Origin of the sequence: Bradyrhizobium sp. RDM12, from assembly GCF_051917485.1 — a bacterium.
Classification (GTDB): domain Bacteria; phylum Pseudomonadota; class Alphaproteobacteria; order Rhizobiales; family Xanthobacteraceae; genus Bradyrhizobium.
Map to the genome: position 1 here is coordinate 4,259,300 of NZ_CM133064.1, position 110,669 is coordinate 4,369,968.

The window sequence follows — 110,669 nt, forward strand, 5'->3', positions numbered from 1 at the left end:
TCGAGACCTCCTGGCACCGCATCTGCACCAAGGACCTCAACGTGCTCGGATCCTGGGGCTTTACCGGCAACGATCTGCCGCTCGGCGTCGACATGCTCTATCGCACCCGCGACAAATATCCCTGGCTGAAGATGCAGACGATCTATCCATTCACCGAAGCGGGCGTCGCGCAGGCGGTGAAGGACGCGATGGCGATGAAGACGGTGAAGTCGACCATCGTGCCGTGGCCGGAATTGGTGGAATAAGAGCAGCCCGGATAGGGGCGTGGCGCTGCTGTCGCCACCGACGAACCAGCCGTTCGGGCACCGGACGCTGTTCTTTCAGGATCCCGACGGCAATCTTCTGGAGATTTATGCCGAGATCTGAGATGGGCGGGACCGAGTGCCCAAAAAGTTCCTCGGGAATCCTCGACTTATTCACGTCGCGGTGAAACTTAGGCCAAGGTTCCGGCTTTCAATTGACGGGAGAGTTCTCGTGAAGCAGATCCTGAAACCCGTCACCTACATCCTCGCTGCCATCTACTTCCTGGTGGATGCGGTGTTCATGAGCGTGGCGCAGCCGATCTCGCGCTGGCTTGCGCGGCAGTTCGAATTCAAGCGGCTGCGCGCCTGGATCAAATCGCTGCCGCCTTATCCGTCGCTTGCGCTGTTTTCCGTGCCCGTGATCATTCTGGAGCCGATCAAGCCGTTGGCCGCATACCTCGTCGCGACTGGTCAGTTCCTCAGCGGTGTGTCGGCGTTTGTCGGTTGCGAGCTGCTCAAGCTCGTGCTGGTCGAGCGCCTGTTCCACCTCACGCGCGACAAGCTGATGCGAATTCCGGTGTTCGCATGGGGCTACGGGAAGTTCAGCGAGATGAAGGCATGGCTGCAGGCGACCGAAGCCTGGCGCGCCATCCGTGCCTCGAGCCGGGCCGCGAAAGACTACGTCGCGCGGCTCAGAACCAGGCTCGCTGGCAGCTTCAGCAGGCTCGTGACGTCAAGGGATTAGAACCGCAACCCTCTATGCGAGCTTGCGCGCTGCGGCGGTGGCCTTGTCACCCGTGTTCGGCGTGCCGGTCGGCTCAATGAGCATCAGGTGAACCTCCTCGCGGGCCAGTGGACGGTGCTCGACACCTTTGGGCACGACGTAGAGCTCGCCCGGCCCGAGCGTCACGGTGCGGTCCCGCAACTCGATGTCCAGCTGGCCCTTCAGGACCAGAAAGAAATCGTCGGTATCGTCGTGCTTGTGCCAGGTGAATTCTCCCTTCACCTTCACCACCATCACGTCGCAATCGTTGAAGGTCGTGATCGTGCGCGGCGACCAGAACTCCTGAAAGGTCGCGAGCTTGTCGGCAAGCGATATGCTGTCGGCCATGTTTCACCTGTATGCGTTTCCGTGAGGCAGGATCTGGGTCCTGGCACCTCCGATCGCGCACAATTTAGGCGCGATGACCGTAAAAGTCCGCTGTTCCAGCCCCAAAAGCGCGATGGAGGCGTCAAAGCGCGCCAAAAGAGGGCCGGGCTGAGCATCCCGGCTCTGTTCACCCTGTCACCAATGCCATGCATCAAAGCCATGGTGATTTGGCCGCTTCTGGCGTAAAGAGCGTCCAAATCAAAATCATGATGGGTGTGACCGGGCCTTCTGCAGTGACTGCAGCGTCGGGCCCCTCAGCTTTCCGTTCCGCGCCCCCGGACCAACCAAGGTTTTCCATTCCGTGTCCTTTCCGGCCCTGACCCCGCCGCTCGCCCGTGCTTTGGCTGAGCGCAATTACGATTCACCGACCCCCGTTCAGCTCGCCGTGCTCGGCGAGGATGCGGTCGACCGCGACCTCCTGGTGTCGGCCCAGACCGGCTCGGGCAAGACCGTTGCTTACGGTTTGGCCATGGCCAAGGATTTGCTCGATGGTGCCGAGCAGTTCGAGCAGGCCGCCGCACCGTTGGCCCTGATCGTCGCACCGACCCGTGAGCTCGCCTTGCAGGTCCAGCGCGAGCTCACCTGGCTCTATGCGCAAGCGCGGGCGCGCGTCGTCTCCTGCGTCGGCGGCATGGACCCGCGCCGCGAGCAGCGCGAGCTGGCCGCCGGCGCCCATATCGTCGTCGGAACGCCCGGCCGCCTGTGCGATCATCTGCGGCGCAACCGCCTCGACATCTCGGAATTGAAAGTCGTCGTGCTCGACGAGGCCGACGAGATGCTCAATCTCGGCTTTCGCGAGGACATGGAGTTCATCCTCAAGACCACCCCGGACACGCGCCGCACCTTGTTGTTCTCGGCGACGTTTCCGCGCGGCATCGTGGCGCTGGCGAAGCAGTATCAGCAGCAGGCGTTTCGGATCGAGGTCGCCGGCGACGAGGGCGGTCACGCCGATATCGAGTACCGCGCCATCCGGGTCGCTCCCGGCGACGTCGAGCATGCGGTCGTCAACGTGCTGCGCTTCTACGAGTCGCCGAGCGCGCTGGTGTTCTGCAACACGCGCGATGCGGTCAGGCATTTGCAGGCGGCGCTGCTGGAGCGCGGTTTCTCCGTGGTCGCTCTCTCAGGTGAGTTGACACAGAACGAGCGTACCCTGGCGCTTCAGTCGCTCCGGGACGGGCGCGCCCGCATTTGCGTGGCGACCGACGTGGCGGCGCGGGGCATCGACCTGCCGAGCCTCGACCTCGTCATTCACGCCGATCTGCCCAATGACGCGGAGGTCATGCAGCATCGCTCAGGCCGCACCGGACGTGCAGGACGAAAGGGCGTCAGCGTCCTGCTGGTGCCGCCGATACGACGGCGGCGTGCGGAGGTGCTGCTGAATCTGTCCGGCATCGACGCCGTCTGGGGGACCGCCCCGCAGGCGGATGAGATTCGCAAGCTCGACCATGAGCGCATGAAGGACGTATTGTTCACCGAGGAGACGACCGCCGACGATCTCGAACTGGCAAAGGCCTTGCTCGCCGAACGGTCGGCCGAGGACATCGCCGCGGCACTCGCGCGGCTCTATCGCGCGCGGCTGCCGTCTCCTGAAGACATTCTCGATCCGGGCGAGCGGAGCAGTCGGCCGCGCGATGATCGTCACCGCGATGATCGCACGCCGCGCGACGATGACCGCTCCGAGAGGCCCCGACCCAAATCGGGCAAATCGTCGCCGAAGCACGGCATGACAGAGACCACCGTATGGTTCCGGGCCAACATCGGACGAAGAAAGAATGCGGAAGCGCGCTGGCTGTTGCCGATGATTTGCCGTCGCGGCGGCATCGACAAGGGCGACATCGGCGCCATCAAGATCATGGACACCACGACCGAGTTCGAAATTTCCGAGCGGGTTGCGGAGTCCTTCGCTGCCAAAATCAAGCGTCCGGATAAGGAAGACAATATCCGCCTCGAGCCGATGACGGGGGCGCCGCAAGCGCAGGCGCCGGCCGAGAAGCGCTCACGCCCTCCGCAGCGCGATGAAGGTGGCGCCGATCGTGCTGCCCGCCGCGGTGACGATCCATGGAGCGCGAACCGGCCGAAGCAGCACGACGCGCCGCGCGGAAAGCCGGAAGCCAAGCACCAAGGCAAGCTTCACGCCAAGCCCCACGCCAAGCCTCACGACGCCGGCAAATTCGGCAAGCCGGCGTTCGGGAAGAAGAACAAATCCGGTGACGCCAAATATGCGCCGTCGGTCACCGAATGGCCGGGGGCTTCCGCGAAGAAGGGCAAGAAGAAGCATCGCAGCTGAAGGGGCTATTTGCCGCGTTCGCGCAGCATGTAGGTCGCGCTCGCGCCGTAGGACAAAAGTTTGTCGCGCAGCGCCGCATCCGGTGCGACGCGTTGGAAGCCGAGACGCTCCCACAGCGGTCGCGCGCCGTAGACCGAGACCAGCGCAAGCGTTGTGATGCCCGATGATCGCGCGCGCTCTTCGATCTCTGCAATATAAGCGCGCGCCACGCCGCCGCGGAAGTCGGGCAGCACGGCGACGTCGTGCACATAGAGACAGTCTGCAGCATCGGGCAATCGGTCGATAAACGCGTCGAGCGGTGGAATCTGTTGCTGCATCCAGGGATGCGCGAGGCCGTAACCGGCGATGTCGTTGCCTGCAGCGAGCACGCAACAGCCGTCCGGATAAAGCCGCATCTTTTCCGCGAATACTTCCGGGCGCTCGGGGAGATCAGGATGAATTCGCGCCGCGATCGCGCTGATCGCGGCGAGGTCTTCGACGTGCGCGCGGCGCCAATGCGGCTTGCTCATCCCGACTGCTCCGTATCAACCATCGTAATTTATTCCGCCACGCTGATGTGTGCAGCCAAAAATATCTTTGCGCCATTTTGAGGAATAGTGCGCGCGGTGCGGCGTCCTACCCATGCGAACCAATTGCATGACAGGAGACACCATGACGACATCTTCGATCCGCCTCGCGCTCACGCTCCTCGCGTCGCTCGCGATGACCTCGGCTGCGTTCGCGGCGCCGCCGACCAAGACCGGCAAGACCGACAAGGGCAACGTGCTCACCGACGCCAAGGGCATGTCGCTCTACACGTTCGACAAGGACATGGACGGCAAGTCGGCCTGCAACGGACCGTGTGCGACAAACTGGCCGGCGCTGAAAGCCGAAGCCAGCGATGCCGCCGACGGCGGCTACACCATCATCACCCGCGACGACGGCTCCAAGCAGTGGGCCCACAACGGCAAGCCGCTCTACACCTTCGCCAAGGACACCAAGCCCGGCGACGTCACCGGCGACGGTTTCCTGAACGGCGCCTGGCATCTGGCGATGCCGTGAGCTGAATGGGAGGCTGCCTACCGCAGCCCCTCATACACCATCAGACCGCGTGCGATCTGCAATTTCCGGATCGCCCGCGGCAGCAGTTTCTCCGGCTGGTGCAGATAGCGCCAAGAGGTGACGGTGAAGGCGGAAAGCGCGCCGCATTCGTCGTCGAACGGCGCAAGCACGCCGGTCACGCTGACCGGCGTGTGCGGGCGAGCGTTGAAGGGCAGCAGCAGCAATTCGAGATGGGCCTTGCTACCGTCCGCGCGCGTGGCCGTGATGCCGGCGATGGCGCCGAGCGTCTCGTCGGCGACGATGGTCGCGATCTCCTCGATCTCGCTGCGGCAGCCTTCGGTGAACAGCGCGGCGAAGCTCTGGTCCTTGAGATCGAGACCTGCGAGTGCGCAGACGCGGGTGCCGGCGACGCGGAACGGAAAGGCGAGTTTCGGCTCGCAGGACAGGACGAAGATGTCGCCGAGCAGCTCCCGCACGGCGGCGGGGTCGATATCGGCCCGATCAGGGGCCCGCGCGCTGCCGCGCTTCTTGTCCCAATACGCGAAGAACGCGCGGCTCGACGGATGTTTCATGACTGACGCTCACCCCGGGGCGCAACCTCATGGGACAAGGCTGTCCCGCTTCAGTGCACCTGAGATCCCTGTGTTGTTGTGCAGGAGGGGAATTGCAGCGTCCATGCCGCGAGGGCGCTTTTGGGCCCGCGCAGGCCGCCTTTACGGTGTTAACGTTAAATTAACTATGCGCTTTGCGTTCGTCGCGCGGCTGCTAAGGTGATCGCGGTCGCAAGCCTCGTCGCTTTCTTCCAGGTTCTCGGCGAGGTCTGTACACGGGCGTCAAACAGTTTGGTCACTGGCCGCGGGGAGGGGTGGGGATGCTCCTTGTTCCTCTACGGCATGATCCGGAAAAGTGCGTAGCGGTTTTCCGGCAAGATCATGCCCAAACAACAACCTGAAGCGCGTGACGCGCTTTAGGGGCCGGCAAGATCGACACGGACAGGCAGGGCTTTCCATGGCCCTGCCTTTTCCTTTGTGCACTTGCGCTAGGCCGGTAAAGGCGACTATCTCCAAGCTGCTGCTTCGATCGCGCCTGAAAGCGAAACTACCTTGGATTCCCCGCCACCACCCCCGTTGGATCAACCGGTCGTCGCCGAAGAGGCACCGCGCGAGCCGATACTGACGCTGCCTTTGCCGCTGACGGCCTATGTCGTCCTGCTGGCGGTTATCCATCTGCGGGTGCTCCTGCCGCCGGAGCTCGAGAACTGGACCGTCGATGTCTTCGGCTTCATCCCCAAGCGTTACGATTCCTCGCTGGTCAATTTGCAATTCGAGGGCGGTGCCGGTGCGAAGGTCTGGAGCTTCGTCACCTATTCGCTGCTGCATGCCAATCTCACCCATCTCGCCTTCAACGTGCTGTGGCTGCTGCCGTTCGGCAGCGCGCTGGCGCGGCGCTTCGGCACGGTGCGCTTCTTCGTGTTCCTGGCGGTGACGGCCGCCGCCGGTGCGCTCGCCCATCTCGTCACCCACGAGCACGCGGTGGTGCCGATGATCGGCGCCTCGGCCTCGGTGTCGGGCGCGATGGCGGCCGCGATCCGGTTCGCGTTCGTGCGCGGCAGCTTCCTGTCGTTCAGCCGTTCGGATGCCGATACCGCCGCAAAGGTTCCGGCGCTGCCGCTGTTGCAGGCCCTGCGCGACCGGCGCATTCTCGGCTTCCTGGGCGTGTGGTTCGCCCTCAACATCATCTTCGGCGTCGGCGCCATCGGTGTCGAAAGCGACAGTGCGGGCGTCGCCTGGGAGGCGCATATCGGCGGCTTCTTCGCGGGGCTGTTGCTGTTCGCGCTGTTCGATCCCGTGCCGCGCATGCGAAGCGGTGATGCTGCGGATGCGTCATCACAGGACATTTCGAACGGTATTTGAAGCGGCGCTTGCGGTGCGGCCCGAATTCATCCATCATTCCCGGGAAGAATGTTCCGAAGTAGCAAGTCCATAGACGCTGCGCTTCGCAAAGCGCCTGAACGTGAAACCGGCGCCAAAACTGTTAGTTGAAGACTCGCGAACAAGTCCGAACCGCGCAAAGCGGACGGATCCGATTCTGGGAGGCGACAATGACGGTACGTTCCATTCTCAATACCAAGGGCCACCAGATCATGAGCGTCGAGCCCGACGCGAAGCTGGCTGCCGCAGTCAAGCTGCTTGCCGAGAAGAAGATCGGCGCGGTGCTGGTGATGGACCAGAGCCGGCTCGAAGGCATCCTGTCGGAGCGCGACATCGTCCGCGTGCTCGGCGAGCGCGGTGCGGGCGTCCTGGAGGAGCCGGTGAGCCAGGTCATGACCCGCAAGGTCGTCACCTGCAAGGAGACCGACACAGTCGCCGAGCTCATGGAAATGATGACCACCGGCAAGTTCCGCCACCTCCCGGTGCTGGATAACAACAAGGTGGTCGGGCTGATCTCGATCGGCGACATCGTCAAGCGCCGCGTGCAGGAATACGAGTCGGAGCAGGAAGCCCTGCGCGACTACATCAAGACGGCCTGAGCCAGTCTTATTCGACCGGTTTCGGCGCTGTGCCTTTGGGCGCCGGCGCCAGCACGTCGATCGTCTCCTGGATCGACTCCAGCGCGCGTTCGGCGGCGCGGGTGCCGTGCGCGATCAGCTCCTCGGCACGATGGAAGTCGAACCAGCCGAACTGGCCGACCCGTGGCGTGATCAAAAGGTCGGGCGGATCGCCGGCGAGCCGCGCGCGGGTGATGCGGTCCTGCATGATGTTGAAGGCATCCACCATCACCGAGGAGATGCCGGGACGACCGCCGGTGCCGAAAAACTCGCGCTTGACGGTTCTCTCCGGCGAGAAGATGCGCGGAAAGCGCCGCTTGGCCGGGGTCTCCCCGGTCACGGGAGCAACCGGGGAAGGCATCGCGCCGTGCTGATAGATCGTCGTCGAATGGGTGAAGATGTCGGTGGACAGATTGACGGCGATGACGATTTCGGCGCCGAGCGCCCGCGCAGCCGACACCGGCACCGGATTGACCAGCGCGCCGTCGATCAGCCAGCGGTCGCCGATCATCACGGGCGAGAAGATGCCGGGCAGCGCATAGGAGGCGCGCACCGCTTCGACCAGACGCCCGCGCGTCAGCCAGATCTCATGGCCGGTGCGGACCTCGGTCGCGACCGAGGCATACTTCATCGGCAGGTCCTCGATCATGGTCTGGCCGATCGCTTCCTCGAGCCGGCTTGCGAGCTTCTGGCCGCCGATCAGGCCCGAGCCGTCGAGGCGGATATCGAGATAGCCGAGGATGTTGCGCACGCCCTGCAGGCTGCGCGCCCAGTCTTCCAGCGCGTCGAGCCGGTCGGCCGCGTAAGCGCCGCCGACCGCGGCGCCGATCGAGGTGCCGACCACGACATCGGGCACGATGCCGTTGGCCAGCAGCGTCCTCATGATACCGATATGGGCAAAGCCGCGCGCCGCGCCGCCTCCGAGTGCGAGGCCGATGACCGGCCTGCGAATGCTGCCGAGGCCGACCTTCTCGCCATTTGCGCCGTTCACGCCCCGACCTCTCAAGATATCTAGCACCGAAACTCTCCTACTCCGGGCCGTCCTCACTCCAGAGTAGGCGCCGCACGTCTGCTCCGCCAGAAAGAGGGCAAAGCTTAGTTTATAGCGTTCGGGACGCTGGGGGCAGGAGTGTGGCGGAGGCCGGTTGCCTCTGATGTAATCACGCAGGCGTCAAGCGGGTTCCAAAGAACAGCCTCGTGGCCGTATTTCCCGGCGTTTCACAGGCTTGAATTTGCCGCGTTTTCGGTGAAAAGCAGGAGGCATGACTCTCGGGGGTGACGGCATCATCGGATGGCGGCGCGGCGGTAAGCTGCTGCCGGCGCTTGTGGTGACTGCGTGCCTCGGATTCCTCGGGCAAAATGCCGCGCAGGCCCAGCTTTTCTCGGATCGGCCGCCGCCGGTGCCCCCGGCTTCGGTACCCGATCCCGGCGGCGCCGTCAGCCTGGCGCCACCCTCCGGTCCGGGCGCCGGTCCCCTGAGCCTGCCGCCGACCCTGACGCAGCCCAATACGCCCAGCATGCCGCCGCCCGCGGTGTCGACCGTGCCGCCGGCCGCACCGCTCAATGCGGCCGCGCCCGGACAGGCCGTGCTGTCGCTGAGCGCGAAATACGGCAAGGACACGCCTGCAATCACCAGCGGCCTGGTGTGGCGGGTGTTCGCCGATCGTCCCGACGAGAACGGCACCTTCAAGCTGATCCGCGAGGATCGCAACGCGACTCCCAACATCGTGCTGCCGCCGGGCAATTACGTCGTGCACGTCGCCTTCGGCCTCGTCAGCGCGGTGCGCACCGTCAGCCTGAAGGCCGAGACCGACCGCGAATCCTTCGTCCTGCCGGCCGGCGGCCTGCGCATCGAGGGGCGCGTCGGCACCAGCCGGATTCCGCTGAACCAGATCTCGTTTGCGATCTACAAGGGCAGCCAGTTCGAATCCGGCGAGCGTGCCTCGCTGGTGCCGAACGTCGCCGCCGGCGACGTCGTGCTGCTGCCGGAGGGCACCTACTACATCATCTCCAATTACGGCGATGCCAACTCGGTGGTGCGCTCGGACATCCGCGTCCAGGCCGGCAAGCTCACCGACGTCACCATCACCCACCGCGCCGCCGTGATCACGCTCAAGCTCGTCAGCGACAAGGGCGGCGAGGCGCTCGCCAACACCGCCTGGTCGGTGCTGACGCCCGGCGGCGACGTGATCAAGGAATCGATCGGCGCTTTCCCGCGCGTCGTGCTCTCCGAAGGCGAATACCGCGCCATCGCCAAGAACGAAGGCAAGGTCTACGAGCGCGGCTTCAACGTCGTGAACGGCGTCGACGGCGAGGTCGAAGTCGTTGCGCGCTGATCTTTCGCCTCGCCGCGCTCAGCGATTCTCCGTAATATCGTACCGCGCTTCTCATCCAGCGCACGCAAAGCCAATCAGGCGCCGGTGAGCGTCCGCTTACCGGGCATTTCCGTCCTGTGTATCGCTGCAAGCGTACCCAGGCTGCGCCGCGGAGGGATTAGAAACACCGGCGGGATCGGCTTATTCCAGGCGCGATGCGACTTCGTGAGAACCGGTGCAAGATACGCATTTCCGATAATCAATTTCATTCGCTTTCCATCCTGCTGGGTTATATGTCGGCTATCCGTCACAAGCGGGACGCCGGAGCAGGCTTGTATGCCAGCACCGGCAGGAGCAGGGGACCAAGCTCGTCGGCATGTTCGAAGTGATCCTCACCAGGCGCAAACGGTTCGGTTGGCGGTGGCAGGTCTGCGACCAGTCCGGCAAGATATTTGCCGATGGCTTCGAGCGCACGCGGCCGTCCGCAAAATATTATGGCGAGCGCGCGCTATTCTTCCTGTTGTCGCAGGCCCATTTGCACAACCGTTCCGCGGCCGCCAGCGAGGACTAGCGGCGCGAGGAGCCTAGCGCTGCCTGACGGGCAAAACACCCAAACTCTCGGTCAATCCGCACCGCCAAAAATATTCCACTACGAAATTCGGAAACAGCGTATGTGTCGCGCAACCCGGCCCAAGGAAGAGGGGCGTATCGCGATCGTCACGAACGCGGGCCGGATGGCGGTGGACGTGGTCACGTCGGCGCGAAGGGTTTTGCAGGGCGGGTAACCGTGAGCGAAGGCCTCGCGCACACGACCGGTGTGACCTGCGTACGGCGAAATCGTGTGGTCCTGGCGCCCGGGGTCTGTGCGCCAAGGCTTGCGGTGATGCGTTGTGTCCAACCGGACATGCGTATCAGTCATCCGCAAGGCGACGGGGGCAATAGTGCATCGCTCCCGGGGAGAGCGCGACATAAGCCGTAAAGCCACTGCGCAGGGAAGGCCGGTTGTTTGGCTTCACCTGTATGCCGCTGTGCAGCTTTTTCGTAGCGCAAATTCGCACAGTGGACCGCGGGTGCCAGCCGGCACCCGGTCTTCCCTGCGCCCTCATTCAAATGAGGGCAAGGCGACGAAGCAAAGCTCGGGCGAAATGAGCCGCGAGGATGTGAAGGTGTGTCTCGACCTCGTCATTGCGAGGAGCTCTTGCGACGAAGCAATCCAGAGTCTTTCCGCGGAGGGACTCTGGATTGCTTCGCTGCGCTCGCAATGACGGCGTTGATACAGCTGCGTACCAAAATATCGATCTCGCCGTCAGACGCATCGCATTTTAGACGACCGTCATAGTCTCTAAGACACGCTAACCAACACGCGACTTAAAACTGTCATAATCGCCGAATGGAACGCGCATCCCCGCGCTTTTTACAAGCCATTAAGCGGGGTTGCATTGGATGCGGCGGCAAAGTGCGTTGGGGACTGCAATGAGTGCCGCGAAGAAGATGCCGGGCAAACCGGCAACCGAAATGTTCGACGATATCCCGGTGCTTCAGCGTAAATGGCATGCCGCGTTGAAGCCGGGTGACCGGTTGCCGCGCTATGAGGATGTGATGCTCGGCAGCCTCGGACGGCTCGCCGACCATATCGCGTTGCTCAGGGGTGACGGCGCGCTCGAACTCTCGCGCAGCGGTCGCTACGTGCAGAAATGGCTCGGCGAGGAGCGCTGGGACATTCCGGTCGCCGAACTGTCGCCGGATTGCGCCACCGCGCTGTCGGAAGCGGTGGCGAGCGCGCTCAGGAACGGAAAGCCGCACCAGGCCAGCGCCCATTGCGTGCGCGACGGCATGGTCCGGACCTACGATGTGCTGGCATTGCCGACGGCCTCGCGCTGGGGCGCGACGCTGGTCGGCGCCTATGTCAACGAACGCGGCGCGCAATACAATCTGCTCGACGCGATCTTCTCGTCGACCGACGATGCGGTGGTGTCGCTGGCGACCCTGCGCGACGCCGACGGCGCGCCGTTCGATCTGCAGGTCGTGCACCACAACAAGAGCGCCGGGCTGCTGCTGAAGCTCGCAAGCGGAAGTCTGCTGTGGCGGCGGATCGGCGAGGGCAACACGTTGTTGGCCTTGCCCGAGATCATGAATTTTCTGCTCAAGGCCGTCTCCGGTGGCCGCGGCGAGCAGCTCGAGATCGAGCACGAGGGCCGTCATCTCCGGCTCGGCGCCACCGCCTTCGCCGACGTGGTCTCGTTGACGATCTCGGACGTCACCGCCTTGAAGCGTCGCGACGCCTCGTTCCGGCTGCTGTTCGACAACAACCCGATGCCGATGTGGGTGTTCGACGCCGAGACGAAGCAATTCATCAGCGTCAACGATGCCGCAGTCCAGCACTACGGCTATAGCCGCGCCGCGTTCCTGCGCACGAAGCTGCACGAGATCTGGCCCGAGGACGAATGGGACAGCCACGCCGAGGCGCTTGAGCGCATCGGCGACGCCTATCATTCCTCGCGCAACTGGCGGCACCTGCGCGCCGATGGCAGCGAAATCGAGGTGTTGACTTTCGGCCGCCGCGTCGCCTTCGACGATCGCGACGGCTATCTGGTCGCGGTCGTCGACATCACCGAGCGGCGCAAGGCGGAGGCGCGGATCGCGCACATGGCTCATCATGACGGTCTCACCGATCTGCCGAACCGCGAATACTTTCAGGAACGCTTGAAGCAGGCGCTCGAGCAGGCCGGCGGCAAGCGTGTCGGCGTGCTCTATATCGACCTCGACCTGTTCAAGAACATCAACGATTCCTTCGGGCATCCGGCGGGCGATCGTCTGCTGAAGGAGGTCGCCGAACGCCTGACCAGCGCGGTCCGCGGCGCCAATCTCGCAGCAAGGCTCGGCGGTGACGAGTTCGCCGTGATCCTGAGGGCCGACGTCTCGCCGAACGAGGCCAGCGCCTGTGCAGCCCTGCTGATCGACATGCTGAAAGCGCCCTACGACATCGACGGACAGGAGATGGTGATCGGCGCCAGCATCGGCATCGCACTGTCGCCGGGCGACGGCGTCACGTCGGAGGAGTTGATGCGCAACGCCGATATGGCGCTGTACCGGGCGAAGTCCGACGGTGGCGGCATCCACCATTTCTTCGAGCGCGAGATGGATCTCCAGGCGCAGAAGCGCCGCGACATGGAGCTCGATCTACGCCGTGCCTTTGCGAATGGCGAATTCGAGCTGCACTACCAGCCCCTGGTCTCGATCGCCTCCGACCGCATCTCAGGCTTCGAATCGCTGCTGCGCTGGCATCATCCCGACAAGGGCATGATCTCGCCGGTGGAGTTCATTCCGGTCGCGGAGGACATCGGCCTGATCGCCCAGCTCGGCGAGTGGGTGCTGCGCGAGGCCTGCGCCGAAGCGGTGAAGTGGCCATCTGACGTCAAGGTCGCGGTCAATCTGTCGCCGGCGCAATTCCGCGGCCGCAACCTGGTTCAGGTCGTGATCTCAGCGCTGGCGCAATCCGGCCTGTCGCCGAAGCGGCTCGAGCTGGAGATCACCGAGTCGATCTTCCTAGCCGAGACCGACGCCAATCTCGCGATCCTGCATCAATTGCGCGAGCTCGGTGTCAGCATCTCCATGGATGATTTCGGCACCGGCTATTCCAGCCTCAGCTATCTTCGCAGCTTTCCCTTCGACAAGATCAAGATCGACCGCTCCTTCGTGAAGGACTTGGCCCAGCGGCCCGATTGCGTCGCGATCGTACGTGCCATCTCCGGCCTCGGCCGCAGCCTCAATATCACCACGACCGCGGAAGGCGTCGAGACCGAGGACCAGCTCGACTGGCTGCGGGCCGAAGGCTGCAACGAGGTGCAGGGTTTTCTGTTCAGCGCGGCGCGGCCGGCGGCCGAGATCGCAAAACTGCTGGCCGATTTCGGCCAGCGTGCCTCACGGGCGGCGTAGCTCCGGCGGAAAGGTGTCGTAGACCAGCGCCTTGAATGCGGGCGTGATGCGACCGCGCTCGTTCTGGGTCTGCTGCATCAGCACGTAGACCATGTCGAGCTTGGGATCGACCCCGAAATAGGTGCCGCTGCCACTGTCCCATTTCAATTCGCCGATCGATCCCGGCGGCGGCGGCTTTGCATTGCCGGGGTCGGTGCGCACAGCGAGACCGTAGCCATAACCAAAGCCATCACCAGGGAAATAGAAGTAATCGCGGCCGACGCCGGAGCCCGGTCCGATCTGGTCGGTGGTCATGTCCTTGAAGGCGGCCGGGCTGAGATAGCGCTTGCTGTCGAACTCGCCGCCGTTGAGCAGCATTTGCGAGAAGCGCTGATAGTCGGTGATGGTCGAGAGCAGGCCGCCGCCGCCGGATTGCCATTCCGGATGGTCGAGACGCTCGCGCTCGGCATCGAGCAGGATCTGGTCGGTCGGCAGCGGCCGCGCCATGCGTTCGAGCTCGTCGGGCGTCGCCAGCACGAATTTGGTATTGGTCATGCCGAGCGGATCGAAGATGCGCTGCTCCAAGGCGTCGTACAACGTCTGCCCTGTGATGATCTCGATGACGCTGCCGAGCACGTCGGTGGAATGACCGTAGCGCCACAGCGTGCCGGGCTGGCGCGCCAACGGCAGCTTGGCGATGCGATCTGCGAATTCCCTGTTGTTGAAGGAGCCCTCGAAAATGTTGGCTGCCTTGTAGGCAAGCTCGACCCATTTGCCGCCGATATAGTCGTAGCTGATGCCCGAGGTGTGCCGCATCAGGTCCCGGATCGTCACCGGGTGGACCGGCGGCACCAGGTCGAGCGCCAGCGAGCCGTCGGGCTTCGTGACCTCGAGTCCCACCTTGGTGCCGGCGAACAGGGGGATGTATTTCGAGACGGGATCGCTGAGCGCAAGCTTGCCCTCGTCGATCAGCATCATCGCGGCCAGGCTGGTGATCGGCTTGGTCATGGAATGAATGGCGAAGAACGTGTCCGGTGTCATGGACAGCCGTGTCCTGACGTCGCGCACGCCGAACAGCTTGAAATAAACCGGCTTGCCGTGCTGCTGGATCAGGACGATCGCGCCCGGCAATCGGCCGGTGGTGACCTCGTTTTCGAAGAAGGCGGTGATGCGTCGCAGCCCGTCGGCGGAGGGGGCGGGGATATCGGTGGCGCCGCTCCGCGCCATCGTGCCGGCCAGCATCGCGGCCCCGACCAGAAATTCACGGCGCTTCATCCGGGCTTCCTCCCCCGTCGGGAACAAAGCCGCAAGGCGTTCGAGCCGTCAACAAGACTTCGATTAAAAACGCGTCACGATTTCAGAGAGGATCGGTCGCGGACGATCCTCGCTCGGCTTGGTCGGCGTGCCGATGTGGACGAGGCCGGCGAGCTTTTCGTCCGCCTTGAGGCCAAGCCCGTCCAGCACATCGCGATCGAACGAGAACCAGCCGGTCAGCCAGCAAGCGCCGTAGCCGAGCGCGGTCGCGGCCGTGACGATATTCATCACGCTGGCGCCGGCGGAGAGCTCCTGCTCCCACGCCGGCACCTTGGGATGCGGCTTGGTGAAGCTGACGATGCCGACCACCAACGGCGCATCGGTGAGGCGCTTGCGCTCGGTCTCGATGTCGGCTGCGGACGCGCCGGGCTTCTTCCGCGCAAAGACCTTCGCGATCACTTCGCCGGCGCGCTGGCGTGCATCGCCTTCGAAAATAATGAAGCGCCAGGGCGCGAGCTTGCCGTGATCGGGCACCCGCGCGCCGATGGTGAGAATGGTCTCGAGCTCGGCCGGCGAGGGGCCGGGGCCGGTCATCTCGCGCGGCTTGACCGAGCGGCGGGTCTTCAGGAGTTCGATGGCGTCGGGCACTGCATTTACCTCTTCGGCTGGTCGTCGGGAGTGCAGTCCCCACATAGGAACGCACGCCCGCAACCGAAAGCGAGTTTAGATCGATTTCAGGGATCAGGCCGTATCGCGCATCCGCCGAACGTCCGGCGGGGTCGCCTCGTCGACCAGCGCGGCGATCGCCTCGGCGGTCGTCATCACCTTCTGGCCGTCGCTGCCGAGGCGGCGGACGGAGACCGAATGCGTCTCCGCTTCCTTCTTGCCGACCACGAGCAGCGCGGGGATCTTGGCCAGCGAATGCTCGCGGACCTTGTAGTTGATCTTTTCGTTGCGCAGGTCGATCTCGACCCGAAGCCCTGCGCGCCGCGCCTGCTCCAGCACCTGCTTGGCGTATTCGTCGCCTTCCGAGGTGATGGTCGTGACCACCGCCTGCACCGGCGAGAGCCAGAGCGGGAAGTTGCCGGCATAGTGCTCGATCAGGATGCCGATATAGCGCTCCATCGAGCCGCAGATCGCACGGTGCACCATGACAGGCGGTTTCTTGCCGCCGTCATGGTCGATGTAGAACGCGCCGAACCGCTCCGGCAGGTTGAAGTCGACCTGCGTGGTGCCGCATTGCCAGTCGCGGCCGATGGCGTCGCGCAGCACATATTCGAACTTCGGCCCGTAGAAGGCGCCTTCGCCCGGATTGATCTCGGTCTTGATATGGTTGTTCTGCGCCTGGATTTCGCGCAGCACGGTCGCCATAACGCGTTCGGCGTGATCCCACATCGCATCGGTGCCGACGCGCTTCTCCGGCCGGGTCGACAGCTTCACCGTGAGCTCGCCGGTGAAGCCGAAATCGGCATAGGTCGAGAGGATCAGGTCGTTGATCTTCAGACACTCGTCCGCAAGCTGATCCTCGGTGCAGAAGATATGCGCATCGTCCTGGGTGAAGCCGCGCACGCGCATCAGGCCGTGCATGGCGCCGGACGGCTCGTAGCGATGCACCACGCCGAATTCGGCGAGGCGCAGCGGCAGGTCGCGGTAGCTCTTCAGGCCGTGTTTGAAGATCTGGACGTGACCGGGGCAGTTCATCGGCTTGAGCGCAAACCAGCGCTTGTCCTCGGCCTCATCGCCGGCCGACTGCGCCGCGAACATGTTCTCGCGATACCAGCCCCAATGGCCGGAGGTCTCCCACAGCGATTTGTCAAGGATCTGCGGCGCGTTGACCTCGCTATAGTCGCCGGTCAGGCGTCGCCGCATATAGGCGATCAGCTGCTGGAAGATGGTCCAGCCTTTCGGGTGCCAGAACACGACGCCCGGACCTTCCTCCTGGAAATGGAAGAGGTCGAGCTCGCGCCCGAGCTTGCGATGATCGCGCTTCTCGGCTTCCTCGATCTGCTTCAGGTAAGCGTCGAGGTCCTCCTGCTTGGCGAACGCCGTGCCGTAGATGCGTGTCAGCATCGGATTGTTGCTATCGCCGCGCCAATAGGCGCCGGCCACCTTCATCAGCCTGAAGGCGTTGCCGACCTTGCCGGTCGAGGTCATGTGCGGGCCGCGGCAGAGATCGAACCAGTCGCCCTGGTAATAGATCTTGATCGGCTCGGTGCCGGGAATGGCGTCGACCAGCTCGACCTTGAACGCCTCGCCCTTGTCGCGGAACACCTGCTTTGTTTTCTCGCGGTCCCAGACTTCCTTCGTGAAAGGTTTGTCGCGCGCGATGATCTCGCGCATCTTCTTCTCGATCGCGGCGAAGTCGTCCGGCGTGAACGGCTCATTGCGGAAGAAGTCGTAGTAGAAACCGTTCTCGATCACCGGGCCGATGGTGACCTGAGTGCCCGGCCACAGCGACTGCACGGCCTCCGCCAGCACATGCGCGCAGTCGTGGCGGATCAGCTCGAGCGCGCGCGGATCATCGCGGTTGACGAGTTCGATCTTCGCATCGGCGTCGATCGGATCGTTGAGGTCTGCGAGCACGCCGTCGAGCGCCATCGCCACCGTGCGCTTGGCCAGCGACGGCGAGATGCCCTTGGCGATCTCCATGCCGGTCGTGCTTTTGGCGTATTCGCGCCGGGCGCCATCGGGGAAGGTGAGGGTGATTTTCTCCGGCGGGGTCACGGGTCTCAGATTGCTGAGGCTGTACTGGAAGCCGGATTCGGACTTGGGTTGCTCGGACTTGGGGTCCTTGGGCTGGTCGGACATTGCTTTTCTCCTGAGGCTCACTCCTGCGAACGAGCGCAGGTAAGCGGGAACGAGCGATATATCAGGCGATTCGGCCTGTGCAATCCGGCAATTCCAAGAAAGTGGCGCGCAAAAGCCGGGGCAGCGCTCCAACTATTTCGAGCGGCGGTCTTTTACTGGCCGCCGGGTTGTTCTACATGCAGTTGCATGGAAAATCCTCGCGCCGGCCATTTCACGCCAACCGCCCTGATGCTTGGCAATCTCGTCACTGGTTGCTCGGTGCTGGCTCCGGCGGGGATGCTGCCGGAATTGTCCGCGGGGCTCGGCATCAGCATCCGTGCGGCCGGGCTGCTCATCACCTTCGGCGCGATCACGCTGTGCATCGGCTCGCCGCTGACGGCATGGCTGACCAGCCGCATCGAACGGCGGATCTTGCTAACCACCACGCTCGCGGTGCTCGCCCTTGGCAATCTCGCCTCGGCCTTTGCGCCCGACTATGCAAGCCTTCTCGTCATCCGCCTGGGGATGCTTGCCGTCGGTGCACTCTACACCCCGCAGGCTGCCGGCACGGCGGCTCTGATCGTGCCGGCGGAGCGGCGTGGCAGCACGATTGCCTACATCTTCCTCGGCTGGTCCTTGGCTGCCGCGGTCGGCCTTCCGCTGATCACCTTCATCGCCAGCCGCTATGGCTGGCGCGCCGCCTATAGCGGGATTGGCGCACTCGGCTGCGTCAGCTTCCTGTTGCTGCTGCTGCGCCTGCCAGCCGGCTTGAAGGGCACGCCGGTCGACCTGAAAACCTGGAGCGAGGTCGGGCGCAACAAGACGATCCTGCTGCTGCTCGCGATCACGATGCTGCAGATGTCCGGACAATTCGCGGTGTTCACCTTCATGGGCCCACTGCTCAAGAAGCTGACCGACGCGAGCCCGGACGCGATCGGCGTTGTGTTCGGCATCTATGGCGTGTGCGGTTTCCTCGGCGTCGTGGTGGCGACCCGCATCGTCGACACATGGGGGCCGTACCGAACCTCGTTGCTGTTCACGTGCCTGTTACTCGCGGGCATCACCGGGTGGGCGCTGAGCGCGGGCACGCTCGTGTCGATGGCGATCGCGGTGGCGATCTGGGGACTTGGCTTTGCCTCGACCAACTCGATGCAGCAGGTGCGGCTGGTCGCGGCGGCGCCGCCGCTTGCGTCCGCGACCGTCGCGCTCAATACGTCCGTCCTCTATATCGGCCAGGCCATCGGCTCGGCCGTCGGAGGGCTGCTGTTTGCCCGCGAACTGCTGCACAGCACAGGTTTCGTGGCGGTCGGCTTTGTCGTGCTGGCGCTGGTCCTGGTGCTTGTGAGCCGTCCCCGGCCGGCTGCTGCCGCCCCGGGCTGAAGCAGGCATTTCCTGTGCAAGGCGCTTGGCAAACCGCGCGGGAGAGCGCTAGAACGCCCGTCATGGGGACCAAAGAGAGTTGACTGAAATGAGGATGATTCTGGCGGTTGCCGCGGTGCTCTATTCAGCCTCCGCGTTTGCGCAGACCGACAAGCCACCGATGGTGGGGGACAAGCCGCTGGTGCAGGTGAAGCCCAAGGGCACCAAAGCGGGCGCCCAAGAAGCTGCCGCCAAGCCGGTTGCAGCGCCAAAGGGCAAGCCGCAATCGGTCGCGGCTCGGCTTCAGGCCTGTCTCGATACTGACGACGGCACCAAGGACCGGCTCAACTGCTACGACGCCATCATCCCGCCGGCGCCCAAGCCGAAGCCCGCGAAGGCCAAGGGCTATGCCGATTGCCGCTTCTTCAAGGAAGAGGACGAGCGGCTGGCCTGCTTCAACGGCTTTGCCGAGAGCATTCCGAAGCTGCCAAAAACCTGAGATCAAGAACTGAGGTCCGAGAGCCGGGCCCAGCAGTCAGCGCGGCGAATGCCGGCGCGCGCAAAATTCAGACTAACGGCTTGACGCGGAAGAGCCGGTGGCTGCGACGCGCGTCAACGCCAGCGCCGGCGTTGCCGACATCTTCACCAGGACGTCCTTGAGCGGGTATTGCGTCCACGCGCGGTTGACGTAGTCGCGGTGGGTAATGCCGTCGCCGGTTTCGACGAACACGACACTCCCGGGACGCAGGGGTCCATCCATGTCCTCGGAAACATTGATGCCCTTCTGTCGCAACATGCTCATCAGCTCGCGGTCGCGCCGTGCGGTGTAGTGAGTATAGGAGCTGACGAAGAAGCCGGTGCGATGGCTCTCGATCCAGGACGCGAACTTGTCCATTTCGCCATAGACCGCATCAAGCAGCACGACGCCGCGGACGCGATCGCTGATGCCGCCGACCTCGAGGCTCCAGGCGGTCGGCAGGAAGCCGCCGCTATAGCCGACGATCACGATCGGCATGTTGGCAAAGGCACGTGCGCTGTTGGGATCGCCGGTCAACTGCGCGAGATGGCTGGCTGACTCTTCCATGAAGCGCTTGAGGCCACCGGGCTGCCAGAATTTTCCAGCGCTGGAATCTGCGGCATCGACGGCCATCTGCGGCGCGAGCAGTACGGCATTGGCGCCGGAATCGCTGATTTGCTGCGGCACCAGCTGGCGGTCGCGCACGTCGCGTTCGAGCGTTGCGCCGTTGCCGTGGAAGAACACCACGATCACGCCAGGCTTGCGCATGTCGAAATGCTCGGGGACGTGCATCAGCACGCGGCTGTCGTTGTAGGTTTCGTCCTGCCAGAACACGCGCCCCGAGTAGCTCCGGTGGCCGCGGCGGTCGCCCTTGGTGATGTTCAGGAAGGGCGCGTCAGACGCAGGGTTGTTGCCGAAATAAGGGAAGGCCGAGGACTTCATGCTGACGAGCGCCGTGAGGTCCTCGCGCGCCGGACGTTGATAGGGGACCTGCGGCGCGAGCGAGGCGACCTTGTACGGCGCCTGCTCCGGCTGTTGCTGCACGGCGCGCTTGGGCGAGAAGTCCGACATCTGCCGTTGCAGGAAGCTCTCGCTCGCCGAGGGGAAGCGCTCCCTGAACTGTGGGGCCGGGAAGCGTTCCTCGAAAGTATCGCCACTGGCGAGTTGCGAATTGGTCTTGGCGACGGTCTGATTGACCGGGACATTGGCCTGCGAGTTTGCGGCGAGCGCCGCCGGATTGGGAGCTTGGCCGCATTGAACCAAGGTCAACGACAATGGCACCAAGCCTGAGATCAGGGCGAGCCGAAGCGCACGACCACGCACGCCCGGCACCTCGACCAGGTCAGCACGCACGTTTGCTTTCACTTTCGGAACGGCCCCGACCATCCACCCATGACCCCAAAGTCACGACCAAGTCACGTCCATCGGCATTCCCAAGTCAATTGAGCCGACTGGCGTTTAGGCGACGTTAAGTGTCCGGAGAAACTTCCCCACATCCGGGACGATCAAAAAAGACCACGCAATCATGTCGCGATTGTGGGAGGGGGGCACGTATTTTAGCCACCAGCTGCGGGTTTATCAGCCAAAGGAGGGCACAAAAGGTGGCTGATTACCTGTCTTGGCCGCCTCATTTAACCCTTCTTAACCCTGCTTGAATTGACTGGACCAATCTGCACGATGCCTCCAAGGAGGCGGACTCCTGAGGCCAAGGACCCAGATGACGGCATCAGATGCGGGAATCGCGCCCTTGACCGGGCGGCTGACCGGCGCCTCCGGGGTTTCCGTTCTGGTCGCGACCGCGATCGTCGTTGCCGACATGATCGGGGTCGGCGTCTTCACGAGCCTCGGCTTTCAGGTCAAGGACATCCCCTCGGGCTTCTCGATCCTCGCGCTGTGGACGGTCGGTGGCATCGTCGCGCTGTGCGGCGTGTTCTCCTACAGCGAGTTGGGCGCGATGTTTCCTCGCTCGAGCGGGGAGTATAATCTCCTCGGCCGTGCCTATCATCCGGCCTTCGGCTTTCTCGCCGGCTGGGTTTCGGCGACGGTCGGCTTTGCCGCGCCCGTAGCGCTCGCGGCCATGGCTTTCGGCGAATACGCCAAGTCCGTGATACCTGAGGTGCCGTCGATCCCGCTCGCGATCGGCGTGGTGTGGCTGGTCTCGATCGTGCAATTGACCGGCGTCAAGCACTCCTCGAGCTTCCAGCTGATCTCGACCATCCTCAAGGTCGTGCTGATTGTCGCCTTCCTCGTTGCAGGATTTGTCGTCGGTACGCCGCAGTCGATCTCCTTTGCGCCCCACGCCGGTGATCTCGCCCAGATCGCGAGTGCGCCCTTCGCGATCGGGCTTGTCTTCGTGATGTACTCGTTCTCGGGCTGGAACGCCGCGACTTACATCATCGGCGAGATGAACACGCCGCAGCAGAGCCTGCCGCGCGCGCTGCTCGCGGGCACGCTGATCGTGCTGGTGCTGTATGTCGCGCTCAACGCGGTGTTCCTGTACTCAACGCCAATCAGCGCGTTGGCCGGCCAGCTCGACGTCGCAAGCGTTGCCGGCAGCGCGATCTTCGGAGGCCTCGGCGGCCGGATCGTCGGTGCGATGATCTGCGTCGGCCTGATCTCCTCGATCAGCGCGATGATGTGGATCGGCCCGCGCGTGATGATGACGATGGGAGAGGACATTCCAGCTCTCCGCGTGTTCTCGAAACGATCGGTGAGGGGCGCGCCGGCCTATGCAATCCTGTTTCAGCTCGCGGTCGCCAATCTCCTGCTGTTCACGCGCAGCTTCGAAGCGGTGCTGGACTTCATCCAGTTCTCGCTGCTGTTCTGCTCGTTCTTCACGGTTGCCGGCGTCATCAAGCTGCGCATCACCGATCCCGACCTGCCGCGACCCTATCGCGCCTGGGGATACCCGTTCACGTCGGTTATCTTCCTGCTCGTGACCGCGTCCATGATGTACTACCTCTTGACCGAGCGGCCGGTGCAGTCGCTGTCGGGGATGCTCGTCATGCTCTCGGGCCTGTTGATTTATGCAGTTTTCCGCAGGCGGCCGGTCGCCGCTGCCGCGTCACACAATCGCGAATAGCCATGTTTCGACCCGTCAGAATTGCGGCCGTCGCTTTTGTCCTTGTGGCTGCGGCCATCTCGTCCGCGCGCGCGGCGGAGGTTACTTTCGACGACACTGCGCGCTTTCTCGCAGGCATGCAGCCATCGGCTGACTCGCCGCTGGTGGCGCTCACGAGGAACCCATCCTGGCAGCATCACGCAAAATTCTTCGACGGCGCCTTTGCCCAGCTCGAGCAGCGGCAATTGTCGAAGATCCGGAGCTGGTCGGAGGTCAATCTCGCCGCGCCCCGGCCGACCATGTTCTATTTTTTCAGCGGCCCGGATTTCCTCTACGCCAACGCCTTTTATTCCAAGGCCAGCACCTACGTGCTGGGCGCGCTGGAGCCGGCCGGTGCGGTGCCCGATCTGACCCGGCTGCCGCGCGGCTCGGTCGATGCCGCGCTCTACAATGTCGAGCGCTCGCTCGGCTCGATCCTGAGCTTTTCCTTCTTCATCACCAAGCAGATGAAGCTCGACCTGCACGCCAACCAGGTCAACGGCACCCTGCCAATCCTCTACGTCTTCCTGGCGCGCTCAGGCAAAACCATCCGCAACGTCGAGACGGTCGCACTCGATGACAAGGGCGGGGTGCACACCGCGAACGACAATCCGGGGCCGAATGCCACACGCGGGGTCCGCATCACCTTTGCAGGTGCCGACGGCGAGGCGCGCACGCTGTATTATTTCTCGACCGATCTTTCCAATTCCGGCGCGCGCGCGGCAGGCTTCCTGAAGTTCTGCGAGGCGCTCGGGCCCGGCAACAGCCTGCTCAAGAGCGCATCCTATCTGCTGCACGCGGGAAACTTCACCGTCGCCCGCGACTGGCTGCTCGCCAACAGTGCGACCATTATCCAGGACGATTCCGGCATTCCGCTCGCCAGCTACAATTCGCGGCAATGGCGCTTCTTTCCGTTCGGCCGCTATCTCGGGCCGATCGACAAATTCCCCGGCCGCTACCAGGAGCGCTACGCCGAATTGTTCACCCGCGCCCAGCCGATCGATTTCGGCGTCGGCTATCGCTGGCGGATGCACGAGTCGAACTTGCTGCTGTCGGTGAAAATGGCGGGGAGCGAAGCCGCGCCGGTCGCGGAGACAACTTCGTCCGCCGAGCCGCCGCCCAGGACGCGGCCTAAGCGGCCGCGTCCGCCCGAGCCGGTCCCGCCGCCCGGGCGATTCTTCTGGTTCCGCTAGCTACCAGTGCACGCTCTGACTCGGCACGATGAACGCCGTCGTGCTGGGCGGCGTTGCAAGACTTGTCGCCAGATACCAGCCGGAGCCGACAACGAGCATGAGCAGCGCGATGATCGCGAGCATGTCGATGGTTCTGGAATCGTGATCCCCCGGATTGAATCTGGGAGGCGAACCAAGTCTGAAATGAAAATGAGGGCTGATTTTCCAGCGCATTGTTGTTTCCTCCTGAGGAGCATCAAAACAACGCGAGGGGAAAGTTCCGGTTCCGGTCAGGGCAGCGATGCGCAGAGCACCGCAGCATACTTACGGAGCGTTGACGCCGCGCCAGCGCGCGTAGCGCCATGGCAAGTACCAGCGCGCACCCTGCGGCGCAGTGAGAGGTACGTTGTCGATGCCCGACGTGCCGAACGGATTGCAGCGTAACAGGCGGGCGAGCGTCATCCAGCCGCCGGCCCAAAGTCCAAACCGCTCGATCGCCTCGTCGCCGTACACGGAGCAGGTCGGCAGGTGTCGGCAGTTGTAGCCAACCAATGGAGACAGGGTGTGTCGATAGAGCCAGATCAGAGCGCGACCGAATCGGCGTGGCAGCCGCAGCGCTTCAGCGACAGGCATGGAGCAGTGCTCGCAGGTTGAGTGCTTCATGTGCGCTATGCCACCCTCGTGAGCGCCCGGTTGCGCAGTTCCAGCGCAGGGAACAGCGTATCGTTGTGTCCGCGCCATAGTTTGCCTGCTTTTTGGGAGCACTGCAGCAACTACCTATGGACGATCTGTATTCCCCCGGATACCATTTTTGCGACGTTCATGTGAGGTTCACTGGGATGTCGAAACGGGGCTTGCCTGATTGCTTTTGGGGCTTGGGGAAGGAACCAGTTTGAAAGTTCTGAAGTCGTTCAATCTTCGCGGCTGGTTGCTGGTGGGAACCGCCGCTTTGGGTGTCGTGCTGGCCGGTGCCGTCGCGACCTTCGGTTCGTCGGCCAGGGCGGGCGCCTCGCTCGAAGAGCGCAAGTTGCCGATGAAGTTCGGCTGGGTCGCCTGCGAGCCCAATTGCCGCGGCTGGGTCAGTGCGGTCGGCATCATCACGGCTGATACGCCGAAGGACTTCGACGACTTCGCGCGCGGGCGCCAGCTCGGCGGCGCCACCGTCGTGCTCGACTCCAGCGGCGGTTCCGTCAACGACGCGATCACGCTCGGCCGCCGCTTCCGCAACCTCGGCCTTCTGACCACCGTCGGCATCACGCAGCAGGGCGGCGGCAGGCAGGGCGCTCGTCCGGCGGTGACCTCGGAAGCCTATTGCGAATCCATGTGCGTGTTCCTGCTGCTGGCCGGCAAGAAGCGCTACGTGCCGGAAGCAGCACATGTGCGCGTCCATCAGATCTGGATGGGCGACCGCGCCGATGATGCCAAGGCGGCGAGTTACAGCGCGCAGGATCTGATGATCGTGGAACGGGACATCGGCCGGCTCGCCAAATACACCTTTGACATGGGCGGAGCGGGAGACTTGCTGTCGCTCGCGCTCAACGTCCCACCCTGGGAAGATCTGCACGAGCTGGACGCTGCCGAGTTGAAGCTCACCAATCTCGTGACGACCAATTTGGTGGCCGACGTGCTGCCGCATGTGGATATCACGGCGCCTGCGGTGGCCGAGCTTGCGCCGAAGACGCAGGCAAGGTTCGGCGAGGAACCGGAGCTGCAACCTGCCAGGTCGACCAAGACCGCGGAAGCCGTGGTCCCGACCGGCGGCGTCGCGGCACCGGTTGCGGCACCGCAGAAGTAAGAGCTTCAGCCTGGACTCAGCCCTGCGCGGTGGCCGGCTGCTTTGCCTTGGCCTCGATCTGGCCGATCGCATCGACCACGGCATCGAAGGTCAGCAGCGTCGAGGCGTGACGCGCCTTGTAGTCGCGGACCGGCTCGAGGAACTTGATTTCTTCCCACTTGCCGTCGGGAGGCGTGCCATTCTCTTTCAGCATCTTGCGAACGGTTTCGCGTAACTGCCGGAGTTCGCTTGCAGTCGAGCCGACCACGTGACTTGCCATGATGGATGAAGAGGCCTGGCCCAGTGCGCAGGCCTTTACGTCATGCGCGAAGTCGGTGACGGTGTCGCCCTCCATCTTGAGATCGATCTTGACGGTCGAGCCGCACAGCTTGGAATGGGCCGTGGCAGTGGCATCGGGGTCCGACAACCGCCCGAGGCGCGGAATATTCCCGGCCAGCTCAATGATCCGTTTGTTATAAATGTCGTTCAGCATGTGATGGAGTCCAACACTGACCTGCCGGATCGGCCTTGGCGGGCGCGGTCCATGGCCCTATATAGGGCTGGAACTGGCGGAAAAACAGTCCGGCGGTGCGTCGGCGATGATCCAGATCCGGCGTTGTTGCCAAGCGACCTCTTTCGCCAAATATTGTTCTCTTCAGGCGTTCGGCGGCTTGTCCGCCCCGTCTGCCGGTGACACTCCGGCCGCAAGGCCGTCGAACGGAGTAGACATGGACGCTGCAATCAAATCCATCCGCCCGAACAAGCCCTCCGACAAGCAGCCCGAGAGCCGCCCGGCGGAGCTTGATCCTGCCGAATTCCTCGCGGCCGCTGTCCGCGCCGACCAGCCGCGCCCCGCGCGTGCCGAGGCGGAAGCAGCGGTGAAGACGCTGCTTGCCTATATCGGCGAGAACACCGGGCGCGAGGGCCTGCTCGACACGCCGCGCCGCGTGGTCGAGGCCTTCGACGAACTCTATCAGGGCTACCACCAGTGCCCGGCCGAGGTGCTCGACCGCACCTTCGGCGAGACCGCCGGTTATGACGACTTCGTGCTGGTACGCGACATCGAGTTCACTTCGCAATGCGAGCATCACATGATGCCGTTCTACGGCAAGGCACATATCGCCTATACGCCGGTGGAACGCGTCGTCGGCCTGTCGAAGCTTGCGCGGCTGACCGACATCTTCGCCCGCCGGCTCCAGACCCAGGAGCATCTGACGGCGCAGATCGCGGCCGCGATCGACGAAATCATGAAGCCGCGTGGCGTTGCCGTCCTGATCGAGGCCGAGCATACCTGCATGTCGGTGCGCGGCGTCGCCAAGCATGGTGCCTCGACCTTCACCAGCCGCTACACCGGCATGTTCCGCGACAATCCCGCGGAGCAGGCCCGCTTCCTGTCCATGGTGCGAGGCATGACGCGCTGACCTCGCGGATAACCGGCGAGGATTGTCGTGTCCGCTCACTCCCACGAGATCGAGGAAGGCCTGTCCTTCCTCCCCAAGTTCGATGCCGCCGGCCTCGTGACCTGCGTGGCGACCGACGTCACCACCGGTGACGTGCTGATGGTCGCCCACATGAATGACGAGGCGCTGCGCAAGACCATTGCTACCGGCGAAGCCTGGTACTTCAGCCGCTCGCGCAATGCTTTGTGGCGAAAAGGTGAGACCTCAGGTCAGACCCAGCGCGTGGTCGAAATCCGCGCCGATTGCGACCAAGACGCCGTCTGGCTGCGCGTCGAGCAGATCGGCGCCGCCTGCCACACCGGTCGCCGGTCCTGCTTCTATCGCAAGGTCGAGGCCGAGGGCGGCGAAGCAAGGCTCGTCTTCATCGATGCTGACAGGCTGTTTGATCCGAACGCGGTCTACAAGACATAGCGGGCTGTCATTCCGGGGCGCACGAAGCGCGAGCCCGGAATCCATTCTACGGCATCAGGCGCGGTTAGATGGATTCCGGGCTCATTGCTGCGCCATGCCCCGGAATGACTCGGGGAGGGGCAGACCCCCGAATTAACCCGGCGTTAACCATAACTGTCCCACGGTGAGACGATCAGGCGTCCGAATTGCCGGCGCCGCTCAAAATACCGCGCGGGCCCGTCACGCCATCATGTCGGTCGACAATTCCAGTGCCTCGCAAACGGCCGCAACCGACTCATCGCTGCGCGTTGCGGGCGCGATCAAGCAGGCTTCGAACCAGACCGGCGTCAGCTTCGAATACCTGCTGACCACCGCCAAGATGGAATCGGATTTCGATCCGTCGGCCGGCGCCACCACCTCGTCCGCTCACGGCCTTTATCAGTTCATCGATCAGACCTGGCTCGGCACGGTGAAAGAGGCGGGCCCCCAGCTCGGCTATGGCAACTATGCCGGCGCCATCAGCAAGACGTCGTCCGGCGCCTACACCGTCGACGATCCCTTCATGAAGCGCTCGATCATGAAGCTGCGCGATGATCCCGAGGCCGCTTCCAGCATGGCGGCGGCGCTGACGCAGTCCAACAGCTTCAAGCTCACCGGTCTGCTCGGCCGCAGGCCGTCTGACAGCGAACTCTACATGGCGCATTTCATGGGCATCGGCGGCGCGGCGAAACTGATCGCCAATGCCGAAGACAACCCGCAAGCGGTCGGTGCGCGGCTGTTTCCCAATGCGGCATCCGCCAACCGCTCGATCTTCTACGCCAAGGACGGCCGCGCGCGCAGCGTCTCCGAAGTCTATTCGGTGCTGAACGCGCGCTATGCCAGCGCCTCGAATGCGAAATCCACACGCAGCGCGATGGCGATGTATGGCGACACGCCGTCGACCATACAGGTTGCCGCCGCCAACGGCGTGCAGCCCACCGCGCCGATGGTCGATGGCGCCGCCTATCTCCAGACTTTCCCGGATGCACGAGGCGTGACTCCCGTGGGCGCGACATCGTCGGCGACGGTCGCTGACAATACGCCGATCACGCCGGCATTCCGTTCGATCTATCAGCCCGGCGATGCGACGCAGCCGGTCTCGACGACGGTGCAGAAATTGTGGGGCAACAACGCCTCGCTTACTTCGGCCGCGTCGGCAACACCCGACGTGCGGCCGCCGCAGCCGCTCGATCTGTTCAGCGATCGCAGCGGCACGTTCTCGAGCTAGCGCACTATCGCGCCGTTGCGCTGCCGCCGGCCCTTAACAAATCATCAATAAAACCAGCCAGTTATGGTGAACGCTTTGTTAAGCGTCGTGGTTTATTTTGTGTTGCAGGTGACAGGCCGTCACCATTTCGTTTTTTCGTTGCGTAAGCCGGAAGCACCATGATCGTTCGGCAGTTTATCAATTGGATCAGGACCGCGCCCGCCGGTGAGCGGGCGGAGGCAACGCGGGCGTTGGCCCGGGCCTGGCTGATCTCGGACCTTTCTCACGACGACCGTGTTGCCGCCGAGGGCGCGCTGCTGATGCTGCTCGACGATCCTTCGCCGCTGGTGCGGCAGGCCATGGCCGAGGCGTTTGCGCGCAGCACGGATGCGCCGCCGTCGATCGTGCGGGCGCTGTCGGCGGACCAGCCGACCGTAGCGCTGCCCGTGCTCGAACATTCGCCGCTGCTGATCGATGCCGATCTCGTCGACATCGTCGCGACCGGCGACGACGAGGTGCAATGTGCTGTTGCTCGCCGTATTGCGCTGCCGGTCTCGGTCTGCGCCGCCATCGCCGAGGTCGGTTGCGCGGCCGCCGCGCTGGAGTTGATCGAAAATCCCCACGCCGAACTGGCACCGTTTTCGTGGAATCGTATCGTCGAGCGTCATGGCCACCTCGCTGCGATCCGCGAGGCGATGCTGGTGCTGGACGACATTCCGGCCGCGACGCGCGCTGCCTTGGTGGCAAAGCTCTCCGAGACGCTGGCGCAGTTCGTCGTTGCGCGGAATTGGCTGAGCGCCGACCGTGCCGAGCGCATGACGACCGAGGCGCGTGATCGCTCCACCATGAATATCGCAGCGCGCTCCCGCGGCGACGACATGCAGGGCCTGGTGAAGCATCTGCGGATCACCGGCCAGCTCACCGCGGGCCTGATCCTGCGCGCGCTGCTGTCGAGCAATCTCGAATTGTTTGATGCCGCGCTCGCCGAACTCGCAGATCTGCCGCTCGCGCGCGTCTCCGCGCTGCTGCACGACCGTGGCGGCAACAGCCTGCACGCGCTGCTTCGTCGCGCAGGGCTACCCGAGGCGACGTTCGCGGCGTTCCAGGTCGCACTCGATGCCTGCCACGAGCAGGGCTTTGTCGACACCGACGACACCGCGGCGCGCTTGCGCCGGCGCATGGTCGAGCGTGTGCTGACCCATTGCGAGACCGATCGCGGCGCCACGGAGCCGCTGATGGTCCTGCTGCGCCGCTTCGCCACCGAATCCGCGCGCGAAGAGGCGAGGTTGTTCTGCGACGAGCTCGTTGCGGAAGACACAATCGATCCGGTGTATGACAATTTGATCGCGGCGTAGTTCAAGCCCGCCCGCAAACTCCGCCATTGCGAGCGCAGCGAAAGCAATCCAGACCGCTCCTCCGTGGAGGGATTTCTGGATTGCTTCGCTGCGCTCGCAATGACGAGACGAGAGAGCTGAGTCCTTACTCCGCCGGCACGATGCTCGGCGCCAGGATCACTTCGAGATGCTCGGGGCGGTCGCGGTTGACGTCGGCGAGATAGTCGTCGGCGACCTTGCGCAGACGGCGGCTGAGCTCGGCGGAGACGCTGATGCTGTCGAGCTTGGTGTTCTCGTGCACGATGGCGAGGATCGCGTTGATGTGGTGCGTGAACAGCTCGGCCGGCACTTTCTCGAGATCCGGCGCGTGCTCGATGACGCGGCACAGGCTCTCGGCAACCCGAGCCGCGGCAGGAAAGCCGAACGTGGCGGCGTCGCCCTTGATGTCATGCGCAGCGTGGAACAGCTCGTCGCGCCGCGCCTTGGTAAAGCCGTCGTTGCGGATCGCGACGTAGGCAGACGACAGCCGGTTGACCTCGGTCGTCATCCAGTCCTTGAATTCGCCGGACAGACCGGCAAGCGCCCGCTCGGCGCGTCCGATCGGATCGTCCAGATCCTTTTCCTCGACCCGGCGCAGAACTTTGCGCAGCGGATTGGGCTGCGTGATGATTTGATGCGTGGCGAAGGCCGCGATCTCGATGTCCTTTGCGCTGTTCTTCGCCATGATGCCTGCCTCGTAGGGTGAGACGTTGCGCTAGATGGAGGAGCGGGCCTTGTCGAGCAGCGAGGGCTGCTGGAGCACCTCGTGCTTTTCGCCGACGCGGCGTTCCGGGCCCATATAGGCGGAGTTGGTGTTGCGGCGCCGGTCCGGGCCGAAATAGGTCTTGGTCTTGATGAAGGGCCGGGGACTGGCGACCACGTTGAGAATGCGCTGGTAGAGGCCCTTGGCCGAGATCGGCTTGGCCAGGAATTCGGTGACGCCAGCATCGCGCGCGACCGTGACGCGGCGCTTCTCGGAATGGCCGGTCAGCATGATGATCGGCGCATAGGGATTACCCTTGGAGTCCGGCTGCCGGATCATCTGCGCGAGCTCGAGCCCGTCGAAGATCGGCATTGCCCAATCAGTGATGACAATATCGGGCACGTAGTGGCTGTACATTTCGAGCGCCGTCGCCCCGTCCTCGGCCTCATAGACTTCGCGCGCGCCGAACGAATGCAGCAGCGTCCGCAGGATGCGGCGCATGTGCGGATTGTCGTCGCAGACGAGAAAACGCAGCTTGTTGAAGTCGATGCGAAACATGACGCCTGGGCCAAAACGGTCAACCTTCGTTAACCATATCGCGCCGAGGGTTAACGAAGCGTTGCGCACGGCCTCCGGCGGGCGGCGGTGCAGGCAGGTCAGTAGCCGAACTGCTCGCGCAGGATCCGTTCCTCCAGGCTGTGACCGGGATCGAACAGCATGCGCATCGAGATGGTCTTGTCGGACAGAATCTCGACGCGCCGAACCCTGCGTACCTCCTCATGGTCGGCAACGGCCGCGACGGGCCGCTTGTCGTCTTCCAGCACCTCGATCACGACATAGGCCGTGTTGGGCAGCAGTGCGCCGCGCCAGCGCCGCGGCCGGAAAGCGCTGATCGGTGTCAGCGCCAGCAACGCGGCGTTGATCGGCAGGATCGGGCCCTGGGCGGAGAGATTATAGGCGGTCGAGCCTGCCGGCGTCGCCACGATGATACCGTCGGCGATCAGCTCGGGCATGCGCTCGCGCTCGTCGATCAGGATGCGCAGACGCGCCGCCTGATAAGTCTGGCGGAACAGATAGACCTCATTGATGGCGTGATGCAGGTGGACGCGGTCATTGGTATCGGTCGCGCGCATCAGCAGCGGGTTGATCTCGGATTCATGCGCTGCCTCGAGCCGGGCGCGCAGGTCGTGCGTCGAATATTCGTTCATCAGGAAGCCGACCGTGCCGCGGTGCATGCCGTAGATCGGCTTTCCCGACCGCATGTGCTGGTGCAGCGTCTGGAGCATCAGTCCGTCGCCGCCGAGCGCGACCACGACGTCGGCTTCACTCGGATCGCAATTGCCATATTGCGTGGTGAGCTGGTGGAACGCGGCCTCTGCCTCGCTGCTCGGGCTGGCGACGAAGGCGATCCGGTCGTATCGCGATGGCTTGGTCATGGCTTCCAGGTTGGTGTCGCTGGCTCGAGAAAGTTCTGCCGAGGTCGTCTATACGACCTGGGCCTCCATTGTCGAGGATGACCGCCCGGCAAGGCAAACGGGTCGGCGGAGGGCGGCAAAAGCCATGCGGACCGGCCCGGAAAGCCCATCCGGGGCCTCCGATCCCCCAAACCGTCGCAATTGCCAGCTACAGTTGCAGCCAGTGGCCGACGGGCGGGTCCGGGAGGACAATCATGATCATGAGCTTGCCGATGCTGCGCCGTGCGGCGCTGGTGCTGGCGGTGTCTGGTATCGCGCTTGCGGGCTTGACGTTCGCAGACTTGGCGCGCGCGGACGATACGCCGCAGCCGCGCAACGAGGCGACGGCGCCTGCGGGACAGAAGGGCGGGCGCGGCAGCAATGCCGCACAGGCCTCGCCATCTGCCGCCGAGCAGCATCGTCTGCCCGGCGACTCGACCACCAAGCAGACCCTCGATCTGCCGGGCCGAATGCTCAACTTTGCCGCGACCGCCGGCTCCATCCGCGTCTTCGACGACAAGGGCGAGCCGCTGGCCGACATCGCCACCACGTCCTACGAGCTCGACGGTGCCGATCGCACGCGCCCGGTGACATTCCTGTTCAACGGCGGGCCCGGCGCCTCGTCGGCCTGGCTCCAGTTCGGCGCGGTCGGGCCGTGGCGGCTGCCGCTCGACGGCGAGGGGTTGTCGCCGTCGGCCTCGCCCGAAGTGAAGCCGAACGCGGAAACCTGGCTCGACTTCACCGACCTCGTCTTCATCGATCCCGTCGGCACCGGCTACAGCCGTGTCATCGCGAGCGGCGAGGATGCACGCAAACGGTTCTATTCGGTCGATGGCGACGTCAACTCGATTGCGCTCGTGATCCGCCGCTGGCTCGAGAAGCACAACCGCCTGACCTCGCCGAAATATGTCGTGGGCGAGAGCTATGGCGGCATTCGTGGGCCGAAGGTCGTGCGCCAGTTGCAGATTCAGCACGGCGTCGGAGTCAAAGGATTGATCCTGGTGTCCCCGCTCCTGGATTTCCGCGAGTTCACGGGCACGAGCCTCCTGCAATATGTCGCGACCTTGCCGAGCTATGTGGCGGTCGCACGTGAAGCCAAGGGGCCGGTCAAGCGCGCCGATCTCGCCGATGTCGAGGCCTATGCGCGCGGCGAATTTTTGGCCGATCTCGTCAAGGGCGAGGCGGACAAGGAAGCCTCCAATCGTCTTGCCGACAAAGTCGCAGAGCTCACCGGCATCGACGCGGCGGTGAGCCGCAGGCTCGCCGGCCGCTTCGACGTCAGCGAATTCCGTCGCGAGCTCGACCGCAAGAATGGCATGGTGACCGGGCGCTACGACGGCTCCGTGCGCGGCTTCGATCCCTACCCGGATTCGAGCAGCTCGCGCTTCGGCGACCCCTCGGGCGATGCGCTTCAGGCGCCGCTGACGAGTGCCGCGGTCGATGTTCTCACGCGAAAACTCAACTGGCGGCCCGACGGCTCCTATGAAGTGCTCAACGGCGCCGTCGAGCGCAACTGGGACTTTGGCGGCGGCATCAACCCGCCGCAATCGCTGTCGGAGCTGCGCCAGATCCTCGCCACCGACGCGAAGCTGAACGTGCTGGTCGCGCACGGCCTGTTCGATCTCGCCACGCCCTATTTCGGCACGAAGCGGGCGCTCGACCAGCTGCCGGCCTTTGTGACGTCGCGCGTGAAATTCGTCGTCTATCCCGGCGGCCACATGTTCTATTCGCGCGATGGCTCGCGACAGGCGCTTCGGAGCGAGGTCGAGGCGCTGATCAGGAGTAGGCCGGCGTTTTCGTGGCGGATACCGCCGCGCGATCTCGCGCGCGACGACGTTCGCGGGCTTGATGTTGGCGCCGCCAAGCCAGATGTCGCTGACCCTGCCGCGCTTGTCGCGGACGCGGCGCACGGGTTCGCCGTGGCTGGAATAGCCGGCCGCCCAGGCGAGCTTGCCGGTGTCGCGGCCCGTGACCTCGATTTCGGCGGCGTCCATGAACGGATTGTTGAATTGCGGATTCGCGACGAGCACGCGGTTGCCGGCGGGCACGAGATCGCTCGCGCCCCAGATCGTCCACCAGCGGCCGGTCCAGTCGCGCAGGCGCCGGTCGGCTGCACCGCGGGTCTTGAAGACGCGCAGGATCTGCATGGCACCGTCCATCCAGATCGGGGCCGCGCCGTCGATGCAGTTGCTGAGGATGCTGATCGCGAGTTCGCATCCGGGAATGGAGCAGGTCCTTGAGATGTAGCCCTGGAAGCCGCCGCCATGCCCGAACCAGTCCCAGCCGTCGGTCTTGCCGGCGTTGACGCCGAGGCCGTAATAGCCTTCGAAACTTTGCGGCACGCGCCAATGATTGCGCGTCATCTCGCGGCGGCTCGCGACTGACAGCACGCTCTTCCTGGCGTTGGGGGCGAGCTGGGCAAAGAAGCGCGCGGTGTCGGCGGCGGTGGCGACGAAGCCTGCGGCCGATGCCATCGCGTGCGCGGGGTTATCGCCAGGGATTACGCAGCGCTCGCCGAGCGGCAGCTTTCGCGTGTGGCCGCGCGCAAACAGCGCGCCCTTGGGAAGCGGCGCATTCGGCTCGGTCTCGCGGAGGCCTGCAGGCTCGACGATCTCGCGCTTGATCCAGGCGGAATAGGGCTCCCGGCTCACCGCTTCGATGACGAGCCCCATCAGGGCAAAGCCGTGGTTGGAATATTTGAAGCGTAAGCCGGGCTCGATCGCGGGAGGCCCGTTCAAGTCGGCGAGCAGCTCCTTGGCGTTGAGATAGGGACGGCTGTCGATGAACTGCCCGGAATCGGCGCCGTCGCGCGTCAGTCCGGCGCTGTGCGAAAGCACTTGCGCAATCGTGGTCTCGGCCACGCGCGGCTGCAGGCCGCTCACATATTGGCCGACGGGATCGTCGAGCCTGAGCTTGCGCTGCTCGCGCAGCTTCATGACGCCCGCCGACGTAAAACTCTTCGAGTGCGAGGCGATGCGGAAGCGATGGCGCGGCGTGAGCCGCTCGCCGGTGTCGAGATTGGTAAGACCAAACGCATGCTCGGCAACGACCTCGCCGCGATGGACGAATGCGACCATGACGCCGGGCTGCTGGACGGTCGTCTGCTGGAATTCGATCCAGGAGCCGATGTAGTCGATCGCGGATCGCAGCCACGTGTCCATTGCGCACCAATTTGCGAGGGGATCAGTTGCGAGAAGCTAGCCGAGAAAGCAGAACGGGCACAACCCGGAAGGTTGTGCCCGTTCGCGCCATGCGAAGATGCGATGTCTTTAGTAGACGAGCGTCGCGCCGGTCGGCTTGTCGAGTGCGGCGGCCAGCGAGCGATACTCGGAGCTGTCGGTGCCGGCAAGCATGGCGATCTTGTTCAGGTGATACTGCGCCTGTTCGCGGTTGCCCTGCTCGAGCTGCCAGAGGCCGTAATACTGCCAGGTGCGGACGTGGTTCGGATCGTCCTTCAGCGCGATCTCGTAATAGACCTTCGACGACTGGTAGTCGCCGAGCTTGCGATAGGAGTAGCCGATCAGGTTGGCCACGTCGGCAACGTCGTCACGCTTGAGCTGCTTCAGCTGGCCGATCGCGCCCGTATAGTCGTTCTTGTCGTAGATCGCGGTGTAGGCGGTGCGATAGGCCGCCAGGAATTTCGGATCGCTGACGGAAGAGCTCTTCTTCTTGCCCTTCTTGGACGAGTTGTCCGACTTCGGCGGCGTGGAGGGCTCATCGCTGCCGGCCGCATAGGCGCTGGTCAGCACCGGCGCCGCCGCCAGCGACATGGCGACAAGTCCCGGCACAACAAGCATTGAGAGTTTGCGCATTGAAGTTCTCCCGTATGGAACGCGGCGATCCTACACGATTGCCCGAATACCGGAACACCCGGTACGCAGAAACATTCCCGGCACCCGCCATTGCTGAGATGACAAACTTGTCATCGAGATGAACGGGAGCTGGCCGCGGGCTTCAGACAGGGTTCAGTGCGCTCCCTCTAGGCTCTGGGCCATGATCGAAGGGTTGGCGAGAGGGCGCCCGCCTCAAGATCCTTCCAAGAGGAGACGACCATGTTGAAGACCATTTCCGCAGCCTTGCTCGCAGCTTCCGTCATCGCAGCCCCGGCCTTCGCAGCTGAAGCCGGCAAGACGACCACGACCGCCCCGGTCATCAAGGCGGACCAGACTCAGACCAAGGTCTCGACCACCGCCGCCAAACCCAGCGCCGATGCCAAGGCCGATAGCAAGACCAAGGCGATGAACGCCAACGCCGCGATCACGCCGGATGAGCACAAGACCGTGCGGACGCATCGTCATCACCACAAGCATCTGTCGGTCAAGAAGCCGCTGAAGACGCAGTCGAGCGTCGCCAAGCCGGCGACCATCGAGAAGCGCAGCTAACGACTGATCCCGCGCGGCGGTATCCCTGGATTGCCCTGCTGCCGCGTGCGGAGTTCAGGCCCGGCTCGTTCGTCACGTCCCGCGCGCAAGCGCGAAGGCGCTGGCGGCGGGCCGGCGCGCTTTGTGGAAGCGAATTCCCTTGCGCAGCCTTGCAGCTAGAAACAACGCCGAGTCCGACTGGCTGGAGAATGTGATCCCTTGGGGCGATCGGCAAAACGCGCGGCGATCCTGGTGCTGCCTCTGGCGCTCGCGGCCTGTTTCGGCAGCGATGGTGACCGCCCATCCCTGATGGAGGGAGGCCAGGCCGGAGGGCCGCAGCCGTTTCCCGACAATTTTCGTGGTGACGCGCTGGCCCTGATGCGCGCCTATCTCAACAATCCGGTCGGCGTGCGCGACGCCAGCATGGCCGATCCGGTGCTGAGGGAGGTCGGCGGCCGGCAGTTCTATATCAGCTGCCTGCACTTCACCCCGCGCGAGACCGATGGCACCTATAAGGCGATGCGTGAGCGCGCCATCATCTACGTCAACGGCCGGGCCGACCGCGTCGTCGAACGCGCCAACGAACTCTGCGCAGGCGCGGTTTACGCACCCTTTCCAGAACTGGAAAAGATGACGCGGTAATGCAAAGCCGGCCTTCATCGCGCAGTGCTAGAACAGGAACCGCCGGAGCCGCCGGATCACATTTCGGCGAGCTTTGAACGGATCGGTTTTGCCTTGCGACAAATCGTTGCGGCTGGACCCGTGCGGACCGACAAATCTGTCTGCGCAGGCCGACGTGATGGAACAAAAGCGCGATGTTGCCGCTCCGTCACAGTAACGAACGATCAACGTTCCGGCATCGCCGCGAAGCAACCCAATTCACGCCACGTTGTTTCCTGAGTGTCGTAAATGAAAGAACGGGGATGACCATGAAGACGATTTTGCTCGGGGCAGCAGCCTTGCTCGCTCTGGCCGCACCGGCGGCCGCAGCGGACATGCAGCCGCGCACCTACACCAAGGCTCCCGCCTACACGCCGCCGCAGGTGATCTATAACTGGACCGGCTTCTACATCGGCGGCCATGTCGGCGGCGCGTTCGCCGGGGACAGCAGTTTCCAGTCCAGTGACGCCCGCTTCCTGGGCGGCGTACAGGGCGGCTTCGACTACCAGTTCGCGCCCAATTGGGTGGTGGGTATCGAGGCCCAGTATTCCTGGCTGCCGACCAACAATAACGGTGTCACGTTCCCGCTGGGCACGCAGGTAACCTCGGGCACCGACCAGCTGGGGTCGGTGACCGGCCGCATCGGCTACACCTGGGGCCCGGCGCTGCTCTACGCCAAGGGCGGTTACGCCTGGCGCAATGGCGGCCTCGGCGTGAACATCGCCGGCGTGCCGCAGGCCTTTACCGCCACTGGCAACAGCAAGGACGGTTATACCGTCGGCGCCGGCCTCGAATACATGTTCGCGCCGAACTGGTCGGCCAAGGCCGAGTACCAGTATTACAATTTCGGCAGCACGACGATCACCTCCGGTCCGGCCGACGTCGTCGGCGTTCGCGGCCGGGACGACGAACATACCGTCAAGGTCGGTGTGAATTACCGCTTCGGCTGGGGCGGTCCCGCTGCCTCGCGCTACTGATCCGCCGCGCGCAGCACGACCACGATCTGACAAAGGCCGGCGTCCCGCCGGCCGTTCGTCTGTTTGCCTTGCGTGAACCATCTGGCGCGTCATTTGCAAGCAAACAGTCTGGCGCGCGGCTTCTCACGCGTGTCACGGGGATCGGGTAAAGCAAAAATAATTTTTGCGGCTTACGGAACTCGCGCTCCGGACAGCGTTATTACTGAATTGCCGGGCTGGTGGGACAACGAACATGCGTATCTTGGCGTCGGTGGTGGTGGTCTCGTGCTTCGTCGCCCTGCCGTGCTCTGCCCAAACAATCCTCAAATCCGAGCCTCTGATGTTGGCACCTTATGAGGTCGCCTTCGTGAAAGACGCCGCCTGTCCGTCGGGCAAGGTGCTCAAGGTCACCGGGGCGATCCGCGGGCTGCACCGCCGCAAGGCCTGCGTGGCGCTTGCCGGTGAGCAGGCCTCGCTGGCGACCGCGACGCCCTGAGGCACTCGGCCAGTCTCCGGCTCGATCTCACGAGTTGAGCTGAAGCTCCATCCTGGATTCCCGCTCGGCGTCCGCCTTGTTCTTGGCCGGGTCCTCGCCTTGGGCGGCTCGGCACGATCTGATCTCATAGTCATTGTCGAGCACCCGGCGCGGACCTTGCCGCTCGTCGTCGGTGCCGACGTCCACGACCAGGCCGCTCCGTTGCGCGAGTTTCCAGACGTCAGCCTCGCTCGGATAGGCTTTGCTGATCTGGCTGTCGTTGCAGAACAGGGCGTAAGGCATGCTTCCCGCTCCCGGAAAGCCCATCAACGGCTTCATGGCCCGAGGGGTTCCAAGCTGATCACGGGGCCGTGATCGAGCACCATGGTCACGGGGGCAGAGAGCTGTGCTCTGAGTCCTTAACGAGTCCTGAATCCGCCCAAAAAGAAACTTTGGGACTCGTTTGACGGAATCAGGGGATGTTTCCGGCCATGACGACCGACCTGAAAACCTGCTGCGGGCACATGCTTCTGCCACTGACGCTGGCACTGTTCGGTGCCTGTGCAGCCAATCTCTGGCTGGTGTGGTCGTGGCTGTAAGAGCTTGGCTGTAACGTCTTGTGGTAGGCGAGCCGGCTCTACTTCCGGGCCGGCGGCGGTGGGGCGGCATCGCCCATGGCGGCCCGCAGCTTGCTCAGGGTCGCCGCGCAATATTCCTCGCGCTCGCGCTCGAAGCGCTCCTGATGCTTTCTGAAGTTAGCGATGCGCGCCTGCATTTCGCTGCGGAAATCGCCGGCCCTCCGTGGCGGGGTGACCGGCAGCGGCGGCGCCGCGGCCTGTTGCGGCGGATCGGCCTGCTGCTCGAACGCGACGGTCACGGCCTGGACGGAGACGATCTCCGCGGCCAGGACCGGCGCAACCGCGGCGGTATCCGGCTGACGGATATCATCCCTCTTGCCGGAAACCGATTGGACGAAGGCCAGTGTCTGCGCGATCAGTGCGTCGCGCTCTCTGATCCACTTCATGATCCACCACCCTGTTGGAGCCATTCCAGCAAAGCCGGGGCGCCGAATCAAGAAGGCTGTCGGCAAGGGATTGCATATTTTTCCCGGACGCCCGAGAATGGATGCATGGATTCCAGGGCCGACCCGTCGGACGAAGCGCAGGGCCTGCGGCTCGTACGCGCCTTTCTGTCATTGCCGCCCGATAAGCGGGCGGAGGTGATTGCGTTCGTCGAGGACCTGGTGCGCGTCCATGCCCGGCTTGACGATGGGCATGAGATCTCCACCCTGCCTGATCGATAGCTATCGCCGGCGTGGATTGACATTGGGCGCGGTGCCGACATTTGCACCTGGGCCTAGGCTCGGGAAATTCCGCGGACGGTGCGCCGCCGCTCCTATTGCGGCAGCAAGAGCGCCATCGCGACCGCGAAGAGGAAGAGCGTTGCCACGACGGCCGCGACCGCTCCGGCGATGATCTTGGCGCTTTCCCGGCTGGTGTAAGGCTGCATGCGGCCTGTACTCTACCTGATGTTGAACGCTGATCCAATCCGTGGTCAGTAACCGTCCCCGCGACGCAAGCGGCCAACACCTTTCCGGAAGGTTACGCCATGAGCGACGACGTCAGTCACGGCTGGGCTACGTCTGCGTCTGCATGGATCGTCGAGCAGGGCGAGCACGGTGACTATGGCCGACGTTTTGTATTGGATGCGCCGATGCGGGCGCGCGTCGAGGGGCGCGGCTTCCGCAATGCGCTCGATGTCGGCTGCGGGGAGGGGCGCTTCTGCCGCGTCATGCAGCGCGCCGGCATTCGCACGACCGGCATCGATCCGACCGAAGCGGCTCGGGCGTGCCAGGGAACTCGACCCGGACGGCGACTATCGGCTCGGGCGTGCCGAGACGATGGATATCGAAGCGGAGTTCGACCTGGTCGTCAGCTATCTCAGCCTGATCGACATGCCCGACCTCGCTGGAGCTATCGCGAGGATGGTGGCAGCGCTGCGGCCGGGCGGTACGCTCCTGATCGCCAACCTGACCAGCTTCAACACCGCCGGTCCGCCCGACGGCTGGACGCGCGACGGCCAGGGCGCCTTGCGCTTCATCATCGATCACTACATGGACGAGCGGTCGACCTGGGTGACCTGGCGCGGCATCCGAATTCAGAACTGGCATCGTCCGCTCAGCACCTACATGACGCTGCTGCTCGATCACGGCCTTCAATTGCGGCTATTTGTCGAGCCGGAGCCCAAAGGCGGCGACCCTGACAGGAATGCCTTTCATCGCCGGGTGCCGTTCTTTCATATCATGGAGTGGCAGAAGCAGGCTTGAGCGGGTGTGGTCAGGCGGCGAGCTTCGCCTTGAAGAATCGTGCGACGCGATCGATTGCATCTGATGTCATCGGGTCGGTGTCGGAGAAATCAAAGCCAGGCCTGCTCGTTGGGCGCGCTGCGTGCGGCGACGGGGGACAGCAGTGCGGCGATGGCGGCTAGAGCCGAGCGTCGGCTGATCATCGGCTGTCTCGTGGGAGAAATGTTTCGAATGCGAGGTATCGCTTTTATACTGCGCTTGCGACGAAATCTTGACCCGAGTCCCATCCGATGATCTCCCATCGTCCCTCCGTCCTTGCCCATGAGCGGTTCGTTGCCGACCGCGAGAATTTTATTGGCCTCGATCTCGCCGCGCGCTTCGAACGCATTGAGCGGACCAACCTCTGGGGGCTCCGACCTCGGTCTCGGGCCTTGGCTCGGAGGATCGCGCCACCGCGGGCATCCGCGCGGCACTGCCCGGCCTGTTGCGGCGGCTTGGCGTACGTTCGCTGCTCGATGCGCCCTGTGGCGATGCGGGCTGGATCGGCAGCATCAATCTAGATGTCGATTATACCGGCATCGACATCGTGCCGTCGCTGATCGAGCCCAACATTGCGCGCGTGGCGCGAGGAGATGTGCGCGGCCGGTTTCTCGTCGCCGACATCACGTGCGATCCGCTGCCGGGTTGCGACATCATCTTGTGCCGCGACTGTCTTGTGCATCTGAGCTTCCAGAACATCGCGCGCGCCATCGCTCGCTTTCGCGCAAGCGGCGCGCAATTCCTGCTGGCGACGACGTTTCCGAAGTGGGAAGACAATGGCGATTGCGAGGACGGCGACTGGCGCGCGCTCAACATGACCAAGGCGCCGTTCCATTGGCCGCCCCCGCGCGAACTGATCGACGAACGCTGCGACGAGGGCGGTGGCGGCTGGCGCGACAAGAGCCTCGGGCTCTGGCGGCTCGATGAGTTGTCTGACCGCGGTATGGGGTCCGTCTGACTGGCCGCCCGATCGTCATCGCCGGCAGGACCAGCGCGCCCGTGCGCGTTCTCCGACGTCCCATGCGAAATTGCCGGACTCAAACATCCCGACATCGAAGCAATAAATGCAAGGAGTGCGTTCCATGATCGACGCTAGATGCAGTTGTGGCGCAGTCGTCATTTCGCTTCCAGGACCGACCAATCGGGTCGCGGCCTGTCACTGTATCGAATGCCAGCGGCGGACCGGCGCGCCATTTGGCGTCGGTGCCTTTTATCCGGCCGAGGCCGTCACGATCTCAGGGACGCCGAAGGAATATGCTCGTCCCGCCGAGAGCGGCGGCACGGTCCGCTCCTATTTTTGTTCTGACTGCGGCTCGACCGTTTATTGGAAGGCCGACAATTTGCCTGCAATGATCGGCGTCGCCGTCGGCGTGATTGCGGACCCGAATTTCCCGGCGCCAATCAAATCGGTCTTCGAGCGGTCGAAGCATGTCTGGGTGGAGATCAATGGCGCTGACATCGAGCATCTCCAACGGGGCACTCTGCGGAAGACCTCGAACTGACGAAGGCGCACAGAGCGTGGTGCGGCTGAGGGGATTGAAAGCTAGTTGCAAGAACTTGATAATACACATCAATTTCTGCAATAACTCGGCGCCATACCAACAAGGCTACCAACATATCGCGGACGCTGGCGGAGCTTTGCCGGGGAAAACGGCACCGGGAGCATGCCCGGCGCTGGCTGGGCGGTGTAATAGGTCAGCCGTGGTCGTCCTTCATTGGCCCTTTACTGAACCCGGTCGCCATGCCCCGCAAGTCTCAAACTGCTCCAACGTCGACGCCTAAGAGCCCTCAGCAGCTGCGCCAAGGGGTTGAGAGGCTTCAGCGACGCATTGCCGAACTTGAGGCATTCCAACCGGAAAGCGTCAAAGAGCGCTGGGCGCCGGAAACAAAAGCCCTCGAAGCCGCTATCGCCGACACGCTCGATACTGTTCTTGGACACAACTCATCACGCCGACATCGCTTCGACGCCGCGACCAATCTCGATCGTGGCGGCCTTGTTCTGGGCGGCGGTCCCGATCCGCTCTACAAAGTTCACGAATGGCTAGCCGACGGGAAGGCGGATGCGCTCGCGTTACTCCGGGAGGCGGTTCGATCGATCGAAGAAGATTTGGCTGAGATCGGTGAAGAGGCAGTCATCCCGGTCCAGTTACAACAAAGCGCTGTGGCCGCGAATGACGAGGTTTTCATCGTCCATGGACGGGACACCCCGGCCAAGCACGAGGTTGAACTCCTGATTGAGCGCGCTGGTCTAAAGCCGATTGTCCTGCACCGACAGCCTAATGAAGGACGCACCATAATCGAAAAGTTCGAAGCGCATGGGGGCGCTGCGGGCTTCGCGGTGGTGGTGTTGACGCCGGACGACGTTGGCGGTCTCGATGCCGATAAACTTCGGCCGCGCGCGCGACAGAACGTCATCGGGGAACTGTTTTGGTTCGCAGGGCGCCTAGGCCGCAACCGCGTGTGCGCCCTCAAAAAGGGCGATATCGAGATGCCCTCCGATTTCGCGGGCATTGGCTACACAGACATGGACGACCGCGGCGCTTGGAAGACAGAGTTGCTTCGTGAATTGCAAGCTGCGGGCTACTCAAATCTCGATTGGGGAAGGCTCTCGCCTAACGAACTGGCGGCGACCCTCGCCGCGGCCGCGCCAGCGGTGATCGCGTGGACGATCTTCCACAAGTAGAGCCGGCTGCATGGATCGCCTGCGACCAAAGGTCAGACCCCGGCGCCGCTTCCGCGGCCCGCGGCTGCCCGCCGATCCTCTCAGCCTGACGTTAACGGAAGCCGCGAGCCGACAGGTTGACGCTGCAATTGACGCTTTTGAGCGCGGCAAATTTGAGATCGCCTTGACGCTCGCCGGCGCAGCTGAGGGGATGATAGAACGCGACGGCCATCATCTGTTTGCCGGCTTGCGCGATAACCCGCGCGCCAAAGAGAGATTTGCAAAGCAGAAGGACTGGATCAACGTCCTTAATCGTGAATTCTATTGGCTGAAGCATGGCGGCGATGGCGCGATGGAAATCACGTGCTTCGACGCCGCCATGATGATCGCCCGGGCGGCGTCGAAGTTAGAGGCGAAGGATTGGACGCCGCAGATGGAGACCTTCCGCGTCTGGTTTCTTCAGAATTTGGACAATCTCTGAACGCCGCGATCGGGCGGCGACCTAGCCCAGTCTAAGGAAACGGAATGAACCGGCTGCAGAAATTCATCGAACGAGGCGCCTTTGGTGAAGGTCCCGGCCGCGCGGCGTACGTGCTTGATCCTACGAAGCTGCCCGAGCCGAGCAGCGGCTTCGAGTGGCACACCGTGGACGACTTCATGCCGGGCGAGGCCATCCTTGCAGACCCCGGGCTGAAGCAGGTATTCGAGGCCGCACTAAAACGCGGCTGCGCAGTCGTCGCGCAGGGCTGATCCAGCCCAGACAATAAGGGAGCGGCCAACACGTGCGTTTTTTCGAGCAGGGACCCGATATACCGGACGAATTGATCCGTGCCGTAACAAACGGCACGGCCACTTTCCTCTGCGGAGCAGGAGTTTCGTTTCGCCGTGACTTGCCTTCATTCGAAAAGCTAACCACGCGCGTCTATGCGAAATTGGGCGAAGATGCCGGCGATGAGCCCGCGGAACGTGAGGCCATTCTCAGAAAAGAATACGACAGGGCTTTGCGCTCTTTAGAAAAGCGGACGCATCGGCCAGGAATGCATTCGAAGGTAAGGGCTGCGGTCGCCGAGTTGCTGGCTGCCCCTAGCGGCCCGTTTCCGGATCATCTGTCGCTCCTCAATCTGTCGAGAGATAGTGATGGCCGTCCACGGCTGGTGACAACAAACTTCGACACACTGTTTGAGCGCGCCGCGCGCGACGTTGGTTTGACCGCGCCGAGTTCGGCGGGGTTGGCGATGCCGAGAGCGGGTGGGGAACGGGACCATGGTATCCTCCATCTGCATGGTCGGCTCGGTGATGAGGTTCTAGGGTTGGATCAAACGGAGCTAATTCTCACAAGCTCGGACTTTGGTGACGCCTATCTACGCAGCGGGTGGGCGTCCCGTTACGTTGAAGACAGAATGCGTCTCGGCGTCCTTGTTCTAGTGGGATATGCAGCAGAAGACACTGCTATGCGTCTGTTGCTTGAAACATTGGATGCAGACCGCTCTCGTTTTAATGATCTTCATCCGATATATGCGATTGAGAAGGAGGCGCCCGGATCAGCCTCGCTGTGGAAGGCGAAAGGGATCATGCCCATCGAGTTCCCGGACTACGAGGCAATATACACTACATTGTCCGAATGGGCGCGGTACGCAATTCAGCCCGTTGACTACCGCCGCAAGCGTATCGAGGCCATCTTAGGGCAGGTCGCCCCATCATGACTGACAGTCCCTTACCCCTTCGTTTACTCCGCAAAAGGACACCAGCCGACACAACGCCGTTTGAACGCGACCAACTTCGCTTTCTACTCTCAGATGGCAATCTAGCTTTGACGTTGTCGGATATTAATCCTTCGCTCGCTTGGTTGTCATTCCTTTGGGAAGCAAAGCTCGTTAATAGCGATACACAGCTGATCGCTTGGATCGAACGGAATTTTTCCGATATCGACGCCGTTAGAGACGTTGCGGCGAACATCAACTCCTTCGAACCCGAAACCGCAACGCTCTTGGATTTCCGCCTGAGTGCTCAGACGCTGGAATTACCTCCACTACTGCAAAAGAGTTGGTCGCTTATACTCCGCCACATGCGTTCGGCGCGCCGTGGGCTCGCGCACAACGAATGGTTCGAAATTCTCCCTAAACTTCGAAAGGGCGACCACTCCGTTGACGTGTTGGAACGATTGTCAAACTCGTTGCGGCCAAGGATCAAGGTTGGAAAGCGGTTGTCCTGGTACCGAGAAGAGCAAGATCGCGTTCCGGAACGTCCGAGCGACCTAATGTCGATCGACTACGAAGTGAGAGACGGCGTCACGTCGAAAGACGCGATCGAAGCATGGTCAACAACGTTCCCTGCCACGGCAGACGAAGAGCTTCTTCGACACCTTACCTCAGCACTTAATGCCGCGCTTGCCGACGCGACGGACGCTGGCGCGGAAACCAACGAGGGCTACAGTGTCTCCGATACTGATGTACCCTCCGTTGCTCGACATCAACAGAACGAATATCGATCCGGCTTTCAAGCTATAGTCCGTGTGACTGCAGAGGTCTGGTCGCGTCTCGCATCGAAGTCGAAAGATAGAGCGCTAGCGATCGCAAAAACATGGAGAGACAGTCAATTTCGCCTAACCCGGCGCCTAGCCCTCTTTGCGTTTGCGAATGCCGCAATGCCGGGAAAAGATGCTGCCGAAACTATACTCGCTCTGCCATCAGGTGAGCTTTTCCTGACGGCATCCAGCGTTGAAGCCTATCGCCTCATTCTGGAGAGGTGGAACGACTTTTCTCTCGCGAAGAGAGCTCAAGTTTTGAAACGGCTTTGCGAAGGGCCGCCCCGCGATTGGTTCAAGAGTAGCGCCGATGTTGATCAATACATCGATCGCTCGCGATACGATTTCCTAGCTGATATGGTTCATCGCAAAGTCGATATCGACGATAAAGCGACACGTGTTCTGGATGACATTCGGGCTCGCTGGCCTGAATGGCGCCCGAAACCCAGCGAGCAGATCGGGTTTCACGTTTGGCACGAGAGCGGCTTTCGGAGCCGCGGCAATAACGATGAAGCGCTCAAAGCCGTCTCCGATGACCAGCTCGTTGCCCAAGCACAGAAGCTGGCGGCAGTGTCACGCTTCGGGGAGGATGATACATGGTATTCCCTGTCTATCAGCGAGCCCGATCGCGCAATCCGCGGCTTGGCGGCCGCCGCAGCCTCTGGAGCTTGGCCAAAAGAGCTTTGGCAACAGGCCCTTTGGTCTCGGACAACCTATGTTGATGCCGCGACCGAAAGTCGGATGGCCTCACTGCTCTTATGTTCCTCGACGGGTCACTTTGAAAATGTAGTCGACGCAGCGTCTTCGTGGCTGGCAGATCATGCCAAGACGCTGTCCGAAGATCAGTTGTGGCCATTGTGGGATCGTGTAGCTAATGCGTCGCTAACCGACGGCGATGGAGATAGCCATTGAGCGACCTGTTCAATAAGGCGGTGAACGCGCCAAGCGGGCGGCTAGCAGAGATACTGATCCATAGGATTGGAACTGGAGATAGCGGGAACATTCCGATCGCCGTGCGGAGCCGTCTAGATCGCCTTATCGCAATGCCGGGCACCCCCGGATTGCTCGCGCGAGTACGCCTTGCAGCAGACTTGCCCTTCTTCTTTGATCGCGCCCCCACATGGACCACATACAATATTGTCCCACTGTTCGACTGGTCTCATGCGGAAGCAGGCGATATGTGGTCCGCAAGATTATACTCTGCCTACATCGGATCGCCCGACCTGTTTGCGCTATTCAAACGCTCATTCCTCGCGCTGTTCGGCCGTACAGACATTCCGATCGAAACACTCGGCAAATTCAGCGAATGGTTGGTTTCTCTCCTCTTAGTAAACCGATCAGACAACGCAGGATACCCCTTGTCAGATATCGAGGCGCGGGCGGCGTTGCGGCGAGTTGGTTCTGCTGTGCTGCCAATGGTCGCAAACCGGCTGGCCGTAGAGCTGGAGCAGGCAACGCCAGAGCAGAAATCAATTCGCTGGAGCAGCGTCGTAGGGATGGTTTTTCACGGCATCTGGCCACTGGACGTTGAGTTGCAAACTAGCGCCGCGAATTTTGAACTCGTCAGATTGCTGCTGGTTTCGGGCGGTGCATTTTCGGAAGTTGCCGACGCAATATTGCCGTTTCTTCGTCCTGACGACCCGCGCGCCCATACGACGGTTTATAGCATATCCGACGCATCTGAAGACCTGTACAGAAATGCTCCGGAAAAACTCCTCAATGTGGTCGCGGCAATCGTGGGCGACGCGCCGCCGTCCACTGTATATGCCTTGGATAAAGTCTTGGATCGTTTGCGCGCTGTGGACCCCAAAATCGCCGAAAGACGAAAGTTCCAGAAGATGCTCGTATAAAGAAGCATTCCGCGAGACCGAAGCGCGATCGGCAATCGGGGAGGAAACAACTTCGCCCGCAAGAGCCGAACGATGTAACGCGGCGCTTGGCAACGCGTTGGGGCGAATAATGGCTATGCAAATTCCCGTTAGATCGATCGGTCGACACAGCAGGACCAGCTGTTGGCGCTTCGCCCACAGGGGGCTCCTCGTTCTCTGTGTCGGCATAGTTCAACCAGCGGCCGCCGGCGAGCGGTCCGCCGAGACGCCGGAATGCAAGGAAATAACGGCACGGATCATCGAACGGACCAATACCCATTTCGATCACTTCTCGCCGTCTGGCGGCAGCGTCTTTTTAAACGACCGGACATGGTCCTGATCTGTGATCCGAAATTCGTTACCTACATCTCCCTAAATTGGGATGCGAGCGGCTTCCCTCCAAACGAATGGTTCGCGTTGGCCGCGACGGCTGGCAATGCGGTCACGGCTGTCGACTTGGAGAAATTAGAAGCGGCAGCGCGCCGATGCCATCGGGCCGCGCTGAAGGATGAGAGCGAATTGGCAAGGATCGAGCTTCGCGAAGCCGCGATCGAATGTCAGGCGTTTACGCGAGACGGCGGAGGCGTGGTCGTCGATGTCGCGATCCCGTTACGAAAGAATTGAGATGGATGTGATACCAAGCGGTCGTTTCTGGTTCTCTTCGATAGTGACGTTCCTGGCTCTTGCTTTGGTCGGCCTACTCGCCGCACGGCCCGCAATAGCTGACGACATAGTCGGCCGCGCCAGCGTGATCGACGGCGATACGATCGAAATCCACGATACGCGCATCCGCTTGTGGGGCATCGACGCACCTGAGAGCGATCAACTCTGCCGCGGCGATGACAGCGAACTGTATCGCTGCGGCCAGAAGGCCGCGGCGGCCTTGGCCGGAATATTCTACGCGATCCCTCGCCCGGTCATCTGCACGCCGAAGGATCGGGACCGATATGGTCGGGTTGTCGCCCACTGCAAGATCGGTGATCCGGGCCCGGACATCGCGCATTGGATGGTCTCAAACGGCCACGCCCTCGATTGGCCGAAATACTCCGCGGGCGAGTACGCCGAGGCGCAACGGCGCGCGGAACGCGCCGGCGCCGGCATTTGGGCCGGCAGCTTCGTGGAGCCTTGGCGATACCGTTCTTGCATCAGCGTCGGTCGGCGGCCGTCTGAGTGCTCGGACGAAACACCAGCCCGATGACGGTCCGCAGCATAGCCGCCAAGGATGATGCAGCGGTGAGTGTTTGCACCGCGGCGACGATGATCGTTGCTTGAAATCGGTCTTCCGATAATCTCCTCGGATTAGCGCCAGTTCATTTAAGCACCTTGAGGGATTGCCTTGAAGAATGATACAGCCGTGTACGATGCCCTTCGCGTCGATCCAACTAGCGGTGGCAAGAAATGGGCTGGCCGCATGGGCACGCGCGACGCGATTAGGCGTGACAGCCTTGAAATCGATGCCGCCTCACTCGCCTTCTGTCCACACGAGTGGATCAATAGCGCCGGCTATGTCGACCTCGAACTCGTGCGCAAATTCCCGCTTATGCTCGCGCTCTGAGCGTAACGATGGACAAGCCTCTTCCGGAAGCGACGGTTCGGCGCCTGCTCGGTCGCTTCGCGAGACGTCGGCGGCCAGTTAGGCCGCCTTCGACAACGCCTCACGCGACCGACACCGATCCGAACCGCGAATTCGCGCGAAAGGATCAGGCAGCGGTGTGGTTCTTCGTCTTCTTGCCGATCTTCGTTCTGCTCTACTCGATCGTCGAGAAGATGCACGTGAGATGAGAGCTAGGCGTCGTAAAACCGATGGCGACAGCAGACAAGTTGAAAGCATGCACCTAACGTCCACTCAAACATCCGAGCGAGCGGCGGCCCAGACCGCCGCGTTCTTGCCCGAGAAACATCCAGAGCCCGCCCGAATTGGTTAGAGAGTTGTTAATCGGCGTTCAGCAGGCTTACGGTCAGCGCTGCCGATCAGCCCCCAGCCACAGGCAGCGCAAGCGATGGCCGGCGGCAGTGATGCCCGCCGGCCATTGTCCACACTAACGAACCGCAACGGCACTCTAGCTTAGCGGCACGCAAGCAATTGGCCCGCGCCACCCGAATGAAATTGATCAACGAACGCCCTTACGCCGATCCGGAAGCCGCCGCGCGGAAGCTCGTCGAGCTTGCCGCGGGCATCGAGCCGATTAACGGCCGCATTCACATCGAGAAAATCAATTATCTCTTCATGTCGAAGGACGGCTGCAACGGTAGCGGGCCCGAATTCGGCGCCGGCATCAAATTCGCGATTGAGAAGGGCTGGCTCGATCTTCACGAGAGCGGCACGTATGTGAAGCTGCTCTCACCCGGTGAGAACCCATCGGCAGGTTAGCCAATTCGGCCCCGCACTTGGGGGTCCGCACCCTGCCCGAAGCGCGGGGCCGAGAGAGCCGACCGGGATCGATCCTGATCGCCGGTGGCACGCTGCAAGACTGCTCTACTGACGGCGCGCAGGCAATGGCTTGGAGCAGCGGCCCCGTAGTCATCGCCCCGGGGGCTCGAAGTAGGCATTGCGCCCTGCCGCCTGTTCGCTCCGCCGTAACAACATCGGACCGTGCTGCACGTTAGCTCACAGCGCCGGCAGGGAAGGAGTACCGACTTCCGCCTGCGTCAGCATCGTGCTCATCAGCCAGCCGGTACTTCGCGCGCCGGACCTCGACCGCCGGCGGATCGGACCCGGCGCGGCGCGCGACGACGCGTGCACAAAAAGAATGCGCCAACGGGTAGGAATGGTTGATGGCCGGAATGCGCGCGTTGATCTAGGATGATGGCACTCAGCCTAACCCGCGCCAAGACCATGACCTTCCGAAAATCGATCTACGAACAGTTGCAACGGCGATTGTCAATCGAGCGCGGCGGCGTCGTTCGGCTGACGTTCGCTGAGATCGAGCAGATATTGGGGAGAAAGCTGCCGGCATCCGCGCACAGGTTCAGTGCGTGGTGGGGCAACGAAAGCTCGATGAAGGTTGGGCATACCCAAGCAAGGGCTTGGATGAACGCGGGCTTTCGCGCGCATGCTTCGATTAAAGATCGCGTCGTCGAATTCCGCCGGGTTTGATTATCAAGCTGTGCGTTCTAACGCTTATCGAAACCAGAATGGCGGCGCGTCGCAAACCAGCCCGGGTTCATCAACCTCTACGCAAGCTCCGCAAACGCCGGCGCGGACTGAAAGGCAATCCACCACAACCGGCACGGTAGCCGCGGAGCAGAAGGCGGTCACACAAGGCGCAAATACAGCCTCTCCAAACAGCGCCGCCGGAGCCGGCGCCGTAAGCGCTCCGGGAGTTGGCGTTGGTCATGCAGCCAACGGCTTGCCGATCGGTTCGCCGGGTTCGGGGCCCGGCTCGCCGGAGCATCCGATTGACATCCGAAAATAGCACCGCGCGGGTCGTTGTCCGGCGCCGACGGGACCGGGTCATGCGGCTGCGGCGCGCCCTACATGCCGGCGGCCGAGCGAGCGGCCGCGGCCATCGCCGCGAGCCCGGAGAAGTCGGACCGCGCTATCGCGGCTGAAATCGGGGTTGGCAAAGACACAGTTCGCCGCGTGCGCAAAACAACTGGCGCACATGCGCCAGTTGAAAAGCGGACCGGCCGCGATGGCAAGCAACGGAAGGCGCCGGCGATGCCAAGCCTCGGTGCCGAAATCTTCGCCAGCGACGTTTCCCGGTCACGCGGGCTTTCGTTCAAGGGGGGCGGCGATTACCGGACGGGATTTCGCTATGACGGGCTCGCCGAAATAGCGACGATGAAGCTGATGACTGACGCCGTACGTGACCTCCAAGACCAGCCGCGCGTTAGAAATTGGACGAGCACCTGTATGGAACCCAAAGGGGTCTTCGACAAAGCCATACCCCGACGGGCCTAAGATCGTCTGTTGCGCGCCCGCGCCATAATTTTTCAAGATTTCTGCGTCCGGCTGACCGACGGTAAGGCTGAGTTGGTGCTTAATTGAGTGCCAGCGGTGACTTCCCCTGACGTAGACGTGGGGTCCGGCGAATTCATCAACTCGGTTTATATAAAAGAAGAATTTGAGGAGGCGCCAATCGTCAAGGTCATAGTGGAAGCGATCTTGCGACGCGAGCCGCAGCTCAACGTCCGTCGGTGAGTTAGTTGGAAAACTCCACCACAAGCGCGTGGCGGTAACATGAGCGGCATCGCCCAAATAGAGCTTCGCAACCGCCAACAAGGCGGGATCCGCCTGGACAACGTTCACGGCTCTACAATTGGCAACCCGCTCGAAAAAGTGCCCCGTCAGGATGGGACGCCCCAGTTTACGTTCGGCTTCGTAACGTTCGAGTGCGCGGAACTCGATTTGCCGATCAAAATTTGCGAAACAAGCGGCGCTCTCTGCAAATTCCCGGATTTCCGTCACGATTTCAACCGGAAGCCGAAGACCAACCGAAAGGCCGTTGTGCTTTAGCTCGTGAACGATCTTCTCGATGTCTACGTTGCCGAAAATGGTTTCAGAACGGTCGGGTAAAGAAGCGCTCTTTGAGAGCCGCCAAGCCAAACGCCGGAAAGCCACTACGCGAGCCAGTGAGAACATCAACAACCACCGCGGGTTGTGTTTGATGTCTGCTAGGTAGGTGGGAAGTCGATGAACAATCCGGCTTCCGAGTTGGACCACACTCCGCCACATCATACTGGCTGTGACTTTACGAGTTCGACGTTGATCTAGGGCATCTATTGTCGAGCGGTGATTTGACGGGAATTCGACAAAAAATCGTTCGAAAAAAGCGGAAGCAAATTTTACCCTAGAGCTCTGAGAGTGGCACTCGCAGCAAGGGACCCGCAATTCCTGCCCTCTAACGAGGAAGAACCTCTCGGCTCCTAATAGTTCCTATCGTCGAAAGATTGCGATGCAACCATCTCATTGACCCTCGTCGCATCCGGCGATGCCCTCGCCGAAATCGACGAAAACCTGATGCGGGCTGATCTGACGGCCGCTGAACGCGCAAAGGCGCTGAAGGCCCGGAAGAAGGCGTATCAGGACGCGCATCCTGAAGCGAAACGAGGGGAGACCGCCGATCAAAGTCGCAAGTTGCGACTTTGAAAAAGGAAGCACCCTTCATAGACGATACCGCCGCAAAGACCGGCAAACACCGCGCAACGATCGCCCGCGACGTCGCCCGGGCTGAAGCCCTTGGCGACGATATCGACCGCGTCGCCGGGACTTCGTTGGACAAGGGCGCCGAACTGGACGCGCTAGCGGCTATGCCAGCTGACGACAAGGCGCCGCTGATCCAGCGTGCTCTCGCTTGCCTTGACACATCCTTTGCGGTTGAATTCTCGCATCAGGGATGAAGCGATCCGCGGGGCTCGAATGAACCGACTTCAGAAATACGTCGAACAAGGCGCGGTCGGCGAGCGGCCGGGTCGCATCGCGTACGCTTTCAATGCGTCGATCTTACCCGAACCGACTAAGGGGCTCGATTGGCGACCTGTCGCCCAGTTCAGCGCAGCTGACGAAATATTGGAAGACCCCGGCCTGAAACAAGTCTTCGAAGCGGCCTTGAAGCATGGGTTTGCTACCGTGTCCCCGGCGCGGTGATCCACAAGGTTAGAACAAAGCAGGTGAGTGATGACAAGAAAGCCCAACAACGGTCCGACGTTCACGAAATCACCAGCTAAGACGCCGCGGCCGAAAGCACGCTCACCTGAACGGGCGGAAGCCGCCAACTTCGTTGCAGGGATCGACGCCGATCGATCACGGACTGCGCTAAAGAAGATGAAGGCCGATCCTGTCGGGTTCGTCAACGAGTACAGAAATTCCAAAAAGTGACGCTAGCAGCTATCGCTTCGAGCGACGCGCCATCGCTGATCTGCTAGGTCTCCGGCCGGGACGTTTGCCTTATTGCGCAGGACACCGCCGCCAAGAGCAGCAAGCCGCTTCGGACCATTCAACACGACTAACCCGAGCCGGAAGCTAGGCCAATGGAAATCCCCCGGCGCTTTTCGTGAACGGGCAACGGGATTGCCAACAGGTTGCGGAGGCTCACGGGGCGGCGTTTAGCGCCAAAATTGCGATGACCGCCGTCACGACTGCGACTGTCATGGTAACTGTTTCGAAGCCGATCCCCCACTCGCTGCCTTCACCATAGGTCCACCACAGAAGAACCAATCCAAAGAGAATGCACGCGCCGCCGTTAACGATGACGCGATTAGCTCTTATATCGACAGGGTGAGTAGTAAAAATGACTATTCCCAAAATCAGAAGGGACACTCCTGTTACGGCAGTCAAAAAATTGGAGCCGCGTCTATGGGGCATCGCTGGTACTCCCATCTTGGTTGATCAGACCAAAGAAACATCTCCCTACAGCTTGAGAGGGTAATCGCACTGCGCTGAATGTCGAGGAGCCTTTGGGTTTTCGAAGAAGGTAACAGTCGCCGATCTTGAGGCTGCCCCTGTTCCAGATTTAACTTTCCGCGGCGACATCAAGCTTAATCCGCGTCTTCGGTTGCACCTAGGCTACAGAGCGTTAGCCTCTCTTGCACCGGACATTGCGCCGTTCGGGTTCACCATGGCGCAGCCGTCGCGCCAAGATATTCGGCGCGGCGGCTTCGTTTATCGACACAAGCCTCATTTGGCGAATATGCCCGACGATGACCCGGCTCGACCTCGTTGAGATGCGACGACAGGTCACGAACTTGCGCTCGCAGCACTCTGACAATCTTCTCGTCACATCACGATTGAACCGCTTCCTCGTGAAGATCGCATTTCTTTCAGAGCCAAAAGATGCGGCGCATGCTCGACATATTCGGTCCGATTTCGCTCGGACCGTACAAAGTGTTGAAGCGATCGTCGCGCGGGACCAATCCGTCACCCCATCAGACACCGTTAAGCGGCCCAAGTAACACTAACGCGCGAATGTTCTTGCGGCGGTCGACAGCGGCCCCGATCCTGGATGCAGTCGCTAAGTCGTCCTCGTTTCGCGTATCGACGCCTTCGCGGCGAGGGGTCGCCGTCCCCTCGGGTCGGCGGCCCCGCCCATGTGATGCTGCTGGCCTCGGAGGCTGAAAGGTGTCTGTTGAATGGACGGGTGTTGAGCGGCGACGGGCCAGACGCAAGACGGTCGACCAGACAGTTATGCTTTCGCTCTCAGGCGGAGCGACAGTCACGCCCTGCGCAATGCGAAACCTTTCAGTTCTTGGCGCCGGCATCCTGCTAAAAGATACTCCGATCCCGTCGCCCGGCTTCGACCTATCGTTCGACCACTTTGGAACGAGCTTCGCCTGCCGCCTCATATGGCGTCGGGATGCTTTCGCCGGGGTGGAGTTCGTCCATTAGAGTGCCACGACCGGCGCACGCTGCGCCCGACGAAGGCGGGCGGTCGCAATCGTCGCCAAGTTGGCGGCAATGCCGCCCCGGTTTCCCGCCGTCAGCCGCGAAGATCGGCAAAGCCGGAACGTTCGATCCGCCGCGACGCGACCAGCGCCGCAGCCCCTTGGCGCCGATCTCGACCGTACTTCGAGACGTCGCGCACCAACCGTCAGAAAATGGAATGAGTGGCCACTGCGCGTCTTCCGCGTTGTCGTTCGCGGCGGCGGGTTTGGTCGCAGCGCGTTGGATATCGAGGCGCAAGCCGGCTAGGCGATGAATATGACGCTGCGCAGGCGCCGGGCGAGGTCAGGCGTCGCGGTCGTGGCGACAATCTTGAAATGATCGACGGGGATTTCAGGCCGACCGCCGCAGAAGTCCCTTAACTAACGAGCAAATCCACGAAGCCCGCCAAATCCGCGATGCCGAGAGCGCGATCCGGGCGTCGTTCGCCGGACCGTCGACGGGGCTACATTGGCGTCGACGATCGCCCTGCCAACGCTGGTATCCGCTCATATCGCCGCAGATCGCGTTCCCACGGCCCCGGCATGTACGACCTTTTCACGAAGCCGGCGTCGTTCCATTCGGCAAACAGAACCCGGTGACCCGCGAACCTAATTTCCAGTTGCGCGGTCTGTGCCGGGTCGTCGACCAGCCTGAGGAACGACAGCCTGCATTCGTTGTGCTGAACGTCATAGGCGCGCGCGCGACCGAAGCCGGCCTTGTCGACGATGACGCCGGCAGCATTCCGGCGAAGGATCGCTAACGCGACCTTCGCCAGCGCCCTGATCCTTTCGTTGCGGTCCGCGGTCGTCATGCAGCCGAAAGATTTTTGTACGTCTCGCGGACACCGTTCGCCGGCCTTCCCGTCCACCAAACGAATGGATCGTCGGAGCCGACGATGCCGACCTCCATCAAGTGCGTTCGCGCTGCCTTGAGCGCCTTCTTCACGTGCTCGCGGTGCTTCATTAGCCCGTCGGGCGTGTTGTCTTCCTCGCGCAACATCTTCGTGAACATCAGCCGTTTGACATAGTCGTAATCGACGACGATGCCGATCGTCCGCGGGAGCGCAAGTTCTGCCGGCGGCTTGATCCCGTAGTCGCCTTGGCATTGCAGGACGCAGCGCAGGAACAGTGCCTCGTTAGTGCTGACGCGATAGCCGTCCGCGTTGGCGCCGGGCTTCGCCGGAGCGTCGTCACTGCCGACGTCGGCAATGTTCCGGTTCACGATGACGCAACGCGTGACCCATCGTCCATCAGGGCGGCACAGTTCGTCGACGACCTGCAGCACGAAATCGTGCGATTGGTCGTTCCGCGCTTCGTTCGCGGTGGATCGATAGCTCTCGATCACGGAGGGCGGAAGAGGTAGACTTAGGTCAGCTTGCATGATGGCTCATTTCCATTGTGCGAGTTAGGACCGCCCGGCCGTTGCTGCGGCCGGCGGTCCGCTCTCGACTAGCAGAGAAGCGTGGCGGGACACAACCGGGACACAACCGGGAGTATTCCCGTTGCCGGCGCGATCTTCCCGGTTCAACGCCCGGCGATCTTCGCGCGAACCCGCGCTTCGATGCCGTCGGCAAGTCGCGCCAGATATTCTTCGGTCATCAGCTGAAGGCGTTCGTTGCGCGTACGCGGACGCGCATTGAAGCCGCATCTGATCTCTTGGACCAGTTCGCGCGCCAAGTCGGGGCTGAAGGATACCAGCAACGGCACTAGCACTTCAGTCAGCACGGCTTCGGATGCGGCCTGTCTCGCTGCCAGATGCTCCAACTCATTCATAGGATCGATCATGTCACATTCCCCCGCCGCCGCTTGATCCAAGATCGCGCCGCGGCGATGGCGCCGAAGCATCCGGCGACGAACGCCCCAACGATCCCGGACCGCTCGAATTGAGCGTCCCAGCCAGTCGGACTGCAGCATCGGCACGCTTCACGACGTCGATCAACGATGACCCCGCGTTGATTTCGAGGACGACCTTCGCCTCGCCGGCGACCTGCCCGGAAACGTCGACATGCTGCGAGCCCTTGTCGCCGCCGACGCCGGTTCCGTAAGTCATTGTCGGGGAGATTTCCGGCGCGATCGAATTGTCGCCGTAGCCCCATTCCCGGCGGTACAGGTCGCGCATCGACCCCCGGCGTTGCAGGGTCAGGCGCTGGCCGCTGGTAAGACCGTCATAGCCGGCGTCTTCAACCGACTTGTGCATGGCCCAGAGCCCGCCAGCGATCCCGGCAGCGCCGGCAGCCCATGGCGCGGCAGCGGCGCCCGCGGCCCAGATGGCGCTTCCAGCGCCGCCAGTGGCCGCTGTGGCGGCTGCGCCCTTGGCAGCGGCGCTGACGCCTGTCGCGGCGGACAACTCCGCAGCGGCCGCCGTGAGTGCCGCGGCGGACCCATCCAGCGCAACCGCTGATGACGACAGGCCGAAGCCACCCAAAATCGTTTGCGCAAACTTTGTCGCACCGTAAGCGCCACCAGCGAGCGCGGCCGTCGCGCCAGCCCCGACCATCAAGGCGGACGTTCTGCCATCCATTGCGTGCCTCGCCCCGCAAGATCGGCGGCCCAAGTTGCAGGCCCACCCTTGCCTTCGTTGTCGAAGGCGCGGCCGATCGATGTTTCGAGGTTCTTCATTGCGCCTTCGAGACGCGAAACCGCACCGTCGAAGCCGGCCATCCGCTCGCCGGCGATCTTCTCCGAAAAGCCATCGGAATGGTTCTCGATTTCGCCGATGATGTGCTTCATCGTGTCACTGTCGCCAAGGGCGGTCGCGATGCGGCTGCCCTGCTTCGCCCCGAACAGCGAATTCGCCAACGGCAGGTTGTTCGCCAGCTTCGGCAGCAAGTCCTTAATCAAGGCGTTCGTGTCGACGTCGTTGACGGACTTGTCGCGGTACCGGCCCGCGGCGCCGGCGATCGACTTCAGCGACTTCGCGTCGCTGCCTTCCAGTTCATCGCGCAGAAGCGCCGTAACCGCGGGGTTGAACTTGGCCGGGTCCGAAATCAGGTCTTTGTTCGAAAACAGCTTGCCCAGCCCCGCGCGGGTCTTGCCGTTCAGCTTCACGCCGTAGCGCGCGGCGACGTCGTCCGCGAACGGGTCGACCGGCAGGCTGTCGGGCAAGTGCTGGTAATTTTTGTAGTTCAGGCCGTTCGCCAGAAGTGCGGTCTTCGCGCCGGCGGTCGGCGACTGCGCAGTTGCCATCAGCGCGCGGAACGCGACGCCCGCTTCGTCGCCGCCAATATTGGCTTTCTTCAGGACCCCGCCGAAGCCGAGCAACGTCGCTTCGCTGACCTTGCCCATCCGGGCCGGCGTCGCACCGAACTTGTAAAGCTGGTTGATGTCTTCCGGCGTCATGCCGGAGACCTTCGCCGCCTTGACCTGATAATCGGCCGTCTGCTTTGCCGCGGCCCTCGCGGCTTCAAGCGTGGACGTGTCCTTCTTGAAGCCGAAGATCGCGCCCTCCATCTGCTTCGCCGCGTCGGGCAGCGACAGGTCCATGGACATGCCGAGTTGCGCGGCAGGCTCCATCATGCCCATGACTTGATTTTTGGTTAGGCCGCGCGCGGCAAGCTCGCGCTGCGCTTCCAGAACCTGAATGTCGTTGAATTTGGTCTTGGCGCCCATGTGGATAGCCTGCGCCACAAGGGCGCCTGTTCGTCGTCGGTCAGGCCCATGACAGCCTTCCCGAAACGACGTTCCTTGTCGAATTCGCGATAGGTCTTGATCACTTCGCCGGCGCCGTGTGCAACCGAATGGGCGAGAAAGCCGCCGGCGACGCCCGCAGCCATGCCGACGACTTCCCGCCGGCGCGCAGACCGTTCCGATCGCGCCGCCTGCCGGTCAAGCGCGGAATTAGTCCGCTCAATGGCGGCCCGAAGCTTGTCCTGATGTGCAACCGCGCGGTTGATCGGGACGCCGAATTCTTCAAGTCCGCGCTTTGCGTTGACGAAGGAATTGCGCTGCTTGTCCAGCGCGGCTGACGTCCGGCTGGCGGCTTGCTGCGCCTTCTCATAGGAACGGGCGAGCGCGGCGGCGTCGCCCTCGCCGCGCTTCATTGCCTTCGCGGCCGCTTCGACGCCGATCTGTGCATCCCGGAACTTGTTCCGGGCGTCAGAGAAGCCGCCTTTAGCGGTCGCGAAGCGATCGATCGCGGCCATCTGGCTTTGTGCGCGTGACAGCGACTTCGTCAGCGCGTCGACTTCCTTCGACGACTTCGCGGACTTCGCGATGCCTTCGATCTTTTTGGCGATCTTGTCGAAGACGGCGCCGGTTTTGTCCTCCGCCGTAATGACAGCACGCGCCTCTATGATCTTAGCGATTTTCGCCTCCTAAAAGTTAGGCCGCGGGTGGTATGTCCATCACCCGCGGCCGCTGCGACACTCCGGCCGCCAAGACCGACGAAGCGGCGGGAGAGCCTGAAAGGGTTCACGCTGTTACGTTCCGATCGGCCTCGCCGACGAGGTCAGCCGGCGGCCACACCGGGTCGACGGGGACCAATTCGATTTGCGTCGGCCGCTGCTTCTTCCGCGGTGCGACGACGGCGGCGACGTCCAGATCGGCGACGGCCTCCGGCGTCATGGTGGCACCGTCAAAAAGGTAACCGAGCCCGTCGACGCGGGGAAGGCGCATCAACTGGAACAAGCCGCCGGGCCAATCGGGAAGCGTGCGCGGATGGAATTCAACTTCCCTGAATTTTCTGCGTACGCATTTCCACCGGAAGCCGGCGCCCGCAACGTGAAGGTGGCCGGTTACGCCGTCAGCAGAGTTGACGCTCGCCTGATCGCCGACAATACGGCCGTCGTCGGCGACCACCCACAACGTTGTCTCTCGCGAGCGAAGGTCTTTGCGATCTTCAGCGCCAAAGTCGCGAGCAAGGATATCAGCAGCGGGGACCGGGGCTTCGCCGTCCGGCAGCCGACTGTTCAACGCCTTCGCGGCCAAAGACTGTTTGGCGCAGTCCTGCGTCAGCTGCAACAACTCTGTCATGATGCGCGCGCCGTCCGTCCGGATGCGATTGGCGAGGTCGGCGGCTGCCTTTCGCGCTGCCGCGGTTTCCCGGCGAGCGGCGGCTTCAGCGTCGGCCCTCCGCGCCGCTTCCGCGTCCGTTTCGTAAGTCTCAATCAGACCCGTCAAGCGATCGACTTCAAGCGAGGCCGCGCTGCGTTCAGCGCTCCACTTTCCAAAAGCGACGCTGTCGGCCAACGCGGCCGCTTTCCCAGCATCAAGCTCCGAGACTTTGCGGCGGGCGGCCGCCAGTTCCGGTTGAAATGCGGCGCTGCGCTTGTCGATCTCCGAAGGCTTCCAGAATGGTTTTTTCATGTTTACGACCTCAACCAACTTTCATACCGCGAGATTTCAGGGATGCTTCCCACGACGTCCCGTCAGGTGTCTGCGCGCGGATCTTAATTCCGCGGGAGGCCAGCGCGGCGTCCCACAACGCGGACGTCTCCGCGGCGAGCTTTGCCTTGACTTGATCAACCGAAAGGTCGGTCGTCATGGCCAGCGTCATTGTGTACGCTTCGCGCCCCTTGGCTTCCGGAAGAGCGATAATCGCGGCGATCCGATCGCGTTCGGCTTTGGCCGCGGTACTGGCGGATAGATTTGGCATGGGTTGCTCCCCGTCTCTGGATCGACCTGCGGGTCAGCGCAGCGGCAGGTCGGTTAGGATTTCTTCTGGTGTTTCGCGGACGACGATTGAACTGACGCTGTCTGCGCCGCGGCCACCTACGAACTCGATGAACGAACGCCCGGTCACTCCGCGAGACGGAACATAACCATCATGAAGATCGGCCTTCACGTGCGTGACGGTGTCCAGATTGACGAACACAGGCTTACCGTCTTGACCGGTCAATTTTCTCCACATCGCCGGCGCCAACTAGGAGACGGTTTCGCCGGACAGGACCGTCGCCGGCGGCGCGGTGACGCTGACGCTTACCGGATGGCCTTCGCTGACTGGACCGACGAAGGTGATGCGCGAACCGCCCGACGAAGTCGGGGCGACGAAGGCGATTTGATCGCAGTTCACATACACGGCGGTGCCGGTGCTGCTGTCGATCAGGTTTTTGAAAATTGACATGGCGGGTTGCTCAGTTCCGTTGAGAGGGGTCGATGACGGCGATAGCTTCGCCATGTCGCGCGTCGCCATCAACGCCCATCGCGTCTCACAACGTCTCGCGGGGCTTACTTTTCCGTCTCAGAACGTCTCTTACGCGGCGGATACTGCCGGAAGTGACGATCGAAGCGGGACAACGAAATTAGGTGGCTGCCTTCGCCATCACGGCGGAGGCTGAAGCCTCCGGGCGTGCCAACCGGATGCTCAACGCACCGTCGGAAAAGTTCGGCGCGCGAGATGTCGTAGTCTCTAAGGATCATCATCGGCCGGACCAAATCATCCAGCCCGGCATTTGGTTGTAGTTCACCGGCGACCGACCTTGCCCGCGCTGCGGCGCGCAGCACTGAGAACTTGTCAGCGATTGCCGCGAGTAGTTCGGTTTCGGCAGCGCTGATCAACGCGCCGACATCGCCGTTGACAAAGGAAGGCTGCGGGCTGATGCGTTCCACGGGCGGCGCCGAAAAATCAGTTGAAACCATGGCGCGCGCCGCGGCCTTGTAGATCGTCGAAAACGCATCGCCCCGTAAGGTGATCTTCATTCGGCTGTATCCTCCAGTGGGTCACGTCCGGCGGCGAGATCGCGTTCGGCACGGTCGAACTTGATACGGCACCGATCTATGGCGTCGTCGAGATGCTGCTGGATCGCAGCGCGGACAGACAGATCGCGTGTCGCCGCCGCGGCGACGCCGGTCAGTTCGTATCGGTACGTACCCAGAATGTCGGTGATGACAGCTTGCACGCCTTCAAGCGGGACAAGCCGTCCTTCCTCGCGCGCGGTGCGAAGTTCGATTTCTTTGGCCCGGGCGGTTGCGACGCGTTTCGCCTCTTCGGTCTGCGAGGATCGGCGGTCCTCACCCTCCCTGAATTGAAGGGCGGCCCGCGCGACGTCCTCGGGGCGGTAATGTCCGCGACCGGCCTTCTGAAGAAGGCCGTCCTTCACCAGCCGCAGAACGTGGGTCTCCGATTTTTCGATCATGCGAGCGGCGTCGGCGAGACCTAGCGTGATCCCGGCGAGTGGCCACGAACGTCGTTGTCGCTTTATTGTCGGCATTTCATCCTCTTAAGACCAAACCAAACCGGAAATCTGGAAATCGGCCACATGGCCAGTAATTGGGGCGCCTCGTGCCGTACCCCCGGCCGGCCGGTGTACGTTCCTTTGATGATGGGGAGGGGGTGGGGTGGGCAGCCGCGGCCGTCTGTGCGTTGGTAGTCGCAGATCGCGGTGATGTGCGGTGGCCGCGCTCGCGCATCAGCGCGGCGATGTGCGGTGGCCGCGCTCGCGCATCAGCGCGGCTGCCAGCGGCTTTGCGGTGCTACTGCGGTTCATCGCCCTGACCCTGATCGTCCGCGATGTCGTCTGTCTGGGTGGGCGTCAACCGGATCATCTTGGGAGGTCGACCGCGGGGTGACGGTGCGACGGGCTTGATCTGTTCGAACTCGCCGGTATGCCAATCGTCGTGATCAGTCTTCGTCATCTGTTTCCTTTCAAGGGTGAGAAGGTCTTCAGGCAGGTCGTCGTCCATCTCGTCCATACGGCACGTCCTGTCATCGATGGCCGGGCGCGCTCCGGCGCGCGCCGGCGTCATATCGGTATTCCGGTTATTTGCCCGGGATGGGTCGACGGCAATGACGCGCCAGACATCTCGCTTCATCTGGTCGCGGACGACGGTGATCCCGGCATCGCCGAGCGTGCCGACGAAGAACGTGTCGCCGTCGGGCGTCCCGCGCTGATATAGGCGAAAGAGTTCGACACCATCGCTCATTGGACGACCCGGCTTTCGGCAGACCGACCGGCGCCGGCGCGCGCCATGCGCGCCCGGCTCTCATCAGCTGCGGCCCACTGCTGATCAACCGGCGGCAGTTCTATTGTTAGATAAGAATAACTGCGGACGCACTTTCGATACGGTATCAAATGGCCGTCCGCAGTCTGCAAAATCAGATTGCGGACGGGGTTTTGATACCGTGTTGATACCGTATCAAAATGCCGTCCGCAGTCTGCGGGAGTGAGGGCGCCCGGCATCATGCGCGTGACCCTCTCCTGATCTCCATCGCCTCGTCCATTTTCGATCCGGGCACCATGCGCGTCTGAAGTCGCCCCTCCTTGACGCCGTGTTTGATGGCCCGATGGATCGCGGGACGGAGGCTGCCGGTTTCTCTGCCCAAGGTCTCGAAAGCGATCGCCTTCGACCGTTTAAGTTGGCGGACGATGGCGCTTACGTTCCACCAGTCGTCCTTCGGCAGAACATTCAGGATCGCGTCGACGCGGAGAGCCGGCCTTGACGCCGTTGGCTTTGCTGCAAGTCGTTCCTGAAGCCGTTCCTCTCGCTTCCGCGCGGCTTCCTTTGCCTTGCGCCTCGCCTGCATGGCTTCGTCGGTCATGCCGGCGATGCGGAAGGTCCTGATCCTCGCTCTGGCGTGTTCGGCCTCAGTGACGTCCAAGTCGCTGCCCAACGCTTCGGGGGTCCAAAACCTCCGCCTTCTGAACGCGGCTTCGATCGCGTCATCGCGGTCGGCCGGTGACATCCACCCACATCTAAAGGCAAGGAAGTTGGTAGCCCTTAGACGGCCGTCTTTTCCAGACATCGCCAGCGTGTCCAGCAACCTATCTCGAAACCGCGCGCCATCATCGTTCGCGGGTAGCTTTCGTCCGTGCCGCACAGCCATGAGCCTGTAGAGTTCGCCGGGTCGGAAGCGAGCGACAGGATTTTCAACCTTCTTGAAGCGAGTAGTCTCATTCGCCGGGCCAGGACGGCGGGCGACGGCCGCTGTGCTCATTCGTCACCGCCCGGCAGCAGGACCTGTTTCCAGATTTCAGCTCGGACAGCCGCTTCAACGCGCCGGACTTCGACGTCAATCGCGATCTGATCCACGCCCATGTCTTCTAGGTTTTTGCGAAGTGCACTCAGATTGCGCCGCACGTGCTGCTCGCCTTGTTCGGCGGGTCGCGTCAGCACGTTTTTCACGTGCCGGCGGACGTACGCTGCATCCCGGAAGCGGCCGGGCAGAAGCATCACCTTCGCTTGTGGGATCGCGATCTGAACATGAAGCCGCGGATCGCTTGTCATGTCGACCGGCGCGGCCTCGCGCCGGGCATCGCGCACTACTCGGATGGCAGACGTGTCGGCCATGGTCATGTGACCCCTTGGGCTTGTCGACCGTCGAAGAAGGTGCGCCACGCCGCGAGCGCGAAGGCGTGGCAGTGTCGTTCGATCTCATCTTCCGTGATGCTCAGACCGGCAAGCCGGCTCCATTCGATATCGAGATGATCAATCAGATATTGCTCGGCATCGTCGACGGATGGTCGCTTCTGCATTTCGTTCGCGATGAACTCGACGATCCGGCGATGCCGGGACGACGGAAAAATGTAGACCTGCGCCATGGGTCAGACCTCAGATGATTTGCGACTGGGGAAGTGGGCGGCACGCCGTTAGACGGAGAAAACGGCGCGCCGCCGGTAGCGCCGCCGTACATCCGGGCGGCGACAAGGCGCCGGGGCTCGTGCACCGCCAGCGCAACGGGATCAGGCGGCGGCCTGTTCGCCGCGCAGAAGCTGAAAAAGGTCTTCGACCGGTACCGTCGTATAGCGTCCGTTCTTTCGAAGGCGGATCGCGCCGTCTTTCGCCAGTTCGTAGAAGCGAGTGTGACCGATGCCGGCGATCTTGCAAAAGTCGTTCACAGATAGGTTGGGCGGCAGATCGTAAATCTTGATCATGTCGAGAAGTGTCATATCGCCGGTCCGCATCTGAAGTGTCCTTGCGTTTTGTTCGTCTGTGATCGCGACAGTCCGTGACGGCGCAGACGTTCGTCAACGTAGGCGAAACTAAAATACTAAAGAACTCGGGGTGATGCTCTTGATGCGGTAAGCGAATTATCGATCGGCGGCCTGTGGAAAAAACTGCTAATTCCGGGCGTTCTACCGGTGGTTTTAACAAAATCGCGCAAATCACTGCAAAGCGTGAGCGGGACGTGATCGTCTGTTGCGCGCCAAATGGCCAGCTGCATCATGAGACGCAGTTGAACGACCGAGGGAGGGTCTTCAAGTTTTCAAGAGGCTGCTGCACAGCCGCCGAACGTCGGAGTTACGTCGCTCCCCATGGTCCACAAGTGACCGGAACCGGATGGGAACGGAACAGTTCTGCCGGCGTCGCAAGATCAAATGCCGGGAAGGCCGCGTGTCCAGCGTGAAGAGTTCTCGCTGGAACAGGCAGGCGGCAAAGGTCGATACTGTGGACGTTGTAGTCGCTACGGGGTGGCTAGGAAACCGAGCGCGATCGGCGCGCCTTCGCAATCGGCACGACCGCGCCGGACTTGCGCAGGTCGTCCAGATAGTCGGCCCACCATTGAGCGAGGCGGGTTCGGTCCGCGTCGTAGGTTGCACGGTTGTAGATGCTGCGAATTTGGTTGCCGTCGCTGTGAGCCAGTGCCGCTTCGATGATGTCAGCGTCGAACAACCGCGACGTGTTTGCCAACGTCGAGAAGGACGACCGGAAGCCGTGCGGGACGTGCGTGTCGCTCGAATACCCAAGTCGGCGCAGAGCAGACCCTAGCGCGCCTTCGGACATCGGCCGCAACGCTGGACGTTTCGACGGCATGCCATCCTTGCCGATCAAGCGGCGAGGCTGCGCGTTGGGGAACACATGGTCGGCGCCGGCCGCGGCGTGGATCGACGACCATCCTGTTATGTCGCGCAGTTCTGCGAGGATAGCGATTGTCTGTCGGGACAGCGGCACCTTGTGTTCGCGCCGCATCTTCATGACTTCCGGCGGGAGCATAATCGAGGGCTTCTTGACATCGTCAGCCACCCAACTCCATCGCAGTTGCCGCAGTTCACCCGGTCGCAGCGCGGTGAGAGCGAGAAGCTGCAAGGCAAGCCTCGTTTCCTTGGTGCCGTCGTAACCATCGATTGCGCGGAGGAGGGCGCCGAAGGCCACCGGATCGACGATGGCGGCGTAGCTCCTCGTTTGCGGTGGCGTTAGGTGGCCTGATTTTGCAAAAGCAGCCGCCGGATCGAATTCCCGAAGACCTTCCGCCACGGCATACGAGAACACGCGGCTAAGCGTCGCTCGGCATCGCTTCGTGGTTTCATACCGGTTCTTCCCATGCCGGCCGGCAGCCTCCACTTTACGAAGCGCCGCCAGCACGTCTGACGACGTGATGGCGCCGATCTGAAGCTGACCGATCTGCGGCCGGACTAGGTCAATTATCCAAGTCAGCTTGTCTAGGGTGGTCGCGCTCTTTGACGTCTCGCGCTGCTTGGCCAGCCACGCATCAGCCACGGCGTCAAACGTCGTCAGATGCGCCGCAGACGCCGCGAGCTTGTCGGCCTTCCGTTTATCCGACGGGTCTACGCCCTTCGCGAGAAGGGCCTTGTTCGCATCCCGCGCGATCCGTGCGTCGGCGAGCGTGATCGCGGGATAGGCGCCCAGCGCGATCAGCTTTTGTTTGCCGCCGAACCGATACGCCTGACGCCAAAGCCGCGATCCGCTCGTTTCGACAAGCATATATAGGCCGCCGCCATCGCTTAGTTTGTACGGCTTTTCCGCTTTCTTGGCTGCGCGACAGGCTGCATCGGTCAAAGGCATGGATCGTCCCCGCTAGGGCTCCGTACCAACAGTCGATCCGATCCCTACCAACGTCCATACCAACAGAATTTGCGGAAGCTGACGGAGGAAGCGAACGCTGACGGAGCGAAAACCGCTATATTTCAGCGACTTCTGTCGCCGAAGCGGAGACTAGCGAACGATGGGGAATAGTCAAATGGTGCCGGCTGAGGGGATTGAACCCCCGACCTTCGGTTTACAAAACCGCTGCTCTACCGCTGAGCTAAGCCGGCGACGCGCCCTAAGAAAGCGGGCAGGGGCCGACCAGCGCCGGGCTGCCCACCCGCGCGTCGCAATACCAGACTTGGTCGGAAAGTGCTAGAACCCGAAACAGGCGGCCCGTGGAGGCCGCCTGTTCTGGTTCGGTCGCGCTAAATCGGCTTACTGGCAGATGTGCCGGCGGCCATCTTCGCCCTTGAACCAGGTGCCGGGCGTGCAGACGAAGCCGTTACGCTGGGCGTAGCTGCGGGTGTCCCAACCGCGATTGTCCCAGCCACGATTGTCCCACGAATTGTCGTAAGCATAGCTGTTGTCCATCGCGCGGAACGGGGCGGTTGCGATCGCACCCGCGGTGCCGATCGCGGTGCCGGCGACATTACCGGCGACGTCTGTCGGCCAGAACCCGGTGTGGGTCCTGTTCCAGTCGTTATTCCAGTCACCGTTGGTCTGGCGGTAGCTCACCCGGCGATGGCGATAGCCGTGATCGACGTAGGGATTGCCGGGTCCGACGTTCTGGCAGTTGGCGCTGGGGAATTGCCCCGCGCAGCGTCCCGGGTCTGCGACGACCGATTGTGCCATCGCGGCGCCAGTAATCATCGTCGCCCCGATCGCGACTGCGCCGAGGAGTTTGATCTTCGTCATTGTTGTCTCCCTTCGAATTGACAGGGGCTAAATGCCGGGAACGGCAGTCGTTCCGAACAGACGGGCTGATTTTCCGCCCCTTCGGTCAAACGGACGTGAGCGGAAGGGAATAGGTTCCGTAGCTCGCCCGGCCGTTAACACTTCGCTAGTACGCCCTGCAGCATTTGAGCGGCGCGCGATGCTTACGTGTTAGGCTTACCGGAATTTGGTCAGCTGTCCTTAACCCTCTCCGCGCGGCAATCCGTTAGATTGTGATCCGGACAACCGGAATCCTTCCATGCGCGCATCCGCGCTCGCAGCCTTTCTGATCGGACTGCCCGCAACGGCACTTGCCGGCGGCGGCTTCGATATCGTCGTGCCCGGCCGTCCCGGCGTGCCCATCATCATCAACAATATCGATGCGTCCTATAGCGTGGTCGAAGGTGTCTGGGGCCTAGGCAAGGGCGTCCAGGTGCAGCCCACGATCTATGGCGGGCGTTACGTGGCCGAACGGCAGCCCTTCGATGTCGGCCATTACTATCCCAGCATGGGGCTGCAGCCCGGCTATGGCCGGCTCGAGGTCGAACCACCCGCGAAACGCAAATTGCCGCAGCCGGCAGAGAGCTATCACCAGAGCTGGGGCGCGTCATCCGCGCCGCTGCCGCCGCAAATGGATGTGCCGGTCAACCCGCCGCCGGTGATCCTCGCGCCTGAGATCAACGACCGTCCACGCCGCCCGCGACCGCGGCCGCATGCAGAGATCCCCGGCAAGCCGCCGGGTTAAGAAACGTCAAAATCCAACAAAACGGAATCAACAGGAGAGAGTAATGCGTCAGATGATTTCAGGACTGGTCGCGGCGGCTGTCGTGATGCTCGTGGGCAGCGCGCCGGCCATGGCCTGCGGCTTCAATCCCTGCCAGCCGGTTGCGCCGGTCTATTCCGGCTGCAACACCGGCTGCGGTGGCTATGGCGCCGGCTATGGCTACGGTTATGGCTATGAACGCCTGGCCGAGCCGAGCTCGCAGTACTATTACGTCAACCAGGGCCCGACCTACACCGGCCCGGGCGCCTTCGCGCCGACTCCGACCTACCAGGAAGACGCGGTCGTCGCGCCGGCCAATTATGGCTACGGCTATGGTTATCGTGCGGCCGCCATTGCGCCGCCGATCGCCTATCCCTATCGCCGCCCGTACTATCGTCCGTATCGCTATGGCTACGGCCCGCGCTACGGTTACCTGCCGCGCACGCATTACGGCTACGGTCCGCGCTATGGCTACGCTCATCGCTACGCGCCGTACTACGGCGGCCATCGCGTGCTGCGCCGCTACTACTGATATCGATTGATCGAATGAAGTGCCCGTCTGCGAGATGCGGACGGGCGCTTTCGTTTGTTACCGCTTCATCAGCCCAAGCCGGCTTGCGCCGACATAGAGCGAAAGCACGGCGGCGTTCGAGACGTTGAGGCTCTTGATCTCGCCGGGCATGTCGAGCCGCGCCACGACGCTGCAGGTCTCGCGGGTCAATTGCCGCAGACCCTTGCCTTCGGCGCCCAGCACCAGCGCAAGTGGCTCGCGTAGCGTGACGTCCGAGAGGTCCTCGCTGCCTTCGCTGTCCAGCCCAACCGTCTGGAAGCCGCGCTCGTTCAGTGCCGTCAGCGCACGCGCGAGGTTTGGGACGGTGATGACAGGCACCAGCTCCAGCGCGCCTGAGGCGGCTTTCGCGAGAACGCCGGTCGCCTCCGGACTGTGGCGCGCGGTGGTAACGATCGCTTTCACCGCGAACGCGGCGGCGGAACGCAGGATGGCGCCGACATTGTGTGGATCGGTGATCTGGTCGAGCACCAGCACCATGCCCTCCTCCGTCAGCGTCTCGATATCGGGCGAGGGCAGGGGATCGGCTTCGGCGAGCAGGCCCTGATGCACGGCATCGGGCGACAGCAGCCGGTCGATCTCCTGCGGCCGGACGATCTCGGGCGCGATCCGGGTCTCAATGTTCTCGTCCGCCAGGCGCCGCGCGGCGTTCTCGGTCAGCGTCAGCTTGCGGATCTTCCGCTGCGGGTTGGCGAGCGCCATCGTGACGGTGTGCCAGCCGTAGAGGATGACGGGCCCGTCGGCATGCGAATCGCGTTCGCGCCAGGCTGGCCGGCCAGCCGATTTCCCGGGCCTGTTGAAGGGCTTAGACCCGCTCCTGGGGCCCTTGGGGATGAATTTTCGATCCTTCATGGGCTCGCTTGTGTCACGGGTCCCGGAATATGGCAATTTGGGCGCCATCGGGGACGATTTTAGCTGTCCGCCTCGGTTGACTTTACCCCACCGCTTCGCCCATAACCGCGCCCGGTCGCGCCCCCATCCGGGCTGTTGCGGCCTTCACGTTCCATGGCCGTCTTCGGTCCGCCGGCAAGGTCCGGCCCGATTGTGCTGCCGTCGAGCGGGGGAGTGTCCCGAGTGGCAAAGGGAGCTGACTGTAAATCAGCCGCCTTATGGCTTCGCAGGTTCGAGTCCTGCCTCCCCCACCAGCCTTCGCTCGCTTCGCGAGCTATGGCTGGGCAAGCCAGCACCGATGCCCGTGGCGCGAAGCTAGCGAAGGCTGCCACGCCGTAGCCCGAAGGGCGCAGGCGGGCTGTCTCCAATCGCTACCCCAACATCTCCCGCACCATCGGCACCACCTTCCGCCCATAAAGCTCGATGCTCTTCATCAGTTTCTCGTGCGGCAACGGCCCCGCCGAATATTTCAGCTGAAACCGCGCAATGCCAAGCGCCTTGGCCGTGTTGGCGATCTTGCGCGCGACCGTTTCCGGCGAGCCGACATAGAGCGAGCCGTGCTCGGCTTCGCTGACGAATTCGTCGCGGCCCATCGCCGGCCAGCCGCGCTCACGGCCGATGCGGTCGCGCATGGCCTTGTAGTCGGGCCACAGCTCTTCGCGGGCCTGTTGGTCGGTCTCGGCGACATAGCCGGGCGAATGCACGCCGATCGGCTGCGCGGCACGGCCGAACTCCTTGAAGGCGCGGTGATAGAGATCGACGTAGGGCGCGAAGCGTTCCGGATCGCCGCCGATGATGGCGAGCATCAGGGGAAGGTCGTAGTGCGCGGCGCGCATCACCGATTGCGGGCTGCCGCCGACACCGATCCAGGTTTTGAGCGTTCCGTTCTCGACCGGCGGATAGACCAGCTGATCCCTGAGCGGCGGACGCAGCTTGCCTTCCCAGCTCACCGGCTTCTGCGACAGCAATGCGGCGAACAGATCGAGCTTCTCCTCGAACAGCTCCTCGTACTTGCGCAGATCGAAGCCGAACAGCGGAAAAGATTCCGTGAACGAGCCGCGGCCGAGGATCACCTCGGCGCGTCCATTGGAGAGCGCATCCAGTGTGGCAAAGCGCTGGAACACGCGGATCGGATCGTCCGAGCTCAGCACCGTCACGGCCGAGCCGAGATGAATGTGTTCGGTGCGCGATGCGATCGCGGCGAGCACGGTTTCGGGCGAGGAGATTGCGAAATCGGCACGGTGATGCTCGCCGATCCCGATGAAGTCGAGTCCGAGCTCGTCGGCCAGCACCGCCTCGTCGACGACGTTACGAATCACTTGCGCATGCGGAAGCATGCTGCCTGTTGCGTCCCTGGTGACGTCGCCAAAGGTATCCAGTCCGAATTCGAGCGGTGCGGTCATCGATCAGGTCTCTGTGGGGAGGATCGAGCAGATTTAATGGACGGCAGCCCAGTCACAAGGCGACATTTCGGAAATGCTCGGTTTCCGTTTTTACCGCCACATCCCCGCATCCGCGCGCCGATGTCGATCTTCGGACCCTGCGATGCGGCGCGCGCCGGCCGCGGCCGCCTTCGGCCAGGCGGCGCGCTCGAACAGATAGACCAGCTGCTCCGGGATGAAGCGCGTCCGCGAGGCATAGACGTGGCGGTCGCCCTTGGCTTGCTGGCCGTGGACGAAGAAGCGCTGCGGCACCACGAGGTGCAGATCGTCCTTGGCGCGCGTCATCGCGACATAGAGCAGGCGGCGCTCCTCCTCGAGCTCGGCGCTGGTACCGGCGCCGAGATCGGACGGCATGCAGCCGTCGACGACGTTGAGCACGAACACTGACTTCCATTCCTGGCCCTTGGCGGAGTGGATGGTGGAGAGGATTAGATAGTCCTCGTCGCGGAGAGGCGGACCTGACTTGTCGCTGGTCGCGTCCGGCGGATCGAGCGTGAGTTCGGTCAGGAATTTTTCGCGCGAGGAGTAGCCGCTCGCGATCTGTTCGAGCTGCATCAGATCGGCGCGGCGCGTCTCGGAATCTTCGTGGATGCGGTCGAGGTGCGGCTCGTACCAGAGACGCGCACGCTCGAGATCGGCCGGCCATTCCGAGTAGCGTAGGTTCTCCACCGTTCGGACGAAGCCGGTCCAGTCTGCGCCGGTGCGCGGCGGCACGGGAAGCTGGCCGAGCGCATGCAGCGGGTCCATGCTCTCGGCCATCTGGTCCAGCACGCGCTGTGCGGTTGCTGGTCCGATGCCCGGTAAAAGATGCAGAATGCGAAATCCCGCGACGCGATCGCGCGGATTTTCGGCAAAGCGCAGCAGCGCCAGCACGTCCTTGACATGCGCGGCGTCGAGGAATTTCAGCCCGCCGAATTTCACGAAGGGGATGTTGCGGCGGGTCAGCTCGATTTCGAGCGGGCCGGAATGTGATGAGGTGCGGAACAGTACCGCCTGATGCTTGAGCAGCGCGCCCTGTTCGCGGTTGGCCAGCACCTGCTCGACGATGTAGCGGGCCTGGTCGGCCTCGTCATGCACGGTGACGAGCTGCGGCTTCTGCGAGGAGGTGCGGTCGGTCCAGAGGTTTTTGTGAAGCGCTCGCGCGCGAGCCCGATGACGCCATTGGCCGCCGCCAGCACCGGCTGCGTCGAGCGGTAATTGCGGTCGAGCGTGATCATCTCCGCGCGCGGCGAGAAGCTTTGCGGAAAATCCAGGATGTTGCGCACACTCGCGGCGCGGAACGAATAGATCGACTGCGCGTCGTCGCCGACGACGGTGAGCCCGCGTCCGTCGGGCTTCAACGCCAGCAGGATCGAGGATTGCAGGCGGTTGGTGTCCTGATACTCGTCGACCAGCACGTGATCGAAGCGGCCGCCGATCTCGTCGGCGATCAGCGCATCGCTCGTCATCTGCGACCAGTAGAGCAGGAGGTCGTCGTAGTCGAGCACGTGCTGGGCCTGCTTGGCCTCGACGTAAGCGGCAAACAGCCCCTTCAATTCGGCGGCCCAGCCTGCGCACCAGGGATAATGCGCCCCTAACACCTTTTCGATCTCCATCTCCGCGTTGACGCAGCGCGAGTAGATCGACAGGCACGTGCCCTTGGCCGGAAAGCGGCTCTGCGTCTGCGACAACCCGCGTTCGTGCCGGACCAGATTCATCAGGTCGGCGGAATCCTCGCGGTCGTGGATGGTGAAGGCGGGATCGAGGCCGATCCGCTCGGCATATTCGCGCAGCAGCCGCGCGCCGATGCCGTGGAAAGTACCGGCCCAGGTCAGCGCATCGCCCATGATCGCGGCGTTGTTCTCGCCCAGCACTTTTCGCGCGATGCGCTCGACCCGGCCGGCCATCTCGGCGGCGGCGCGGCGCGAAAACGTCATCAGCAGGATGCGGCGCGGATCGGCACCGGCGACGATCAGATGCGCGACGCGATGGGCAAGCGTATTGGTCTTGCCAGAACCGGCGCCGGCAATGACGAGAAGCGGGGCGCCCACGGTCACGCCATCGGCCACGCCATGCTCTACGGCGCGGCGCTGCTCCGCATTGAGCGTGTCCAGATAGGTTGTCACGAATCGCCCCGATGAAGCCCGCAGAATCAACGATCCCCGGGCGAATCGCAATGCGGCTGGACGCAAGTCGCCCAAGGATTCGGGGGAGAGGGCAGCTCAAGTTCCAATCTGGGCGGTCATCGTGCTGCTCAACATGACGACGACGCTGTCATCCTTTGGCCGCGGTCTCGCCGAACCCATCGGCCGGCACGTAAAGTTTGACCGGTCGGATTTCGTAGACCGCACTGGGATTGACCTGGCGCAGCAACCGCGCCGCCGCGATCGCCTCGTCATCCGTGTCGTATTGGACGAGGTGGAAACCCAGAAGCTGCTCCTTGGTTTCGGCGAACGGGCCGTCCAGCACGATCCCAGTGCCGGGGCCACGCAAGGTGCGGGCCTTTTTGGTGTCATCCAGACGGGCGGCCGGCCCAAGGTGTCCGCTTGCCCTCAAGGGCGCCTGAACCTCGATGACTTTCGCGACGACCGCGGCGTCCTCCGCCGGCGACCACGACAGAATCTCGTCTTCCACATGGTAGGCCAGGATCGCGTACAGCATCTTCACCTCTATTGTTTTTGGGCGCGCAGCCCAAGGACGTGCGGCCGCAGCCGACACCGACAAGGGCCGACCTCAATATCTCAATATAATGCATCGCGGCGCGTGCGACGAAACGGTCCTGAAACCCGAGTGCCGTGCCGCAAGGGTGAACGCCGTCCGGAGAAGAGGCGACTGATTGCCATCGCTCCCTGCTGCTCACGAGCACTCTCAGCGTGCTGCGGGTGGCTCGCCTTTTCCGAGACAAAATCCCAAAAGAAAAGGCGCGGCGGGGAGACCCCCGTCGCGCCCGATTTCTTGCTCGCTGGTCCAGGGCTGAGAGCGCCCCGATGCCAAGCCCTTATTGAGAACTTAGCGGGCGATCCCAGCGAGGTGACAGCGCTTGGTAAAAGACACTGGATCACCTCCTTTCGTTGATTGCGGAAGACATCAATATAGGCCCGGACGCCGCCGCTGTTAAGGGGTGGCGGTGCAGGGCGGAACCGGGCCTGTGCGCAAGGGCAGGAAAGCCGGCAAAGCGGTCCCGGGGGCAGTTGAGACCGCCGCCTCGCCGTGTTAGGGAGCCGGTGTCGCGGGTGTAGCTCAATGGTAGAGCAGCAGCCTTCCAAGCTGAATACGAGGGTTCGATTCCCTTCACCCGCTCCAGTCTTTTCATAGACATACCGAGAGTGTCGGCTCTTCTTTGATGATCTCATTCTGACAAACAACTTTACAATTTCTGTTGCTCGCTTTTCGACCGACTGTTTTTCGGATCTCGCATCTTCCCGCACCGCTGTTTTTAGACAGGTACGAGCTCATCAAAACCGAAGATCTTGGTTTGGGGAAGAGGTGTTGAGCGCGCGTGCGGCGATCGGCGCCGGCGAGAGTGAGCAGGGCCCCAGTTCCAAAAGTTTTCGCAAGCGGGGCATTCGGTTTCGTGCCGTGCTTCGGAAGCCGCTAGCGGCGTAAGCGTGCGTCAGACCCGTCCGCTGACCGGCAGCAACGCGCCGGTCACACCGCTGGCGGCTTCGCTCGCCAGGAAGAGGATGACATCGGCGAGTTCCTTCGGCGTGACCCATTTGGCAGGATCGGCGTTCGGCATGCTGGCGCGGTTTGCCGCGGTATCGATGATCGACGGCAGCACCGCGTTCACGGTGATCTCGCCTTTCAGTTCGGCAGCGAGCGACTCCGTCAATCTGTGCAGGCCCGCCTTCGAGGCCGCATAAGGACCCATGCCCGAGCCGGCCTGCAGAGCGCCCATCGCGCCGATATTGACGATGCGGGCCGCTCGCGAGTTGAGAAGATACGGTATCGCTGCGCGCGAGGCATTCAGCGCGGTCTCGATATTGAGAGCATACATGCGCTGCCAGGCCTGGAATCGCCGTCGGCGATAGTCTCGAAGGTAAATCCGCCGGCGATATTGATCAGCGCATCGATCGCGCCGAAATGAGCGGCGGCGGCATCGATCGCCTTTTTCGCCTGTGCCGCATCAGTCAAATCGATGCGGCCGAGTTCGATCCGCTCGGCTGTTGCCGTGAGCTCCGACGCAGCATGATCGATACCGGCGACTCGCGCGCCCCGCGAAAGGGCTTCCTCGGCGACCACCTTGCCAAGCGCGCCGAGCGCGCCAGTGATGACAACGACTTTACCCTGTCCGCTTGCGCCAGACAGGCTCACGTCACGCATCACGTCTTCCATTTGATCATCGTCTGCAGGACGCTCATTGCGCGGCCGGCGTAGGGCGGCTGAAATAGCATCTGGATCGGCGAGAGGGGGCCCTGGTAGAAGACCGGGCGCAATTTTGAGAACGTGTTGAACCCCTCGCGCGCGTGGTAGTGGCCCATGCCGCTCGCGCCGACCCCACCGAAAGGCAGGTCGTGCTGGCCGACGTGCAGGAGAGCTTCATTGACCGATACGCCACCCGACATGACCCGCGAGATGTAGAAGTCGCGCAGCTCGGCGTTGTGAGTGAATGGATAGATTGCCAACGGGCGGTCGTGACTATTGATGTAGTCGGCGACCTCCTGCCGATCTGCATACGTCTTGATCGGCAAGATCGGGCCAAAGATCTCGCGCTGCATGACAATCATGTCTTCCGTCGGATTTAGCACGAGATGCGGAGCAAATTTGCGACGCTTCACATCCGGAATCTGTTGTTCCGCAAGATTGACCAGGACCGCTCCCTTTGTACGGGCATCCTCCAGCGTCGCCTCCAGCCGCGTGAAAGACCGTTCATCGATAATCGACGTGTAGTCCTGGCCGTTGATGTCCGGGAAGCGTTCGGCAAACAGTCGCCGGCAATGGCGGACGAACTCGTCCTCACTCCCTTTGGGCAGAAACATGTAGTCGACATTCGTACAGATCTGACCGGCATTGAACATCTTCACCCAGAGAATGCGCTCCGCCGCTGTTTTGATCGGGAAGTCAGGCCCGACGATCGCAGGTGCCTTGCCGCCCAGTTCAAGCGTGACAGGGGTGAGGTTGCGGGCCGCGTTGGCCATGACCGAGCGACCGGTCGCGCCGGATCCCGTGAACAGCAGGTGGTCGAACGGCAATGACGAGAATCCCGGTCCTCGCCCGCCGCCATCCTCGAAAAAGGCAAGCTTCTCGATCGGGAAATATTTCGGGGAAACGCGCATCAGAACTTGGGCGAGCGCCTTCGAATTTTCCGACATCTTGACCATCGCTCGATTGCCGGCCGCCAGAATCGCTGCGAGCGGGCAGAAGCTGAGGTTAAGCGGGAAATTCCAGGGAACGATCACCCCGACAATGCCGAGCGGCTGCGGGATGACACGATTTCGCGCGAGCGGATAGGTCATGAAGTCGACGTGTCTGCGCTGTGGCTTCATCCACTTCTTCAAATGTTTGACTGCGTCGGCGATGGTTTCCAGGACAACGAAATATTCGGCGAACAGGGTTTCGAATTCAGACCGGTTGCCGTAGTCGGCGTTGATCGCCGCCACCAACTCGTCCTTATTGTCCTTCAGGAGACGCGTCAGCGACTTCAAGTCAGCAATGCGCTGAGCATAGGATGGCTCCGGCGCCGCCAGGTAGGCCCCACGCTGCTTGTCAAAGCAGGACTGAAATTCAGCGGGAATGTCGGACGAACGGGAATTGACAGGCACGTTCATGATGCTCCCTTTCTCCTGGTTTTTCGCGTGTCCTCCAAGCGAAATAACGAGGGCGCGTGTGACCGTGACTGTATCAACTCCAAGTTAGTGCATGCTTGCGTTCGCATGAATGGAGCCGGGCCTTTCATCCATGATCCGCTTGATAACGTCAGCGCAGCGGCCGCACTGGGCGCTGCATCCGAGGCAGGCATACACCTCAGTCATGCGGGGCCGGCGCGCCTCGTTTACGACCGCTGAGCGCACCTGATGGTCGCTGAACACATTGCAAGAACAGACGATCATCGGCATCGCGAAGCCCTGCTGCTGCGCCTCGCTTACGCTACCCACACGGGCGGGAGCAAACCAGCAAGTCGAACCTGGCGCGCTCGCGGACCTGATGGTTACGGATTTAGCTCCTTCCGCGATCGTTCATGTGGCCTTCTGTTCTGCTTCGGTCTGTAGGTCGGCTTCGGTGAAGCCATGGCCGCCGGGGCGCAACGCCGAACGCTCGCGCTTGGAGTGGACCAGCGGGTAGAACATCTGCGTCGTCCAGCGCTCCGGGCCAAACAGGATGTCGTCCTGCAGGCCGGTCTTGGCCGGATATTTCCGTGTGATATGCGCCGTGCCGAACAGCACGTCCCAGAAGAAGAGCAGGTTGCCGAAGTTGCCCTTGTAGTGGCCGATGCCGTCTTCGTTGGTAAGCGCGTGGTGCGCCCAGTGCGTGGCCGGCGTGGAGATGGTGCGCTCCAGCACCCACATCAGCGGATGCAGCGCGCGGATGCGGTACAGCGGCGCGTCCCACGCCCAGGCGCAGTGCGCGCCCAGGATGACCGCCAGTTTGATCACCAGGTACGCCGCGTAGACCGGGCCGAAACCAAGGTACACGGCCACGCCGCCGATCCACAGGCCCGGCATCATCAGGTAGTAGAAGAAGTTGTTGCGGTAGGTAATGCGCACGCTCATGTAGGCCGCGCTGTGGTGCGCGCGGTGCAGCGGCCACAGCAGCGGCGTGTGCGAGGCGCGGTGCCAGAGGTACTGCGTGAGGTCATCGCCGATCAGCAGCAGGCCGGCCATGGCCCACCACGGCAGGTTGGCCCAGGCGTTGTGCTGCGTGGGCATGAGCCAGTTGCACAGGGCGTTGCTGCCCAGCAGTGCGATCGGCTGGGTGATGGCGATCAGGCTGACGAACATCAGCAGCTCCAGCCAGGTGTCGTTGGCTGTCGCGTTGCCGCGCACGGCGGCCTGGTAGCGCCGGGTGATGAACTCCATGGCTGCAAAGCCCAGGATGCAGGCGCCGATCAGGAGGTATTGCAGTTGCGAGCTCATGTGGGGCGTCGCCGCTCTCATGTTTTGGGTTGTGAGAACGACCCTAGGGGTGCCATCATAATGCGTCCAATGCATAGTTCGCATCATTTTAATGCATGGAGAGCAATGCCATGGATCTACGCCGCTTGAACCACGTCGTCGCCCTTGCCGACACTCTGCACTTTGCCCGCGCCGCCGAAGCCACCCATCTGAGTCAGCCGGCCTTCAGCCGCAGCATCCAGGCCATCGAGAGCGACCTCGGTATTCGCCTGTTCGACCGCGACGTTGGTGATGTACACCCCACCCCGGCCGGCGAATTCGTCATCGAGCGGGCGCGCAAGCTGCTGTTCGAGGCACGTTGCCTGCAGCGCGACGTGGATCTTTTCCGTGACAGCCAGCTCGGCGAGACGCCCTTCGGTGTCGGACCGCTTTTGACGGCCACCCTGATGCCACGCGCGCTTGTGGCGCTGCGCCGACAGCACCCGCAGGTGGCGCTGCGCATGGAGGTCGGCAACTGGGTGCAGTTGCTGGAGAGCCTGCGTACCGAGAACATCGAGTTCTTTGCCGCCGATGTGCGCGACATGCCCAGGGATGCCGCGCTGGACATCCAGCTGATCGGGGGGCAGCCGGCCAACCTCTATGTGCGGGCAGGCCATCCGCTGGCCGGGCGCGAGCACACGCTGCAGGACGTCTGGGCGTACGGTCTCGCGGTACCGAAGCTGCTGAGCCCCTCAAAGGTGGAACTTGCCGCCTTGCTGGGCCTGCCCGAGGGCCAGGAGGCCACCATTGCGCTCGAGTGCGACAACTATGGCATGCTCAAGACGGTCGCGCTCACCACGGATACCGTTCTGGGTGCGACGAACGCGGCGGTACGGGAGGAACTGGAATCCGGCACGCTCGTCCTGCTTGTCGTGCACGGCTGGCTGTCGCCCCCGTCGGCCACGGGCATTGTGCGTCTGCGAGGGAGGACCTCGTCGCCGGCAGCCAAGGCAGCCATTGCAGCGATCGTGCGGGCCGCGGGCGAGATCAACGTGTAGGCGCGTTACAGCACCCAACGATGCCCGGTGCGGATTGCCGGCCTCTTCATACTCCCAAATCGACTGCTTTCTTGCCAGAGCCAACCCCGTCCTCGGTTGTAATACATCTCATCAGGAGGCTCTGCGAGCGCGCTTCCATCTATCGTCACCTTCAATCTCGCATTCGGAGAATGGCCCAGCATGTTCGGCGACGCCAAGATGACGCCTGCAATGCTCGACCGCTTGACCCCTCACGGTGACCATTCACCCCAACTCGGTAAAGAAACGACGTTCACAACAACGCCAAAGGCAGCCCACGACCATTCTGACAATGAGAAATTCTGTAATGATCTCGAGGGATCAGAATGGCCTTTAGGTCAGGCCGCCGGCGATTTGATAATTGGTGGTCGCCGTCCGCCGGTCGGCCATCGTCGCGTTCAGAAACAGGCTCAATGCACCCGAGGAATCGGCGCGCGACGGGTGGATCACCTGCTGAAGGAAATTGACATAGATGCCGTAGCGCCCGCGGCTCTGCAGCAGTGGCTGTCCACTGAGCACGGCAGGGTTGCCGTTGATGTCGGTGACCACGTCGGGCGCGGTCGATGTGTCGTACCAGCCGCCGAACTTGTAGCTGCCCTGCAGATTGCCGAACTTCGGCAGCCATCCGAGCTCTGCGGGGATGAGGACACCCGTGGATCCCGAATAGAACACCGGGAGCGCCGATTGCGCCACCTTCAGGTAATTGGGATTGGCGTCAAACACGCCGAACTGAAAATAGCCAAAGCCCTGCAGGTTGAATTTCAGTCTGGAGGCCCATTGGCTGACCGGCCAGTTGTAGATGTAATTGCCGACGAGGTTGCCCGGTTGCGCGCCACAGAATGTCAGGTTCTGGAAATCGCAGGAGAACGCTGCAAAGTCCTCGCCGAACGTGATCCGCCCGATCTTCCAGTCGATCGCGCCGTCGATGAATTTCTGGTCGTACCAGAATTGTGAGCCGCAGCGTCTGGCCGCGTCCGAACACTTCCTGCACCTGTTGCAGCGTGCCGAGGTGCGCGTCGTCGCTGAGATTGCTGCCGTTGCGGTCCGTCCATGTGACCTGGACCGTGCCGCCGGGCACGACGCCCAGCTTGGTCAGATCGAACGTGGTGCCAAAGGTCCATTGATCGGTGTAGGCGACCTGACGACGGTCGCCGCCCGTCGCATTGCCGGCGATCTCACTGGTGTAGCCAAACTGGAAATCGACGCCGGCATTCAACAGCCGGGTTCTCGCGCCATCCCAATCGCCGAACAGCCAAGAGACCGGCGCCACCGGCGCCGGGCTGGTCGCGCCGAGGGGGAGCGTGAGATCAGCGGCATGTGCGGCGTGACTGCCAAGACAAGCGACCACCGCCGAGAGACCCAGCCAAAGATAGAACGTCGCCGCGTACGTCGCTCGCTCATCGGAGGATGCCACCATGACGATGCTCCCGCGTTCAATCCTTCAATGCGTAGGCGATGACGTAATCACCGCGCTTGGTGCCGAACGAGCCGTGGCCGCCGGCCGCGGTGACGACATATTGCTTGCCGTCGACCTCGTAGCTCATGGGTGTCGATTGGGCGCCGGCCGGCAGGCGGTCTTCCCAGAGCACTTTGCCGTCGCGCACGTCGTAAGCCCGGATCGTGTACTCATAGGTCCCGGTGTAGAATGCGACGCCGCCGGCGGTCGTGATCGGCCCACCCAGCATCGGCACGCCCATCTTGAAAGGAAGTGGTAGCGGCGTGGTGTCGCGGATCGTACCATTGGGATGCTGCCAGACGATCTTCATGGTCTTGAGATCGACCGCAGCCATCGAGCCCCATGGCGGCCGGTAGCACGGCACGGAGAAGGGTGAGAGAAAGCTTTCGAGATCCACCCCGAAGGGCGTGCCATACATCGGCTGCACCCCGGCCTCGCTGCCGACCGGCTTCTCGGCGGTCGGCGCCGGAGGATCTGCGGGCCGCGCGGAACGAGCCTTGAGACAAAGGGTAGCGACATCGGATTGACGATGGCGATCCGTCTGACAGGATCGACCGCGATGCCGCCCCATTCGAACATGCCGAGATTGCCCGGGAAGACGAGCGTGCCCTGCAAGGACGGCGGCGTGAAGGTGCCCTCGTAACGCAGTCGATGGAACCAGATCCGGCACAGCAGCTGGTCGAAGATCGTGCCGCCCCACATGTCGGCGCCGGTCAGCTTCGCCTCGGGTCGGAATGTCAGTTCGGAGAACGGCTGCGTCGGCGCGGTGCGGTCGCCGGGTGCAGCTCCCTGCGGCACGGTGCGCTCCGGCGCCGGAACGATCAGCTCGCCGGTCCTGCGATCGAGCACGAAGATGTTGCCCACCTTGGTCGGCTGGATGATTGCGGGAACGACGCCCTTGGCCGTGGTCACGTCGACTAGGCTCGGTTGAGAGGGCACGTCCATGTCCCAGAGATCGTGATGCACGGTCTGGTACGACCAGGCGCGCTTGCCGGTGTTGACGTCGAGCGCAACGATCGAGCTGGAATAGCGCTCGACCAGCGCGTTGCGATTGCCTCCCCAGATGTCAGGCCCGTTATTGCCGGTGGGGATGTAGACCAGGTTCAATTTCGGATCGAACGAGGCTGTGATCCACGAATTCGGCGAACCGTTGGTGTAGTGACGCGTCGGCGACGGCAGCTCGTTCTCGTCCGCCGCGCCGGAGTCCCAGGCCCAAACCAGCTTGCCGGTGTAGACGTCGAAGCCGCGGATCACGCCCGAAGGCACGTCGACCGCGTAATTGTCGATCACCGCGGCGGCGACGACCAGGATCTTGTCGCTGACCACCGGCGGTGATGTCGGCTCGAAGAAGCCCGCCGTCTTGATCCCCATGCCTTGCTGGAGGTCGAGGCTGCCATGATCGCCAAAACTCTCACAGAGCTTGCCGCTATCGGCGTCGAGCGCGATCATGCGGCCGTCGTTGACGGGCAGGAAGATTCGGCGGGGGCATTCCGCGGGCGCGGGGCTGCCGCTGCTGTCGACCGCGCCCGCCGCGGTTTCGTGATAGGAGACCCCCCGGCAAGTCATGTGCTGGAAGGTCTTGTTGAACATCAGCTTGGGATCGTATCGCCAACGTTCCTTGCCGGTCTTGGCGTCAAGCGCAAACAGCACCTGGTGCTGTGAGCAGAGATAGAGCGTGTCGCGCACCTTGATCGGCGTGACCTCGAAGGTGGTCTCACCGGAATCGTTCGGTGTCGGCATGTCGCCGGTGCGGAAGGTCCAGGCGACCTGGAGCTTGCCGACATTGTCAGGCGTGATCTGCTTCAGCGGCGAATAGCGCTGTCCGAATTGCGTGCGTCCATACGCGCGCCAATCGGCATCAGGCTGGGGATCGGCTTCGCTTTGCGGCATGATAGAAGCTTGCTCGACGATCGAGCCGTTGATGTCGTGATAGCTGAACAGAAGCGCGATGATGAGGACGGCCGAAGCTGCGACAACGCCGATCCACAGCGGCAGCGTCGCGCTGCGGTAAGACACCGGCTCGTCTCGCAGCAGCCCGCGAACGATCACTGGCGTGAGAAGCCAGAGCGCCATGGGGAAGACGATGTCGCCGCGCGATGCAAGCGGCCACCAGTCGAACTGCACCTCGGAGACGGCCCACGCCAGGGTGCCGACCAGCACGATCGCAAACAGCCACAGCGCCGAATGGCGCCGTGCCAGCAATAACGCACCCGTGGCGAGAATGCCGGCACCGAGGACGACGTAGAAGATCGACCCACCCAATGCCGCGAGCCAGACGCCGCCGCCCGCGAGGACCAGGCCGATCAAGGCGTAGATGACACCCGTGATAAAGACTGCCCTGGATCGCTGCATGGCTGCTCCGGCGCGGAAAAGGGATCTGGCCTGTCCCCGCGCGAGCGCAACAGACGGCGTCCATTTTCAAGGACTGTCGTCCAATCAGCCAAAACTGGCAACCGTCAACTGCTGCATTCATGTAACACCTGCGCGCAAAATCGCGGCGCACTTGGCTGCAGAAGCAAAGTTCTTCTAAATACGCACTTCATATTTGGACCGCATCCGCCGCGACGCCAAACCTCGGGAACCACGTCCGTCATGTATCTCGGCATCGATCTCGGCACCTCCGCGGTCAAGACCGTTCTCGTCGACGGCGACCAGCGCGTGATTGCAAGCGAGAGCAGGGCGCTGACGATTGCCTCGCCGCTATCAGGCTATTTCGAGCAGGATCCCGCGCAGTGGCTCGAGGCGACCTTTGCCACGCTGGACGCTTTGAAGGCATCGCACGGGAAAGAGCTGGCAGCGGTCGAAGGCGTCGGTTTGTCCGGCCAGATGCATGGTGCCACGCTGCTTGATGCGAGCGAAAAGCCATTGCGGCCTTGCATTCTCTGGAACGACGGACGCTCCGCAGCGGAATGCCGCATCCTGGAGCAGCGCTGGCCCGCCTTGCGTGCAATCACCGGCAACAAGGCGATGCCCGGATTCACCGCGCCAAAACTGCTCTGGATCGCCGCGCACGAGCCCGAGATTTTTGCGGCGACGAAACGCGTCCTGATGCCGAAGGCCTATCTGCGGCTGGTGCTGTCAGGCGAGGCGATCGAGGACGTCTCGGACGCGTCGGGATCGCTCTGGCTCGACGCGGCGCGCCGGGACTGGTCGGATGCGGCGCTGGCCGCGACCGGCCTGTCGCGCGCGCACATGCCGCGCCTGGTCGAGGGCTGCGCGCCCGCAGCCACATTGCGCAGCGAACTGGCGCAGCGCTGGGGCATGGCAAGGCGTCCGATGATCGCGGGCGGCGCCGGCGACAATCCGGCGGGTGCCGTCGGCATCGGCGCGATCAAGCCAGGAAATGCGTTCATTTCGCTGGGAACCTCAGGCGCCTTGCTGGCGCCGACCAGCCACATTGCCGCCAATCCGGACCGCGTGGTCCACACGTTTTGCCATGCAATCCCTGGAATGTGGATTCAGGCCGGCGCGATCCTCTCGGCGGCCTCGTGTCTGGCCTGGGCCGCGCGGCTGTTCGGCGTCGCCGAGGCCGAGCTGCTGGCGCCGCTGGGGGCGCGCCCGCAGGCGCCGTCGCCCGTGAGCTTCCTGCCTTACCTCGCCGGCGAGCGGACACCGCATGACGACCCGCTCGTGCGTGGCATGCTCGACGGCTTGAGCCACGCCACCGACCGCGCGGCGATCGTGCAGGCCGTGCTCGAGGGCGTCGCCTTCGCGCTGACGGATTGCCGGGACGCGCTTGGCGATGCCGGCATTGCGGTTACGGAAGCCGACGTCATCGGCGGCGGCTCGCGTTCCCGGTTCTGGCTATCGGTGCTCGCCAGTGTTCTCGACGTTCCGATTCATCGCTTTGCCGACGGCGAAACCGGAGCTGCGTTCGGTGCGGCGAGACTGGGGCGGCTTGCTGTCACGGGCGAGGCAGTCGCCGCCGTCTGCACACCGCCGCGACGCGTCGAGACGTTCGAACCCGATCGCGCGCTGGTTGAATCCTATGCCGAGCGGCTTTCCACCTGGCACGAACTGTATCGGCCGGGCCACTAACGTCGCTTTGGTTGCCCATTTCTGCCTGTTCGCTGTTGCCCTGTGCGACGGCCTTTTGTTTAATGGATGAACTGCGCTTAAGAAACGAGATGCGGGCAGGAAACGCATTGTGCGCCGGGAGGCACGATGAACGATCCGATCCTCGAGATGCGGGGAGTTTCAAAATCCTTCTTCGGCATCAAGGCGCTGCGCGCGGTTGATCTCACCGTCTATGCCGGCGAGATTCATGCCTTGATGGGCGAGAACGGCGCCGGCAAATCGACCCTGATGAAAATCCTGTCGGGCGCCTACCGGCCCGATCCCGGCGGCGAGATCCGCATCGAGGGCAAGCCGGCGCGCATCGAAGGTCCGCTTGGCGGCCGTGCGGCGGGCATCTCGATCATCTATCAGGAACTGTCTTTGGCCCCCAATTTGAGCGTTGCGGAGAATATTTATCTCGGCCGCGAGCTCTCGCGTTCAGGTTTGCTGGCGCGTGGCGCCATGCGCGAGGGCGTCGGCCCGATCCTGGAGCGGCTGGGGGCGGACTTCCTGCCGTCGACATTGGTCGCGCATCTCTCCATGGGCCAGCGCCAGCTCGTCGAGATCGCGCGTGCACTGCACGCGCGCTCGAAAATCCTGATCATGGACGAGCCGACCACCGCGCTGTCAGCCGGCGAAAGCGATCGGCTGTTCGCGCTGATCCGTCAGCTCCGCGCCGAGGGGCTTGCCATCATCTACATCTCGCACCGCATGGACGAGGTCTATGCGCTCGGTGACCGCGTCACCGTGCTGCGCGACGGCCGCCTGGTCGGCTCGCTCGACAAGCAGGACATCCGCGCCGACGCTATCGTTCGCATGATGGTCGGGCGCGACGTTTCCTCCTTCTACAAGAAAGATCATGATCCCGAGGCCGGGACGGGGCATCCCGTGCTCAGCGCCATCGACATGGCCGACGGGCTGCGCGTCAAGGGCTGCTCGCTCACCGTGCATGCGGGCGAGGTGGTGGGGCTTGCCGGCCTGATCGGCGCCGGCCGCACCGAGCTTGCGCAGCTCATCATCGGCGCGGCGCCGAAAATTTCGGGCCGTATCGAGCTTGAAGGCCGGCCAATCGACATCCGTACGCCCGGCGAAGCGCTCGAGGCCGGCATCGCCTATCTGACGGAAGACAGGAAGGCGCTCGGCCTGTTTCTGGACATGTCGTGTCTGGACAACATCAATCTCGCCGTGCTCGGGCGCGATGCCAAGCTCGGCTGTTTCCTCGACCGCGACAAGGCGCGCGAGCGTGCCGACAGGGCCTTCACGGGGCTCAGCATCCGCGCCGCCAATGTCGGTGTCCCCGCCGGTGGCCTCTCCGGCGGCAACCAGCAGAAGGTGCTGTTGTCGCGGCTGCTCGCCATCGCACCAAAGGTCCTGATCCTGGACGAGCCGACGCGCGGCGTCGACGTCGGTGCCAAGTCCGAGATTTATTCGATCATCGACAATCTTGCCAAGGCCGGTACCGCGATCCTCGTCATCTCGTCCGATCTCCCTGAAATCATCGGCATCTGCGACCGGGTCATCGTGATGCGGTCGGGACTCGTCGCGGGCGAGGTCAGGCGAACCGAGACGGCGCCACTAACTCAGGAAGACATCATGGCCCTCGCCACGTGGACGGAGCACCTCGATGCCTGACAACGGATCGACGCAGGCGAAGGCCGCTACGGCGAACGACCTTGCCGCCGCCCAGGCGACCAAACGTCTGCGCATCAGGCTTCTGATCCGCGCGGCGGGCATGCTGCCGGTGCTGCTGCTGCTATGCGCCGGCTTTCATTATCTCTCGGACGGCCGTTTCTTCACCGGGCAGAATCTCGGCATCGTCCTGCAGCAGGCTGCCGTCAACACCGTGCTGGCCGCTGGCATGACCTTCGTCATCCTCACCGGGGGCATCGATCTCTCGGTCGGCTCGATCCTGGCGGCGTCGGCAATGGCTGGCCTGACGATTTCGAAGCTGCCCGAGCTTGGCGCGCTGTGGCTGCCGGCTGCGGTTCTCACCGGCCTCGGCTTCGGCGTCGTCAACGGTGCGCTCATCGCGCTGTTGCGCCTGCCGCCCTTCATCGTCACACTGGGCTCGCTCACCGCCGTGCGCGGCCTGGCGCGGCTGCTTGGCGCCGACACCACGGTGTTCAATCCATCCATTCCCTACGCCTTCATCGGCAACGGATCGCTGACGCTTGTGCCCGGCGTGGCGTCGATCCCATGGCTCTCGGTGATCGCTCTGCTCGTCATCCTGGTCTCGTGGTTCGTGCTGCGCCGGACCGTGCTCGGCGTACATATCTATGCGGTGGGCGGCAATGAGAGCGCGGCGCGGCTTGCCGGGATCAAGGTCTGGGGCGTCGTGATCTTCGTCTATGGCGTGTCGGGATTGCTGGCCGGGTTGGGCGGCGCCATGCAGGCGGCGCGGCTCTACGCGGCCAACGGTCTGCAACTCGGCCAAAGCTACGAGCTCGACGCCATCACCGCGGTCATTCTCGGCGGCACATCCTTCGTCGGTGGCATCGGCTCGATCTGGGGGACGCTGGTCGGTGCGCTGATCATCGCCGTGCTCTCGAACGGCCTGATCCTCACGGGCGTCTCCGACATCTGGCAATATGTCATCAAGGGTCTGGTGATCATCGGCGCTGTGGCGCTGGATCGCTATCGGCTGCAAGGCTCCGCCAGAACTTGAGGGCTCCGCCAGAAAGTAAGGGATCTGGGCGCGATACGAAATTCCGCTACGGCAACTGGTCTGCCGTGCCGGATTAAGGACAGACCAGGGAGGAAACCAATGTTGAAGATGACCACGCTCGCCGGCGCCGCAATGGCGCTTGCGCTGACCACCGCGCCGTCCTCTGCCAAGGAGCTCAAGGCGATCGGCGTTTCGCTCGGGTCGATGGGCAACCCGTTCTTCGTCGCGCTGTCGAAGGGCGCCGAGTTCGAAGCCAAGAAGACCAATCCCAATGTGAAGATCACCACCGTCGGCTTCGAATACGATCTCGGCAAGCAGGTCACCCAGATCGACAACTTTATCGCCGCCGGCGTCGACCTGATCCTGTTGAACCCCGGCGATCCCAAGGCGATCGGGCCGGCGATCAAGAAGGCGCAGGCGGCAGGTATCGTGGTCGTCGCGGTCGACACCGCGGCCGAAGGCGCCGATGCCACGGTGACCACGAACAACGTCCAGGCCGGCGAGATTTCCTGCCAGTACATCGTCGATAAGCTCGGAGGCAAAGGCGATGTCATCATCGAGAATGGGCCGCAGGTCTCCGCCGTCATCGACCGCGTCACCGGCTGCAAGAACGTGTTCGGCAAGAATCCCGGTATCAAGGTGCTGTCCAGCGACCAGGACGGCAAAGGCTCGCGCGAGGGCGGCCTCACGGTCGCGCAAGGTTATCTGACGCGCTTCCCCAAGATCGACGCCATCTTCGCCATCAATGATCCGCAGGCGATCGGCACCGACCTTGCGGCGCGCCAGCAGAACCGCAGCGGCATCGTCATCACCGCCGTCGACGGTGCGCCGGACATCGAGGCCGCGCTGAAGGATCCCGCGTCGGCGCAGATCCAGGCGTCAGCGTCGCAGGACCCGTTCTTCATGGCGCGGCGCGCGGTTCAGCTCGGTGTCGGCATTCTCAACGGGCAGAAGCCGGCCTCGACCGTCGAGCTGCTGCCATCGAAGCTCGTGACCCGGGACAATATCGCCCAGTACAAAGGCTGGACCTCGGACCGTTCGCAGTAACAGCCGGCAGTTTTCGCTGGTTGCGGCCCAATTCGACAGGGGGCGTCCCGGGAAACTGGCCCGGGCGCGTCTGCGAGGTTGGCCTCAGCGAGCGATATGTCAAAGAAGGGGAGTTTAGCGATCGCCCCCGCGCGATGAGCTTTGGCCGCAACGAGAGGGAGGCCAAGTGCGCGGGCAGGCTATTCCCTGTGGTCGTTGATTTCGGCGGCGACCTGTCCGTAGTTCAGCAGGGCAACCAGCGTCGTTCCGCCCAGGATGTTGCCTAGCAACGTCGGCACGAAGAAATCAGAGGCATATTGGGCCAGCGATGCCTGATTGCTCTGCACGAGAAAGGCACACTCGACCGAGCCCGCGATGATATGCGCGAACTCGCCGAGCGCGACCACGTAGGTCATCACGACGACGATGTGCCCGCGCGAGCCCTTGGTGGCTGGCAAAAGCCACGCCATGAGGGCGATCAGCCAGCCGGCAAAGATCGCTCGAACGAAGGTCGTCACGAACGTCCCCTCTATGGTGTGGCGGCTGAGATCGACGAAGGCATCGACGATGCGTGGCTCGAAGATGCTGGTGTGCGCGAGCACGGATCCCACCGCCCAGGTTCCAGCGATGTTGGAGGCGAGGACCAGGCCCCACAGCTTGAGCACGCTGCCCAACGTTCCGAGATCCCTGTTGTGCAACAGCGGCAGGATCGGCGTCAGCGTATTCTCCGTGAAAAGCTGCTGCCGTCCCAGCACCACAACCAGGAAGCCGACGGTGTAGCCGAGCGGGGCAACCAGGCGCCGGGTGGCCTCGTCGGAGATCAGGGCGTGGAACTCCCCCTGCACGATCAGGGACAATCCCATCGAAAGGCCCGCGGCAAGGCCGGACAACAGGATGGCCCACCAGCGTCGCTTCAGTTCTTGCTCACCCTCGGCGCGGATCGTCTCGTGGATCAGCGCAGCGTTCGGCCGGCTCTGGGATTCGATCTGCTCGGTCTGCCGCCGCGAGACGCCGTCGAGCTTCGTCGCTGGATTGAAGGAGGCGCCGTCGCCGGGTTGGTCCACTCTTTTGCCTCAGGAAATGGTGATCGACTTCAAGGCTGCGAAGCTCCCTCAGTTCCTGTGAGTGTTGGTGGCTTGGTGCGTTTTGCGGCGCCGGGAGACTAGGAACCTTCACGGCAAGCAAGAGTTGGCCGCTCGGGCAGGGCGAAACGCCACACGAGGCTAACCGTGCAAGACATCGTGCGCGTGCGCTCGACCGCGCAAATCGCCGGCCATCCCATTCATCCGATGCTGGTGCCGATCCCCATCGCGTGCTTCATCGGCGCGCTGCTGACCGACATCGCCTATCTCGTCTCGGCAGAGATCATGTGGGCGGACTTTTCCGCCTGGCTTCTGGTCGTCGGCGTCATCTTCGGCGTGCTGGCCGCGATCGCAGGCCTGACCGATTTCCTCGGCAATCGCCTGGTGCGCGCGCAGCCGCCGGCCTGGCCGCATCTGATCGGCAACGCCGTGGCGCTGATCCTGGCAACCATTAATGCGCTGGTTCACACCCGTGATGCCTGGACCTCGGTGTGGCCGTGGGGCCTTGTTCTTTCGGTGCTCACTGTTTTGATCCTGCCGGTGACCGGCTGGCTCGGCTGGGCCATGGTGTACCGCCACGGCGTAGGAGTTGCGCGATGATCTCTCCTCTCGCCCGCACCGTGTTATGCGTTTCGCTCCTCGCTCTCACCGGCTGCAACGACGGCAGCGGCGATCCCAAGGCGCAGATTGGCGCCAATCCGAGGCTGCCCGACATCCAGCAATATCTGCTGCCGCCGATGCATATCGCCCGCATTGTCGGCTGGAAGAAGGACGAGACGCCGACGGTCGCGCAGGGTCTGCAGGCCAAGGCTTTCGCCACCGGCCTGCAGCATCCACGCTCGCTCTATGTTCTTCCCAACGGCGACGTGCTGGTGGTCGAATCCAAGGCGCCGAAGGCCGCCGCGATCAAGCGGCCCAAGGAGATCGTCATGGGCTATGTCGAGTCGTGGGCGACATCAGGCGGCGATACAGGACCGAGCAATCGCATCACGCTGCTGCGCGACACCAATGGCGACGGCGTTCCGGACACGCAGAGCGTCTTTCTCGACCATCTCAACTCGCCGTTCGGCGTCGCGCTGGTCGGTAACGATCTCTATGTCGCCAACACCGATGCGATCGTGAAATATCCCTACACCGAAGGCGATACCAAGATCACCGCGCCGGGTACGGTGCTGACGCCGCTGCCGGGCGGACCGATCGACCACCACTGGACCAAGAGCCTCGTCGCAAGCCCGGATGGCTCAAAGCTCTATGTCGGCGTCGGCTCCAACAGCAACATCACCGAGAACGGGATGGAGGCCGAGCACAATCGCGCCGACATTCTCGAGGTCGATCGCGCCAGCGGCCGCTGGCGCATCTTTGCCAGCGGCTTGCGCAACCCGAACGGCCTCAGCTTCGAGCCGCAGACCGGCGCGCTGTGGGCGGTTGTGAACGAGCGCGACGAGCTCGGCCCCGATCTCGTGCCCGACTACATGACATCGGTGAAAGAGGGAGCCTTCTATGGCTGGCCCTACAGCTATTACGGCCAGCACGTCGATCCTCGCGTCAAGCCGCAGCGGCCAGACCTCGTTGCCAAGGCGATCGTGCCCGATTACGCGCTGAGCTCGCATGTCGCGCCGCTCGGGCTCGCATTCTCCAACGGCAGCAGCCTGCCGAACGACTATCGCAATGGCGCCTTCGTCGGCGAGCACGGCAGCTGGAATCGGCAGGTGCTCAACGGCTACAAGGTCGTGTACGTGCCGTTCGCGGATGGCAAGCCGAGCGGACCCGCACAGGACGTCGTCACCGGATTCCTCAACAGCGACAACCAGGCACGCGGCCGCCCCGTGGGCGTCGCCATCGACAAAACCGGCGCGCTGCTGGTCGCTGACGACAGCGGCAACACGGTGTGGCGGGTGACGGCCGCGCATCCGCAGGTCACGGAGCGATAGGAGAGCAATGATGGGCCTTGCCCAATACGCGATCGTACTGGTCCAGGACGAGTGGGGCGTGCTGCACGACGGCGACGTCAAGAGCAGATACGCGACCAAGGAAGCCGCGTTCGAGTCGGCGGTCGCCGCAGCATCCCTGGCGCTGCGCGAGGGGCACGAGGTTCACGTCAGCGTCCCCGGCCGCGAGGCGGGAGAGACCGCGCTGGGATCTAGCTGCATCACACGACGAGCCGCCCGCGCCGAGGTCGGCGCCGCTGGCGATCCTGCTGTCGCTGTTGATGTGGGGCGTCGTCTATCAGGGCTACAACGCGATCTTCCCGAGCTTCTATCCGGAGCTGTTTCCGACACGCACCCGTGTGTCGGCGATGGCGATCTCGCAGAACATCGGAACGAGCATCACGGCGTTGCTTCCTGCCTTGTTTGCGACCGTGGCGCCTCCCGGCTCGGCCAACATTCCCTTGACGGTCGGTGCGATCGCGTTCGGCATCACGGTCATTGCAGCGCTGGCGGCGGTTACGGCCCGTGAAACCTATCGGGTCAGTATCGACGATCTCGGCAATCCCGAGGCCGTTCCGATGGCACGGGCCGACTATGATCGGCAGCGTGCAGAGGCGGCGAGCGGTGCGGCCGCAGTCCCGACCTGATGGGAATGAATGACGCCAACGCTGCTGCAGTCGATCTTGTTTGCAGCGGCAGGTCGCCACATTTTATGTGACTGCCTATTCGAACTTTGCGCGCGCGAGCGCGATCATCATGAGGTCGCATTATGAACCCCGTTGTCGTTGCTGTCGCCATCACCGGCTCCGTTCCGCGCAAGAAGGACAATCCGGCGGTACCCATCCTGCCGTCGGAACAGATTGAGTCGACGCACCAAGCCTTCGAAGCCGGCGCCACTCTTGCGCATATCCATGTTCGCAACGATGACGAGACGCCGTCCTCTGATCCCGAGCGCTTCGCCCTGGTGCAGGAAGGGATCAGGAAGCACTGTCCGGGGATGATCGTGCAGTTCTCGACCGGCGGTCGCGGTCGCGATCCCTCGGCGCGGGGATCATCGCTGTATCTGAAGCCGGACATGGCTTCGCTCTCCACCGGATCGGTGAACTTTCCGACGATTGTCTATGAGAACAGCGCCGCCCTGGTCGAGACGCTCGCGACCGGCATGAAGGCAGGTGGCATCCGCCCGGAAATCGAAATATTCGATCTGTCGCATCTGCACGGCGCCCGCCGTCTGATCGAGGCGAGGCTGATCGATGCGCGTCCGCACGTGCAATTCGTCATGGGCGTCAAGAACGCGATGCCGGCCGACGAGCATGTCCTCGACATCCTGTTGGGCGAGCTCAGGCGGCTGATCCCGCAAGCGACCTGGACCGCGGCCGGGATCGGTCGCCATCAGGCCGAGGTGATGGACTGGGCGCTGGCGCGAGGCGCCGACGCGGTTCGCACCGGGCTCGAGGACAATATCAGGATCGACAAGACGCGCCTGGCCGGCAGCAACGCGGAGCTCGTGACCATCGCCGCCGAGGCGGTTACGCGCCACGGCCGGCGCGTCGCGAGCGCTGCCGAGGCGCGATCACGGCTTGGGATCGCAGGGTAGACCCCCCGCCTGACATGCTTGCAGCTGCCTTCTGCCATTCGGAACCGACATTCCCGTGCGCTGAGTCTGCGGGTAAGAAAGACCCACAGGCGTGATCGGCGCCTGCCGGGCAGGCGACAAGTGGAATGCGGTTCTTGAAATCTGACGGCAGCTCATCGGGGTCCTGCTGGTGCTTGCGATCACCCAGCTCATTGGATGGGGTACGATCGGCCTTCCGGCCGTGGTCGGCCGCGAGTTCGGGGTTGATCTCGGCCTGAGCCTGCCGGCGGTGTTTGCGGGCAGCTCTGTCCTTTATGTCACCATGGGTCTGTGCGCGCCCTGGCTCGCCAAGGCCTTTGCGCGGCACGGTGCCCGCAAGGTCATGATGGTGGGCACCGTCGTGTCGGTGCCGGGCCACATCATCCTCTTCTTCGCGCGTGAGCCAATACTCTATTTTGCCGGCTGGGTGGTTCTCGGCATGGGCGGCAGCGCCACGCTGTCGACCGGCGCCTATATCATGCTGAACGAGGTCGCCGGACGGGGTGCCAAGAATGCGATCGGCGGCCTAATGCTGCTGACGGGTCTCTCCAGCAGCATCTTCTGGCCGACCACCTCGTTCCTTAGTGCCTGGCTCGGCTGGCGCGGGACCTGTCTCGTCTACGCGGCAATGATGCTCGCCATCAATCTCCCGCTCTATGCGTTTCTCGCGCCGCGCCGGAAAATTGCGGCCGACCGTGGAGGCGAGGCCGTCAAGGCGGCACCGCCGCCTCCGATTCCAAGAAGCACCTTCGGTCTCGTCGTCTGCGTCATCACGATGAACGCCTTCGTCAATTTCGGCATCAGCGCCATCCTGATCGAGCTGTTGCGGGCGGAGGGGCTTGCGCCGGCCCAGGCGCTCGCATTCGGCTCCATGCTGGGCGTCATCCAGGTCAGCGCCCGCGGCCTCGATTTCCTCGGCGGTGGCCGGTGGGACGGCATCACCACCGGGCTGGTCGCGGGCACCGCGCTTCCCGTAGCCATGGTGCTGCTGATGCTGAGCGAGGGGGCGACCTGGGCGGTCGCGAGCTTCATCCTGCTTTACGGCGCCGGCAGCGGCGCGATGGCGGTAGCGCGGGCGACGATCCCGCTCGTGTTCTACGACCAGGCCGAATTCGCCAAGGCGATGTCGATGATCGCACTGCCGCTCAATCTGGCATCCGCGATCTCGCCGCCGCTGCTGGCCGCTCTGCTCACCCAGTTCGGCAGCCGCGGCGCGCTGGGGCTCACTTTGGCCTTTTCTTGCGCAACGGTGCTGATCCTGATTCTGCTCGGCCGCCGACGCCCGCACTTGGTTGCGGCCGCCGCGACCTGAGCTCGACCCATAATATTCATATTCGCAACGCGGAATTCTGCGCCTCGGGCTATCTCTGCTGCGGGACGGGGGATGGCCGTATGCCTAGCGCGCAGTGCTCGGAACGCCAAAATGGTGTATCCGCAGGGAGCACGGCCCGCGATCTCGCCGCCGCGCCAAGATCCAGTTCCCCGGAGGAAATCGACATGTCGGCCCTGCCGCTCTCAGGCATCAAGATCCTTGATCTCACCCGCGTCCTTGCCGGCCCCTTGTCGGCTCAGATGCTGGGCGACCTCGGCGCGGAGGTGATCAAGATCGAGCGGCCCAGCACCGGCGACGACGCGCGCGCCTTCGGCCCGCCTTATCTGACCGATCCAGAGGGCAAGGCCAACAACAACAATTCGTTCTATCTTTGCGCCAACCGCAACAAGAAGTCGGTCACCGTCAACATCGCCAAGGCCGAGGGGCAGGCGATCATCCGCGAGCTCGCCAAGGATGTCGACGTCTTCATGGAGAACTACAAGGTCGGCGATCTCAAGCGCTACGGCCTCGACTACGAGACGATCAAGGCGATCAATCCGAAGATCATCTATTGCTCGGTGACCGGCTTCGGCCAGACCGGACCCTATGCGCCACGCGCAGGCTACGACGCGATCCTGCAGGCGATGGGCGGTCTGATGAGCGTCACCGGCCATATCGACGGCGAGCCGGGCGAGGGCCCGATGAAGGTCGGGCCGTCGATCGTCGACTACATGACCGGCATGAACACCTCGATCGGGCTCTTGTCGGCGCTCTACCATCGCGACGTCAATGGCGGGCAGGGACAGCACATCGACGTCTGCCTGTTCGACACCGTCATCGCCTCGCTGTCGCACTGGCTGCAGATCTACCTCGTCAACGGCAAGACGCCGCCGCGCCGCGGCACCTGGGGCAATGGTGGCATGCCGGCCGGCGTGTTCCGCTGCACCGACGGCGAGTTGATGCTGGTGGTGGGCAATGACGGCCAGTTCCAGCGCACCTGCGCCGTGCTCGGCCAGCCCGAGCTCGCCAACGACAAGCGCTTCATCAAGAACAACGACCGCGTCGTGCACGGCAAGGAGATCATGGCGATCTTCGCCGGCCTGTTCCTGAAGAAGCCGGTGGCCTATTGGCTGGACAAGCTCGAGGAGGCCGGCGTGCCGTCGGGCCCGATCAACAATTTCGAGCAGGTGTTTGCCGATCCGCACGTCCAGTCGCGCGGCATGCGGGTGAAGGTCGACCATCCTTTCCAGCCCGATCTGTCGCTGATCCGCAACGCACTGACCTTCTCGGAAACCCCGATCAAGACCTACCGCGCGCCGCCGCTGCTCGGCGAGCACACCCAGGAGGTGCTCGGTGGCAAGCTCGGCTATGATGGGGCGAAGATCGAGGAGCTGAAGAAGCAGGGGATCATCTGATTTGATGACCGGCGAGACATCATCAGCTGCGCGATCACTTCATTCCTGACGGAAGCATGACCATCTCGCGGCTTGCGCGAGGCTTGCACGCAATCCCCAGATAAACCCGGTCCGTAGAGACACAGGCTTCCGCTTCGCCCGCGACTCAGATTCGATCTCTCCCGCTGAGTTCGGGAGGGAAGCGCATGTCCTACACCATCGGGTTCCAAGCGAAGAACCAGAAGGCCATTCTGGCGACTGAGGCGGCCACGGCCAACCAGGCCGTCGCGATCATTGCCGCGCTGCGGCAAAGTGCCGAAGAGATCAAGTTCATCCGCTCGCCGCAGGAAGGCGACATGGGCATCGAGATGCTGCTGCTGCTCGCCAAGGAAGAGGCCGAGGAGATGCCGCAGCGGGCCTAGAGCATGATCCGGAAAAGTGCGTGGCGGTTTTCCAAGATCATGCTCAAACAATAGCGCCCCCGCGGCCACACTTCGATCAGAAGCGAAACATGTCGGCTGCAATGTCATGTAGTCAGGCACCCGTCTCGCTTGAACCGAAGGTGACCGCCATGAAACGCGAAGCGCTCCGCGTCGAACCGATCTCGTCCTTTCTCGACCGTGTGAAGGCGCCGACCTCGCCGGTGACGCGCGCCGGCAACATGATCTTCGTCGCCGGCCTGCCGCCATTCGACCCCGAGGCGGGCGAGATCGGAGGAATGCCGATCGAGCGACAGAGCGAAATCATCATGGAGCAGATGAAGCTCTGCCTGCAGACGGCCGGCGCCTCGCTGGATAACCTCATGAAGTGCAATGTCTACTGCACCTCGACAAAACACTTCGCCGCGTTCAACGCAGTCTATGCGCGCTATTTCCCGGTCGATCCGCCGGCACGGATCTTTGTTTGTACGCCGGAATGGTTCGGCCCGTTCGACGTCGAGATCGATTGCATCGCAATGATGTGAAGTGTCAGCGCGCGTCGCGCGCCAGTGCGCGCGCGGGCGCCTTGGCTTCGGCCTTGCCCGCCGTCAGCGCCATCGTCGCGACGCTGACGACGCGCGCGATGACGTCCTCGACGTCATCGAGATCGCATTGCCCTTCCGACAGCTTTATCAGGCGCTCGCTTTCGCGGATGGTGTGGTGTGCCATCGCCAGCGCAAAATTCAGGCCCCAATAGATGTCGACATCGCTGCGGTCGGGCAGGGACCGTCGCATCGCGCCGGCGAATTTCCGCAAGTGGTCGACCTCGCGGTTCTTGATGCGGCGGATCGGCGGCACGGATTCGATCGAGGCGCGGATCATGAAGCGCGCCGCGGTGGAGCGCTGCTTCTCCGGGCCCAGGCAGCCGCGCAGGGTCGGGCCGACGAGGGCGCGCAAGATCACCTCGATCGGCGCGCGGCCGCCGCCTTGCTCTTCCGCCGCCTTCAACTCGCGCAAACGCTCGCGGTTGGTCGCGATCGAGCGGGTGACAAATAATTCCGCGATCAACTCGTCCTTCGAGCCGAAATGATAGTTCACCGCGGCCAGATTGACATTGGCCTCCGCGACGATGTCGCGCAGCGTGACGTCGCCAAAACCGCGATCGGCATAAAGCCGTTCGGCGGCGGCGAGAATGGCAGACCTCGTATGATCGCTGGCCATGGATGCGCTCAGGGGGAGGGAGTTGCAATTCAAACACTTGTATGAAACTATCGTTTGAACGCTGGAGAAGTCAATCCGCATGATGGAATTGCGCCGCTGTTGAAAGCGGTGCGGGTTCCACGCCCCGCGAACCGCCGAATGGCGCTTGCGGGCCGCACATTGCGGGAGGACAGTCCGGCGCAAAACAGTTTCGCAAAGAGAGACCGAGGAGCGTCCCATGGATTTCGATCTGTCGCCCAAGCAAAAGGAATGGCTCGACCGCGTGCAGTCGTTCATGACCAAGCACGTGCGTCCGGCGGTGCCGATCTACAACGAGCAGGACAAGAGCGGCGACCGCTGGAAGGTCATCCCGGTGCTGGAAGACCTCAAGAAGAAGGCGAAGGCCGAGGGCCTCTGGAACATGTTCATGCCGCCGAACGAGCATGAAGACGACGAATTCCGCGGTGCGGGACTGACCAATCTGGAATACGCGCTGCTGTCGGAGCAGATGGGGCACATTTCCTGGGCCTCGGAAGTGTTCAACTGCTCCGCGCCCGACACCGGCAACATGGAAGTGTTCATGCGCTACGGCTCCAAGGAGCAGAAGCGCAAATGGCTGCGTCCGCTGATGGATGGCGAGATCCGCTCCGCCTTCCTGATGACGGAACCGGCGGTCGCTTCGTCCGATGCGACCAATATCGAGACCCGGATCGAGAAGGATGGCGACCATTACGTCATCAACGGCCGCAAATGGTGGTCGTCCGGTGTCGGCGATCCCCGCTGCAAGATCGCGATCCTGATGGGCAAGACCGATTTCAATGCCGCAAAACATCAGCAGCAGTCGCAGATCCTGGTTCCGCTCGACACCCCCGGCATCAAGGTCGAGAAGATGCTGCCGGTGTTCGGCTTCGACGATGCACCGCACGGCCACGCCCAGGTGCTGCTCGAGAACGTGCGCGTGCCGAAGGAGAACATCCTGCTCGGCGAGGGCCGCGGCTTCGAGATCGCGCAGGGCCGCCTCGGTCCCGGCCGTATCCATCACTGCATGCGCACCATCGGCAAGGCCGAGGAAGCACTGGAGAAGATGGTGAAGCGGCTGATGTCGCGCACAGCCTTCGGCAAGAAGATCGTCGAGCACAGTGTGTGGGAGCAGCGCATCGGCGAAGCCCGCACCAACATCGAGATGACGCGTCTGCTCTGCCTCAAGGCCGCCGACATGATGGACAAGGTCGGCAACAAGACCGCGCAGGCCGAGATCGCCATGATCAAGGTCGCAGCTCCCAACATGGCGCTGAAGATCATCGACGAGGCGATCCAGGCGTTTGGCGGTGCGGGCGTCTCCGACGAGGCCGGCCTTGCCAAGGACTACGCCGGCATCCGCACGCTGCGTCTCGCCGACGGTCCCGACGAGGTGCACAATCGCGCCATTGCAAGGCTCGAAGTTCGGAAGTATGCCAATTCTCCCAGGCACTAAGAGGGAGAGCCGCGCGGCGCTCCCGACTTGAAGAAACGACAGAGCATGATCCGCATTCGGAGTGACCGCTTGACGCAAGTGCGTCAGCGGTTACCGATTAGGATCATGTTCGGACTGAAGAGGGAGCGTCACCGTGGCTGACGGCGTCAGGAAAGACGAAGAGTTCTCGGGCACCAAGCCGGTCGAGGAGCGTCATCGCTTTGACGAGCTGCGGCTCGAGGCCTGGATGCGCGACAACGTCGAAGGCTATGAGGGCCCGCTGGTCGTCCTGCAGTTCAAGGGCGGCCAGTCTAATCCGACCTACCGGCTCAACACCCCCAAGCGCTCCTACGTGATGCGCCGCAAGCCGTTCGGCAAATTGCTGCCGTCGGCGCATGCGGTCGATCGCGAATATCGCGTCATCGCGGCCCTCGGAAAGCAGGGCTTTCCAGTCGCGCACGCTTATGCGCTGTGCCAGGACGACAGCATCATCGGCGCCGCGTTCTACATCATGTCGATGGAAGAGGGGCGGGTATTCTGGGATCCGACGCTGCCGAGCCAGGATGCCGATGCGCGCCGAAAGATCTTCACCAGCAAGATCGAGACGCTGGCAAAGCTCCATATGTACGATCCTGTCGCGATCGGTCTCGGCGATTTCGGCAAGCCCGGCAATTATTTCGCGCGGCAGATCGACCGCTGGACCAAGCAGTATCGCGCGTCCGAGACCCAGCACATTCCGGAGTTCGAGAAGGTGGCCGAATGGCTGCCCAAGACCGTGCCGGAGCAGGCGCGCGTCTCGATCGTCCACGGCGACTATCGCCTCGACAACATGATTTTCCATACGACGGAACCTCGCGTGCAGGCCGTGCTGGATTGGGAGCTGTCGACGCTCGGCGATCCCATGGCCGACTTTACCTATCTGTTGATGCAGTGGGTCATGCCGGGCCTGCACGGCGCCGACCTCAAGGCGCTCAACATCCCGAGCGTGGAGGAAGCCGCGCAGATCTATTGCAACGTCACCAAGATGACGGTGCCGGATCTCAACTGGTACTTTGCCTATAATCTGTTCCGCCTCGCCGGCATCACCCAGGGCATCGCCGGCCGCGTCCGTGACGGCACCGCCGCCAACGCCAAGGCGCTGGAATCCGCCAAGCGCACCGTGCCGCTGTCAAAGGCGTCGTGGGACTACGCGCAGAAGGCGGGCGCGGTGTAGGAGTCGGGCGCGGCCGGAGGCAGCGCCCTTTCTTTGCAGTTCGCGATCTTTCAACAGTCTCCGTCATTGAGAGTCTCCGTCATTGCGAGCGAAGCGAAGCAATCCAGATGTCTTCGCGGCGGCAGCCTGGATTGCTTGGTCGCTTCGCTCCTCGCAATGACGGGGAGGTGGGTCACGAGCCCCCACATTGACAGCTCCTGTAGGGTGGGCAAAAGCGCGTAGCGCTGTGCCCGCCATCTCTCTGCGATCGCAGTGGCATGGTGGGCACGCTCCGCTTTGCCCACCACGGCAGCGTCGTTTATGACTCCGCCTTCGCGCAATGCGCGATCAGTTTCTCCACGAAGCCTGCGCACTTCTCCAGCTCCGCCATCTCGACGAACTCATCCGGCGTATGCGCCTGCGCGATTGAGCCGGGGCCGATCACCACCGACGGGATGTCGGCCATGCTGGCAAACAAACTTGCCTCGGTGCCAAATGCGACTTTGGCGTGGTCGTTGCGTCCCGCAAGCTGCTTTGCCAGCGTGACGATTGCGGCGTCGGCCTTGGTGTCGAGCGCGGGATAGTCGAGGATCTCCTCGAAATCGATGCCACATTCCGGGCTTTTCGCCTTCATCGCCGGCTCGAGCTCGGCCTTGGCCCAGGCGACGATCGCATCCGTCACCTCTCTGGACTCGGTGATGCCGATGCCGCGGCACTCGAAGTCCACCGTGCAAGTGTCGGGCACGATGTTCAGCGCGGCGCCGCCATGCACGATGCTGGTCAGCAGCGTCGAGTGCGGCACATCGTAAAGGCTGCTGCGCTCGACTTCGGCCGCGAGCTTCACTGCGCGGCGGCGGATCTCGGTGATCATCTCGGCCGCGTATTCGATGGCATTGACGCCATCCGGCGCAATCGAGGAGTGGCGGGCGAGGCCGCGGAATGTCGCGCGCACGCCGTGCTTGCCCTTGTGGCCGATGATGACCTTCATCTCTGTCGGCTCGCCGATGAAGGCGCCGAGCGGTCTCACCTTTTTCTTCGCGACCTCGGCAAGCATCGGTCGCACGCCGACGCAGCCGATCTCTTCGTCATAGGAGATGGCAAGATGAATCGGCGTTGTCAGCTTCGCCTCCAGCATCTCCGGCACCATGGCGAGGCACACCGCGACGAACCCCTTCATGTCGGTGGTGCCGCGGCCGTAGAGCTTGCCGTCGCGCTCGACCAGCTTGAACGGATCATGGTTCCAGTCCTGGCCGACGACGGGCACGACGTCGGTGTGCCCTGACAGCACGAGACCGGGTCGATTTTCCGGGCCGATCGTGACCCAGAGCGAAGCCTTCTTGCCGGTCTCGTCGGTGAAGCGTTCGCCCTTGACGCCGAGAAAGGCGAGATAGCTCTCGATATGCGCGATCAAAGACAAATTGGTGCGATCGCTGATCGTGTCGAAGCCGACGAGGTCGGCGAGAAGTTTGCGGATACGGTCAGGTCTGGAGTCCGGCATTTTCACGTTCTTGTTAGGGAATTGCGGAGGCTGATGCCGCTTGCATGAACCATACCAATGTTGCGGCCGGTCGGGCAAATGAAGCCGCAGCTGTCATTCCGGGGCAATGCGCAGCATTGAGCCCGAATCCATCCGGCAGCATCATGCACGGTGAAATGGATTCCGGGGTTCGCGACTTCGTCGCGCCCCTGAATGACGCGGTAGGGCTACGAGACCTGGCGTTGCCTGACGGGCAAAGCACGCTAGGCGTGGGTCAACCCGCATCGTCGAAAATATTCCACTTTACCGAAATTCGGAAACGACGTATGTATCGTCCCACTCCGGCCCAAGGAAGAGGGGCGTATCGCGATCGTCACGAACGCGGGCCGGGCGGCGGTGGACGCAGGCCACATCGGCGCGAAGGGTTTTGCAGGGCGGGCTACCGTGAGCAAAAGCGTCGCGCACACGACCGGCGTGATCTGCGTACGGCCAAATCGTGTGGTCCTGACGCCCGGGGTCTGTGCGTCAAGTCTCGCAGTGATGCGTGGCCCGACCGGGTTCGCGCATCGATCATCCGCGAGGCGACGGGGGCAATAGTGCATCGCTCCCCGGGGAGAGCACGACATAAGCCGTTCCAACCATCCGCGCAGGGAAGGCCGGGATGCCTCCGGCTGCCCTGTTACCCGCTGTGCAGTGTAGCGCAATCTACTCATGGCATAGCGGTCAATGGGAGCCAGCCGGCTCCCGGCCTTCCCTGCGCCCTCTTTCAAATGAGGGTGAGGCGAGAGAGCAAAGCTCGGGCGAAACAAGCCGCGAGGATGCGAGGGTGTGTCTGCAACAGAGATGCGAGCTACAGAACTACGCTGACGCCCCTTGCTCCGTCATTGCGAGCGGAGCGAAGCAATCCAGACTGCATCCGCGGAGGAAGCTGGATTTGCTTCGCTGCGCTCGCAATGACGATGTTGATGCAGTTGCGCGAAATGTCTCGCCGATGTCGTCCCGGCGAAGGCCGGGACCCATACCGCGGAATCCATCGATCGCATTCGGCAGGAGTACCGAACGACGGATCTTCGCCAAACTCTTTCCGGTGGTTATGGGTCCCGGCCTTCGCCGGGACGACACGGAGGGTGTGGCGGCACCGTTCAACACGAAGGCGAGTAGCCGCCTGCTAAACCGGCTTGCCCGTATACGGCATCGACGCCGTGAGGCCGCCGTCCACCGGGAACGCCTGGCCGTTCACATACGACGCCTCGTCGCTGGCCAGAAACAATCCCATCGCGGCGAGCTCGTGCGGCTGGCCCGGGCGCTTCAAGGGGTTGAGCTGGCCGATCTTGTCGGCAGTGCCGCGCTCCTTGGCGCGGTCGAAGATCGGCTTGGTCATGCCTGTTTCGATCAGGCCCGGGCACACCGCGTTGATGCGCACGCCGGTGCCGGTGAGGGAATAGGCGGTGGTCTGCACCAGCGAGATCACGCCGGCCTTGCTCGCCGCGTAGGGATGCCCGCTCGCGCCGGCCTTGAGGCCAGCGACCGATGCGGTGAGCACGATCGCGCCGGACTGCTGCTTCACCATGTGCGGCATTGCATGCTTCACCGCGAGGAATGGTCCGATCAGGTTGATGCGCAGCACTTCCTGCCACTGTTCGACGGTCTGCTCGCCGAGCGGAACGAGCCCGCCGGAGACGCCGGCATTGGCCCAGATCACGTCGAGCCTTCCGTGCGTCTTCACTGCATTGTCGATGACGGCGATGACGTCCTGCTCGGAGCCGGCATCGGCTATCATTGCTTCCGCGACACCGCCGGCCTTCTTCACCTCGTCGACGGTCTCCTTCACCGCCTCGGTGCGATCGACCGCGATCAGCTTGGCGCCTTCCCTGGTGAACAGCAGCGCAGCCGCGCGGCCGATGCCGCTGCCGGCGCCGGTGATGATGACGGATTTGCCTTGCAGACGGCCCATGCGTTTCTCCCTTTGGTGTGCCGCGTGACGCTTGCCGCGCGACGGAATTTCAAACAGAATTTCAAACGGTAAAGTGTCTTGAGACACGTTCACTACTGACGTACAGCGACATCACACGGGATGGAAGAGGCTCAATGGCAACCGCAGACAAGCCGAATGTGGTCACGACACGCTGGTGGTGGGTTCGTCACGCGCCGGTGCGCAATGACGGCGGCAACATCTACGGACAGAGCGATCTCGCCTGCGACACCAGCGACACCTACGTGTTCAATGCTGTTGCCAAGGTGCTGCCACGCAACGCGGTCTGGTATTCGAGCAACCTGATGCGCACGCATCAAACGGCCGAAGCGATCTGGCAAGCGGGCTACCCGAAGCCCGCGTCGATGAAATGGGAGGCGGATCTCGCCGAGCAGAATCTCGGCCGCTGGCAGGGCATGAACCGCGCCTCGTTCATTGCCAGCCGTCCCGTCGGCTCGAGCTGGTTTGCCGACATCAACGAGCCCGCGCCGGGCGGCGAAAGCTTTATGGATCTCTACAACCGCACGCGCCGCACCGTCGAGCGTATCATCAATGACGCAGGCGGGCAGGACATCATCGCGGTTGCCCATGGAGGCACCATCAAGGCGGCGATCGGCCTCGCGCTCGACGGCCAGGTGGAGCGGGCGTTGTCGTTCGATATCGACAATTGCTCGATCACGCGACTCGATCATTTCGCAAGCCCCGAGCGCTCGGTCTGGCGGCTGCCGATGGTGAACCAGCAGCCGTGGATCGCGGACGATGCCCATGCCGAGATGCATCAGCCGGCGGGACCGGAAGTCAAGAAGCTCGCCTGAGGCTGTTGTCCGTTCGCGCGGACGCGGCGTAAGCTTCAGGCAAATCAAATCATACCCTGGGAGAGAAACATGACCTTGTTCGACATGAAGGGCAAAGTTGCCGTCATCACCGGCTCGACGCGCGGTATCGGGCTTGCGATCGCCGAGCGTATGGCCGAGCACGGCGCCAAGGTCGTGATCTCCTCGCGCAAGGCTGATGTCTGCAATGAGGTCGCCAAGGGCATCAACGACAAGTTCGGCAAGGGCACCGCGGTCGCGATCGCGGCGAACATCTCGTCGAAGGAAAATCTGCAAAACCTCGTCGATGAGAGCAACCGCGCTTTCGGCAAGATCGACGTGCTGGTCTGTAACGCCGCGTCGAACCCGTATTACGGTCCGCTCGCCGGCATCTCCGACGATCAGTTCAGAAAAATTCTCGACAACAACATCGTCGCCAACAACTGGCTGATCTCGATGGTGGTGCCGCAGATGATCGAGCGCAAGGACGGCTCGGTGATCATCGTCTCCTCGATCGGCGGCCTCAAGGGCTCGACGATCCTTGGCGCTACGCGATCTCCAAGGCCGCCGACATGCAGCTCGCACGCAATTTGGCTTGCGAATACGGCAAGCACAACATTCGCGTGAACTGCATCGCGCCCGGCCTGATCAAGACCGATTTTGCCAAGGCGCTGTGGGACAATCCGGAGAACCTGAAAGCCTCGACCGCGCGCTCGCCGCTCTTGCGCATCGGCATCCCCGACGAGATCGCGGGCGCCGCGGTGTTCCTGGGGTCTGCGGCCGGCGACTTCATGACCGGCCAGACCATGGTGATCGACGGCGGCGCAACGATTAGCTGATTTCCTTGCGGGACGGGCGCTCACTCCGCCTCAACTCAGGTGCGATCGTCCGCGAAGGCGGACGATCCAGTATCCCGGAGACCGGCGTTGGAGAGCTCGCCTTCACCACACCCGCCGCGGAGTACTGGATGCCCCGCTTTCGCGGAGCATGACAGCGAGATTGGCGATGCGGCGTCGCGTCAATCCACCGCCGCGTAAACCAGATCCCGCACCAGCGTCCGCGTAAAATCGCGCTGTCCCGGGCCCTGGCTCATGAACACCGTGAACAGGTCTTCTTTCGGATCGATCCAGAAGAACGTCCCGGCGATGCCGCTCCAGAAGTACTGGCCGACGCTGCCGGGGAACGGCGCGATGCCGGCCTCGCGGCGCACGGCAAAGCCGAGACCGAAGCCGTGGCCGGGCGAAAGCAGCGTGCCGTTGGTCACCACGTGCGGCCCGAGGTGATCGGAGGCCATCAGCTCCAGCGTCTTGCGGCCGATGATCCTAGCGCCGTCGAGCGTGCCGCCATTGCGCAGCATCAGCGCGAAGCGGGCATAGTCCATCGTGGTCGAGACCAGGCCGCCGCCGCCGGATTCCATCACCGGCTGCTCGAGCATGTTGAACAGCGCGACCTTGTCGCCGGTCCAGGGATCGCTCGCAAACGGCTCGGCAAGCCTGTTGGCATTGGCCTCTGACGTCGAGAAGCCGGTTTCGGTCATCTGAAGCGGCGCGAGAACGCGTTCGGCGAGGAATGCGCCGAGCGACTTACCACTGACGATTTCGATGATGCGGCCGAGGATGTCGGTGGAACGGCTGTAGTTGAACTCGTCGCCGGGGTGGCAGACCAGCGGGAAGCTCGCCACTAGCGTGGCGTGCTCGGCATTGGTGATCTTGCGGCTGCGGACGCGGGATTCCTGGTAGATCTTGTGCACGGGGCCGTCGCCCTGGTGCTCATACGTCAAACCAGAGGTGTGGCGGAGCAGGTCCTGCACCGTCATCGGCCGCTTCGGCGGAACCAGTTCCAGCCTGCCGCCGCTGACCACGCCGACCTTCTGGTCGGCAAACGCGAGGATGAATTTCGCGACCGCGTCACCGAGGAGGAGGTGGCCGTCCTCGACCAGTGCCATGATGCCGACCGACACGATCGGCTTGGTCATCGAGAAGATGCGGAAGATCAGATCAAGCGCCATGGGCGCGGAAGCCGCCGGGCTCTGCCTGCCGAGCGTCTCGAACCAGCCGACCTGACCGCGGCGGGCGACCAGGACGGTCACGCCGGGGATGGTTCCCTTGTCGATCTCGCGCTTGAACGCGTCCGACATCGCCTGAAGACGGGGCCGCGACAGGCCCAGCGTTTCCGGCTTCGCCTCGGAGAGAGGCGGGGTTTTGGGCGTGATCGCGGTTTGGGTGGCGGTGGCAGTCATGGGCTCTCCCGGTTGTTCTTGATTGTCGGCAGCGGAGAGTGGCCCAGAAGGCGCGGCACAAACAAGCGAAGCCAGCGCGCTTCACCCTTGCAATCCGTCCTTGCAATCCAGCCGTCCCCTGTGCTTGAAAGCGGCCCTGATCCGGCGGGCAACGCGAGGGTCCGTAGGAGTGTAGCTCAATTGGTAGAGCACCGGTCTCCAAAACCGGGGGTCGCAGGTTCGAGCCCTGCCACTCCTGCCAGCTCATCCCGCCAATCAGGATCGACAGGCAGGAGGCGGTGGGCCGAAAGACTCGGACCGTGGATCATGCGGGGCCCATAAGCCCTTGATCCGCATCGCGTCCGTCAACCCGGCTCGCGCGCATTCCGCCCCGCCCACAGCTTGACCTTTGGCTTTATCCGCAGTATCTACCCCGCACTCGCAGTCGGCCCGTTAAACGCGGATTTCCGGCGCGGCTTTGAAATCCCCCGAACAATCGAGCCCGGTTTTCCGGCTCATCCTTCGAGACAGAGGGTTGGGCCACAGGCGGCTGTTCGGATCCCCGAAATTCAATGGCGTCTCAAACGATGGCAGTCAGCCCGTTCAAGTTCTTGCAGGAAGTGCGCTCGGAGACCGCCAAGGTCACCTGGCCGACCCGCCGCGAGACCACGATCACCACCATCATGGTGTTCGTGATGGTCGCCCTGGCCTCGATCTTCTTCTTCGCCGCCGACCAGATCATCCGCTACCTCATCACCTTCCTTTTGGGCATTCACTGATGGCAACAGCAGCCGCTGCAACCCAATCGACCGACAAGCGCTGGTACATCGTCCACGCCTATTCCAACTTCGAGAAGAAGGTCGCCGAATCGATCCGCGAGCAGGCCAAGCAGCGCGGGCTCGAGGAGCTGTTCGAGCTGGTGCTGGTTCCGACCGAGAAGGTCACGGAAGTGCGCCGCGGCCGCAAGATCGACGCCGAGCGCAAGTTCTTCCCGGGCTACGTGCTGGTGAAGATGAAGCTGACCGACGAGGCGTTTCATCTGATCAAGAACACGCCGAAGGTCACGGGCTTCCTCGGCGCCGAGAACAAGCCGATGCCGATCTCGGAAGCCGAGGCCATGCGCATCCTGCACCAGGTGCAGGAGGGCGTGGAACGGCCGAAGGCGTCGGTGTCGTTCGAGATTGGCGAGAACGTGCGCGTGGCCGATGGCCCGTTCGCCTCGTTCTCGGGTGTCGTCGAGGAAATCGACGAGGCGCGCTCGCGCGTGAAGGTCGCGGTGTCGATCTTCGGCCGCGCCACGCCGGTCGAGCTGGAATTCGGTCAGGTCGAGAAAGTCTGATCGGGTAACGCGGGACGCCGCAAGGCGTCTCGCAAAGAGAGGCCGTGGGAGGGAGAAGGCGGTTGCCAGCCGCATCCGACCCAGACCACGAACCTGAAACCGCCGGTGATCTGCCGGCACAACAGGAGTGATACATGGCAAAGAAAGTGACCGGATACCTGAAGCTTCAGGTCCCGGCCGGTGCGGCGAATCCTTCGCCCCCGATCGGTCCCGCGCTCGGTCAGCGCGGTCTCAACATCATGGAGTTCTGCAAGGCGTTCAACGCCCAGACCCAGAAGGAAGAGAAGAACACCCCGATTCCCGTCGTGATCACGATCTACGCCGATCGTTCGTTCACGTTCGAGATGAAGACGCCCCCGATGTCCTTCTTCCTCAAGCAGGCCGCCAAGATCCAGTCCGGCTCGAAGGCGCCGGGCCGCGACAAGGCTGGCGCGGTGACCAAGACGCAAGTGCGCGAGATCGCCGAGAAGAAGATGAAGGATCTCAATTGCGACTCGATCGAAGCGGCCATGAAGATGGTCGAGGGCTCTGCCCGTTCGATGGGTCTGGAAGTGGCGGGGTAAGCGGCTATGGCAATCGGAAAGCGTTTGAACAAAGCCCGCGAAGGTGTTGACCGCGAAAAGCTATATCCGCTCGCGGACGCCATCAAGATGGTCAAGGAACGCGCCAAGGCGAAGTTCGACGAGACCATCGAGGTCGCGATCAATCTCGGCGTCGATCCGCGTCACGCCGATCAGATGGTCCGCGGCGTCGTGACCCTGCCGAACGGCACCGGCCGTACGCTGCGCGTGGGCGTGTTCGCCCGCGGCGCCAAGGCTGACGAAGCCAAGGCCGCAGGGGCCGACGTCGTCGGCGCCGAAGACCTGGTCGAGAAGGTGCAGAACGGTTCGATCGATTTCGACCGCTGCATCGCCACCCCCGACATGATGCCGCTGGTCGGCCGCCTCGGTAAGGTGCTCGGCCCGCGCGGCCTGATGCCGAACCCGAAGATCGGCACCGTGACCATGGACGTCACCGGTGCGGTGAAGGGTGCCAAGGGCGGCTCGGTCGAGTTCCGCGTCGAGAAGGCCGGCATCCTGCAGGCCGGCGTCGGCAAGGCCTCGTTCTCCGAGGACAAGCTGGTCGAGAACATCAAGGCTCTCGCCGATGCTGTCTCGAAGGCGAAGCCGGCTGGCTCCAAGGGCACCTACATCCAGCGCGTTGCGGTGTCCTCGACGATGGGCCCCGGCGTGAAGGTCGAACCGGGCACCATTCTCGGCTAAGGTTTGGAAATTGCATGAGGCGAGGGGCGGAATCGGGCGACCGATTCCGCCCCTTTCCATTGCGACGGCGCTCACCGGAAACAACAACGATGGCTGACAAGGTCCTGATCTACTCGCGCTTTCCCAAGTCGATGATGGCGCGCTTCGCCGAGCGGTTCGAACTGCTTGACACCGGCGGCAAGCCTGCGCAGGAGGTGTTTTCGGCCGATGAGCTCGGCGGCATCCGCGCGATGTTGACGGCCGGCGGCTCGCCGCTCGGTGCCGAGGCGATGGACCTGTTTCCAAAACTCGGCGCGATCGTCTGCTACGGCACCGGCTATGACGGCGTCGACCTGAAGGCCGCCGCCGCCCGCAAGATCGCGGTCGGCCATAGCCCCGGCGCCAATGCGGCCTCGGTCGCCGACATCGCGATGACCCTGATGCTGGCGACGACGCGGCGGATCCTGGTTGCCGATCAATATGTCCGCAGCGGCGATTGGGCGGCGTCGAAGCAGTCGCCGATGATGCGCCCGCAGGCCGGCATGCCGGGCCGCCGCATCGGCGTCTATGGCATGGGCGAGATCGGGCGCAAGATCGCCGCGCGCTGCGCCGCGTTCGAGAGCGAGGTCGGCTATTTCAGCCGCAGCAAATACGATCTGCCCTATCAATATTTCCCGACGCTCGAGGCGCTCGCCGACTGGTGCAGCGTGCTGATGATCGCGGTCCGGGCAGGGGCCGAAACCCAGCATGTGGTCGACGCCGACATCCTCAAGCGCCTCGGCGCGGACGGCTATGTCGTCAATATCGCCCGCGGCTCCGTCATCGACGAGAAGGCCCTGGTCGCGGCCCTGACTGACAAGACCATCGCCGGCGCCGGCCTCGACGTCTTCGAGCAGGAACCGCACGCCCCCGACGCAATGACGGCGCTGCCCAACGTCGTGTTCGCCCCGCATATCGGTGGCCACACGCTCGATCGCACGTCGCCATGCAGAACTGCGTGCTGGCGAACCTGAGTGCGTTCTTCGCGGGCAAGCCGCTGCCTTATGGGGTCAAATCGGCCTGAATCGATCCCTGTCAGGCCGGGTCAAGCCGGGCAGACAACGGATTGGAACTGGTGTGAATTTTGCTCTTGGCAAGCAGGCAGAGAGCGGTTAAAGAACCGCTTCCGGACGTGCCGGCCTTGGCTG

At 63.1% G+C, this 110,669-nt stretch carries 110 protein-coding genes, 4 tRNA genes and 15 pseudogenes (1 of these 129 cut by a window edge); 73 read left to right on the forward strand and 56 right to left on the reverse strand.

Annotated elements, in window-relative coordinates; genetic code table 11:
* From ACTGJ9_RS20595 to ACTGJ9_RS20605, 3 genes and pseudogenes are all read left to right on the forward strand, one after another.
* A pseudogene (locus ACTGJ9_RS20595) lies at positions 1-245 on the forward strand (zinc-binding dehydrogenase) (it extends 906 nt beyond the left edge of the window).
* Positions 246-258: 13 nt separating this feature from the next.
* Positions 259-366 (forward strand): annotated as a pseudogene (locus ACTGJ9_RS20600) (VOC family protein); the annotation flags it as partial.
* 108 nt (positions 367-474) lie between these two features.
* Positions 475-987 (forward strand): hypothetical protein, encoded by a 513-nt coding sequence (locus ACTGJ9_RS20605; RefSeq protein ID WP_456672619.1) that lies wholly within the window; start codon positions 475-477, stop codon positions 985-987.
* 12 nt (positions 988-999) lie between these two features.
* Here the strand turns inward: ACTGJ9_RS20605 and ACTGJ9_RS20610 are convergent, their stop codons facing one another.
* Entirely contained in the window at positions 1,000-1,353 is a 354-nt protein-coding gene (locus tag ACTGJ9_RS20610) for a cupin domain-containing protein (RefSeq protein ID WP_456672620.1), read from the reverse strand.
* A gap of 340 nt (positions 1,354-1,693) precedes the next feature.
* Here ACTGJ9_RS20610 and ACTGJ9_RS20615 point away from each other — a divergent pair, with 340 nt between their 5' ends.
* The gene (locus ACTGJ9_RS20615; RefSeq protein WP_456672621.1) at positions 1,694-3,679 is read left to right on the forward strand and encodes a DEAD/DEAH box helicase; all 1,986 of its coding nucleotides are present in this window, start codon (positions 1,694-1,696) and stop codon (positions 3,677-3,679) included.
* A gap of 5 nt (positions 3,680-3,684) precedes the next feature.
* Here ACTGJ9_RS20615 and ACTGJ9_RS20620 read toward each other — a convergent pair whose 3' ends face one another.
* A complete protein-coding gene (locus ACTGJ9_RS20620; protein ID WP_456672622.1) occupies positions 3,685-4,188 on the reverse strand; it encodes a GNAT family N-acetyltransferase in 504 nt (167 codons plus the stop codon).
* Positions 4,189-4,330: 142 nt separating this feature from the next.
* Here ACTGJ9_RS20620 and ACTGJ9_RS20625 point away from each other — a divergent pair, with 142 nt between their 5' ends.
* Positions 4,331-4,720 carry a COG4315 family predicted lipoprotein gene (locus ACTGJ9_RS20625; RefSeq protein ID WP_456672623.1) on the forward strand — a complete coding sequence of 130 codons (390 nt, stop codon included), beginning with the start codon at positions 4,331-4,333 and terminating at the stop codon, positions 4,718-4,720.
* 17 nt (positions 4,721-4,737) lie between these two features.
* Here the strand turns inward: ACTGJ9_RS20625 and ACTGJ9_RS20630 are convergent, their stop codons facing one another.
* Positions 4,738-5,292 (reverse strand): PAS domain-containing protein, encoded by a 555-nt coding sequence (locus ACTGJ9_RS20630; protein ID WP_456672624.1) that lies wholly within the window; start codon positions 5,290-5,292, stop codon positions 4,738-4,740.
* A gap of 531 nt (positions 5,293-5,823) precedes the next feature.
* On the opposite strand from ACTGJ9_RS20630, the gene ACTGJ9_RS20635 reads away from it, so the two are divergent.
* Positions 5,824-6,633 (forward strand): rhomboid family intramembrane serine protease, encoded by an 810-nt coding sequence (locus tag ACTGJ9_RS20635; RefSeq protein ID WP_456672625.1) that lies wholly within the window; start codon positions 5,824-5,826, stop codon positions 6,631-6,633.
* 188 nt (positions 6,634-6,821) lie between these two features.
* Entirely contained in the window at positions 6,822-7,250 is a 429-nt protein-coding gene (locus tag ACTGJ9_RS20640) for a CBS domain-containing protein (RefSeq protein WP_456672626.1), read from the forward strand.
* A 7-nt stretch (positions 7,251-7,257) separates the two neighbouring features.
* Here the strand turns inward: ACTGJ9_RS20640 and ACTGJ9_RS20645 are convergent, their stop codons facing one another.
* On the reverse strand, positions 7,258-8,286 hold the full coding sequence (locus ACTGJ9_RS20645) for a patatin-like phospholipase family protein (RefSeq protein WP_456672627.1): 1,029 nt from the start codon (positions 8,284-8,286) through the stop codon (positions 7,258-7,260).
* Positions 8,287-8,530: 244 nt separating this feature from the next.
* Here ACTGJ9_RS20645 and ACTGJ9_RS20650 point away from each other — a divergent pair, with 244 nt between their 5' ends.
* From ACTGJ9_RS20650 to ACTGJ9_RS20660, 3 genes are all read left to right on the forward strand, one after another.
* Positions 8,531-9,604 (forward strand): hypothetical protein, encoded by a 1,074-nt coding sequence (locus tag ACTGJ9_RS20650; RefSeq protein ID WP_456672628.1) that lies wholly within the window; start codon positions 8,531-8,533, stop codon positions 9,602-9,604.
* Positions 9,605-9,959: 355 nt separating this feature from the next.
* Positions 9,960-10,154: a hypothetical protein gene (locus tag ACTGJ9_RS20655; RefSeq protein ID WP_200473478.1), complete on the forward strand. Its 195-nt coding sequence runs from the start codon at positions 9,960-9,962 to the stop codon at positions 10,152-10,154.
* A 902-nt stretch (positions 10,155-11,056) separates the two neighbouring features.
* On the forward strand, positions 11,057-13,519 hold the full coding sequence (locus ACTGJ9_RS20660) for a putative bifunctional diguanylate cyclase/phosphodiesterase (RefSeq protein WP_456672629.1): 2,463 nt from the start codon (positions 11,057-11,059) through the stop codon (positions 13,517-13,519).
* On the opposite strand, the gene ACTGJ9_RS20665 is transcribed toward ACTGJ9_RS20660, so the two are convergent.
* The 3 genes from ACTGJ9_RS20665 to thrS form a co-directional block, all read right to left on the reverse strand.
* Entirely contained in the window at positions 13,505-14,773 is a 1,269-nt protein-coding gene (locus ACTGJ9_RS20665) for a serine hydrolase domain-containing protein (protein WP_456672630.1), read from the reverse strand. The two genes, ACTGJ9_RS20660 and ACTGJ9_RS20665, sit on opposite strands and share 15 nt — an antisense overlap.
* Positions 14,774-14,836: 63 nt before the next feature.
* Positions 14,837-15,400 carry a nitroreductase family protein gene (locus ACTGJ9_RS20670; protein ID WP_456672631.1) on the reverse strand — a complete coding sequence of 188 codons (564 nt, stop codon included), beginning with the start codon at positions 15,398-15,400 and terminating at the stop codon, positions 14,837-14,839.
* Positions 15,401-15,493: 93 nt separating this feature from the next.
* A complete protein-coding gene (gene thrS, locus ACTGJ9_RS20675; RefSeq protein WP_456672632.1) occupies positions 15,494-17,560 on the reverse strand; it encodes a threonine--tRNA ligase in 2,067 nt (688 codons plus the stop codon).
* Positions 17,561-17,746: 186 nt separating this feature from the next.
* Here thrS and ACTGJ9_RS20680 point away from each other — a divergent pair, with 186 nt between their 5' ends.
* Both ACTGJ9_RS20680 and ACTGJ9_RS20685 read left to right on the forward strand, forming a co-directional pair.
* Positions 17,747-18,919, forward strand: coding sequence for an MFS transporter (locus tag ACTGJ9_RS20680; RefSeq protein WP_456672633.1), 1,173 nt, complete (start codon positions 17,747-17,749; stop codon positions 18,917-18,919).
* 88 nt (positions 18,920-19,007) lie between these two features.
* Positions 19,008-19,397, forward strand: a complete 390-nt coding sequence (locus tag ACTGJ9_RS20685) for a hypothetical protein (protein ID WP_456672634.1) — start codon at positions 19,008-19,010, stop codon at positions 19,395-19,397.
* 72 nt (positions 19,398-19,469) lie between these two features.
* Here ACTGJ9_RS20685 and ACTGJ9_RS20690 read toward each other — a convergent pair whose 3' ends face one another.
* A complete protein-coding gene (locus ACTGJ9_RS20690) occupies positions 19,470-20,801 on the reverse strand; it encodes an alpha/beta hydrolase (protein ID WP_456672635.1) in 1,332 nt (443 codons plus the stop codon).
* 331 nt (positions 20,802-21,132) lie between these two features.
* Between ACTGJ9_RS20690 and ACTGJ9_RS20695 the strand changes: the two genes are divergently transcribed.
* Both ACTGJ9_RS20695 and ACTGJ9_RS20700 read left to right on the forward strand, forming a co-directional pair.
* Positions 21,133-22,497, forward strand: a complete 1,365-nt coding sequence (locus tag ACTGJ9_RS20695; RefSeq protein ID WP_456672636.1) for an APC family permease — start codon at positions 21,133-21,135, stop codon at positions 22,495-22,497.
* 2 nt (positions 22,498-22,499) lie between these two features.
* Positions 22,500-23,708, forward strand: coding sequence for a hypothetical protein (locus tag ACTGJ9_RS20700; protein ID WP_456672637.1), 1,209 nt, complete (start codon positions 22,500-22,502; stop codon positions 23,706-23,708).
* On the opposite strand, the gene ACTGJ9_RS20705 is transcribed toward ACTGJ9_RS20700, so the two are convergent.
* On the reverse strand, positions 23,709-23,921 hold the full coding sequence (locus tag ACTGJ9_RS20705; RefSeq protein ID WP_456672638.1) for a hypothetical protein: 213 nt from the start codon (positions 23,919-23,921) through the stop codon (positions 23,709-23,711).
* A gap of 90 nt (positions 23,922-24,011) precedes the next feature.
* Entirely contained in the window at positions 24,012-24,350 is a 339-nt protein-coding gene (gene yidD / locus ACTGJ9_RS20710) for a membrane protein insertion efficiency factor YidD (protein WP_456672639.1), read from the reverse strand.
* Positions 24,351-24,579: 229 nt separating this feature from the next.
* Between yidD and ACTGJ9_RS20715 the strand changes: the two genes are divergently transcribed.
* Positions 24,580-25,482: a hypothetical protein gene (locus tag ACTGJ9_RS20715; protein ID WP_456672640.1), complete on the forward strand. Its 903-nt coding sequence runs from the start codon at positions 24,580-24,582 to the stop codon at positions 25,480-25,482.
* A gap of 16 nt (positions 25,483-25,498) precedes the next feature.
* On the opposite strand, the gene ACTGJ9_RS20720 is transcribed toward ACTGJ9_RS20715, so the two are convergent.
* Positions 25,499-25,954: an iron-sulfur cluster assembly scaffold protein gene (locus tag ACTGJ9_RS20720; RefSeq protein ID WP_456672641.1), complete on the reverse strand. Its 456-nt coding sequence runs from the start codon at positions 25,952-25,954 to the stop codon at positions 25,499-25,501.
* Positions 25,955-26,189: 235 nt separating this feature from the next.
* Here ACTGJ9_RS20720 and folE point away from each other — a divergent pair, with 235 nt between their 5' ends.
* The 4 genes from folE (at position 26,190) to ACTGJ9_RS20740 (ending at position 29,912) form a co-directional block, all read left to right on the forward strand.
* Entirely contained in the window at positions 26,190-26,882 is a 693-nt protein-coding gene (gene folE / locus ACTGJ9_RS20725) for a GTP cyclohydrolase I FolE (protein WP_456672642.1), read from the forward strand.
* Positions 26,883-26,909: 27 nt separating this feature from the next.
* Positions 26,910-27,332 (forward strand): phosphoribosyl-AMP cyclohydrolase, encoded by a 423-nt coding sequence (gene hisI, locus ACTGJ9_RS20730; RefSeq protein ID WP_456672643.1) that lies wholly within the window; start codon positions 26,910-26,912, stop codon positions 27,330-27,332.
* Between the two features lie 229 nt (positions 27,333-27,561).
* Positions 27,562-28,578 carry a lytic transglycosylase domain-containing protein gene (locus ACTGJ9_RS20735; protein WP_456672644.1) on the forward strand — a complete coding sequence of 339 codons (1,017 nt, stop codon included), beginning with the start codon at positions 27,562-27,564 and terminating at the stop codon, positions 28,576-28,578.
* 158 nt (positions 28,579-28,736) lie between these two features.
* The gene (locus ACTGJ9_RS20740; RefSeq protein ID WP_456672645.1) at positions 28,737-29,912 is read left to right on the forward strand and encodes a DUF2336 domain-containing protein; all 1,176 of its coding nucleotides are present in this window, start codon (positions 28,737-28,739) and stop codon (positions 29,910-29,912) included.
* A gap of 124 nt (positions 29,913-30,036) precedes the next feature.
* Here the strand turns inward: ACTGJ9_RS20740 and ACTGJ9_RS20745 are convergent, their stop codons facing one another.
* The 3 genes from ACTGJ9_RS20745 to ACTGJ9_RS20755 form a co-directional block, all read right to left on the reverse strand.
* Entirely contained in the window at positions 30,037-30,615 is a 579-nt protein-coding gene (locus ACTGJ9_RS20745; RefSeq protein WP_456672646.1) for an Hpt domain-containing protein, read from the reverse strand.
* A 30-nt stretch (positions 30,616-30,645) separates the two neighbouring features.
* A complete protein-coding gene (locus tag ACTGJ9_RS20750) occupies positions 30,646-31,191 on the reverse strand; it encodes a response regulator (protein WP_148778380.1) in 546 nt (181 codons plus the stop codon).
* Between the two features lie 98 nt (positions 31,192-31,289).
* A complete protein-coding gene (locus ACTGJ9_RS20755; RefSeq protein ID WP_456672647.1) occupies positions 31,290-32,069 on the reverse strand; it encodes an NAD kinase in 780 nt (259 codons plus the stop codon).
* Between the two features lie 233 nt (positions 32,070-32,302).
* On the opposite strand from ACTGJ9_RS20755, the pseudogene ACTGJ9_RS20760 reads away from it, so the two are divergent.
* A pseudogene (locus ACTGJ9_RS20760) lies at positions 32,303-33,868 on the forward strand (S10 family peptidase); the annotation flags it as partial.
* On the opposite strand, the pseudogene ACTGJ9_RS20765 reads toward ACTGJ9_RS20760, so the two are convergent.
* Together ACTGJ9_RS20765 and ACTGJ9_RS20770 are read right to left on the reverse strand one after the other, a co-directional pair.
* Positions 33,866-35,248 (reverse strand): annotated as a pseudogene (locus tag ACTGJ9_RS20765) (serine hydrolase domain-containing protein); the annotation flags it as partial. The pseudogenes ACTGJ9_RS20760 and ACTGJ9_RS20765 overlap by 3 nt on opposite strands.
* Before the next feature lie 108 nt (positions 35,249-35,356).
* Positions 35,357-35,899, reverse strand: a complete 543-nt coding sequence (locus ACTGJ9_RS20770; RefSeq protein ID WP_456672648.1) for a tetratricopeptide repeat protein — start codon at positions 35,897-35,899, stop codon at positions 35,357-35,359.
* Between the two features lie 240 nt (positions 35,900-36,139).
* Between ACTGJ9_RS20770 and ACTGJ9_RS20775 the strand changes: the two genes are divergently transcribed.
* From ACTGJ9_RS20775 to ACTGJ9_RS20790, 4 genes are all read left to right on the forward strand, one after another.
* Positions 36,140-36,469, forward strand: a complete 330-nt coding sequence (locus ACTGJ9_RS20775) for a His-rich protein BRANT (RefSeq protein ID WP_456672649.1) — start codon at positions 36,140-36,142, stop codon at positions 36,467-36,469.
* Between the two features lie 198 nt (positions 36,470-36,667).
* Positions 36,668-37,090, forward strand: a complete 423-nt coding sequence (locus tag ACTGJ9_RS20780; RefSeq protein WP_456672650.1) for a hypothetical protein — start codon at positions 36,668-36,670, stop codon at positions 37,088-37,090.
* A 287-nt stretch (positions 37,091-37,377) separates the two neighbouring features.
* Complete coding sequence (locus tag ACTGJ9_RS20785) at positions 37,378-38,085, forward strand: outer membrane protein (protein ID WP_456672651.1); 708 nt, start codon at positions 37,378-37,380, stop codon at positions 38,083-38,085.
* 232 nt (positions 38,086-38,317) lie between these two features.
* Positions 38,318-38,560 (forward strand): hypothetical protein, encoded by a 243-nt coding sequence (locus ACTGJ9_RS20790; protein WP_456672652.1) that lies wholly within the window; start codon positions 38,318-38,320, stop codon positions 38,558-38,560.
* 27 nt (positions 38,561-38,587) lie between these two features.
* Here ACTGJ9_RS20790 and ACTGJ9_RS20795 read toward each other — a convergent pair whose 3' ends face one another.
* A complete protein-coding gene (locus ACTGJ9_RS20795; protein WP_456672653.1) occupies positions 38,588-38,842 on the reverse strand; it encodes a hypothetical protein in 255 nt (84 codons plus the stop codon).
* A 334-nt stretch (positions 38,843-39,176) separates the two neighbouring features.
* Positions 39,177-39,563: a hypothetical protein gene (locus ACTGJ9_RS20800; protein ID WP_456672654.1), complete on the reverse strand. Its 387-nt coding sequence runs from the start codon at positions 39,561-39,563 to the stop codon at positions 39,177-39,179.
* Positions 39,564-39,668: 105 nt separating this feature from the next.
* On the opposite strand from ACTGJ9_RS20800, the gene ACTGJ9_RS20805 reads away from it, so the two are divergent.
* The 16 genes and pseudogenes from ACTGJ9_RS20805 to ACTGJ9_RS20880 all read left to right on the forward strand — a co-directional run bounded on the left by ACTGJ9_RS20805 (position 39,669) and on the right by ACTGJ9_RS20880 (position 51,034).
* Positions 39,669-39,842, forward strand: a complete 174-nt coding sequence (locus ACTGJ9_RS20805; protein WP_456672655.1) for a hypothetical protein — start codon at positions 39,669-39,671, stop codon at positions 39,840-39,842.
* 410 nt (positions 39,843-40,252) lie between these two features.
* Positions 40,253-40,408, forward strand: a pseudogene (locus ACTGJ9_RS20810) (class I SAM-dependent methyltransferase); the annotation flags it as partial.
* A 31-nt stretch (positions 40,409-40,439) separates the two neighbouring features.
* On the forward strand, positions 40,440-40,865 hold the full coding sequence (locus ACTGJ9_RS20815; RefSeq protein WP_456678772.1) for a class I SAM-dependent methyltransferase: 426 nt from the start codon (positions 40,440-40,442) through the stop codon (positions 40,863-40,865).
* Positions 40,866-41,134: 269 nt separating this feature from the next.
* A pseudogene (locus tag ACTGJ9_RS20820) lies at positions 41,135-41,841 on the forward strand (class I SAM-dependent methyltransferase).
* A 124-nt stretch (positions 41,842-41,965) separates the two neighbouring features.
* Complete coding sequence (locus ACTGJ9_RS20825) at positions 41,966-42,385, forward strand: GFA family protein (protein ID WP_456672656.1); 420 nt, start codon at positions 41,966-41,968, stop codon at positions 42,383-42,385.
* 239 nt (positions 42,386-42,624) lie between these two features.
* Entirely contained in the window at positions 42,625-43,566 is a 942-nt protein-coding gene (locus tag ACTGJ9_RS20830; RefSeq protein WP_456672657.1) for a TIR domain-containing protein, read from the forward strand.
* Positions 43,567-43,576: 10 nt separating this feature from the next.
* Positions 43,577-44,026 carry a hypothetical protein gene (locus ACTGJ9_RS20835; protein ID WP_456672658.1) on the forward strand — a complete coding sequence of 150 codons (450 nt, stop codon included), beginning with the start codon at positions 43,577-43,579 and terminating at the stop codon, positions 44,024-44,026.
* 44 nt (positions 44,027-44,070) lie between these two features.
* A complete protein-coding gene (locus ACTGJ9_RS20840) occupies positions 44,071-44,295 on the forward strand; it encodes a hypothetical protein (protein ID WP_456672659.1) in 225 nt (74 codons plus the stop codon).
* A 32-nt stretch (positions 44,296-44,327) separates the two neighbouring features.
* On the forward strand, positions 44,328-45,248 hold the full coding sequence (locus ACTGJ9_RS20845) for an SIR2 family protein (RefSeq protein ID WP_456672660.1): 921 nt from the start codon (positions 44,328-44,330) through the stop codon (positions 45,246-45,248).
* Entirely contained in the window at positions 45,245-46,981 is a 1,737-nt protein-coding gene (locus tag ACTGJ9_RS20850) for a hypothetical protein (RefSeq protein ID WP_456672661.1), read from the forward strand. The genes ACTGJ9_RS20845 and ACTGJ9_RS20850 overlap by 4 nt, the downstream gene beginning before the upstream one ends.
* Entirely contained in the window at positions 46,978-47,919 is a 942-nt protein-coding gene (locus ACTGJ9_RS20855; RefSeq protein WP_456672662.1) for a hypothetical protein, read from the forward strand. Before ACTGJ9_RS20850 ends, ACTGJ9_RS20855 begins: the two co-directional genes overlap by 4 nt.
* A gap of 252 nt (positions 47,920-48,171) precedes the next feature.
* Positions 48,172-48,561 (forward strand): hypothetical protein, encoded by a 390-nt coding sequence (locus ACTGJ9_RS20860; protein WP_456672663.1) that lies wholly within the window; start codon positions 48,172-48,174, stop codon positions 48,559-48,561.
* A complete protein-coding gene (locus ACTGJ9_RS20865) occupies positions 48,533-49,135 on the forward strand; it encodes a thermonuclease family protein (RefSeq protein ID WP_456672664.1) in 603 nt (200 codons plus the stop codon). Before ACTGJ9_RS20860 ends, ACTGJ9_RS20865 begins: the two co-directional genes overlap by 29 nt.
* A gap of 156 nt (positions 49,136-49,291) precedes the next feature.
* A complete protein-coding gene (locus tag ACTGJ9_RS20870) occupies positions 49,292-49,492 on the forward strand; it encodes a hypothetical protein (protein WP_456672665.1) in 201 nt (66 codons plus the stop codon).
* 546 nt (positions 49,493-50,038) lie between these two features.
* The gene (locus ACTGJ9_RS20875) at positions 50,039-50,308 is read left to right on the forward strand and encodes a hypothetical protein (RefSeq protein ID WP_456672666.1); all 270 of its coding nucleotides are present in this window, start codon (positions 50,039-50,041) and stop codon (positions 50,306-50,308) included.
* Positions 50,309-50,740: 432 nt separating this feature from the next.
* Positions 50,741-51,034: a DUF7662 domain-containing protein gene (locus ACTGJ9_RS20880; protein WP_456672667.1), complete on the forward strand. Its 294-nt coding sequence runs from the start codon at positions 50,741-50,743 to the stop codon at positions 51,032-51,034.
* A gap of 609 nt (positions 51,035-51,643) precedes the next feature.
* Here ACTGJ9_RS20880 and ACTGJ9_RS20885 read toward each other — a convergent pair.
* A complete protein-coding gene (locus tag ACTGJ9_RS20885) occupies positions 51,644-52,522 on the reverse strand; it encodes a hypothetical protein (protein WP_456672668.1) in 879 nt (292 codons plus the stop codon).
* A gap of 327 nt (positions 52,523-52,849) precedes the next feature.
* On the opposite strand from ACTGJ9_RS20885, the gene ACTGJ9_RS20890 reads away from it, so the two are divergent.
* Genes ACTGJ9_RS20890 through ACTGJ9_RS20900 form a run of 3 tightly spaced genes read left to right on the forward strand, consistent with a single transcriptional unit; the run spans position 52,850 to position 53,527 of the window.
* On the forward strand, positions 52,850-53,029 hold the full coding sequence (locus ACTGJ9_RS20890) for a hypothetical protein (RefSeq protein WP_456672669.1): 180 nt from the start codon (positions 52,850-52,852) through the stop codon (positions 53,027-53,029).
* A complete protein-coding gene (locus tag ACTGJ9_RS20895) occupies positions 53,026-53,280 on the forward strand; it encodes a hypothetical protein (RefSeq protein WP_456672670.1) in 255 nt (84 codons plus the stop codon). The genes ACTGJ9_RS20890 and ACTGJ9_RS20895 overlap by 4 nt, the downstream gene beginning before the upstream one ends.
* A 19-nt stretch (positions 53,281-53,299) precedes the next feature.
* Positions 53,300-53,527 carry a hypothetical protein gene (locus ACTGJ9_RS20900; protein ID WP_456672671.1) on the forward strand — a complete coding sequence of 76 codons (228 nt, stop codon included), beginning with the start codon at positions 53,300-53,302 and terminating at the stop codon, positions 53,525-53,527.
* A 444-nt stretch (positions 53,528-53,971) separates the two neighbouring features.
* Here the strand turns inward: ACTGJ9_RS20900 and ACTGJ9_RS20905 are convergent, their stop codons facing one another.
* Complete coding sequence (locus ACTGJ9_RS20905) at positions 53,972-54,244, reverse strand: hypothetical protein (RefSeq protein ID WP_456672672.1); 273 nt, start codon at positions 54,242-54,244, stop codon at positions 53,972-53,974.
* Positions 54,245-55,063: 819 nt separating this feature from the next.
* Between ACTGJ9_RS20905 and ACTGJ9_RS20910 the strand changes: the two genes are divergently transcribed.
* Complete coding sequence (locus tag ACTGJ9_RS20910; RefSeq protein ID WP_456678582.1) at positions 55,064-55,264, forward strand: hypothetical protein; 201 nt, start codon at positions 55,064-55,066, stop codon at positions 55,262-55,264.
* Between the two features lie 499 nt (positions 55,265-55,763).
* Here ACTGJ9_RS20910 and ACTGJ9_RS20915 read toward each other — a convergent pair whose 3' ends face one another.
* The 20 genes from ACTGJ9_RS20915 to ACTGJ9_RS21010 form a co-directional block, all read right to left on the reverse strand.
* Positions 55,764-56,111: a hypothetical protein gene (locus ACTGJ9_RS20915; protein ID WP_456672673.1), complete on the reverse strand. Its 348-nt coding sequence runs from the start codon at positions 56,109-56,111 to the stop codon at positions 55,764-55,766.
* On the reverse strand, positions 56,108-56,680 hold the full coding sequence (locus ACTGJ9_RS20920; protein WP_456672674.1) for a hypothetical protein: 573 nt from the start codon (positions 56,678-56,680) through the stop codon (positions 56,108-56,110). The genes ACTGJ9_RS20915 and ACTGJ9_RS20920 overlap by 4 nt, the downstream gene beginning before the upstream one ends.
* A 143-nt stretch (positions 56,681-56,823) precedes the next feature.
* Entirely contained in the window at positions 56,824-57,084 is a 261-nt protein-coding gene (locus tag ACTGJ9_RS20925; protein WP_456672675.1) for a hypothetical protein, read from the reverse strand.
* A 1-nt stretch (position 57,085) separates the two neighbouring features.
* On the reverse strand, positions 57,086-57,820 hold the full coding sequence (locus tag ACTGJ9_RS20930; protein ID WP_456672676.1) for a hypothetical protein: 735 nt from the start codon (positions 57,818-57,820) through the stop codon (positions 57,086-57,088).
* Entirely contained in the window at positions 57,796-58,908 is a 1,113-nt protein-coding gene (locus ACTGJ9_RS20935; RefSeq protein WP_456672677.1) for a phage tail tape measure protein, read from the reverse strand. The genes ACTGJ9_RS20930 and ACTGJ9_RS20935 overlap by 25 nt, the downstream gene beginning before the upstream one ends.
* The gene (locus tag ACTGJ9_RS20940; RefSeq protein WP_456672678.1) at positions 58,836-59,441 is read right to left on the reverse strand and encodes a hypothetical protein; all 606 of its coding nucleotides are present in this window, start codon (positions 59,439-59,441) and stop codon (positions 58,836-58,838) included. The genes ACTGJ9_RS20935 and ACTGJ9_RS20940 overlap by 73 nt, the downstream gene beginning before the upstream one ends.
* 268 nt (positions 59,442-59,709) lie before the next feature.
* Positions 59,710-60,603 (reverse strand): hypothetical protein, encoded by an 894-nt coding sequence (locus ACTGJ9_RS20945; protein WP_456672679.1) that lies wholly within the window; start codon positions 60,601-60,603, stop codon positions 59,710-59,712.
* A 10-nt stretch (positions 60,604-60,613) separates the two neighbouring features.
* On the reverse strand, positions 60,614-60,892 hold the full coding sequence (locus ACTGJ9_RS20950; RefSeq protein ID WP_456672680.1) for a hypothetical protein: 279 nt from the start codon (positions 60,890-60,892) through the stop codon (positions 60,614-60,616).
* A gap of 33 nt (positions 60,893-60,925) precedes the next feature.
* Positions 60,926-61,135, reverse strand: coding sequence for a hypothetical protein (locus ACTGJ9_RS20955; protein WP_456672681.1), 210 nt, complete (start codon positions 61,133-61,135; stop codon positions 60,926-60,928).
* Between the two features lie 24 nt (positions 61,136-61,159).
* Entirely contained in the window at positions 61,160-61,429 is a 270-nt protein-coding gene (locus tag ACTGJ9_RS20960) for a hypothetical protein (RefSeq protein WP_456672682.1), read from the reverse strand.
* A 35-nt stretch (positions 61,430-61,464) separates the two neighbouring features.
* On the reverse strand, positions 61,465-61,935 hold the full coding sequence (locus ACTGJ9_RS20965) for a hypothetical protein (RefSeq protein ID WP_456672683.1): 471 nt from the start codon (positions 61,933-61,935) through the stop codon (positions 61,465-61,467).
* Positions 61,932-62,372: a hypothetical protein gene (locus tag ACTGJ9_RS20970; RefSeq protein WP_456672684.1), complete on the reverse strand. Its 441-nt coding sequence runs from the start codon at positions 62,370-62,372 to the stop codon at positions 61,932-61,934. Before ACTGJ9_RS20970 ends, ACTGJ9_RS20965 begins: the two co-directional genes overlap by 4 nt.
* A 337-nt stretch (positions 62,373-62,709) precedes the next feature.
* Complete coding sequence (locus tag ACTGJ9_RS20975) at positions 62,710-63,159, reverse strand: hypothetical protein (protein WP_456672685.1); 450 nt, start codon at positions 63,157-63,159, stop codon at positions 62,710-62,712.
* 256 nt (positions 63,160-63,415) lie between these two features.
* Positions 63,416-64,171 carry a hypothetical protein gene (locus ACTGJ9_RS20980; RefSeq protein ID WP_456672686.1) on the reverse strand — a complete coding sequence of 252 codons (756 nt, stop codon included), beginning with the start codon at positions 64,169-64,171 and terminating at the stop codon, positions 63,416-63,418.
* Positions 64,168-64,530, reverse strand: coding sequence for a DUF6074 family protein (locus ACTGJ9_RS20985; protein WP_456672687.1), 363 nt, complete (start codon positions 64,528-64,530; stop codon positions 64,168-64,170). The genes ACTGJ9_RS20980 and ACTGJ9_RS20985 overlap by 4 nt, the downstream gene beginning before the upstream one ends.
* On the reverse strand, positions 64,527-64,775 hold the full coding sequence (locus ACTGJ9_RS20990; RefSeq protein WP_456672688.1) for a DUF6074 family protein: 249 nt from the start codon (positions 64,773-64,775) through the stop codon (positions 64,527-64,529). Before ACTGJ9_RS20990 ends, ACTGJ9_RS20985 begins: the two co-directional genes overlap by 4 nt.
* Before the next feature lie 141 nt (positions 64,776-64,916).
* Positions 64,917-65,138 (reverse strand): hypothetical protein, encoded by a 222-nt coding sequence (locus tag ACTGJ9_RS20995; RefSeq protein ID WP_456672689.1) that lies wholly within the window; start codon positions 65,136-65,138, stop codon positions 64,917-64,919.
* 511 nt (positions 65,139-65,649) lie between these two features.
* Positions 65,650-66,978, reverse strand: coding sequence for a tyrosine-type recombinase/integrase (locus tag ACTGJ9_RS21000; protein WP_456672690.1), 1,329 nt, complete (start codon positions 66,976-66,978; stop codon positions 65,650-65,652).
* 176 nt (positions 66,979-67,154) lie between these two features.
* Positions 67,155-67,229: transfer RNA gene (locus ACTGJ9_RS21005), tRNA-Thr, on the reverse strand.
* A gap of 148 nt (positions 67,230-67,377) precedes the next feature.
* Complete coding sequence (locus ACTGJ9_RS21010) at positions 67,378-67,857, reverse strand: hypothetical protein (RefSeq protein WP_456672691.1); 480 nt, start codon at positions 67,855-67,857, stop codon at positions 67,378-67,380.
* A gap of 277 nt (positions 67,858-68,134) precedes the next feature.
* Between ACTGJ9_RS21010 and ACTGJ9_RS21015 the strand changes: the two genes are divergently transcribed.
* A complete protein-coding gene (locus tag ACTGJ9_RS21015) occupies positions 68,135-68,620 on the forward strand; it encodes a hypothetical protein (protein ID WP_456672692.1) in 486 nt (161 codons plus the stop codon).
* A 43-nt stretch (positions 68,621-68,663) separates the two neighbouring features.
* Entirely contained in the window at positions 68,664-69,170 is a 507-nt protein-coding gene (locus tag ACTGJ9_RS21020) for a hypothetical protein (protein WP_456672693.1), read from the forward strand.
* Positions 69,171-69,227: 57 nt separating this feature from the next.
* Here ACTGJ9_RS21020 and rlmB read toward each other — a convergent pair whose 3' ends face one another.
* Positions 69,228-70,058, reverse strand: coding sequence for a 23S rRNA (guanosine(2251)-2'-O)-methyltransferase RlmB (rlmB, locus tag ACTGJ9_RS21025; RefSeq protein ID WP_456672694.1), 831 nt, complete (start codon positions 70,056-70,058; stop codon positions 69,228-69,230).
* Positions 70,059-70,265: 207 nt separating this feature from the next.
* Here rlmB and ACTGJ9_RS21030 point away from each other — a divergent pair.
* Positions 70,266-70,351 (forward strand) — tRNA-Tyr (locus ACTGJ9_RS21030).
* Between the two features lie 117 nt (positions 70,352-70,468).
* Here ACTGJ9_RS21030 and ACTGJ9_RS21035 read toward each other — a convergent pair.
* The 3 genes and pseudogenes from ACTGJ9_RS21035 to ACTGJ9_RS21045 form a co-directional block, all read right to left on the reverse strand.
* Complete coding sequence (locus ACTGJ9_RS21035) at positions 70,469-71,500, reverse strand: LLM class flavin-dependent oxidoreductase (RefSeq protein ID WP_456672695.1); 1,032 nt, start codon at positions 71,498-71,500, stop codon at positions 70,469-70,471.
* A gap of 101 nt (positions 71,501-71,601) precedes the next feature.
* Positions 71,602-73,644: pseudogene (locus ACTGJ9_RS21040) on the reverse strand (ATP-dependent helicase); the annotation flags it as partial.
* A 148-nt stretch (positions 73,645-73,792) separates the two neighbouring features.
* Positions 73,793-74,179, reverse strand: coding sequence for a YciI family protein (locus ACTGJ9_RS21045; protein WP_456672696.1), 387 nt, complete (start codon positions 74,177-74,179; stop codon positions 73,793-73,795).
* A gap of 568 nt (positions 74,180-74,747) precedes the next feature.
* On the opposite strand from ACTGJ9_RS21045, the gene ACTGJ9_RS21050 reads away from it, so the two are divergent.
* Positions 74,748-74,821: transfer RNA gene (locus ACTGJ9_RS21050), tRNA-Gly, on the forward strand.
* A gap of 310 nt (positions 74,822-75,131) precedes the next feature.
* On the opposite strand, the pseudogene fabG reads toward ACTGJ9_RS21050, so the two are convergent.
* From fabG to ACTGJ9_RS21070, 4 genes and pseudogenes are all read right to left on the reverse strand, one after another.
* Positions 75,132-75,841: pseudogene (gene fabG / locus ACTGJ9_RS21055) on the reverse strand (3-oxoacyl-ACP reductase FabG).
* Positions 75,841-77,286, reverse strand: a complete 1,446-nt coding sequence (locus ACTGJ9_RS21060) for a coniferyl aldehyde dehydrogenase (protein ID WP_456672697.1) — start codon at positions 77,284-77,286, stop codon at positions 75,841-75,843. The pseudogene fabG and the gene ACTGJ9_RS21060 overlap by 1 nt, the downstream one beginning before the upstream one ends.
* Before the next feature lie 84 nt (positions 77,287-77,370).
* Entirely contained in the window at positions 77,371-77,574 is a 204-nt protein-coding gene (locus ACTGJ9_RS21065) for a (2Fe-2S)-binding protein (protein ID WP_456672698.1), read from the reverse strand.
* A 120-nt stretch (positions 77,575-77,694) separates the two neighbouring features.
* Positions 77,695-78,591, reverse strand: coding sequence for a sterol desaturase family protein (locus ACTGJ9_RS21070; RefSeq protein WP_456672699.1), 897 nt, complete (start codon positions 78,589-78,591; stop codon positions 77,695-77,697).
* Between the two features lie 125 nt (positions 78,592-78,716).
* On the opposite strand from ACTGJ9_RS21070, the gene ACTGJ9_RS21075 reads away from it, so the two are divergent.
* Both ACTGJ9_RS21075 and ACTGJ9_RS21080 read left to right on the forward strand, forming a co-directional pair.
* Positions 78,717-79,607, forward strand: a complete 891-nt coding sequence (locus ACTGJ9_RS21075; RefSeq protein ID WP_456672700.1) for a LysR family transcriptional regulator — start codon at positions 78,717-78,719, stop codon at positions 79,605-79,607.
* Positions 79,608-79,702: 95 nt separating this feature from the next.
* A pseudogene (locus ACTGJ9_RS21080) lies at positions 79,703-79,841 on the forward strand (ATP-binding protein); the annotation flags it as partial.
* Between the two features lie 117 nt (positions 79,842-79,958).
* On the opposite strand, the pseudogene ACTGJ9_RS21085 reads toward ACTGJ9_RS21080, so the two are convergent.
* From ACTGJ9_RS21085 to ACTGJ9_RS21095, 3 genes and pseudogenes are all read right to left on the reverse strand, one after another.
* Positions 79,959-81,042, reverse strand: a pseudogene (locus tag ACTGJ9_RS21085) (carbohydrate porin).
* Positions 81,043-81,058: 16 nt separating this feature from the next.
* The gene (locus ACTGJ9_RS21090; RefSeq protein ID WP_456672701.1) at positions 81,059-81,415 is read right to left on the reverse strand and encodes an outer membrane protein assembly factor BamB family protein; all 357 of its coding nucleotides are present in this window, start codon (positions 81,413-81,415) and stop codon (positions 81,059-81,061) included.
* The gene (locus ACTGJ9_RS21095) at positions 81,388-83,433 is read right to left on the reverse strand and encodes a membrane-bound PQQ-dependent dehydrogenase, glucose/quinate/shikimate family (RefSeq protein WP_456672702.1); all 2,046 of its coding nucleotides are present in this window, start codon (positions 83,431-83,433) and stop codon (positions 81,388-81,390) included. Before ACTGJ9_RS21095 ends, ACTGJ9_RS21090 begins: the two co-directional genes overlap by 28 nt.
* Positions 83,434-83,673: 240 nt before the next feature.
* Between ACTGJ9_RS21095 and xylB the strand changes: the two genes are divergently transcribed.
* The 4 genes from xylB to ACTGJ9_RS21115 all read left to right on the forward strand — a co-directional run bounded on the left by xylB (position 83,674) and on the right by ACTGJ9_RS21115 (position 88,849).
* A complete protein-coding gene (gene xylB, locus ACTGJ9_RS21100) occupies positions 83,674-85,119 on the forward strand; it encodes a xylulokinase (protein WP_456672703.1) in 1,446 nt (481 codons plus the stop codon).
* Between the two features lie 126 nt (positions 85,120-85,245).
* Positions 85,246-86,769 (forward strand): sugar ABC transporter ATP-binding protein, encoded by a 1,524-nt coding sequence (locus ACTGJ9_RS21105; protein WP_456672704.1) that lies wholly within the window; start codon positions 85,246-85,248, stop codon positions 86,767-86,769.
* Positions 86,762-87,802: an ABC transporter permease subunit gene (locus ACTGJ9_RS21110; protein ID WP_456672705.1), complete on the forward strand. Its 1,041-nt coding sequence runs from the start codon at positions 86,762-86,764 to the stop codon at positions 87,800-87,802. The genes ACTGJ9_RS21105 and ACTGJ9_RS21110 overlap by 8 nt, the downstream gene beginning before the upstream one ends.
* Positions 87,803-87,901: 99 nt before the next feature.
* A complete protein-coding gene (locus ACTGJ9_RS21115) occupies positions 87,902-88,849 on the forward strand; it encodes an ABC transporter substrate-binding protein (protein ID WP_456672706.1) in 948 nt (315 codons plus the stop codon).
* Positions 88,850-89,028: 179 nt separating this feature from the next.
* On the opposite strand, the gene ACTGJ9_RS21120 is transcribed toward ACTGJ9_RS21115, so the two are convergent.
* The gene (locus tag ACTGJ9_RS21120; RefSeq protein ID WP_456672707.1) at positions 89,029-89,892 is read right to left on the reverse strand and encodes a formate/nitrite transporter family protein; all 864 of its coding nucleotides are present in this window, start codon (positions 89,890-89,892) and stop codon (positions 89,029-89,031) included.
* A 165-nt stretch (positions 89,893-90,057) separates the two neighbouring features.
* On the opposite strand from ACTGJ9_RS21120, the gene ACTGJ9_RS21125 reads away from it, so the two are divergent.
* From ACTGJ9_RS21125 to ACTGJ9_RS21165, 9 genes and pseudogenes are all read left to right on the forward strand, one after another.
* Positions 90,058-90,510: a DUF2231 domain-containing protein gene (locus ACTGJ9_RS21125; protein ID WP_456672708.1), complete on the forward strand. Its 453-nt coding sequence runs from the start codon at positions 90,058-90,060 to the stop codon at positions 90,508-90,510.
* Positions 90,507-91,841, forward strand: a complete 1,335-nt coding sequence (locus ACTGJ9_RS21130; protein WP_456672709.1) for a PQQ-dependent sugar dehydrogenase — start codon at positions 90,507-90,509, stop codon at positions 91,839-91,841. The genes ACTGJ9_RS21125 and ACTGJ9_RS21130 overlap by 4 nt, the downstream gene beginning before the upstream one ends.
* A 10-nt stretch (positions 91,842-91,851) precedes the next feature.
* Positions 91,852-92,049, forward strand: a pseudogene (locus ACTGJ9_RS21135) (hypothetical protein); the annotation flags it as partial.
* A gap of 34 nt (positions 92,050-92,083) precedes the next feature.
* Positions 92,084-92,485: pseudogene (locus ACTGJ9_RS21140) on the forward strand (MFS transporter); the annotation flags it as partial.
* Between the two features lie 122 nt (positions 92,486-92,607).
* A complete protein-coding gene (locus tag ACTGJ9_RS21145) occupies positions 92,608-93,435 on the forward strand; it encodes a 3-keto-5-aminohexanoate cleavage protein (protein ID WP_456672710.1) in 828 nt (275 codons plus the stop codon).
* A gap of 125 nt (positions 93,436-93,560) precedes the next feature.
* A pseudogene (locus tag ACTGJ9_RS21150) lies at positions 93,561-94,765 on the forward strand (MFS transporter).
* Between the two features lie 185 nt (positions 94,766-94,950).
* Positions 94,951-96,180, forward strand: coding sequence for a CaiB/BaiF CoA transferase family protein (locus ACTGJ9_RS21155; protein ID WP_456672711.1), 1,230 nt, complete (start codon positions 94,951-94,953; stop codon positions 96,178-96,180).
* Positions 96,181-96,365: 185 nt separating this feature from the next.
* Positions 96,366-96,581 carry a hypothetical protein gene (locus tag ACTGJ9_RS21160; RefSeq protein WP_045008240.1) on the forward strand — a complete coding sequence of 72 codons (216 nt, stop codon included), beginning with the start codon at positions 96,366-96,368 and terminating at the stop codon, positions 96,579-96,581.
* Positions 96,582-96,730: 149 nt separating this feature from the next.
* Positions 96,731-97,123, forward strand: coding sequence for a RidA family protein (locus ACTGJ9_RS21165; protein ID WP_456672712.1), 393 nt, complete (start codon positions 96,731-96,733; stop codon positions 97,121-97,123).
* A gap of 4 nt (positions 97,124-97,127) precedes the next feature.
* Here ACTGJ9_RS21165 and ACTGJ9_RS21170 read toward each other — a convergent pair whose 3' ends face one another.
* Positions 97,128-97,799, reverse strand: a complete 672-nt coding sequence (locus ACTGJ9_RS21170) for a TetR/AcrR family transcriptional regulator (protein WP_456672713.1) — start codon at positions 97,797-97,799, stop codon at positions 97,128-97,130.
* A 217-nt stretch (positions 97,800-98,016) separates the two neighbouring features.
* Between ACTGJ9_RS21170 and ACTGJ9_RS21175 the strand changes: the two genes are divergently transcribed.
* Positions 98,017-99,252 carry an acyl-CoA dehydrogenase family protein gene (locus ACTGJ9_RS21175; RefSeq protein ID WP_456672714.1) on the forward strand — a complete coding sequence of 412 codons (1,236 nt, stop codon included), beginning with the start codon at positions 98,017-98,019 and terminating at the stop codon, positions 99,250-99,252.
* A 133-nt stretch (positions 99,253-99,385) separates the two neighbouring features.
* Positions 99,386-100,444, forward strand: a complete 1,059-nt coding sequence (locus ACTGJ9_RS21180; RefSeq protein WP_456672715.1) for a phosphotransferase family protein — start codon at positions 99,386-99,388, stop codon at positions 100,442-100,444.
* Between the two features lie 298 nt (positions 100,445-100,742).
* On the opposite strand, the gene argE is transcribed toward ACTGJ9_RS21180, so the two are convergent.
* Positions 100,743-101,921: an acetylornithine deacetylase gene (argE, locus tag ACTGJ9_RS21185; RefSeq protein WP_456672716.1), complete on the reverse strand. Its 1,179-nt coding sequence runs from the start codon at positions 101,919-101,921 to the stop codon at positions 100,743-100,745.
* Positions 101,922-103,068: 1,147 nt separating this feature from the next.
* Entirely contained in the window at positions 103,069-103,854 is a 786-nt protein-coding gene (locus ACTGJ9_RS21190; protein WP_456672717.1) for an SDR family NAD(P)-dependent oxidoreductase, read from the reverse strand.
* Positions 103,855-103,988: 134 nt separating this feature from the next.
* Between ACTGJ9_RS21190 and ACTGJ9_RS21195 the strand changes: the two genes are divergently transcribed.
* Complete coding sequence (locus tag ACTGJ9_RS21195; RefSeq protein ID WP_456672718.1) at positions 103,989-104,687, forward strand: histidine phosphatase family protein; 699 nt, start codon at positions 103,989-103,991, stop codon at positions 104,685-104,687.
* A gap of 69 nt (positions 104,688-104,756) precedes the next feature.
* Positions 104,757-105,523: pseudogene (locus tag ACTGJ9_RS21200) on the forward strand (SDR family NAD(P)-dependent oxidoreductase).
* 179 nt (positions 105,524-105,702) lie between these two features.
* Here ACTGJ9_RS21200 and ACTGJ9_RS21205 read toward each other — a convergent pair.
* A complete protein-coding gene (locus ACTGJ9_RS21205) occupies positions 105,703-106,923 on the reverse strand; it encodes a serine hydrolase domain-containing protein (RefSeq protein ID WP_456672719.1) in 1,221 nt (406 codons plus the stop codon).
* Positions 106,924-107,088: 165 nt separating this feature from the next.
* Between ACTGJ9_RS21205 and ACTGJ9_RS21210 the strand changes: the two genes are divergently transcribed.
* The 6 genes and pseudogenes from ACTGJ9_RS21210 to ACTGJ9_RS21235 all read left to right on the forward strand — a co-directional run bounded on the left by ACTGJ9_RS21210 (position 107,089) and on the right by ACTGJ9_RS21235 (position 110,545).
* Positions 107,089-107,164 (forward strand) — tRNA-Trp (locus ACTGJ9_RS21210).
* A gap of 325 nt (positions 107,165-107,489) precedes the next feature.
* Positions 107,490-107,681 carry a preprotein translocase subunit SecE gene (secE, locus tag ACTGJ9_RS21215; RefSeq protein WP_092294122.1) on the forward strand — a complete coding sequence of 64 codons (192 nt, stop codon included), beginning with the start codon at positions 107,490-107,492 and terminating at the stop codon, positions 107,679-107,681.
* Positions 107,681-108,241, forward strand: a complete 561-nt coding sequence (gene nusG / locus ACTGJ9_RS21220) for a transcription termination/antitermination protein NusG (RefSeq protein ID WP_129268045.1) — start codon at positions 107,681-107,683, stop codon at positions 108,239-108,241. Before secE ends, nusG begins: the two co-directional genes overlap by 1 nt.
* 134 nt (positions 108,242-108,375) lie before the next feature.
* Entirely contained in the window at positions 108,376-108,804 is a 429-nt protein-coding gene (rplK, locus tag ACTGJ9_RS21225) for a 50S ribosomal protein L11 (RefSeq protein ID WP_456672720.1), read from the forward strand.
* 6 nt (positions 108,805-108,810) lie between these two features.
* Positions 108,811-109,503 (forward strand): 50S ribosomal protein L1, encoded by a 693-nt coding sequence (rplA, locus tag ACTGJ9_RS21230; protein ID WP_456672721.1) that lies wholly within the window; start codon positions 108,811-108,813, stop codon positions 109,501-109,503.
* A gap of 89 nt (positions 109,504-109,592) precedes the next feature.
* Positions 109,593-110,545, forward strand: a pseudogene (locus ACTGJ9_RS21235) (2-hydroxyacid dehydrogenase).
* Positions 110,546-110,669: the final 124 nt, after the last annotated feature.

Bases quoted from the DNA above. Each gene is read 5' to 3' on its own strand.
- ACTGJ9_RS20610 (WP_456672620.1), bottom strand. From the start codon at position 1,353: ATGGCCGACAGCATATCGCTTGCCGACAAGCTCGCGACCTTTCAGGAG.
- ACTGJ9_RS20620 (WP_456672622.1), bottom strand. From the start codon at position 4,188: ATGAGCAAGCCGCATTGGCGCCGCGCGCACGTCGAAGACCTCGCCGCG.
- ACTGJ9_RS20625 (WP_456672623.1), top strand. From the start codon at position 4,331: ATGACGACATCTTCGATCCGCCTCGCGCTCACGCTCCTCGCGTCGCTC.
- ACTGJ9_RS20630 (WP_456672624.1), bottom strand. From the start codon at position 5,292: ATGAAACATCCGTCGAGCCGCGCGTTCTTCGCGTATTGGGACAAGAAG.
- ACTGJ9_RS20640 (WP_456672626.1), top strand. From the start codon at position 6,822: ATGACGGTACGTTCCATTCTCAATACCAAGGGCCACCAGATCATGAGC.
- ACTGJ9_RS20650 (WP_456672628.1), top strand. From the start codon at position 8,531: ATGACTCTCGGGGGTGACGGCATCATCGGATGGCGGCGCGGCGGTAAG.
- ACTGJ9_RS20655 (WP_200473478.1), top strand. From the start codon at position 9,960: ATGTTCGAAGTGATCCTCACCAGGCGCAAACGGTTCGGTTGGCGGTGG.
- ACTGJ9_RS20660 (WP_456672629.1), top strand. From the start codon at position 11,057: ATGAGTGCCGCGAAGAAGATGCCGGGCAAACCGGCAACCGAAATGTTC.
- ACTGJ9_RS20665 (WP_456672630.1), bottom strand. From the start codon at position 14,773: ATGAAGCGCCGTGAATTTCTGGTCGGGGCCGCGATGCTGGCCGGCACG.
- thrS (WP_456672632.1), bottom strand. From the start codon at position 17,560: ATGTCCGACCAGCCCAAGGACCCCAAGTCCGAGCAACCCAAGTCCGAA.
- ACTGJ9_RS20680 (WP_456672633.1), top strand. From the start codon at position 17,747: ATGGAAAATCCTCGCGCCGGCCATTTCACGCCAACCGCCCTGATGCTT.
- ACTGJ9_RS20685 (WP_456672634.1), top strand. From the start codon at position 19,008: ATGAGGATGATTCTGGCGGTTGCCGCGGTGCTCTATTCAGCCTCCGCG.
- ACTGJ9_RS20690 (WP_456672635.1), bottom strand. From the start codon at position 20,801: ATGGTCGGGGCCGTTCCGAAAGTGAAAGCAAACGTGCGTGCTGACCTG.
- ACTGJ9_RS20695 (WP_456672636.1), top strand. From the start codon at position 21,133: ATGACGGCATCAGATGCGGGAATCGCGCCCTTGACCGGGCGGCTGACC.
- ACTGJ9_RS20700 (WP_456672637.1), top strand. From the start codon at position 22,500: ATGTTTCGACCCGTCAGAATTGCGGCCGTCGCTTTTGTCCTTGTGGCT.
- ACTGJ9_RS20705 (WP_456672638.1), bottom strand. From the start codon at position 23,921: ATGCGCTGGAAAATCAGCCCTCATTTTCATTTCAGACTTGGTTCGCCT.
- yidD (WP_456672639.1), bottom strand. From the start codon at position 24,350: ATGAAGCACTCAACCTGCGAGCACTGCTCCATGCCTGTCGCTGAAGCG.
- ACTGJ9_RS20720 (WP_456672641.1), bottom strand. From the start codon at position 25,954: ATGCTGAACGACATTTATAACAAACGGATCATTGAGCTGGCCGGGAAT.
- folE (WP_456672642.1), top strand. From the start codon at position 26,190: ATGGACGCTGCAATCAAATCCATCCGCCCGAACAAGCCCTCCGACAAG.
- ACTGJ9_RS20735 (WP_456672644.1), top strand. From the start codon at position 27,562: ATGTCGGTCGACAATTCCAGTGCCTCGCAAACGGCCGCAACCGACTCA.
- ACTGJ9_RS20740 (WP_456672645.1), top strand. From the start codon at position 28,737: ATGATCGTTCGGCAGTTTATCAATTGGATCAGGACCGCGCCCGCCGGT.
- ACTGJ9_RS20745 (WP_456672646.1), bottom strand. From the start codon at position 30,615: ATGGCGAAGAACAGCGCAAAGGACATCGAGATCGCGGCCTTCGCCACG.
- ACTGJ9_RS20750 (WP_148778380.1), bottom strand. From the start codon at position 31,191: ATGTTTCGCATCGACTTCAACAAGCTGCGTTTTCTCGTCTGCGACGAC.
- ACTGJ9_RS20755 (WP_456672647.1), bottom strand. From the start codon at position 32,069: ATGACCAAGCCATCGCGATACGACCGGATCGCCTTCGTCGCCAGCCCG.
- ACTGJ9_RS20770 (WP_456672648.1), bottom strand. From the start codon at position 35,899: ATGCGCAAACTCTCAATGCTTGTTGTGCCGGGACTTGTCGCCATGTCG.
- ACTGJ9_RS20775 (WP_456672649.1), top strand. From the start codon at position 36,140: ATGTTGAAGACCATTTCCGCAGCCTTGCTCGCAGCTTCCGTCATCGCA.
- ACTGJ9_RS20785 (WP_456672651.1), top strand. From the start codon at position 37,378: ATGAAGACGATTTTGCTCGGGGCAGCAGCCTTGCTCGCTCTGGCCGCA.
- ACTGJ9_RS20790 (WP_456672652.1), top strand. From the start codon at position 38,318: ATGCGTATCTTGGCGTCGGTGGTGGTGGTCTCGTGCTTCGTCGCCCTG.
- ACTGJ9_RS20795 (WP_456672653.1), bottom strand. From the start codon at position 38,842: ATGCCTTACGCCCTGTTCTGCAACGACAGCCAGATCAGCAAAGCCTAT.
- ACTGJ9_RS20800 (WP_456672654.1), bottom strand. From the start codon at position 39,563: ATGAAGTGGATCAGAGAGCGCGACGCACTGATCGCGCAGACACTGGCC.
- ACTGJ9_RS20805 (WP_456672655.1), top strand. From the start codon at position 39,669: ATGGATTCCAGGGCCGACCCGTCGGACGAAGCGCAGGGCCTGCGGCTC.
- ACTGJ9_RS20815 (WP_456678772.1), top strand. From the start codon at position 40,440: ATGGATATCGAAGCGGAGTTCGACCTGGTCGTCAGCTATCTCAGCCTG.
- ACTGJ9_RS20825 (WP_456672656.1), top strand. From the start codon at position 41,966: ATGATCGACGCTAGATGCAGTTGTGGCGCAGTCGTCATTTCGCTTCCA.
- ACTGJ9_RS20830 (WP_456672657.1), top strand. From the start codon at position 42,625: ATGCCCCGCAAGTCTCAAACTGCTCCAACGTCGACGCCTAAGAGCCCT.
- ACTGJ9_RS20835 (WP_456672658.1), top strand. From the start codon at position 43,577: ATGGATCGCCTGCGACCAAAGGTCAGACCCCGGCGCCGCTTCCGCGGC.
- ACTGJ9_RS20840 (WP_456672659.1), top strand. From the start codon at position 44,071: ATGAACCGGCTGCAGAAATTCATCGAACGAGGCGCCTTTGGTGAAGGT.
- ACTGJ9_RS20850 (WP_456672661.1), top strand. From the start codon at position 45,245: ATGACTGACAGTCCCTTACCCCTTCGTTTACTCCGCAAAAGGACACCA.
- ACTGJ9_RS20860 (WP_456672663.1), top strand. From the start codon at position 48,172: ATGCAAGGAAATAACGGCACGGATCATCGAACGGACCAATACCCATTT.
- ACTGJ9_RS20865 (WP_456672664.1), top strand. From the start codon at position 48,533: ATGTCGCGATCCCGTTACGAAAGAATTGAGATGGATGTGATACCAAGC.
- ACTGJ9_RS20875 (WP_456672666.1), top strand. From the start codon at position 50,039: ATGAAATTGATCAACGAACGCCCTTACGCCGATCCGGAAGCCGCCGCG.
- ACTGJ9_RS20880 (WP_456672667.1), top strand. From the start codon at position 50,741: ATGATGGCACTCAGCCTAACCCGCGCCAAGACCATGACCTTCCGAAAA.
- ACTGJ9_RS20885 (WP_456672668.1), bottom strand. From the start codon at position 52,522: ATGTTCTCACTGGCTCGCGTAGTGGCTTTCCGGCGTTTGGCTTGGCGG.
- ACTGJ9_RS20900 (WP_456672671.1), top strand. From the start codon at position 53,300: ATGAACCGACTTCAGAAATACGTCGAACAAGGCGCGGTCGGCGAGCGG.
- ACTGJ9_RS20905 (WP_456672672.1), bottom strand. From the start codon at position 54,244: ATGCCCCATAGACGCGGCTCCAATTTTTTGACTGCCGTAACAGGAGTG.
- ACTGJ9_RS20910 (WP_456678582.1), top strand. From the start codon at position 55,064: ATGCTTTCGCTCTCAGGCGGAGCGACAGTCACGCCCTGCGCAATGCGA.
- ACTGJ9_RS20915 (WP_456672673.1), bottom strand. From the start codon at position 56,111: ATGACGACCGCGGACCGCAACGAAAGGATCAGGGCGCTGGCGAAGGTC.
- ACTGJ9_RS20920 (WP_456672674.1), bottom strand. From the start codon at position 56,680: ATGCAAGCTGACCTAAGTCTACCTCTTCCGCCCTCCGTGATCGAGAGC.
- ACTGJ9_RS20925 (WP_456672675.1), bottom strand. From the start codon at position 57,084: ATGATCGATCCTATGAATGAGTTGGAGCATCTGGCAGCGAGACAGGCC.
- ACTGJ9_RS20930 (WP_456672676.1), bottom strand. From the start codon at position 57,820: ATGGATGGCAGAACGTCCGCCTTGATGGTCGGGGCTGGCGCGACGGCC.
- ACTGJ9_RS20935 (WP_456672677.1), bottom strand. From the start codon at position 58,908: ATGGGCGCCAAGACCAAATTCAACGACATTCAGGTTCTGGAAGCGCAG.
- ACTGJ9_RS20940 (WP_456672678.1), bottom strand. From the start codon at position 59,441: ATGGCCGCGATCGATCGCTTCGCGACCGCTAAAGGCGGCTTCTCTGAC.
- ACTGJ9_RS20945 (WP_456672679.1), bottom strand. From the start codon at position 60,603: ATGAAAAAACCATTCTGGAAGCCTTCGGAGATCGACAAGCGCAGCGCC.
- ACTGJ9_RS20950 (WP_456672680.1), bottom strand. From the start codon at position 60,892: ATGCCAAATCTATCCGCCAGTACCGCGGCCAAAGCCGAACGCGATCGG.
- ACTGJ9_RS20960 (WP_456672682.1), bottom strand. From the start codon at position 61,429: ATGGCGACGCGCGACATGGCGAAGCTATCGCCGTCATCGACCCCTCTC.
- ACTGJ9_RS20965 (WP_456672683.1), bottom strand. From the start codon at position 61,935: ATGAAGATCACCTTACGGGGCGATGCGTTTTCGACGATCTACAAGGCC.
- ACTGJ9_RS20970 (WP_456672684.1), bottom strand. From the start codon at position 62,372: ATGATCGAAAAATCGGAGACCCACGTTCTGCGGCTGGTGAAGGACGGC.
- ACTGJ9_RS20975 (WP_456672685.1), bottom strand. From the start codon at position 63,159: ATGAGCGATGGTGTCGAACTCTTTCGCCTATATCAGCGCGGGACGCCC.
- ACTGJ9_RS20980 (WP_456672686.1), bottom strand. From the start codon at position 64,171: ATGAGCACAGCGGCCGTCGCCCGCCGTCCTGGCCCGGCGAATGAGACT.
- ACTGJ9_RS20985 (WP_456672687.1), bottom strand. From the start codon at position 64,530: ATGACCATGGCCGACACGTCTGCCATCCGAGTAGTGCGCGATGCCCGG.
- ACTGJ9_RS20990 (WP_456672688.1), bottom strand. From the start codon at position 64,775: ATGGCGCAGGTCTACATTTTTCCGTCGTCCCGGCATCGCCGGATCGTC.
- ACTGJ9_RS20995 (WP_456672689.1), bottom strand. From the start codon at position 65,138: ATGCGGACCGGCGATATGACACTTCTCGACATGATCAAGATTTACGAT.
- ACTGJ9_RS21000 (WP_456672690.1), bottom strand. From the start codon at position 66,978: ATGCCTTTGACCGATGCAGCCTGTCGCGCAGCCAAGAAAGCGGAAAAG.
- ACTGJ9_RS21010 (WP_456672691.1), bottom strand. From the start codon at position 67,857: ATGACGAAGATCAAACTCCTCGGCGCAGTCGCGATCGGGGCGACGATG.
- ACTGJ9_RS21015 (WP_456672692.1), top strand. From the start codon at position 68,135: ATGCGCGCATCCGCGCTCGCAGCCTTTCTGATCGGACTGCCCGCAACG.
- ACTGJ9_RS21020 (WP_456672693.1), top strand. From the start codon at position 68,664: ATGCGTCAGATGATTTCAGGACTGGTCGCGGCGGCTGTCGTGATGCTC.
- rlmB (WP_456672694.1), bottom strand. From the start codon at position 70,058: ATGAAGGATCGAAAATTCATCCCCAAGGGCCCCAGGAGCGGGTCTAAG.
- ACTGJ9_RS21035 (WP_456672695.1), bottom strand. From the start codon at position 71,500: ATGACCGCACCGCTCGAATTCGGACTGGATACCTTTGGCGACGTCACC.
- ACTGJ9_RS21045 (WP_456672696.1), bottom strand. From the start codon at position 74,179: ATGCTGTACGCGATCCTGGCCTACCATGTGGAAGACGAGATTCTGTCG.
- ACTGJ9_RS21060 (WP_456672697.1), bottom strand. From the start codon at position 77,286: ATGAACGTGCCTGTCAATTCCCGTTCGTCCGACATTCCCGCTGAATTT.
- ACTGJ9_RS21065 (WP_456672698.1), bottom strand. From the start codon at position 77,574: ATGCCGATGATCGTCTGTTCTTGCAATGTGTTCAGCGACCATCAGGTG.
- ACTGJ9_RS21070 (WP_456672699.1), bottom strand. From the start codon at position 78,591: ATGAGCTCGCAACTGCAATACCTCCTGATCGGCGCCTGCATCCTGGGC.
- ACTGJ9_RS21090 (WP_456672701.1), bottom strand. From the start codon at position 81,415: ATGGCTGCGGTCGATCTCAAGACCATGAAGATCGTCTGGCAGCATCCC.
- ACTGJ9_RS21095 (WP_456672702.1), bottom strand. From the start codon at position 83,433: ATGCAGCGATCCAGGGCAGTCTTTATCACGGGTGTCATCTACGCCTTG.
- xylB (WP_456672703.1), top strand. From the start codon at position 83,674: ATGTATCTCGGCATCGATCTCGGCACCTCCGCGGTCAAGACCGTTCTC.
- ACTGJ9_RS21105 (WP_456672704.1), top strand. From the start codon at position 85,246: ATGAACGATCCGATCCTCGAGATGCGGGGAGTTTCAAAATCCTTCTTC.
- ACTGJ9_RS21110 (WP_456672705.1), top strand. From the start codon at position 86,762: ATGCCTGACAACGGATCGACGCAGGCGAAGGCCGCTACGGCGAACGAC.
- ACTGJ9_RS21115 (WP_456672706.1), top strand. From the start codon at position 87,902: ATGTTGAAGATGACCACGCTCGCCGGCGCCGCAATGGCGCTTGCGCTG.
- ACTGJ9_RS21130 (WP_456672709.1), top strand. From the start codon at position 90,507: ATGATCTCTCCTCTCGCCCGCACCGTGTTATGCGTTTCGCTCCTCGCT.
- ACTGJ9_RS21145 (WP_456672710.1), top strand. From the start codon at position 92,608: ATGAACCCCGTTGTCGTTGCTGTCGCCATCACCGGCTCCGTTCCGCGC.
- ACTGJ9_RS21155 (WP_456672711.1), top strand. From the start codon at position 94,951: ATGTCGGCCCTGCCGCTCTCAGGCATCAAGATCCTTGATCTCACCCGC.
- ACTGJ9_RS21160 (WP_045008240.1), top strand. From the start codon at position 96,366: ATGTCCTACACCATCGGGTTCCAAGCGAAGAACCAGAAGGCCATTCTG.
- ACTGJ9_RS21165 (WP_456672712.1), top strand. From the start codon at position 96,731: ATGAAACGCGAAGCGCTCCGCGTCGAACCGATCTCGTCCTTTCTCGAC.
- ACTGJ9_RS21170 (WP_456672713.1), bottom strand. From the start codon at position 97,799: ATGGCCAGCGATCATACGAGGTCTGCCATTCTCGCCGCCGCCGAACGG.
- ACTGJ9_RS21175 (WP_456672714.1), top strand. From the start codon at position 98,017: ATGGATTTCGATCTGTCGCCCAAGCAAAAGGAATGGCTCGACCGCGTG.
- argE (WP_456672716.1), bottom strand. From the start codon at position 101,921: ATGCCGGACTCCAGACCTGACCGTATCCGCAAACTTCTCGCCGACCTC.
- ACTGJ9_RS21190 (WP_456672717.1), bottom strand. From the start codon at position 103,854: ATGGGCCGTCTGCAAGGCAAATCCGTCATCATCACCGGCGCCGGCAGC.
- ACTGJ9_RS21195 (WP_456672718.1), top strand. From the start codon at position 103,989: ATGGCAACCGCAGACAAGCCGAATGTGGTCACGACACGCTGGTGGTGG.
- ACTGJ9_RS21205 (WP_456672719.1), bottom strand. From the start codon at position 106,923: ATGACTGCCACCGCCACCCAAACCGCGATCACGCCCAAAACCCCGCCT.
- secE (WP_092294122.1), top strand. From the start codon at position 107,490: ATGGCAGTCAGCCCGTTCAAGTTCTTGCAGGAAGTGCGCTCGGAGACC.
- nusG (WP_129268045.1), top strand. From the start codon at position 107,681: ATGGCAACAGCAGCCGCTGCAACCCAATCGACCGACAAGCGCTGGTAC.
- rplK (WP_456672720.1), top strand. From the start codon at position 108,376: ATGGCAAAGAAAGTGACCGGATACCTGAAGCTTCAGGTCCCGGCCGGT.
- rplA (WP_456672721.1), top strand. From the start codon at position 108,811: ATGGCAATCGGAAAGCGTTTGAACAAAGCCCGCGAAGGTGTTGACCGC.